This is a genomic window from Kluyvera georgiana, assembly GCF_050990895.1.
Classification (GTDB): Bacteria; Pseudomonadota; Gammaproteobacteria; order Enterobacterales; family Enterobacteriaceae; genus Kluyvera; species Kluyvera georgiana.
Genome location: NZ_CP158865.1, coordinates 3385858 through 3501200, shown reverse-complemented (window position 1 = coordinate 3501200; position 115343 = coordinate 3385858). Strand labels below are relative to the sequence as shown.

The window sequence follows — 115343 nt, the reverse complement described above, 5'->3', positions numbered from 1 at the left end:
TATCTTTGGTTTCATCAACCGTCTGCTGATCCCAACCGGTCTGCATCAGGTGCTGAACACCATCGCCTGGTTCCAGATTGGTGAGTTCACCAACGCGGCGGGTGCGGTATTCCACGGCGACATCAACCGCTTCTATGCGGGTGACGGCACCGCGGGTATGTTCATGTCCGGCTTCTTCCCGATCATGATGTTTGGTCTGCCGGGTGCGGCACTGGCGATGTACTTCGCGGCTCCAAAAGCGCGTCGTCCGATGGTCGGCGGTATGCTGCTGTCCGTTGCGGTCACCGCGTTCCTGACCGGTGTTACCGAGCCGCTGGAATTCCTGTTCATGTTCCTGGCGCCGGTTCTGTACCTCCTGCACGCGATTCTGACCGGTGTGAGCCTGTTTATTGCGACGCTGCTGGGTATCCACGCGGGCTTCTCCTTCTCCGCAGGGGCCATCGACTACGTGTTGATGTACAGCCTGCCGGCAGCAAGTAAGAACGTCTGGATGCTGGTGGTGATGGGTCTGGTGTTCTTCGTTATCTACTTTGTCCTGTTCAGCGTGGTTATCCGCATGTTTAACCTGAAAACGCCGGGCCGCGAAGATAAAGACGAAAACGTTGTGACCAACGAAGCCAACAGCAACACTGAAGAAGGTCTGGATCAACTGGCGACCAGCTACATTGCTGCCGTTGGCGGGACTGACAACCTGAAGGCGATTGATGCTTGTATTACCCGTCTGCGTCTGACCGTTGCCGACTCCGCGAAGGTGAGCGACGCAGTATGTAAACGCCTGGGTGCATCCGGCGTGGTGAAACTGAACAAACAAACCATCCAGGTGATCGTCGGCGCGAAAGCAGAAGCGATTGGCGATGCGATGAAGAAAGTGGTTGCGCGTGGCCCGGTTGCCGCCGCTTCTGCTGACAGCGCGCCAGCTGCGGCTCCTGCTGCGGCAAAACCGCAGGCAGTGGCAAATGCCGCAACGGTTGAATCGCTGGTTTCACCGATTACCGGTGATGTGGTCGCACTGGAGCAGGTGCCTGACGAAGCGTTTGCCAGCAAAGCGGTTGGCGACGGCATTGCGGTGAAACCGACGGACAACATCGTGGTTTCCCCGGCTGCGGGCACTATTGTGAAAATCTTCAATACCAACCATGCGTTCTGCCTGGAAACAGATAAAGGCGCGGAAATCGTTGTCCATATGGGTATCGATACCGTGGCGCTGGAAGGTAAAGGCTTCAGCCGACTGGTTGAAGAGGGTGCAGAAGTGAAAGCAGGTCAGCCAATCCTGGAAATGGATCTGGACTTCCTGAACGCGAACGCGCGCTCCATGATCAGCCCGGTCGTATGCAGCAACAGCGATGACTTTGGCGGTCTGGTGATTAAAGCCGAAGGTCACGTGGTTGCGGGCCAGACGCCGCTGTATGAGATTAAAGGTAAATAATCGCTCCTGAGTAAAAGTGGATTAATGCCTTAAGCGGCGGGGGAATTCCTCCGCCGCTTTTTTTTGCCGCAAATTCCCCCATATTCATCGGAAGAACGCCTTTTTGTGCAACTAATAGTTGTCTCCGGGCGCTGCTTATAAGATCATGTTCCGTTATACGTTGTTTACGCTTTGAGGAATCCACGATGAGTGAGGCTGAAGCCCGCCCGACTAACTTTATTCGTCAGATCATCGATGAAGATCTGGCAACCGGTAAGCACAACACGGTGCATACGCGTTTTCCGCCAGAGCCGAATGGCTATCTGCACATCGGCCACGCGAAATCTATCTGCCTGAACTTTGGTATCGCGAAAGACTATCAGGGTCAGTGCAACCTGCGTTTCGATGACACCAACCCGGTGAAAGAAGATATCGAATACGTAGAGTCGATCAAAAACGACGTCGAATGGTTAGGTTTTCACTGGTCTGGCAACGTTCGCTACTCCTCGGACTACTTCGATCAACTGCACGCCTATGCCGTTGAGCTTATCAATAAAGGTCTGGCCTACGTTGATGAACTGACGCCGGAACAGATCCGTGAATACCGCGGCTCGCTGACTGCGCCGGGCAAAAACAGCCCGTACCGCGATCGCAGCGTGGAAGAGAACCTGGCGCTGTTCGAAAAAATGCGTACCGGTGGCTTTGCGGAAGGTACTGCCTGCCTGCGCGCCAAAATCGATATGGCTTCACCGTTCATTGTTATGCGTGACCCGGTGCTGTACCGCATTAAATTTGCCGATCACCACCAGACCGGCACCAAGTGGTGCATCTACCCGATGTACGACTTCACCCACTGCATTAGCGATGCGCTGGAAGGTATCACTCATTCCCTGTGTACGCTGGAGTTCCAGGACAACCGTCGTCTGTACGACTGGGTGCTGGACAACATCACCATTCCGGTTCACCCGCGCCAGTACGAATTCTCGCGCCTGAATCTGGAATACACCGTGATGTCCAAGCGCAAGCTGAATCAGCTGGTGATGGAAAAACACGTAGAAGGCTGGGACGACCCGCGTATGCCGACCATCTCCGGTCTGCGTCGTCGTGGTTACACCGCAGCGTCCATCCGTGAGTTCTGCAAGCGCATCGGCGTGACCAAGCAGGACAACACCATTGAGATGGCATCGCTGGAATCCTGCATTCGCGAAGATCTCAACGAAAACGCGCCGCGCGCGATGGCGGTTATCGATCCGGTAAAACTGGTTATCGAAAACTACCCGCAGGGCGAAAGCGAAATGGTTTCCATGCCTAATCATCCGAATAAACCGGAAATGGGCAGCCGCGAAGTGCCGTTTAGCGCTGAAATCTGGATCGATCGCGCAGACTTCCGTGAAGAAGCCAATAAGCAGTACAAGCGTCTGGTGATGGGTAAAGAAGTGCGTCTGCGTAACGCCTACGTGGTGAAAGCAGAGCGCGTGGAGAAAGATGCCGAAGGCAATATCACCACCATCTTCTGTACCTATGATGCTGAAACCCTGAGCAAAGATCCGGCCGATGGCCGCAAAGTGAAAGGGGTGATTCACTGGGTTAGCGCTGCACATGCGTTGCCGGTGGAAATTCGCCTTTACGATCGTCTGTTCAGCGTGCCTAACCCAGGCGCAGCAGAAGACTTCCTTGCGGTGATGAACCCAGAGTCGTTGGTTATCAAGCAGGGCTATGCTGAGCCGTCTCTGCAGGCCGCTGAGGCCGGTAAAGCGTACCAGTTCGAGCGTGAGGGTTACTTCTGCCTCGATAGCCGCTACAGCACGGCAGAGAAGCGGGTCTTTAACCGTACCGTTGGTTTACGTGATACCTGGGTTGGCTAAGCCAGTCACGAGCTAATTTTAAAACGCCGCTTTGCGGCGTTTTTTTTTGCCAATCCTGATCCCCCTCCAATGGAAGTGCTGCTCATCGATATATCCCCTCTATGATCTATAGTTTCGCGTAGCGAATTAATATGAATTTCCTGCCTCTAAGATTTTCTCTTTTTGTCACACTCTTTGTTATAAGCCGGACATGTAAACGGTCTCATTAACATTTGATTCAGGCCCCGCAAGGTCTGGCGCGGAAAAATGTTAACAACGCATTACGTTACACATTGAAACCAAATATGTGCGCTTTGTCATAATCCTGCACTCTTGTTGCGGAAAAGGATTGATAATTCGCGTCGCGAAAAATAGTCTATCAGTGTACTGAAACACCTTTTTCCAGAAGTTCATTTTTTTTAGCGTTTTATTTTTTGCTTCTGCTTTGCAGCGGCATTTTTAAAAGTCAAAGAGGATATAACTATGCGTACGTTTAGTGGCAAACGTAGTACGCTGGCGCTGGCTATCGCCGGTGTGACAGCAATGTCAGGCTTTGTAATGACTCCGGAAGCGAAGGCAGAAGGGTTCATTGATGATTCAACATTAACCGGCGGCATCTATTACTGGCAGCGTGAGCGTGACCGTAAAGATGTGACCGATCACGACAAATATAAAACCAACCTTTCTCACTCCACCTGGAACGCCAACCTCGACTTCCAGTCAGGTTATGCGGCTGACATGTTCGGTATTGATATTGCGGCGTTTACCGCAATTGAAATGAACGAAAGTAGCGAAAGCGGTCACCCGAACGAAATTGCCTTCTCGTCAAAAAACAAAGGCTATAGCGAAGATTACAGCGGCGATAAGAGCGGTATCAGCCTGTATAAAGCGGCGGCTAAATTTAAACTTGGCCCAACCTGGGCGCGTGCGGGTTACATTCAGCCAACCGGTCAAACCCTGCTGGCGCCGCACTGGAGCTTTATGCCGGGTACCTACCAGGGCGCGGAAGCCGGGGCAAACTTTGACTACGGCGACAACGGCGCGCTGAGCTTCTCCTACATGTGGACCAACGAGTATAAGGCGCCATGGCACCTGGAGATGGATAACTTCTATCAGAATGATAAGAAGACCAAGGTGGATTACCTGCACTCTATCGGTGCGAAATACGATTTCAAAAATGACCTGGTGCTGGAAGCGGCATTCGGTCAGGCGGAAGGTTATGTGGACCAGTACTTCGCCAAAGCAAGCTACAAATTTGATATCCCTGGCGGCCCGCTGACCACCAGCTACCAGTTCTACGGTACCCGTGACAAAGTGAGCGATCACGGCGTGAACGATATTTACGACGGCACCGCGTGGCTGCAGGCGTTAACCTTCGGCTATAAACTGAACGAAGTTTTCGACTTCCGTCTGGAAGGAACCTGGGTTAAGGCCGACGGTCAGCAGGGCTACTTCCTGCAGCGTATGACCCCGACCTACGCTTCCTCAAACGGTCGTCTGGATATCTGGTGGGATAACCGCTCTGACTTCAACGCCAACGGTGAAAAAGCGGTCTTCTTCGGCGGTATGTATGACCTGAAGAACTGGAATCTTCCTGGCTGGGCAGTGGGTGCATCCTACGTCTATGCATGGGATGCGAAACCAGCGACCTGGCAGATGAACCCGGACGCATACTACAACAAAAACAATACGATCAGAGAATCTGCATACAGCCTGGATGCCATGTATACCGTACAGGAAGGTCGTGCGAAGGGTACCCTCTTCAAACTGCACTTCACTCAGTACGACAACCACTCCGATATCCCGAGCTGGGGCGGTGGTTACGGCAACATCTTCCAGGATGAGCGTGACGTGAAATTTATGGTTATCGCACCGTTCACCATTTTCTGATGCATGATGCGGCAGGGGAAGCCTCTGCCGCCGCTAAGAGGCTCATCGTATGAAAAAACTGATTATTGTTGCCCTGATGGCCGCTGGCCTTACCGCTTGCGCTCAGCCATCCGCGCCGAAAGAAGACAGTAAGCTGAAGGATGCCTACAGCGCGTGCATTAACACCGCTGAAGGCAATCCGGATAAAATCCAGGCCTGCCAGAGCGTACTGAACGTGCTGAAGCAAGAGAAACAGCACGAACAGTTTGCCAATCAGGAAAGCGTACGCGTGCTGGACTACCAGCAGTGTATTCAGGCAACCCGTACCGGTAACGACCAGGCCGTAAAAGCCAAATGCGATAAAATGTGGCAGGAAATTCGCAGTAACAACGCCACAAAATAGCGATTGTTGTTATAGCAAAAAGGGCGGAGAGTTTTCTCCGCCCTTTTTGCGTTACAGGGTTGGCTCTCCGCTGGAGCAGGCGGATGACAAGCTCGCTTTCCTGACGGGCAAAGTTGCTTTTACCATACGCAAGGTGAGGCGAATTGATCAGATTGCGCCCATAAAAAAAGCCAACCTTCAGGCTGGCTTTTCAGGCATCACGAAACGTTATTTTTCAACGCCATCATGCGCATGTTCATCTTCACGGCAGTCGCCTTCTGCACAGTGGCCGTAAAGATAAAGACTGTGGTTGGTCAGACGAATTCCGTGTTTGGCGGCAATTTCACGCTGACGAGCTTCGATAGATTCGTCGCTGAACTCGATCACTTTGCCACAGTCGAGGCAGATCAGGTGATCGTGGTGATGCTGCTGAGTCAGTTCGAAAACGGATTTGCCGCCTTCGAAGTTATGACGGGTCACGATGCCCGCGTCGTCAAACTGGTTCAGAACACGATAAACCGTGGCCAGGCCAATTTCTTCACCCATGTCGATCAGGCGTTTGTATAAGTCTTCCGCGCTGACATGGTGGTTATCCGGTTCCTGAAGAACTTCCAGAATCTTTAACCGTGGAAGTGTGACTTTCAGGCCAGCCTTCTTTAATGCGGTATTATTGTCAGTCATGCGGAATCTGTCCTGTTGCTAAACGATTAACTTCCATCAGCGAAAGTATCACAGAGAATTCACCCGTTTTAATGCGTCTCATTATAGAATGACCCTGGCTAAATGAAAACAGCAAGGCTTGGGTAAACTAAGCTTTCAAAAACGAGGCGTCACCGACAAACAGAGCGATGAACCTACGCTAAATCAGAAGATATTGTACAGGTATGCGCTGAAAAGTTAAAAAAATGTAGCTATTATTTTGATTGCTTTTACCTATTAATGAGGCGCGATTTGTTATCGCGCCTCAATATCATCAGGCGTTTTTGATTTCGTCGAGGTGCAGTTCTTCAGCAACCTGCTTAACCCATTTTTCAACGCGTTCAGCGGTCAGCTCCGGCTGACGGTCTTCGTCAATCGCCAGACCCACGAAGTGGTCGTCATCGGCCAGGCCTTTCGACGCTTCGAAGTGGTAGCCTGCGGTTGGCCAGTGACCAACGATGGTCGCGCCGTTTGGCTCAATGATGTCGCGGATAGTGCCCAACGCATCGCAGAAGTATTCCGCGTAGTCTTCCTGATCGCCACAGCCGAACAGGGCGACCAGCTTACCGTTGAAGTCAACTTCTTCCAGAGACGGGAAGAAATCGTCCCAGTCGCACTGGGCTTCACCGTAGTACCAGGTTGGGATGCCCAGCAGCAGGATATCGTAGCCTGCCAGGTCTTCTTTGCTGCTCTTGGCAATGTCGTGAACGTCAGCGACATCTTTACCAAGCTGTTTTTGAATCATTTTTGCGATATTTTCGGTGTTCCCGGTGTCGCTACCGAAGAAGATGCCAACGATTGCCATGAGTAAAATAACCTCTTGAAACTTAATGATATGGTGGTGGCTTATTGCCCACAGATAAGGGCAATCATAGCAGAACAGAGAAGCGTGCGGAAACAGCTATCGTGCCGTACTGCACACTCTGCTACATGAAAGTGTGTTCTGGGGGATATTTCAGACTTTCCCTTGCCCGTGCAGCAGCGCCAGTTGGCTCATCAGCATCTCTTCGATGAGTTCGCTGCGGCTCATGTCACGGGCGGCCGCCAGCTCGTTGAGCGCATCAACGGCGTCGCTGTTGAGCTTCAGCTCGACGCGCTTAAGCCCGCGAACTTTGTCGCGTTTGAGCTGATTACGCTTATTAATGCGGAGCTGTTCGTCACGCGAAAGCGGATTGGTTTTGGGTCTTCCCGGCCGACGCTCATTTGCGAACAAATCTAATGTCGTACGGTCCGTTTGTTCTTTTGCCATGGTTCTGAGTGACTTCGGGGAAACAAGCTACCGGACGGTGCCCGGCGCAGACAGCGCGCAATCATACAACAGTGGAACCCGCACGCCAACGACCACGGCCATTATGGCGCGCGGTCGATGCATTTTTAATCACTCGGCGAGATAGCGGCGAATGGCGCGCAACACGGCGTCCGGTTTTTCGGCGTGAACCCAGTGACCCGCACCGGCAATCACGTGCGCTTTCGCCTGCGGGAACTGCGCCAGCAGATCATCACGATAGGCTTCGGTGACATACGGTGAGTTACCGCCGGGAATAAACAGCGCAGGGTGTTCCCAGGCGGGAATGGTTTCCCAGCCGACGATGTGAGGATATTGCTCCCACAGCACCGGCACGTTAAAGCGCCAGGCGCCGTCAACAAATGACTTCAGCAGAAACTGAATCACGCCTTCTTCATGCAGATACTCGCGCATCACCGTGGCCGCCTGCTGGCGCGTGGCGACGCCCGCGCTGGTGACGGCGTTAATCGCGGCAAAAATCTCATCATGACGACGCACGTGGTAATCCACCGGCGCAATGTCGATAGCCACCAGGCGGTCGATGCGCTCCGGGGCCAGCGCGGTCAGCGCCATCACCGCTTTACCGCCCATTGAATGGCCGATAAACGTGGCTTTCTCAATCTGGTTGGCGTCGAGAGTATCGAGCAGATCCTGCGCCATGGCCGGGTAGCTCATGTCGTCGGAACGCGGCGACAAACCGTGGTTACGCATGTCGACCTGAATGACATCGTGATCGGCAAGCAGGTCACGGGCCAGAATGCCCAGGTTATCCAGGCTGCCAAACAGACCGTGGACCAGAACGATGGGGGAATTATTGTGCAGGTTTTGTGCAGATTGCGCTCGGAAATTCAATTTCATAGCAAAGTTCTTTTTTTCGCATTGTCGGGTTAGGGTATCATGTTCAACATTCTAACGCTCAGGGGCAAGTGAGGAACTCATCCGAATTTTGCCGTGCCCCTGGTTTGGCGCTACCCGCTGTTGGGTTTTGACTTTATAATCCCAATGAATTGTATTCAGAAAAATTATCGCACCGGATTAAGATGAAAACGATCGAAGTTGATGACGAGCTCTATCGCTATATTGCAGCCCACACTCTGCGCATTGGCGAGAGCGCGTCCGACATTTTACGGCGTATGCTGAAATTCTCCGCCGCTTCCCAGCCCGCAGCCGTCGCTGCCGCGCCGGTCGTCAAAGCAGAACCGGTTACCGCTCCGGCGCCCGCTGCTGCCCCCGTTGCTGAGGTGAAAACGGTTAAATCCGCCAAAGATAAAGTCCGTGCCATGCGCGAACTGCTGCTCTCCGACGAGTATGCAGAGCAGAAGAAAGCGGTAAACCGCTTCATGCTGGTGCTGGCCACGCTGTACTCTCTGGACAACAATGCGTTTGCTGAGGCAACCGAATCCCTTCATGGCCGTACCCGCGTCTACTTTGCTGCCGACGAGCAAACGCTGCTGAAAAACGGCAATCAGACGAAACCAAAACAGGTTCCGGATACGCCATACTGGGTCATTACCAATACCAACACGGGCCGTAAATGCAGCATGGTCGAACACATCATGCAGTCAATGCAATTCCCGGCGGAATTGATTGAGAAGGTTTGCGGTACCATCTAATACTGACAATCTAACCCTTGCATAAGAAGGACCAGGCAATGGCAAACCATACCCGTGCGGGTCAACCCGCACAGCAGAGTGATTTGATCAACGTCGCTCAACTGACGGCCCAGTACTACGTGCTGCAGCCGGACGTGAGCAATGCGGAACACGCGGTGAAATTCGGGACTTCCGGTCACCGCGGTAGCGCAGGTCGTCACAGCTTCAATGAAAAGCATATTTTGGCCATTGCTCAGGCGATTGCTGAAGAGCGCGCGAAAAACGGAATTTCGGGCCCATGCTACGTCGGAAAAGATACGCACGCGCTTTCTGAGCCTGCGTTCATCTCCGTGCTTGAAGTGTTAGCGGCGAATGGCGTTGATGTGATTGTGCAGGAAAACAATGGCTTCACGCCGACCCCGGCGGTTTCCAACGCTATCCTGGTGCACAACAAGAAAGGCGGCCCGCTGGCCGATGGCATTGTGATTACGCCGTCCCACAACCCGCCGGAAGACGGCGGTATCAAGTACAACCCGCCAAACGGCGGCCCGGCTGATACCAACGTCACCAAAGTGGTTGAAGACCGCGCTAACGCGCTGTTGTCTGCCGATCTGAACGGCGTGAAGCGCATCTCTTACGATGCGGCGCTGGCCTCGGGTCATGTGAAGGAAGTGGATCTGGTGCAGCCGTTCATTGAAGGGCTGGCGGATATCGTCGATATGGCGGCGATCCAGAAAGCCGGTCTGACGCTGGGCGTTGATCCGCTGGGCGGCTCCGGTATCGAATACTGGAAACGTATCGCTAAGCACTACAACCTGAACCTGACCATCGTTAACGATCACGTTGACCAGACTTTCCGCTTCATGCACCTCGATAAAGATGGCGCAATCCGTATGGACTGCTCCTCCGAGTGCGCGATGGCGGGCCTGCTGGCGCTGCGTGATAAGTTCGATCTGGCATTTGCCAACGATCCTGACTACGACCGTCACGGTATCGTCACCCCGGCCGGGCTGATGAACCCGAACCATTATCTGGCGGTAGCGATCAACTACCTGTTCCAGCACCGTCCGCAGTGGGGTAAAGAGGTTGCCGTGGGTAAAACCCTGGTCTCTTCCGCAATGATTGACCGCGTGGTGAATGACCTGGGCCGTAAGCTGGTGGAAGTGCCGGTCGGCTTTAAATGGTTTGTTGATGGCCTGTTCGACGGTAGCTTTGGCTTTGGCGGTGAAGAGAGCGCGGGCGCTTCCTTCCTGCGCTTCGACGGTACGCCGTGGTCGACCGATAAAGACGGGATCATCATGTGCCTGCTGGCGGCAGAAATCACCGCCGTCACCGGTAAGAACCCGCAGGAACACTACAACGAGCTGGCGGCACGTTTCGGCGCGCCAAGCTATAACCGTCTGCAGGCGAGCGCGACTTCCGCACAGAAAGCGGCGCTGTCTAAGCTCTCTCCTGAGATGGTCAGCGCCAGTACCCTGGCCGGTGACCCGATTACCGCGCGCCTGACCGCTGCACCGGGTAACGGCGCATCTATCGGTGGTCTGAAGGTGATGACCGATAACGGCTGGTTTGCTGCGCGTCCGTCCGGTACGGAAGATGCGTACAAAATTTACTGCGAAAGCTTCCTCGGCGCTGAGCATCGTCAGCAGATTGAGAAAGAAGCGGTAGAGATTGTTAGCGAAGTGCTGAAAAACGCCTGATTGCACGGGTAAGAAAAAGGGAGCCAAATGGCTCCCTTTTTTATCGGCTCCGTGCTGCTCCGGGGCCGGCATATATGCCTTTCCCGGGCTACACACAACCAATAATCGTGGTAGTTGTAGGCCGGATAAGCGAAGCGCCATCCGGCAACACCGGCACAGACTTAACCGTGTTTATTCTTCAATTCAAACCGCGGTGAGACCAGCCCGTACAGCGTCCAGCCGAGGAACGTCACGATGGAACCGTACAGCATCGCTTCTTCACCGGAAGAGTAGAGCGCATAGAAGCTGTACATTGCACCAATAAAGGCCACGAAGTTAGCGATGCGCGCTTTGTTCATCGGCACGTTAGCCATACGCTGGATAATGACCAGCGCCGCCATCGACAGGATGTACGGAATAATGTTGGTCACTACCGCCAGGTTCACCAGCACGTTGAATTGATTATTCAGCGACGGGCTGATGGTCATCAGCGACAGCCCGGACTGAATCACCACGATCACCAGCATCCCCTTAACTGGCGCATCCGCCTTGCTAACCTGAGAGAACACTTTCGGGAAGTAGCCTTCATCCGCCGAGGATTTGAATACCTGGGCGATAGTGAACTGCCAGCCGAGCAGCGAGCCGCAGCAGGACATGACCATCAGCGCCATGATCACTTTACCGACTTCCGGCGTGAACATTTGCGCGAAGGCCAGGCCGAACGGGGCGGTTGAATTAGCCAGGTCCATATTCGGCACAATCCCGGCAATCACGTTGGTGGAAACGATGTAAATCACCGCCGCCCCCAGCGTCCCGCCGAGCACGGCGATCGGTACGTTACGTTCCGGGTTTTCCACCACTTCAGCGTTGGCGCAGGCGGATTCCAGACCGAGGAAGGCCCACAGCGTCATGGCGATGGATGAACCGACCGCGCTAAAGAACGGCACGTGATGCGGGTTCCAGGACTCGACGTACATCGTCGGGCTGAACCAGAACCAGCCAATCACACACAAACCCACGACCGGAATAATGACCCCCCACACGGTAATGCTGCTGATCTGTCCGGTAATGCGCGCGCCGCCGAAGTTGGCCACGGTACAGATCCACAGCACGCCGATGGTGGCGAGCCCAATTTGCACGGGGCTCAGTGCGGCACCGAAAAGCTCGGTGCCATAACCCACCGCCGAAATCGCGATAGCGACGTTGGCAATCAGCAGCGATACCCCGTAGGTATAGTTGGCCATAAAGTTGCCCGACTTACCAAAGGCATACTCCGCATAGCCGCCCATGCCGCCGGATTTCTTGCTGAACATCCCGCACTTTGCGAAGGCCCAGGCCAGCGCCATCGAACCAACGGCGGTGACCAGCCACGAGATAATGGAAATGGTGCCGACTTCAGCGAGCTTGGTGGGCAGCATGATGATACCGGAGCCCATCATGTTCACCATCGTCAGGATGGTGAGCTGAACAACCCCCATTTTGTTGTTGGCTTTGCTCATAATTTCTCCCCTTTCAGCAGCGCTGGCAGCGGCTGCTGAGGTTTAATCACGTTGCACCACACTTCTTTGCGACCGTCGTGTTCCTGGATGTAAACCCCTTGCAGTTCTGGCGCAAAGCCAGGCAGCAGGTTGATGCCTTCTTCCAGCGCTTTGAAGTAGCGCAGAACGGAATCCCCCCAGATTTCACCGGGGACAACGCACAGCACGCCAGGAGGATACGGCAGGGCGCCTTCGGCGGCGATTTTGCCTTCCGCCATTGACAGCGGTACCAGATCGACCTCGCCGCGGATGTAGGCAAAGTTCGCCTCCTGCGGGTTCATGCTGACGCGCGGGAAGTGTGATTTGCGGAACATCTCTTTTTGCAGCTGTTTGACGTTATGGCGGGCATACAGGTTATGCATTTCCTGGCACAGCTGGCGCAGGGTGTAACCGGCGTAACGCTCTTTATGCTGACCGTAGAGCGACGGCAGCACCTCTTGCAGCGGCGCGTCAGATTCCAGCAGCGTTTCGAAGCGCACCAGCAGCGCGACCAACTGTTGCAGCTTGGCCATATCTTCTGCCGGGGTGAGCAGGAAAAGGATTGAGTTCAGGTCGCATTTTTCCGGTACTACACCGTGTTCACGCAGGTAGTTGGCCAGAATGGTGGCCGGCACGCCAAAGGTGTCGTACTCGCCATTAGCGTCGATGCCTGGGGTAGTCAGCAGCAGTTTGCACGGGTCAACGAAGTACTGATGCTCCGCGTAGCCTTCAAAGCCGTGCCAGCGTTCGCCCGGCACGAAGTGGAAGAATCGCAGGTCGTTGGCAATCTGTTCGGTCGGCCAGGATTGCCACGGTTTACCGTCAATCTCGGCGGGCACAAACGGACGAATGTGGTGGCAGTTATCCAGAATCAGCTTACGCGCTTCGATGCCGTTAGAGACGCAGTCCATCCACATATTGCGGCCCGCTTGCCCTTCGTGCATCCGCGCGTTGACGTCCAGTGCGGCAAACAGCGGGTAGAACGGGCTGGTGGACGCGTGCATCATAAAGGCATTGTTGAGGCGTTTATGCGGGACATAACGCTGTTGACCTTTGATATGACTATCTTTTTTATGGATCTGTGAAGTCTGCGAGAAACCGGCCTGCTGTTTATGCACCGACTGGGTCACCAGAATTCCCGGGTCGTTTTCATTCAGCTCCAGCAGTAGCGGCGAGCAGTCGGCCATCATCGGAATGAACTGTTCGTAGCCTACCCATGCGGAGTCGAACAGGATGTAGTCGCACAGGTGACCGATTTTATCCACCACCTGACGGGCGTTATAAATCGTGCCGTCGTAGGTGCCAAGCTGGATGACCGCCAGACGGAATGGGCGTTCGTTACGTGCGCGGTTTGGCGCCACTTCTGCCACCAACTCACGCAGATAGCCTTCTTCGAAGCAGTGGGCGTCGATGCCGCCGATAAAGCCGTACGGGTTACGTGCGGTTTCCAGGTAGACCGGTGTGGCACCAGCCTGCAACAGCGCGCCGTGGTGGTTGGATTTGTGGTTGTTACGGTCGAACAGCACTAAATCCCCCGGAGTCAGCAGCGCGTTGAGCACCACTTTGTTGGAGGAGGAGGTGCCGTTGAGCACGAAGTAGGTTTTGTCGGCGTTAAACACTTTTGCCGCGTGCTGCTGAGCGATGCACGGCGCGCCTTCGTGAATTAACAGGTCACCCATTGCCACGTCGGCGTTGCACAGGTCGGAGCGGAAAAGCGTTTCGCCAAAATACTCGACAAACTGGTTCCCTGCCGGATGGCGACGGAAGAATTCACCGCCCTGATGTCCCGGGCAATCAAAGGCACTGTTGCCTTGGGCGACATAATCCACCAGCGCACTGAAGAATGGCGGGCGCAGGTTGACTTCGTACTTGTGGGCGGCGGCCTCCAGCTGGCGTCCATAGAAATCGTTGCGGGTTTCATCGTGCTCGAATACCCCTTGAATGCGGGCAAGATATTCAGCCGGAACGATCTGATCTTTATTAATAGCAATAAATACCGGCAGGTTATAACCCGTCGCATCTATTTCATCGAGTTTACCGCATTCCACATCTTCAATAGATAATACGGCCGCCGCGACATCAATAAAGTGGGTATCGCAGGTATTGATAATACTACGCTGGGTAGTAAAGCAGTCAGGGCATGAACGGCTTACGGCAATTTTTAATTCAGACATTTTTTCGACTCGTTATTTTAGATAATAGTAGTCCCTCAATTTCTCGATGGAGAAATTGATATCGCCGGATAAAAAGCAATACGATCCCGCTGATGATTAAATCAGGACATTGCTTTTTTCAGAATGTGGCAAACCCAACCGGTCCGGTGGCCGGCAGAAACAGGTTTGTCAGAGCGAGTGCAGGCAGCAGGCAAAGGCCTGTATTAGCAAGAAATAACTGCGAGGCACCCGAAGTCGGGAGACTTATCGGGCGTTAAAGAAGTGAAAGTCGAAACTATTACGGTGGGCAAACATCATAATATGCGTTGTCCGCCGTATGTGGGGCATTAATCGGTTATTGTTTTCCATTTCGTATACCTCAGATGAATATCCTAAAGCGAGGTCATTTTATCTCCGGATAGACTTAAAACTGTGAGAATGATCAACAATAGAAGATCATTTATAAAATTATTCATTATTGATGAGCTGCAAGTCAGGATAAAATTCTGGATTGTTTAAGTAATGTAAATGAATTGTATTGAATATATTTTTGGATGGGCTTTAAAACTGTATTTTAATTTTTTAAGATTTAGTTATTTCTGGCTAAAATAAAAAATCGGCTATGTTGTAATTATGAATAACTATTCACAACATAAAGCGATAGCCAATTCCAGTTTCGGTTAATAAATGCTGAGGACGCGCGGGATCTATTTCCAGCTTCTGGCGAAGATGTCCCATATAAATGCGCAAATAGTGACTATGCTCTACGGCATTGGGCCCCCATACCTGACTGAGGAGCTGGCGTTGGGTGAGCACTTTACCGGCGTTATTCAGCAGTACAGCCAGCAGGCGGAATTCAATCGGGGTGAGATGAATTTCTTCGCTGCCACGGGTAATTCGCCGTGAGGCGAGGTCCACGGTGATATTCGCAAAGGAGACGACGGGTTCATTGGGCTGGGCACCGGCATGGCGACGTAGTGCGACGCGTAAGCGCGCCTGTAGCTCGCCGATACCAAACGGTTTACTCAGATAATCGTCGGCACCGGCGTCCAGCGCCGCTATCTTGTCACTCTCTTCACTGCGCGCCGACAGCACAATAATCGGCACCGGGCTCCACTGGCGGATATCGCGAATAAAATCGAGACCATCGCCGTCAGGTAGGCCGAGATCGAGGATTACCAGATCTGGTTTACGCGTCGCCGCTTCCAGTAACCCGCGCTGGAGGGTTTCGGCATCAAAAACGCGCAGGTCTTCGGCTTCCAGCGCGGTACGCAGAAAACGGCGAATGGCGTGTTCGTCTTCAACAATCAGAACGCTGGTCACAGCTCTTCGTATCCCTCTTCAAGTTCAGGCGGTTTTTCCAGTGGAAGTGTAACACGAAAACAGGCGCCACCTTCCGGGCGGTTACTGACAGAGAGCGTCCCGCCGTGAATTTCGACGATAGCCTGACAAATGGCCAGCCCTAGCCCCACGCCGGGAATCGCCGACTCTTTGTGGCCGCGGGCAAATTTGGCAAAGATATGCTGCTCCTGTCCGCCAGGAATGCCGGGCCCACTGTCCCAAACGTCCAACAGCAGGTGGTTATTTTCCGTCGCCGCGCGAATACCGATTTGTGCCTCGCTGCCCGCATACTTCACGGCGTTTTCCAGCAGGTTGTTAAGCACTCGCTCAAACAGCGGACCGTCGAGGTGCACCAGCATCAGCGGATCGGGCAAGGCGAGGGTGATTTGCCGCCCGCCAAGCGTGGGCTCCAGCGTACGCAGCGCGCTGCCTATCACCTCTTCAAGCGTCAGCCACTCTTTATTAAGGTTAAAGCCACCGGACTGAATCCGCGCCATATCCAGCAGATTGTTTACCAGACGTGTGGTGTTGAGCACGTGCTGGCGAATTTCGTTCGCCTGTGGCGCGTAGGGCGAACCGCTGCTGGCGAGATCGAGCGTCAGAATTTCGGCCTGGCCGAACAGTACGGTCAGCGGTGTGCGCAGGTCGTGCGACAGCGCGGCGAGCAGCGAGTTACGCAGGCTTTCGCGTTCGCTGATAAGCCTTGATTGCTCTTCGCTTGCCGTCAGCGCCAGCCGCTCCAGTGCGCTGGAGACCAGCAGGGTAAAGGTTTCCAGCAGCCGCTGCTGCTCCGGTACCATCAACTGACGCAGATTATTGGGCTCGACGACGACCAGTCCGTGGGTTTTATCCGCGCTGCGCAGCGGCAGAATCAGATAGGGGACGCCGGGTAGCGTGTCGGTTCCCGCTCCGGCGGGCAGCCCTTTGTCAAAACTCCAGTGGGCGATGGCTTCATCCCAGGGCGTCATGCCTTCCTGATGATTCAGCGCCGCCAGCTTCCCGTTTTCGTCCGGCAGCAGCACCTGGCTGCGGGCGTGGAAGGTCGAGCGAATATATTGCTCGCAGGTGAGGGCGATATCGTGGGCGTTGCGGCCCACCGCGAGTGTTTTCGACATTTCATACAGGTGACGCGTTCGTTGTTCGCGATAGCGGGCCACACGCGCCTGATAGCGTACGCCAGCGGTCAGATTACCGATGACCAGGCCGACGGTGAGCATCACGCCGAAGGTGAGCAGGTACTGGACGTCGGAGACGGCGAGCGTGCCGCGTGGAGCAATAAAGAAGAGATCAAAACTGACCACGTTGATCACCGTTGCCAGCACCGACGGCCAGCGGCCATAGAACAACGCGACGATCACCACCCCCAGCAGATAGAGCATGACCAGGTTGGCGGCGTCAAACGTCATTAGCCACTGAGCGGCAACCAGCGTAATGGCGGCGCACAGCGCGAGCGCCACCAGGCAGCCCCGGATCTGCACGCGCCATTTGTCGATAAACGGGCGGCGGTCGCTTGAGCGCTCGGGCAGCGGCAGGGGGGGCTCATCAACGCCTATCACCAGCAGGTCCAGTTCCGGCGCGTGGCGAGTCAGCCGGTCGCCGAAGCGCTCACCGCGCCACCAGCGACGCTTCTGCTGACGGCCAATGACAATTTTGCCCAGATTGTGTTCGCGGGCATAGCGGATCACCGCCGCTTCCTCGGACGGATCCGACAGCGTCGCGGTCTCTGCGCCCAGCTCCTGCGCCAGTCGCAGTGCGTTAAGAATGGCGCGGCGCTGCGGTTCGGGCAGACGGTGTAGCGTAGGGGTTTCAACGTAAACGGCGTGCCAGACGCTGCCCAGACGGGCGGCCAGACGCGCGGCGGTGCGCACCAGCTTTTCGCTACCGGCATGATGGCCAATACACAGCAGGATCGCGTCCTGGGTATGCCACACTTTTTCCTGCCCCTGACCGTCTCGCCAGGCGCGCATTTGATCGTCCACACGCTCGGCGGTACGGCGCAGGGCCAGTTCGCGCAGGGCGATCAGGTTACCTTTGCGAAAGAAATTCTCGATCGCGCGTTCGGCCTGGCCGGCCAGATAAACTTTGCCTTCGTTCAGGCGCTGACGGAGGTCGTCCGGCGGCAGATCCACCAGTACCACTTCATCAGCAGCGTCAAAAAAGGGATCGGGCACGGTTTCCCGCACCTGAATGCCGGTGACGCCGCTGACGACATCGTTCAGGCTCTCCAGATGCTGGACGTTGACGGTGGTGAAAACGTCGATGCCCGCCTCCAGCAGTTCGTCGATGTCCTGCCAGCGTTTGGGATGGCGGGAGCCGGGCGCGTTGCTGTGGGCCAGTTCGTCCATTAACACCAGCGCCGGGCGACGCGCGAGGGCGGCATCCAGGTCGAACTCCGTCACGTAGCGGCCGCGGTAAGCGGTACGCTTTGGCGGCAAAATGCTCAGGCCATTCAGCATTGCAGCGGTCTCTTTGCGGCCATGCGTTTCTACCACGCCCGCCAGCACGTCTAACCCCTGCGCACGCAGCCGCTGCGCCTCTGCCAGCATCGCCCAGGTTTTACCTACCCCGGCGCAGGCGCCGAAGAATATCTTCAGCTTTCCGCGGTGCGCGTCGGCGGTTTGTTCCAGCAGGCGATCCGGGTTCGGACGCAGCGGCTCGTCGGTCATCATCAATTATCCTTGTGGGCATCCAGCGCCATATTCAACTCAATAATATTTACCACAGGTTGGCCGAGAAAGCCGAGCAGCGGCGTATGGGTTGCCGCCTGCACCTGTTGCGTTAACCATTGCGGCGAGAGTCCGCGCGCTTTGGCGATACGTGGCACCTGCCACAGCGCGGCGGCAGGGGACAGGTTGGCATCCAGACCGCTGGCGGAAGCGGCTACCAGCTCAACCGGTACCGTGCGGTTGGCGTCCGGGTTAGCGGCGCGAAGCGCGGCAATGCGGTCCGTAAACAGCTTATCCAGCGCCGGGTTGCTGCCCGCCAGGTTGCTGCCGCCGGAGGCCATTGGGTTATCCGGCGCGTCGGCGGTGGCGGATGGACGCCCCTGGAAATAGCCAGGATCGCTAAAATTCTGGCCGATAAGCTGCGATCCGCGAATTTCATGGTTTTCAAAAATCAGCGAACCGTTAGCCTGAGTATGGAACAACCACTGCCCCAGCGCGGTGGTCAGCAGCGGATAGACGCCACCGGTAATGACCGCCAGGAATAGAAAAATGACAATGGCAGGACGTAATGCAGACATGGTTATTTCCTCACACCAGACCCAGCAGGGTTAACAGTAAATCAATCACTTTAATACCGATAAACGGCACCACCAGCCCGCCCGCGCCGTAAATCCACAGGTTGCGGCGCAGCATCGCCGATGCCGACAGCGGTCGGTAGCTCACGCCTTTCAGCGCCAGAGGCAGCAGGAAGACGATGATTAGCGCGTTAAAAATCACCGCGCTGAGAATGGCCGAGTTCGGTGAATGCAGATGCATAATGTTGAGCACGCCCAGCTGCGGCCAGGTGGCGGCAAAGGCTGCCGGGATAATGGCGAAATATTTCGCCACGTCGTTAGCGATACTGAACGTGGTCAGCGAGCCGCGCGTCATCAGCATCTGTTTACCGATATGCACCACCTCAATCAGCTTGGTCGGGTTAGAGTCCAGATCCACCATGTTGCCCGCTTCTTTCGCCGCCTGCGTACCGGAGTTCATCGCGACCGCTACGTCGGCCTGTGCCAGCGCGGGAGCGTCGTTGGTACCGTCGCCGGTCATCGCCACCATCCGGCCTTCGGACTGATACTGGCGTATTAGCGCCAGTTTGGCTTCCGGCGTGGCTTCCGCGAGGAAGTCATCAACGCCCGCTTCGGCAGCGATGGCGGCGGCGGTCAGCCGGTTGTCGCCGGTGATCATTACCGTTTTAATGCCCATTTTGCGCAGCTGGGCAAAGCGCTCTTTAATGCCGCCTTTGACGATATCTTTCAGCGCGATGACCCCAAGCACCCGCGCGCCTTCGGCCACCACCAGCGGCGTGGCGCCCAGACTGGCAACACTTTCGACCTTTTGCTCGACATCCAGCGGGAAATGACCGCCGTTGCTCTCAATATGGCGGCGAATAGCATCGACCGAACCTTTACGGATCATGCGGTTGTCAATATTAATTCCGCTCATTCGGCTTTGGGCGGTAAACGGCACGAAGGTGGCGTGTAGCGCCTGGACGTCACGTTCGCGCAGGTTAAAGCGCTGCTTTGCCAGCACCACGATGCTGCGGCCTTCCGGCGTTTCATCGGCAAGTGACGAGAGCTGCGCGGCATCGGCCAGCGTTTTCTCGTCCACACCCTGAGCCGGCAGGAACTGCGAGGCCTGACGGTTTCCCAGGGTAATGGTGCCGGTCTTATCCAGCAGCAGCACGTCAACATCGCCCGCCGCTTCTACCGCACGGCCGCTGGTAGCAATCACGTTTGCGCCGAGCATGCGGCTCATCCCCGCCACGCCGATGGCCGACAGCAGGCCGCCGATGGTGGTGGGAATCAGGCACACCAGCAGGGCGACCAGGACGGTGACGCTAATGGGCGCGCCGCTCCAGGCGGAAAACGGCCAGATGGTCGCCGTTGCCAGCAAGAAGACAATGGTTAGCGCCACCAGCAGAATCGTCAGCGCGATTTCATTTGGCGTTTTACGTCGCTGGGCGCCTTCGACCATGGCGATCATGCGGTCGAGGAAGGTCTCACCCGGGTTAACGCTACAGCGGACCACCAGCCAGTCGGAGAGTATGCGCGTCCCGCCGGTTACCGAGGCGAAGTCGCCGCCGGATTCACGAATGACCGGCGCGGATTCCCCGGTAATAGCGCTTTCATCCACCGACGCGCCGCCCTCGATCACTTCGCCATCACAGGGGATAATGTCGCCGGCTTCCACCAGCACCACGTCGCCTTTGCGCAGGTCATCGGCCGGAATATGGTCCATTTCCGCACCGTAGCGGGCTTCGCGCAGTTTGCGGGCAAAAGCGGTTTTCTTTACCCCTTTGAGGCTGTTGGCCTGCGCCTTGCTGCGGCCCTCCGCCATGGCTTCGGCAAAGTTGGCGAACAGTACGGTAAACCACAGCCACAGCGCGATAGCGCTGCTGAAACCCACGTTACCCGGCAGAGCGCCAACGGCCATGGCAACGGCCAGCACGCTGGTCAGCACGCTGCCAATCCAGACGATAAACATCACCGGATTGCGCCACTGAACGGTAGGGCTGAGTTTCTTCACGGCGTCGATCAGCGCCTGGCGAACCAGCGACGGTTCAAACAGACCCAGTTGTTTACGACTCATAACCAATAGCTCCGCATCACTCAAAACAGGGAAAGATGTTCCGCTACCGGGCCAATCGCCAGAGCGGGAATAAAGGTCAGGGCGCCAACCAGCAGCACGGTGCCAATCAGCAGGCCAATAAACAGTGCGTCGTGCGTGGCAAGCGTCCCCGGCGTCGCGGGCTGGATCTTTTTATTCACCAGAGAACCGGCAATCGCCATCACCGGGATGATGACGCCGAAGCGGCCGACGAACATGCACACCGCCAGCAGGCAGTTCCAGAACGGCGTATTGGCGCTCAGGCCGGCGAAGGCGCTACCGTTGTTGTTGGCGGCGGAAGAGACGGCATACAGCACTTCGCTAAAACCGTGTGAGCCGGGGTTGGCCATCGCGCTGCGGCCAGCGTCGGTCATCATCGCCAGCGCCGTACCCAGCAACACCAGCGTTGGGGTGACCAGAATCGCTAACGCCGTCATTTTCATCTCCGGCACGTCGATTTTTTTACCGAGATATTCTGGCGTACGGCCAATCATCAGCCCGGCGATAAACACGGCCAGCAGCACGAACAGCAGCATGCCGTACAGGCCCGATCCGACGCCGCCGAAGACCACTTCGCCAATCTGCATCAGCCAAAGCGGGATCATGCCGCCCAGCGCGGTAAAGGAGTCATGCATGGCGTTAACCGCCCCGCAGGAGGCTGCCGTGGTCACCACCGCGTACAGGCTGCTGGCGAGAATGCCGAAGCGGCTCTCTTTCCCTTCCATGTTGATGCTGCTGTCCGCGCCAAAGGCCAGCAGATGCGGGTTACCGCGAGTTTCCGCCCACATCACCACCGCCACGCAGACCACGAAGATGATCGTCATGGCCCATAAGATCGCCCGGCCCTGACGGTTATCGCTCACCGCCTCGCCGAAGGCGAAGCACAGCGCCGCCGGGATCAGGAAGATCGCCAGCATCTGCACGAAGTTGGTCAACGCAGTGGGGTTCTCAAACGGATGTGAGGAGTTGGCGTTAAAGAAACCGCCGCCGTTGGTACCCAGCATTTTGATCGCCTCCTGCGAGGCGACTGGCCCCATTGGCAGAAGCTGATGCGCGCCTTCCAGCGTGGTAAAGGGCTGATAGGGCAGGAGGTTCTGCAACGCGCCTTGCTGAATAAAGAACAGGGCCAGGACCAGCGAAATCGGCAGCAGCAGCCACAGGGTAATGCGGGTGATATCGACCCATGCGTTGCCCAGCGTGCTGACGTTGTGACGAGCAAAAGCGCGCACCAGCGCAAACAGCACGGCAATACCGGTGGCCGCAGAGAGGAAGTTCTGCACCGTCAGCCCAGCCATCTGGCTAAAGTAGCTCAGGGTTGTTTCGCCGCTGTAGGATTGCCAGTTGGTATTACTGACAAAGCTGACGGCGGTATTGAGCGCCAGATGCCAGGAGAGTCCCGGTAACTGCTGCGGGTTCAGCGGCAGATAGCCTTGTAGCATCAGCATTGCGAACAGGACCGACAGGCCGCACAGGTTGAGCAGCAAAATAGCGATAGCATAACGCCCCCAGCTCATCTCCTGACCGGAAATCCCGAGTACGCGCCACAGCCCGTTTTCCACACGCGCCAGGCCCGGCAGCGGCACGTTGCCGATCATTGTCGCCAGCATTTTGCCGAGTGGGCGAGCGAGAATAAACAGCACCAGCAGGAAGCTGGCAATGAGTAAAAATCCCTGAGCAGCCATCACAGCGCCTCCGCCTTCAAAAGGGCATAAACCAGATACGCCAGTAACAGGAACACCAGCACCACGCCGGCTATTACGCCTGTAGTCACAATCCACCTCCGGATGGTTGAGTTATGCCGGTAAGCGTAGGATTTTGGGTGCAAAGATTTCGCAAAAATCGCTGGGCGAGGTGTAAAAAAAGTATAAAAATGGATAAGACCACAATTTAACTAATGGTTAGTATTAATTTAACAATCGTGTAACTGAATTACGGTTTGAATGTAAATAAAGCTAAAACGACCTTAAATTAGTGGTCGGATGAGTAGTAAAATTACACAAAAAGCGGTACTCTTTTAGTCAGATTACTGAGCTTCATTTTCCGGCGAGCGTTGCCGGCCAACTTAGGGGAGAGAATATGGAACTGTATAAAAAATATCCTGCACACATCATATTAATGCGCCGTATTTTCGCCGTGGTGGCGGGGATTGTTGCGCTGCCGGTGATGCTGTTCTGGAAAGACCGCGCCCGTTTCTATAGCTATCTGCACCGCGTCTGGTCGAAAACCAGTGAGAAACCGGTATGGATGGAACAAGCTGAAGAGGCCGCCTGCGATTTTTATTAATGTTGTGGCGTAAATGAACGAGACAAACCGCTCCTGCTATATGGGGCGGTTTTTTTTCGCTTTGTACTGCCCGGCCAGCCGCGTGTTGTAAAATAATTGGTGTAATATGAATGTATTAGTTAAATATATTCAGGGTTTTTATGTCCACTCATCTGGTCTGGTTCCGCGCTGATTTACGCCTGCATGATAACCTCGCTCTTGCCGCCGCCTGCCGCAATCCGCGTGCGCAGGTGCTGGCATTGTATATCGCCACGCCACAGCAGTGGGCCGAGCATGCCATGGCTCCCCGTCAGGCGGCCTATATCGCCGCGCAGTTGAACGCGCTCCGCCAGTCGCTGGCGGAGAAAAATATCCCGCTGGTGTTTCATGAAGTCGCCGATTTTGCGGCCAGCGTCGAGGTGGTGCACGACGTTTGCCAATCTCACGGTGTGACGCATCTTTTTTACAACTATCAGTATGAATTTAACGAGCGCCAGCGTGACGCCGCCGTAGAACGCCGGCTTACCAACACGGTTTGCCAGGGATTTGATGACAGCGTGATCCTGGCGCCCGGCGCGGTCATGACCGGTAGCCAGGAAATGTACAAAGTGTTTACACCGTATAAAAATGCCTGGTTACGTCGCCTGCAGGCGCATATGCCGGAGTGTGTCCGCGCGCCGGAGCGACGCGATGCGCCCATGGTGACGGCAGTGGAAACGCTCAACTTTACCTATCCTCAGCAGCCGTTCGACGCGGCGCTGTTTCCCGCCGATGAAAAGGCGGCCATTCAGCAGTTGCGCCATTTTTGCCAGCAGCAGGCGGCGGATTACGAAACCCAGCGCGATTTCCCGGCTATTGAGGGGACCAGCCGTTTGTCGGCCTGCCTCGCCGTCGGCGTGCTTTCGCCGCGCCAGTGTCTGCATCGCCTGTTGGCAGAACAGCCCGAGGCGCTTAACGGCGGCGCGGGGAGCGTCTGGCTGAATGAGCTTATCTGGCGCGAGTTTTACCGCCATCTGCTCTCTTACTACCCGGCCTTATGCAAGCACAGGCCGTTTATCGCGTGGACCGATCGCGTGCGCTGGAACCCGGCGCAGAAGGCGCTTATTGCCTGGCAGAAAGGCGAGACCGGCTACCCGATTGTCGATGCTGCGATGCGCCAGCTTAATGAAACCGGCTGGATGCATAATCGCCTGAGAATGATCGTCGCCAGTTTCCTGGTAAAAGATCTACTGATCGATTGGCGAGAGGGTGAGCGTTATTTTATGTCGCAGCTGGTGGATGGCTGTCTGGCCGCGAACAACGGCGGCTGGCAGTGGGCCGCGTCAACCGGTACGGACGCCGCGCCTTATTTTCGCATTTTCAATCCGACCACTCAGGGGGAGCGTTTTGATAAAAGCGGTGAATTTATTCGCCGCTGGCTGCCGGAACTGGCGGCAGTACCCGAGAAGGCGATTCATCAGCCTTGGGAATGGGCAGATAAACAGGGGCGCACGCTGGCGTATCCGCGGCCGATAGTCGATCACGCGCAGGCGAGGGTGGCGACGTTAGCCGCTTATGAAGCGGCGAAAAAGAGCGAGGCCTGAATATTCAGGCCTCGTCAGAGTGGGTTAGACGTCAACCGCGAGGCGACGGCTACGCACTTTCACCGTGTGATACAGCCAGATAACCAGCACTACGCCAACGCAGGCCAGCGCGCCCCAGGTGATTTGGCTGAACACGTCGATGTAGGCGTTAATCGAGTAGTCCGCCGCGCCCGCTGAATCAAACGATGCCTGCGACGTCTGGTCGGCAATAATACCCGCAACGTAGTTTGCTACCGCGCCGGAAAGCAGCATGTAGATACCGGTCAGCACGCCGGTGACGCCCGGAATCTGGATACGGGTGATTTGCGACATGGCGACAGGGTCGATAAACAGTTCGGCAAAGCCCATCACCGACAGCCCCAGCAGCATCAGCGGCATGGAGGAGTGGCCGTAGGTGGCTGACCAGCGGGCGCTCAGGGTCAGAATACAGAACCCCGCGCTCATCAGACCCAGACCCAGCGCGTATTTGCCCCAGATGCGCAGATCGCGGTTATTGGTGACCTGTTCTTTAATCAGCCACGCCAGCACCACGCCGCACAGCATGACCGCAAAGGCGTTGACCGACTGGAACATGGCGGTAGGCACTTCATAGCCCAGCACGTCACGGTTTACAAAACGGTCGATATACAGACTGATTGAACTGCCGCCCTGCTGGGCAAAGGCCCAGAACAGCAGGCTGAAGAAAGTCAGAACCACAATCAGACGGAGATCTTTACGCTGCTCGGCGGTTTCCGCACGGCGATAAATTTTCGCCAGCACCACCAGGCCAATTACCGATGCGGCAATCAACGCGTACACCGACCACTCCTGCCAGAACAGGACGGTGATAAACAGCGGCGCAACCACCAGCAGCACCAGCAACCAGCCCCAGTTCGGCAGCAGGAAATTGCGGGCGCACAGCACCTCTTTGTTTACCCCACGGGTGTGGGCAAAATGGCGACGACCGCTGATGAAGATGACCAGCCCGGCCAGCATGCCGACGGCTGCCAGCGTAAAGCCCATCGCCCAGCTATACTGCTCTTGCGCGAAACCGCAGGCGATGGGCGCGATGATCGAACCGACGTTACCCGCTGCGTACATCAGCGAGAAGCCGCCGTCGCGACGTGGATCGGCCGGTTCGTACAGTTCGCCCAGCAGGCAGCTGACGTTGGACTTAAACAGCCCATAGCCGCAGACGATAATTGCCAGCGACAGGTAGAGGAACATCGGCGCGATTTCGCTGGCGCCAAGCACCATATGGCCGACGACCATCAGCAGTGCGCCGAGCATGACCGCCACGCGGTTGCCGAGCACTTTATCCGCCAGATAGCCACCGAGGATGGGCGTGACGTATACGAGCGAACAATAGGCGCTGAACAGTTCGTAGGCGTGGGTGTCGTTGTATTTCAGCTGGTTGGTGAGATACAGAATCAGCAGCGCGCGCATGCCATAGAAGCTGAAGTATTCCCAGATTTGCAGAGCGACGACGTAGTAAATCGCCTTAGGCTGCGATTGTGATTTATTCATTGCACATTTGACCTCGAAACCCGGCAACGGCATGCTGCGTAAGGCTTTGTTTCATTTATGTAATAATACGTAGAAAAGCGTATTATCTTTGTAATATGCGGTATGGTTGCATAAATATACATGAAGTCTGTCACATAAAAACAGACATATCGTGTTATTTACGCATTTTTTTCGCGTAGTTAAGCGGTCATGCGGCAGAGGTAAGGAATTGTGTATCGACGTCGCCGCACGAGGGCGCTATTTTATTCTGCTTAACAGCATCAACGGCTAAGGGAGCGACGATGAAAAATACCGAGCTAGAACAACTGATTAACGAGAAACTCAATAGTGCCGCCTTTAGCGATTACGCGCCTAACGGCCTGCAGGTTGAGGGGCGTGAAACGGTGCAGAAGATTATTACTGGCGTCACTGCCAGCCAGGCGCTGATCGACGAAGCCATTCGCCAGCAGGCCGACGCGGTGATTGTCCATCACGGCTATTTCTGGAAGGGTGAGTCGCCGGTCGTGCGCGGCATGAAACGCAATCGCCTGAAGGCGCTGCTGACAAATGACATTAATCTCTACGGTTGGCACCTGCCGCTGGATGCGCATCCGGAGCTGGGCAACAACATCCAGCTGGCACAGTTGTTGGGGATAAACGTCCTGGGAGAAATCGAACCGCTGGTGCCGTGGGGTGAATTGTCGATGCCGGTGTCCGGTCTTGAGCTGGCCTCCTGGATCGAAGCGCGTCTGGGGCGTAAACCGCTGTGGAGCGGTGATACCGGGCCGGATAAAGTCTCGCGCGTGGCCTGGTGTACAGGCGGCGGCCAGGGCTTTATCGATAGCGCGGCGCGCTTTGGCGTCGACGCATTTATTACTGGCGAAGTCTCGGAACAGACTATCCATTCGGCGCGTGAACAGGGGCTACATTTCTATGCTGCAGGGCATCATGCCACCGAACGCGGTGGGATCCGTGCGCTGAGTGAATGGCTCCATGAGACTACCGATCTGGATGTCTCGTTTGTGGACATTCCGAACCCGGCCTGATGTCGTGAGCATGTTAAGCCTCGGTAGCTAATCCTATTTTTGAGCTATAAAATCGGTACAGTATTTGGCTGTACCGTTTTTTCATTCGTAATTTAAATGTTTCAATTCTGAATATAAGAACTTCATTATTTATTTATTCTGATTTGGACCGTGATTAACCTTCGGGAGTGGTGCTGGGTCTGAGGTTTCGCTTATATTTTGTGTCTGATAACGTATCCAGGGATGGTAAAATGGCATTTAAAATAGCGACCCCACTTATCGCGTTGCTGGCATGTGAAACGATCGAGCGACAGTTAACTTTGGCTGAAGGTAAATCGCTCTACCTTATCGTCAACGGGCTGCTTATGGCATGGTTACTTCTGGCGATAGCGCGCTATTTTATGAACGCTCATGCAAAGAAAAAGATGCCGGAGTTTGCCATCGGCAAACTGTATAATGCGAATCCCGCATACCCCCTCAGAACCGACAATGAAAGGCATGCAGCCTGCGCAGAGGCGCTCTATTTGATTGGTGAGACGTCCGTCCATCATGCTTCCATTAGCTATGTGAATTCGCTTGAGCAGCTTGATCTGAGTAACGAAGACGACATTAAAGAAGCCCGCTTATTAATGAGCTGCGCGTGGAATATTGACGGTGACCGGGCATTACGTAAAGCATTATGCCAGTTAATTACCCGCGCGACATCGCGTGCGGATATTACGATGAAAAATATAGCTGCAAAAGAGCGGTATATCGCCTTTTTGCAAAAACAGGGGCTGCCTTTTCAGAATGTTGATGCTTGCTCTATTACCGGATACGATTTAGTCAGAGCCTCCTGGCTGGCGCGAATTGGTTTTTCGGTGGGATATATTGATGAGCTGGAGGCAAGGTCATTTTTAAATATTATCGGAGGGTTGATTCAGCAACAATATTCATCCTGGGAGCAGCTAACCGCGTCATATCTGATGATGTATCTGGAGTGGGACTGCGGGCTAAAAAATATGCCGGGTAGTTTACTATCCCGTCTGGTGGCGAAAGAGCGCATTCTGGGGGCCAGACTTCTTCTGGAAGACGAGGCATCGCCGTTTCGTCATTATGGCTTTCCGCCTTACGCCTCCTGAGGAGCTGAAATTGCTGCTTGCGTCGACGGAGCAGGGCGCTCACGATATTTGCATGTTGGTTTAGCAGAAGGATAGGGCATGCCTGAAGGTCCAGAGATCCGTCGCGCGGCGGATAGCCTCGAAGCGGCGATAAAAGATAAAACATTAACCGAGGTCTGGTTTGCATTCCCCGAACTCGCGCCCTACGCGGCGGAGCTGGTTGGGCAACACGTCATGCGCGTAGAAACACGCGGTAAGGCGCTGTTAACGCATTTTTCAGGCGGTCTGACGCTCTACAGTCATAATCAGCTGTACGGCGTATGGCGGGTGGTGAAGGCCGGCGAAATACCACAGACCACGCGAATGCTGCGCGTGAAGCTACAAACGGAGGATAAAGCCATCCTGCTGTACAGCGCTTCCGATATTGAAATGCTGACGGCGGAAACGTTAAAAACGCATCCGTTTTTGCTGCGCGTTGGGCCCGATGTACTTGATATGACCTTAACGCCGGAGGCGGTAAAAACGCGGCTGCTGTCGGCAAAATTCCGCAATCGCCAGTTCTCCGGCCTGTTGTTGGACCAGGCGTTTCTCGCGGGGCTTGGTAACTATCTGCGGGTTGAGATCCTCTGGCAGGTGGGGTTAACCGGGAACCATAAAGCTTCGCAGCTTGATGAACAGCAGCTCGGAGCATTGTCGCATGCGCTGCTCGATATTCCTCGACTCTCCTACAACACGCGCGGGCAGGTGGATGATAACAAGCACCACGGCGCGTTGTTCCGTTTTAAGGTGTTTCATCGCGATGGCGAAGCGTGCGAGCGCTGCGGTGGGGTGATTAAGAAGACGATGCTGTCCTCAAGGCCGTTTTATTGGTGTCCGGGGTGCCAGTGTTGAGTAGGCCGGATAAGGCGTAGCCGCCATCCGGCAATGTGCGCTGATATTGCCTGATGGCGCTTTGCTTATCAGGCCTACGGGATGGGCAAGCGGCTTCGGAGTTACTGCCATAAAAAAAGCGCCCGCAGGCGCTTTTTTACACTCAAACCCTCGATTACTTCTTGAGGTCTGATTTGAAGTCGCGCTGCTCGTAGCCGGTGTACAGCTGACGCGGACGCGCGATTTTCATGCCGTCGGTGTGCATTTCGTTCCAGTGAGCAATCCAGCCGATGGTGCGCGCCATCGCGAAGATCACGGTGAACATGGAGGACGGAATGCCCATCGCTTTCAGGATGATACCGGAGTAGAAATCGACGTTCGGGTACAGTTTCTTCTCGATGAAGTACGGGTCGTTAAGCGCGATGTGCTCCAGCTCCATCGCCACTTCCAGCAGATCATCTTTGGTACCCAGCTCTTTCAGCACTTCGTGGCAGGTTTCGCGCATGACGGTCGCACGCGGATCGTAGTTTTTGTATACGCGGTGGCCGAAGCCCATCAGACGGAAAGAGTCATTCTTGTCTTTCGCGCGACGCACGAATTCTGGAATGTGCTCAACGGAGCTGATTTCTTCCAGCATTTTCAGCGCGGCTTCGTTGGCGCCGCCGTGTGCCGGCCCCCACAGGGAAGCAATACCGGCCGCGATACAGGCAAACGGGTTGGCCCCGCTGGAGCCTGCGGTACGCACGGTGGAGGTAGAAGCGTTCTGTTCGTGGTCAGCGTGCAGGATCAAGATACGGTCCATCGCACGTTCCAGCACCGGGTTCACTTCGTAATCTTCACACGGCGTTGCGAACATCATACGCAGGAAGTTACCGGCATAGGAGAGGTCGTTACGCGGATAAATGAACGGCTGGCCAATCGAATATTTGTAACACATGGCCGCCATGGTCGGCATTTTGGACAGCAGACGGAATGCGGCGATTTCACGATGACGCGGGTTATTCACGTCCAGAGAGTCGTGATAGAACGCCGCCAGCGCGCCGGTAATCCCGCACATCACCGCCATCGGGTGAGAGTCGCGGCGGAACGCGTGGAACAGACGGGTGATCTGCTCGTGAATCATGGTGTGGCGAGTGACGGTAGTGGTGAACTCGTCGAATTCGGCCTGGCTCGGTTTTTCGCCGTACAGCAGAATGTAGCAAACTTCGAGGTAATTAGATTCGGTGGCTAACTGATCGATTGGGAAGCCGCGGTGCAGCAGGATCCCTTCGTCGCCATCAATAAAAGTAATCTTAGACTCGCAAGATGCGGTAGAGGTAAAACCAGGGTCAAAAGTAAAAATGCCTTTTGAACCGAGAGTACGGATATCAATAACATCCTGACCGAGCGTGCCTTTCAGCACATCAAGTTCAATAGCAGTATCACCGGATAGAGTGATTTTTGCCTTTGTATCAGCCATTTACGGTCTCCTTAGCGCCTTTTTGCTTAAGACTGCCGGATGCCGGATTTGCAATTCAAAAAATATTTCGACGGTGCCAGTTTGTTATTTGGCTCACGGCTCTGCTGTAGAGATAAAGCAAGGGTACAGAGCAAGGGCGCTTGACGGTGCACGTCTAATCTACAGTGAAACAACAGCAAATCAGGGTCTTAGCAATCCAATGATTCAAACCTGAACAAACACTAATAACGTTACAGCCAGGCCAGGTCAACCCAATCACACTGTTACATAACTTATTATCAGGTGAAAGAGTGCCCCCATAACTTTTGAGCATTATATGCTTTTACAGGTGATGGTTGTAACAATAATGTTTAATATTTGTCAAATCACGTGATTAATTTTTAAAAAATTGTTTTAATCGTGAGCGTGATCACTGTTCTGCATAAAACCAGACAAACTATATGTAGGTTAATTGTAATGATTTTGTGAACGGCCTATACTGCCGCCAGGTCTCCGGAACTCCCTGCAATCCCGAGCCACCCAGCGTTGTAGCGCGTCGTTTTAGCATCTGGAAGCAGATTTAACCATGACGCGAAGTTATAGAAAGGACGCTGCTTGACCCGCCTGCAGACCGGAGGAAGGAAATAATAAGAACAGCATGTGGGCGTTATTCATGATAAGAAATGTGAAAAAACAAAGACCTGTCAATCTGGATTTGACAACAATCCGGTTCCCTATAACAGCGATAGCGTCCATTCTTCATCGCGTTTCCGGCGTGATTACGTTTGTGGCGGTGGGCATTCTGCTATGGCTGCTGGGCACCAGTCTCTCCTCCCCGGAAGGCTTCCTGACCGCTTCCTCCATCATGAGCAGTTTCTTCGTTAAATTCATTATGTGGGGCATCCTCACTGCGCTGGCCTACCACGCCGTTGTGGGTATCCGTCACGTGTTAATGGATTTCGGTTATATCGAAGAAACCCTCGAAGCCGGTCAGCGCTCTGCCAAAATTTCTTTCGTTATTACAGTCGTGCTTTCAATTCTTGCAGGAGTCCTCGTATGGTAAGCAACGCCTCAGCATTAGGACGCAACGGCGTACATGACTTCATCCTCGTCCGCGCCACCGCCATTGTCCTGACTCTGTACATCATCTACATGGTGGGCTTTTTTGCGACGCACGGTGAAGTGACCTGGGAAATCTGGAGCGGTTTCTTTGCCTCTGCGTTCACTAAAGTGTTCACCCTGCTGGCTCTGTTCTCAATCTTGATTCATGCCTGGATCGGCATGTGGCAGGTGTTGACCGACTACGTTAAACCGCTGGCTCTGCGCCTGACGCTGCAACTGGTAATTGTTGTTGCGCTGCTGGTTTACGTTATCTATGGATTTGTTGTGGTGTGGGGTGTGTGATGAAACTGCCAGTCAGAGAATTTGATGCTGTAGTGATTGGTGCCGGTGGCGCAGGTATGCGCGCGGCGCTGCAAATTTCCCAGAGCGGCCAGACTTGTGCGCTGCTGTCTAAAGTGTTCCCAACCCGTTCCCATACCGTATCCGCGCAGGGTGGCATCACCGTGGCGCTCGGTAATACCCATGAAGATAACTGGGAATGGCACATGTACGACACCGTAAAAGGGTCGGACTATATTGGTGACCAGGACGCGATTGAATATATGTGTAAGACCGGCCCGGAAGCGATTCTGGAGCTGGATCATATGGGCCTGCCGTTCTCTCGTCTGGAGAATGGGACCATCTACCAACGTCCGTTTGGCGGCCAGTCGAAGAACTTCGGCGGCGAGCAGGCGGCACGTACCGCGGCGGCGGCTGACCGTACCGGTCACGCTCTACTGCACACGCTGTATCAACAGAATTTGAAAAACCACACCACGATTTTCTCCGAGTGGTACGCGCTGGACTTGGTGAAAAACGCCGATGGCGCCATCGTCGGTTGTACCGCGCTGTGTATCGAAACCGGTGAAGTGGTGTACTTCAAAGCCCGCGCAACCGTGCTGGCAACCGGCGGCGCAGGCCGTATTTACCAGTCAACCACCAACGCCCACATTAATACCGGTGACGGCGTGGGTATGGCTATCCGTGCCGGCGTTCCGGTGCAGGATATGGAAATGTGGCAGTTCCACCCGACCGGTATCGCCGGCGCGGGCGTGCTGGTCACCGAAGGCTGCCGTGGTGAAGGTGGTTACCTGCTGAACAAACACGGCGAGCGCTTCATGGAGCGTTATGCGCCGAACGCGAAAGACCTTGCGGGTCGTGACGTGGTGGCGCGTTCCATCATGATCGAAATCCGTGAAGGCCGCGGCTGTGACGGCCCGTGGGGCCCACACGCTAAACTGAAGCTGGATCACCTGGGTAAAGAAGTGCTGGAATCCCGTCTGCCGGGTATCCTGGAACTGTCTCGTACCTTCGCGCACGTTGATCCGGTTAAAGAACCGATTCCGGTTATCCCAACCTGCCACTACATGATGGGCGGTATTCCAACCAAAGTGAGCGGCCAGGCGTTGACCGTGAACGAGCAGGGCGAAGACGTGGTGATTCCTGGCCTGTTCGCGGTTGGTGAAATCGCCTGCGTATCGGTACACGGTGCCAACCGTCTGGGCGGTAACTCGCTGCTGGATCTGGTGGTGTTTGGTCGTGCGGTGGGTCTGCATCTGCAGGAATCTATCGCGGAGCAGGGCGTACTGCGTGACGCTACCGAAGAAGAGATTGACGCTTCTCTGGAACGCCTGAACCGTTGGAACGGTAACCGTAACGGTGAAGACCCGGTCGAAATTCGCAAAGCGCTGCAGGAATGTATGCAGCACAACTTCTCGGTATTCCGTGAAGGTGATGCGATGGCCAAAGGCCTTGAACAGCTGAAAGCCATCCGCGAGCGCCTGAAAAATGCCCGTCTGGATGATACCTCCAGCGAGTTCAACACCCAGCGCGTTGAGTGCCTGGAACTGGATAACCTGATGGAAACGGCTTTCGCCACCGCGATGTCCGCCAACTTCCGTACCGAGAGCCGTGGCGCGCATAGCCGCTTCGACTTCCCGGAGCGTGATGATGAAAACTGGCTGTGCCATTCCCTGTATCTGCCAGAGTCGGAGTCTATGACGCGTCGTAGCGTCAATATGGAACCGAAACTGCGTCCGGCATTCCCGCCGAAGATTCGTACTTATTAATGCGGAGACAGGAAAATGAAACTCGAGTTTTCAGTTTATCGTTATAACCCGGACGTAGACGATGCTCCGCGCATGCAGGATTACACCCTGGAAGCGGAAGAAGGTCGCGATATGATGCTGCTGGATGCGTTAATCCAGCTGAAAGAAAAAGATCCGTCTCTGTCGTTCCGCCGCTCCTGCCGTGAAGGGGTATGCGGTTCCGACGGTCTGAACATGAACGGTAAAAACGGTCTGGCGTGTATCACGCCGATCTCCGCGCTGAATCAGCCGGGCAAGAAAATTGTTATCCGTCCTCTGCCAGGTCTGCCGGTGATCCGCGATTTGGTGGTAGACATGGGGCAATTCTATGCACAATATGAGAAGATTAAGCCTTACTTATTGAATAATGGGCAAAATCCTCCGGCTCGTGAGCATCTGCAGATGCCGGAGCAGCGTGAGAAGCTCGACGGTCTGTACGAGTGTATTCTCTGCGCATGTTGTTCAACCTCTTGTCCGTCGTTCTGGTGGAATCCGGACAAGTTTATCGGCCCGGCAGGCCTGTTGGCCGCGTATCGTTTCCTGATTGACAGCCGCGATACCGAAACCGACAGCCGTCTGGAAGGATTAAGTGACGCTTTCAGCGTATTCCGCTGCCATAGCATCATGAACTGCGTCAGTGTATGTCCTAAGGGGCTGAACCCGACGCGCGCCATCGGCCATATTAAGTCGATGCTGCTGCAACGTAGTGCGTAAGTAGTCGTTGTTGCCGGATGGCGACGTACCGTTTTATCCGGCCTACATCCCCGTAGGCCAGATAAGCGAAGCGCCATCAGGCAACAAACATGCAGGAAACCTTTAAAAACTGCCACATGCACTTCCTCTGAGAGAGGGGAAGGGTGAGAGTAAAAAACTCTTAAGACAGTTTCTAAAGGTTCCTTCGCGGGCCAGTGCAGATACAAGAGCTCGCAAGTGAACCCTGGGACGTGTGCTTTACCGGCGTACGTCGTAGTTATCCACGGCGAAATAAGCATAAAATGCTTAAGGGATCACGATGCAGAACGGCGCAATGAAAGCCTGGCTGGACTCTTCTTACCTCTCTGGTGCTAACCAGAGCTGGATAGAACAGCTCTATGAAGACTTCTTAACCGATCCTGACTCTGTCGACGCTCACTGGCGTTCAATGTTCCAGCAGTTACCTGGTACCGGAGTCAAACCGGATCAATTTCATTCTAAAACGCGTGATTATTTCCGTCGTCTGGCGAAGGATGCCTCACGTTACTCCTCTTCGATTTCCGACCCTGACACGAATGCGAAGCAGGTTAAAGTCCTGCAGCTTATCAACGCTTACCGCTTCCGTGGTCACCAGCATGCGAATCTCGATCCGCTGGGACTGTGGCAGCAGGATAGAGTCGCTGATTTAGATCCCGCTTTCCACGATCTGACTGAGGCCGACTTCCAGGAGAGCTTTAACGTAGGTTCTTTTGCCATCGGCAAAGAGACGATGAAGCTCGGCGATCTGATTGACGCGCTCAAGCAGACCTACTGCGGCCACATCGGCGCGGAATATATGCACATTACCAGCACCGAAGAAAAACGTTGGATTCAGCAGCGTTTTGAGGCGGGGCATGCCACCTTTACCGCGGAAGAGAAAAAGCGCTTCCTGAGCGAGCTGACCGCCGCGGAAGGTCTGGAACGCTACCTGGGGGCGAAGTTCCCGGGAGCCAAACGCTTCTCGCTGGAAGGCGGCGACGCGCTGGTGCCGATGCTCAAAGAGATGATCCGCCATGCGGGCAAGAGCGGCACGCGTGAAGTTGTGCTGGGTATGGCGCACCGTGGTCGTCTGAACGTGTTGATCAACGTACTGGGTAAACAGTCCCAGGAGCTGTTCGACGAATTCTCCGGCAAACATAAAGAACACCTCGGCACCGGTGACGTGAAGTACCACATGGGCTTCTCCTCCGACATCGAAACCGAAGGTGGCCTGGTGCACCTGGCGCTGGCGTTTAACCCGTCGCACCTCGAAATCGTTAGCCCGGTGGTGATGGGTTCCGTGCGTGCGCGTCTGGATCGCCTCGACGAGCCGAGCAGCAACATGGTTCTGCCAATCACCATTCACGGTGACGCCGCAGTCACCGGTCAGGGTGTGGTTCAGGAAACCCTGAACATGTCCAAAGCGCGTGGTTATGAAGTGGGCGGTACCGTTCGCATCGTTATCAACAACCAGGTGGGCTTCACCACCTCTAACCCGCTGGATGCGCGTTCTACCCCGTACTGCACCGACATCGGTAAGATGGTGCAGGCGCCGATTTTCCACGTTAACGCGGATGACCCGGAAGCGGTCGCTTTCGTTACCCGTCTGGCGCTGGACTTCCGTAATACCTTCAAACGCGATGTGTTCATCGATCTGGTGTGCTACCGCCGTCACGGCCACAACGAAGCCGACGAGCCGAGCGCAACCCAGCCGCTGATGTATCAGAAAATCAAAAAGCATCCGACCCCGCGCAAAATCTATGCTGACAAGCTGGAAGCGGACAAAGTTGCGACGCTGGAAGATGCCACCGAGATGGTTAACCTGTATCGCGACGCGCTGGACGCGGGCGAATGCGTGGTGAAAGAGTGGCGTCCGATGAACCTGCACTCCTTTACCTGGTCGCCGTACCTCAACCATGAGTGGGACGAAAGCTACCCGAACAAGGTTGACATGAAGCGTCTGCAGGAGTTGGCTAACCGTATCAGCACCGTGCCGGAAGGCGTGGAAATGCAGTCTCGCGTCGCGAAAATCTACGGCGATCGTCAGGCGATGGCGGCGGGCGAGAAGCTGTTTGACTGGGGCGGCGCGGAAAACCTGGCGTACGCCACGCTGGTTGATGAAGGCGTTCCTGTGCGTCTGTCCGGTGAAGATGCCGGTCGCGGCACCTTCTTCCACCGCCACGCGGTGATTCACAACCAGACTAACGGTTCTACCTACACGCCGCTGCAGCACGTGCACAACGGCCAGGGCGACTTTAAAGTGTGGGACTCCGTGCTGTCTGAAGAGGCGGTACTGGCATTCGAATATGGCTATGCAACCGCTGAGCCGCGCACGCTGACCATCTGGGAAGCGCAGTTCGGCGACTTCGCCAACGGTGCGCAGGTGGTGATTGACCAGTTCATCTCCTCCGGCGAGCAGAAATGGGGCCGTATGTGCGGCCTGGCGATGCTGCTGCCGCACGGTTATGAAGGCCAGGGGCCGGAGCACTCTTCCGCGCGTCTGGAGCGTTATCTGCAGCTTTGCGCTCAGCAGAACATGCAGGTTTGCGTACCGTCTACCCCGGCTCAGGTGTATCACATGCTGCGTCGTCAGGCGCTGCGCGGGATGCGTCGTCCGCTGGTGGTGATGTCGCCGAAGTCGCTGCTGCGTCACCCGCTGGCGGTCTCTTCGCTCGACGAACTGGCGAATGGCACCTTTATGCCGGCCATCGGCGAGATTGACGAACTGGATCCGAAAGCGGTGAAACGCGTGGTGCTGTGCTCTGGTAAGGTGTACTACGACCTGCTGGAACAGCGTCGCAAAAACGACCAGAAAGATGTCGCTATCGTGCGTATCGAACAGCTGTATCCGTTCCCGCACCAGGCGGTACAGGAAGCACTGAAGCCATTTGCTCACGTGCATGATTTTGTCTGGTGCCAGGAAGAGCCGCTGAACCAGGGCGCCTGGTACTGCAGCCAGCATCATTTCCGTGAAGTAGTTCCATTTGGGGCCGCTCTGCGTTACGCAGGTCGCCCGGCCTCCGCCTCACCGGCGGTAGGGTATATGTCCGTTCACCAGAAGCAGCAACAAGATCTGGTCAATGACGCGCTGAACGTCGATTAATTAAGGATACATAATGAGTAGCGTAGATATTCTGGTCCCTGACCTGCCTGAATCCGTAGCAGATGCGACCGTGGCCACCTGGCATAAAAAACCGGGCGATGCGGTAGTGCGTGATGAAGTGCTGGTAGAAATCGAAACTGACAAAGTGGTACTGGAAGTACCGGCGTCGGCAGATGGTATCCTTGATGCCGTTCTGGAAGATGAAGGCACCACCGTCACTTCCCGTCAGATCCTCGGTCGCCTGCGTGAAGGCAACAGCGCGGGTAAAGAAACCAGCGTCAAGGCTGACAGCAAAGAGTCTACCCCGGCTCAGCGTCAGCAGGCGTCGCTGGAAGAGCAAAATAACGAAGCGCTCAGCCCGGCGATCCGTCGCCTGCTGGCTGAGCACAACCTCGATGCCAACGCCATTAAAGGCACCGGCGTCGGTGGCCGTCTGACCCGTGAAGACGTTGAGAAGCACCTGGCAAAAGCACCGGCTCCGGCCGCTGCAGCACCGGCTCCGGCCGCTGCGCCGGTTGCGCCGCTGGCTGGCCGCTCCGAAAAACGCGTTCCGATGACCCGTCTGCGTAAGCGCGTTGCCGAGCGTCTGCTGGAAGCGAAAAACTCCACCGCGATGCTGACCACCTTCAACGAAGTGAACATGAAGCCGATCATGGACCTGCGTAAGCAGTACGGTGACGCGTTTGAAAAACGCCACGGTATTCGTCTGGGCTTCATGTCCTTCTACGTGAAGGCGGTGGTTGAAGCGCTGAAACGCTATCCGGAAGTGAACGCTTCTATCGATGGCGATGACGTGGTTTACCACAACTACTTCGATGTGAGCATGGCCGTTTCGACGCCACGCGGCCTGGTGACGCCGGTCCTGCGTGATGTGGATGCCCTGGGCATGGCTGACATCGAGAAGAACATCAAAGAGCTGGCTGTTAAAGGCCGTGACGGTAAGCTGACCGTAGAAGATCTGACCGGCGGTAACTTCACTATTACCAACGGCGGCGTCTTTGGTTCCCTGATGTCTACCCCGATCATCAACCCGCCTCAGAGCGCGATTCTGGGTATGCATGCCATTAAAGACCGCCCGATGGCGGTGGATGGCAAAGTAGAAATTCTGCCGATGATGTACCTGGCACTGTCCTATGACCACCGTCTGATCGATGGGCGCGAGTCTGTAGGCTTCCTGGTGGCAATTAAAGAGTTGCTGGAAGATCCAACCCGTCTGCTGCTGGACGTGTAGTGATGTTAGCGGCCTCTCTCCCCGTGCGGGGAGGAGGCCTACTCTGTGCTATGCAGAACTAAAAGATCCAGACCACAACTCAACAACATTTTATAGGATGGATAGAACACATGAACTTACATGAATATCAGGCAAAACAACTCTTTGCCCGCTATGGCTTACCGGCTCCGGTGGGTTATGCCTGTACTACTCCGCGCGAAGCAGAAGAAGCCGCTTCAAAAATCGGCGCTGGCCCGTGGGTAGTGAAATGTCAGGTTCACGCTGGTGGCCGCGGTAAAGCGGGCGGTGTGAAGGTCGTTAACTCCAAAGAAGACATTCGCGCTTTCGCTGAACATTGGCTGGGCAAACGTCTGGTGACTTACCAAACGGACGCACACGGTCAGCCGGTTAACCAGATTCTGGTTGAAGCCGCTACCGACATCGGTAAAGAGCTGTACCTGGGCGCGGTAGTCGACCGTAGCTCCCGTCGCGTGGTCTTTATGGCCTCTACCGAAGGCGGCGTAGAAATTGAAAAAGTGGCGGAAGAAACCCCGCACCTGATCCACAAAGTGGCGCTGGATCCGCTGGCAGGCCCGATGCCTTACCAGGGTCGTGAGCTGGCGTTCAAACTGGGTCTGGAAGGTAAACAGGTTCAGCAGTTCACCAAGATCTTCATGGGTCTGGCGACTATCTTCCTCGAGCGCGATCTGGCGCTGATCGAAATCAACCCGCTGGTAGTGACCAAACAGGGCGACCTGATCTGCCTCGACGGCAAACTGGGCGCTGACGGCAACGCGCTGTTCCGCCAGGCTGACCTGCGTGAAATGCGCGACCAGTCTCAGGAAGATCCGCGTGAAGCGCAGGCGGCACAGTGGGAACTGAACTACGTTGCGCTGGACGGCAACATCGGCTGTATGGTTAACGGCGCGGGCCTGGCAATGGGCACCATGGATATCGTTAAACTGCACGGCGGCGAACCGGCTAACTTCCTCGACGTGGGCGGCGGCGCGACCAAAGAGCGCGTGACCGAAGCGTTCAAAATCATCCTCTCCGATGACAATGTAAAAGCCGTACTGGTTAACATCTTCGGCGGTATCGTACGTTGCGACCTGATCGCTGACGGTATCATCGGCGCGGTAGCGGAAGTGGGCGTTAACGTTCCGGTTGTCGTTCGTCTGGAAGGCAACAACGCCGAACTCGGCGCGAAAAAACTGGCTGATAGCGGCCTGAATATTATTGCAGCGAAAAGTCTGACGGATGCAGCTCAGCAGGTTGTTGCCGCAGTGGAGGGGAAATAATGTCAGTTTTAATTAATAAAGATACCAAGGTTATCTGTCAGGGCTTCACCGGTAGCCAGGGGACTTTCCACTCTGAACAAGCGATTGCTTACGGTACGCAGATGGTTGGCGGCGTAACGCCGGGCAAAGGCGGCACCACTCACCTGGGTCTGCCGGTGTTTAACACCGTGCGTGAAGCGGTAGAAGCGACTGGCGCAACCGCCACCGTGATCTACGTTCCGGCACCGTTCTGCAAAGACTCCATCCTGGAAGCGATTGATGCAGGCATCAAACTGATTATCACCATCACTGAAGGTATCCCGACCCTGGATATGCTGACCGTGAAGGTGAAGCTGGACGAAGCGGGCGTGCGCATGATCGGCCCGAACTGCCCAGGCGTGATCACCCCGGGCGAATGCAAAATCGGCATCATGCCGGGTCACATTCACAAGCCGGGTAAAGTGGGCATCGTTTCCCGTTCCGGTACCCTGACCTATGAAGCGGTTAAGCAGACCACCGACTACGGTTTCGGCCAGTCTACCTGTGTCGGTATCGGCGGCGACCCGATTCCGGGCTCTAACTTCATCGACATCCTGAAGCTGTTCCAGGAAGATCCGCAGACTGAAGCGATCGTGATGATCGGTGAGATCGGCGGTAGCGCAGAAGAAGAAGCGGCTGCTTATATTAAAGAACACGTGACCAAGCCGGTTGTTGGCTATATCGCGGGCGTGACCGCGCCAAAAGGCAAACGTATGGGCCACGCGGGCGCCATCATTGCCGGTGGTAAAGGTACCGCTGATGAGAAATTCGCTGCTCTGGAAGCGGCTGGCGTGAAGACGGTTCGCAGCCTGGCTGACATTGGCGAAGCGCTGAAGTCCATCATTAAGTAATCCTCTCTGCTCCCTCACCGAATTCCCGCTGCATACAGGGAGTAGGGAGCCTTATATGTCTAGTTTCGACATGGTTGGCCGCCCCTGGGCGGCCTTTTTTGTTTATTATCCCGCCGCATTTGGCGCTCTTTGCGACAAAGCCTTTGATAGAGCGTATTTTGCCTGTTTTTTGCGCAAATAATCCTGTCAATAACCAAAATAAATGACCTTCAGCTAAGCGCTAAATTACTGACAATGTTAATTTATTAATTATTTAGGTGAATTAATTGTTATTTTTTACCTGGCGAACGAGGAGGGCCAGAAAAAAAAGCTGAAAATGCGGGCCGATGGGAAAGTCAGAAATCGTGGTGAAGGTCGGCTTGTGACGTTAATTTCAATTACTTTTACCTTTAATTTGATCTCTTTTGATAACCATCAATATTGTGAATAAAACACATCATTAACATTTGATTTACCGTGAGTCTAAATTAAAAACATAATTAACAATGTTGGCTTTAGTTGATTTAAATCAATGCGTAATGGCTGGATAAAAGCACTTAAAACGGATAAATTGTCGTGGATCAAATTGGCTGAAAACCACTTGATTCGCTATAAATTGATCATCGTCGAAAAACGTAAAACTTCTCCAATAAAAACCTGTTTATTGTAAGGGTTTTACAGCGTAATATATTTTAGGGATCAATTGAGTTTTTTATTAACACGTTTGTAACTTTCGCTTATTGCTGTTTCCTGTACTCGACAAGGGGTAGCAGTAGGGAAGGGGACAAATCAATTTGTATTGGGGCATGTGTTTGAATCCCGGGTAACGGGTTCAATCTCGGAGTCTTCATGCGATGAGCAAGGAGTCATGATGTTAGATATAGTCGAACTGTCGCGCTTACAGTTTGCCTTGACCGCGATGTACCACTTCCTGTTTGTACCACTGACGCTGGGTATGGCGTTCCTGCTGGCAATCATGGAAACGGTCTACGTCCTTTCCGGCAAACAGATTTATAAAGATATGACCAAGTTCTGGGGCAAGTTGTTTGGTATCAACTTTGCGCTGGGTGTGGCTACCGGTCTGACCATGGAGTTCCAGTTCGGGACCAACTGGTCTTATTATTCCCACTACGTGGGCGATATCTTCGGTGCGCCGCTGGCCATCGAAGGTCTGATGGCCTTCTTCCTCGAATCTACCTTTGTAGGTCTGTTCTTCTTCGGTTGGGATCGTCTGGGTAAAGTTCAGCACATGGCCGTTACCTGGCTGGTGGCGCTTGGCTCCAACCTCTCCGCACTGTGGATTCTGGTGGCGAACGGTTGGATGCAGAACCCGATTGCTTCGGACTTCAACTTCGAAACCATGCGTATGGAAATGGTCAGTTTCTCCGAGCTGGTCCTGAACCCGGTTGCGCAGGTGAAATTCGTGCACACCGTGGCGTCTGGCTACGTCACCGGCGCGATGTTTATCCTTGCCATCAGCTCCTGGTACATGCTCAAAGGCCGTGACTTCGCCTTTGCAAAACGTTCCTTCGCGATTGCCGCCAGCTTTGGTATGGCCGCCATCCTCTCCGTTATCGTACTGGGTGATGAATCCGGCTACGAAATGGGCGACGTACAGAAAACCAAACTCGCCGCGATTGAAGCCGAGTGGGAAACCCAGCCGGCGCCTGCTGCCTTTACGCTGTTTGGTATTCCGGACCAGGATGCGCAGGAAAACCATTTCTCGATTCAAATTCCTTATGCGCTGGGCATCATCGCGACGCGTTCCGTCGACAAGCAGGTTACCGGCCTGAAAGATCTGATGGTGCAGCACGAAGAGCGTATCCGTAACGGGATGAAAGCGTACTCCCTGCTTGAACAGCTGCGCTCTGGCGCAACCGATCCGGCGGTACGCGCGCAATTCAACGACGTGAAAAAAGATCTGGGCTATGGCCTGCTGCTGAAACGCTATACGCCGAACGTGGCTGATGCAACGGAAGAGCAGATTCAGAAAGCGACTAAAGACTCTATTCCACGCGTTGCGCCGCTGTACTTCGCCTTCCGTATCATGGTGGCGTGCGGCGTGCTGATGCTGTTGATTATCGGCGCTTCCTTCTGGACGGTGATTCGTAACCGTATCGGTGAGAAAAAATGGCTGCTGCGCGCGGCGTTCTACGGTCTGCCTCTGCCATGGATTGCCGTTGAAGCGGGCTGGTTTGTTGCCGAATATGGCCGTCAGCCGTGGGCGATTGGTGAAGTGCTGCCAACGGCCGTCGCAAACTCGTCGCTGACTGCGGGCGACCTGATCTTCTCGATGGTGCTGATCTGTGGTTTGTATACGCTGTTCCTGGTGGCTGAACTGTTCCTGATGTTCAAATTTGCCCGTAAAGGACCCAGCAGCCTGAAAACCGGTCGCTATCACTTTGAACAGTCCTCTGCGGCTATTCAGTCGGCACGCTAAGACAGGAGTCGTCAAATGATCGATTATGAAGTATTGCGTTTTATCTGGTGGCTACTGATTGGCATTCTGCTGATTGGTTTTGCCGTCGCCGATGGTTTCGATATGGGGGTGGGCATGCTCACCCGCTTCCTCGGTCGTAACGACACCGAACGTCGAATCATGATTAACGCCATTGCCCCGCACTGGGACGGAAACCAGGTGTGGCTCATCACCGCGGGTGGCGCGCTGTTTGCCGCCTGGCCGATGGTGTATGCGGCTGCGTTCTCTGGCTTCTATGTGGCGATGATTCTGGTGCTGGCCTCTTTATTCTTCCGTCCGGTTGGCTTTGACTACCGTTCGAAGATTGAAGATACCCGCTGGCGCAACATGTGGGACTGGGGCATCTTTGTCGGCAGCTTCGTGCCGCCGCTGGTGATTGGCGTGGCATTTGGTAACCTGCTGCAGGGCGTACCGTTCCACATTGATGAGTACCTGCGTCTGTACTACACCGGCAACTTCTTCCAGCTGCTGAACCCGTTTGGTCTGCTGGCAGGTATCGTCAGCGTGGGGATGATCCTGACGCAGGGCGCAACCTATCTGCAAATGCGTACCGTGGGCGAACTGCACCTGCGTACCCGCTCCGTCTCAATGGTGGCCGCGCTGGTCACGTTGGTCTGCTTTGCACTGGCAGGCGTGTGGGTTTACTACGGCATTGATGGTTATGTGGTGAAATCGGTTCTGGATCATACCGGCCCGTCTAACCCGCTGACCAAAGAAGTCGCGCGTGAAGCCGGCGCGTGGATGGTGAACTTCAACAACATGCCGGCGCTGTGGGCTATTCCTGCTCTGGGCGTGGTGCTGCCGCTGCTGACGATTGTTAGCACGAAGGCGGACAAAGGGGCATGGGCGTTCCTGTTCTCCTCGCTGACGCTGGCGTGCATCATTCTGACCGCCGGTATTGCCATGTTCCCGTTCATTATGCCTTCCAGCACAATGATGAACGCGAGCCTGACCATGTGGGATGCGACCTCTAGCCAGTTGACGCTGAACCTGATGACCTATGTTGCGATTGTCTTCGTACCGATTATTCTGGCCTACACCACCTGGTGTTACTGGAAAATGTTCGGTCGCATTACCAAAGAAGACATCGAACGTAACACCCACTCTCTGTACTAAGTAAGGAGCTGAATATGTGGTATTTCGCATGGATTTTGGGAACGCTTCTTGCCTGTGCATTCGGCGTGATCACCGCGCTGGCGTTAGAGCACGTCGAAGCGACCAACGCGGGTGAAGAAAAGCACTAATGAAAAATGTTATCGCAATGTTGTACGCGATAATGGATAAGCGCCCCTTGCGGGCGCTTTCCCTTGTTATGGCCCTGCTGCTGGCAGGCTGCATTTTCTGGGATCCGTCGCGCTTTGCGGCGAAGACCAGCGAGCTGGAAATCTGGCATGGTTTTCTGCTGATGTGGTCGGTGTGCGCGGGCGTGATTCATGGCGTGGGCTTCCGCCTGCGTTCGATTCACTGGCAGGGGATTTTTTGTCCGCTTATCGCCGATCTGGTGTTATTCGCGGGGCTAATTTTCTTCTTTTACCGCTGAAAATTTTCATCCGAAGACTATGGGCTTGCACGAGCCCATAAAAATTTACTCTCCGTTTACTTCCCCCCATTCCAAAGCATCATTCCCGCGCGTATAGTAGCGAAGTTCAAAAACCCAAAAATTTTTTTGCATTACTGGGACGTAAAGTGAATACAACGCTGTTTCGATGGCCGGTTCGTGTCTACTATGAAGATACCGATGCCGGTGGTGTGGTTTATCACGCCAGCTATGTCGCTTTCTATGAAAGAGCACGCACTGAGATGCTGCGTCACCATCACTTCAGCCAGCAGGTGCTGTTGGCTGAACGCGTGGCCTTTGTCGTGCGTAAAATGACGCTGGAGTATTTTGCGGCTGCCCGACTCGACGATATGCTCGAAGTCCAGACAGAAATTACATCAATGCGTGGTACCTCAATGGTGTTTACGCAGCGAATAGTCAACGCTGAGAATAAGGTTCTGAACGAAGCGGAAGTCCTGATTGTCTGTGTTGATCCACTCATCATGAAGCCTCGTGCGCTTCCCAAGTCTATTGTCGCGGAGTTTAAGCAGTGACTGACATGAACATCCTTGATTTGTTCCTGAAGGCTAGCCTTCTGGTTAAACTTATCATGTTGATTTTGATTGGTTTTTCAATCGCCTCCTGGGCCATCATTATCCAGAGAACGCGCATCCTTAACGCGGCAAGCCGCGAGGCCGAAGCGTTTGAAGATAAGTTCTGGTCTGGTATCGAACTCTCTCGTCTGTATCAGGAGAGCCAGGGGCGTCGTGAAAATCTGGCGGGATCCGAGCAGATCTTCTACAGCGGTTTTAAAGAGTTTGCCCGTTTGCATCGTGCGAATAGTCATGCGCCGGAAGCCATCGTGGAAGGGGCATCGCGTGCGATGCGCATTTCCATGAACCGCGAGCTGGAAACGCTGGAAACGCACATTCCGTTCCTTGGTACCGTCGGCTCCATCAGCCCGTATATCGGTCTGTTCGGTACCGTTTGGGGGATCATGCACGCCTTTATCGCGCTGGGCGCGGTAAAACAGGCCACGCTGCAGATGGTTGCTCCTGGCATCGCCGAAGCGCTGATCGCCACCGCAATCGGTCTGTTCGCCGCTATCCCTGCGGTTATGGCGTACAACCGTCTGAACCAGCGTGTGAATAAACTGGAACTGAACTACGACAACTTTATGGAAGAGTTCACCGCGATTCTGCACCGTCAGGCTTTTACCGCCAGCACCGCCAGCGAGAGCAACAAGGGGTAAGCCATGGCCAGAGCACGTGGACGCGGGCGTCGCGAACTGAAGTCCGAAATTAACATCGTTCCGCTGCTGGATGTGTTGTTGGTGCTGCTGCTGATCTTTATGGCGACAGCGCCGATCATTACGCAGAGCGTGGAAGTGGATCTTCCTGATGCCACCGAATCACAGGCTGTCAGCAGTAATGATGAACCCCCGGTCATTGTTGAAGTGTCCGGCGTGGGGCAATACAGCGTGAACGTTGGCCCGGAGAAGATGCCGCAGCTGCCGCCTGAACAGGTGGTCGCGGAAGCGCAGCGTCGTTTGCAGGCGAATCCGAAGACGGTCTTCTTAATTGGGGGCGCGAAAGACGTGCCTTACGATGAAATAATTAAAGCGCTTAACCTGTTACACAGCGCCGGGGTGAAATCGGTTGGGTTGATGACTCAGCCAATTTAACCGTCGACGTGCCGCACCGGCGCAGGGTGTGGGTCGGGAACGGCCTGCACCGTGTGCTGTAGAGTAACGGGGGAACAGTTTTTGGGAACCGAGAGTGTCAAAGGCAACCGAACAAAACGACAAGCTTAAACGAGCGATAATTATTTCAGCAGTGCTGCACGTGATTTTGTTTGCAGCGCTGATCTGGAGTTCGTTCGATGAGCATTTAGACGCTGCGGCTGGCGGTGGCGGCGGTTCGTCCATCGACGCAGTCATGGTCGATCCGGGTGCGGTTATCGACAACTATAATCGTCAACAGCAGCAGCAGGCCAGTTCGAAACGCGCGCAAGAGCAGCGTGAGAAACAGGCCCAGCAGCAGGCTGAAGAGCTGCGAGAGAAGCAAGCGGCGGAACAGGAACGTTTAAAAGCGCTGGAAAAAGAGCGTTTACAGGCCCAGGAAGCGGCGAAGCAAGCCCAGGAACAGCAAAAGCAGGCGGAAGAAGCGGCAGCCAAAGCCGCCGCTGATGCCAAAGCGAAAGCCGACGCGCAGGCTAAAGCGGCCGCGGAAGCGGCAGTGAAAGCCGCTGCGGATGCGAAAGCAAAAGCCGATGCTCAGGCGAAAGCGGCTGCGGAAGCGGCGAAGAAAGCCGCCGCTGACGCGCAGAAGAAAGCCGAGGCCGAGGCCGCCAAAGCGGCTGCGGATGCGAAGAAAGTTGCCGAAGCTGCTGCTGCGAAAGCCGCTGCCGATGCGGAGAAGAAAGCCGCTGCGGAAGCTGCGAAGAAGGCTGCCGCGGAAAAAGCCGCCGCTGAGAAGGCCGCTGCTGCTGAAAAAGCGGCCGCCGCGGCGGAAAAAGCGGCTGCCGATAAGGCTGCTGCGGCTGCGAAAGCGGCAGCAGACAAGAAAGCTGCTGCGGAAAAAGCCGCCGCTGCCAAAAAGGCTGCCGCAGAAAAAGCGGCCGCTGCTTCTGGCGTAGACGATCTGTTAGGCGACTTAAGCTCCGGTAAGAATGCGCCGAAAGGCAACACCAGCGGTAGCGCCGGTGGCTCTTCTCCTGCTAAAGGTAACAAACCTGGGCAGGGTGGGGCATCGCAGGCTGAAATTGCGTCCTATATTGCGCAGGTTCAGGCGGCGATTAAAGGTCACCTGTACGACTGGGATACCTATAAAGGGAAGACCTGTACGCTGCGCGTGAACCTGGCAGAAGATGGTACGGTGCTGAGCGTGAAGCAGGAAGGTGGTGATGCGGCGTTCTGTCAGCAGATGCTGGCGGCAACCAACCGGATGACCAAGTTCCCGAAACCGCCGTCACAAGCGGTCTGGCAGACCTTTAAAAATGCGCCGCTGGACTTCAAGCCATAAAGATTATTTTTCGCGGCAGTACGTGAAAAATAAAGGCGGGATCGTCGCAGGGTTTTGGTAGTTTTGTGTATTTTAGTTTGTTAACATTCTGCTAAATTATCGTGGGCTTTCCGCCTGGATAAGGGAGAAATGATGAAGCAGGCATTACGAGTAGCGTTTGGTTTTCTGATGCTGTGGGCAGCGGTGCTGCACGCAGAAGTACGTATCGAGATCACCCAAGGGGTGGACTCGGCGCGTCCGATTGGCGTCGTTCCGTTCCAGTGGGCCGGGCCAGGCGCCGCACCTGAAGATATCGGCGGCATTGTTGGTGCCGACCTGCGTAACAGCGGGAAATTCAACCCATTAGACCGCTCTCGTCTGCCGCAGCAGCCGGGCAGCGCTCAGGAAGTTCAGCCGGCCGCATGGTCTGCGCTGGGCATTGATGCCGTGGTTGTCGGCCAGGTTAGCCCGAACGCCGACGGTAGCTATAACGTTTCCTACCAGCTGGTCGATACCGGCGGTGCGCCAGGTACCGTTCTGGCGCAGAACACCTATAAGGTGAACAAGCAGTGGCTGCGCTACGCGGGCCATACTGCCAGTGACGAAGTGTTCGAGAAACTGACCAGCATTAAAGGCGCGTTCCGTACCCGTATCGCCTACGTGGTGCAGACCAACGGCGGCCAGTTCCCGTATGAACTGCGCGTTTCCGACTACGATGGCTACAACCAGTTTGTGGTACACCGTTCTCCGCAGCCGCTGATGTCGCCGGCATGGTCTCCGGACGGCTCTAAACTGGCCTATGTGACCTTCGAAAGCGGTCGTTCAGCGCTGGTCGTACAGACGCTGGCAAACGGCGCGGTGCGTCAGATTGCTTCGTTCCCGCAGCACAACGGTGCGCCGGCATTCTCGCCGGACGGTTCTAAACTGGCGTTCGCCCTGTCGAAAACCGGTAGCCTGAACCTGTACGTGATGGACCTCGGCTCCGGCCAGATTCGTCAGGTGACCAACGGCCGCAGCAACAACACTGAACCAACCTGGTTCCCGGACAGCCAGAACCTGGCCTTTACCTCTGACCAGGCCGGTCGTCCGCAGGTGTATAAAGTGAATGTTAACGGCGGTGCTCCGCAGCGTATTACCTGGGAAGGTTCGCAGAACCAGGATGCTGACGTCAGCAGCGACGGCAAGTTTATGGTAATGGTTAGCTCGGCCAACGGTCAGCAGCACATTGCTAAGCAAGATCTGGAAGCGGGTGGTGTACAGGTTCTGTCATCAACGTTTTTAGACGAAACGCCAAGTCTGGCACCTAACGGCACTATGGTAATCTACAGCTCTTCTCAGGGGATGGGATCCGTGCTGAATTTGGTTTCTACAGATGGGCGTTTCAAAGCGCGTCTTCCGGCAACTGATGGACAGGTTAAATTCCCTGCCTGGTCGCCGTATCTGTGATAATAATTAATTGATTAGTAAAGGAATCATTGAAATGCAACTGAACAAAGTGCTGAAAGGGCTGTTGATTGCTCTGCCTGTAATGGCAATCGCGGCATGTTCTTCCAACAAGAACGCCAGCAACGACGGCAGCGAAGGCATGCTGAACGGTGCCGGCACTGGTATGGATGCGAACGGTAGCGGCAATATGTCTTCTGAAGAGCAAGCGCGTCTTCAGATGCAGCAGCTGCAGCAGAACAACATCGTTTACTTCGATCTCGACAAGTACGATATCCGTTCTGACTTCGCTGCAATGCTGGATGCGCACGCTAACTTCCTGCGTAGCAACCCGTCTTACAAAGTCACCGTAGAAGGTCACGCGGACGAACGTGGTACTCCGGAGTACAACATCTCCCTGGGCGAACGTCGTGCTAACGCTGTTAAAATGTACCTGCAGGGTAAAGGCGTTTCTGCTGACCAGATCTCCATCGTTTCTTACGGTAAAGAAAAACCTGCAGTACTGGGTCACGACGAAGCGGCTTACTCCAAAAACCGTCGTGCCGTACTGGTTTACTAAGAGAATTGCATGAGCAGTAACTTCAGACATCATTTAATGAGTCTGTCGTTACTGGTTGGCATAGCGGCCCCCTGGGCCGCTTTTGCTCAGGCGCCAATCAGTAGTGTCGGCTCAGGCTCGGTCGAAGACCGCGTTACTCAACTCGAGCGTATTTCCAATGCTCACAGTCAACTTTTGACCCAACTCCAGCAACAACTCTCCGATAACCAGTCTGATATTGATGCCCTCCGTGGACAGATCCAGGAAAGTCAGTACCAGCTGAATCAGGTGATGGATCGTCAAAAGCAGATCATGCTGCAAATTGATAGCCTGAACGGCGGCAGCGGTGCGACACCGGCGCAGCCCGCTTCGGGTGACCAAAGCAATGCGGCAGCGGCGACGCCAGCGCCAGCGGGCGGAAATACCGCTTCGTCTGGCGTTCCGGCGCAAACGGGCGATGCGAATACCGATTACAACGCGGCGATCGCGCTGGTGAAGGACAGTTCTCGCCAGGATGACGCGATTGTGGCGTTTCAGAATTTCATCAAAAAATACCCTGATTCAACCTATCAGCCCAATGCCAACTACTGGCTGGGCCAGCTGAATTACAATAAGGGTAAAAAAGATGATGCGGCGTACTACTTTGCGTCGGTGGTGAAAAACTACCCGAAGTCGCCTAAGGCGGCGGACGCGATGTTTAAGGTCGGGGTGATCATGCAGGACAAAGGCGATACCGCAAAAGCGAAAGCGGTCTATCAGCAGGTTGTCAGCAAATACCCAGGTACCGACGGTGCGAAGCAGGCGCAAAAACGTCTTAGCGGGCTGTGATGCGTGAAGTAAGACCAGAAATCGTGTTATTTCTGGTCTTGCCGCATGAAACATAAGCAGTTAAGTGATCTTTGTCGAAATTTTTGTTGCGCAGAATTCTGAATTCAGTAATATATGCCGCCGTTGCCAAGGGATATCAAACATCCTGAAAGTGACGAAAAAAGTGGGTCGTTAGCTCAGTTGGTAGAGCAGTTGACTTTTAATCAATTGGTCGCAGGTTCGAATCCTGCACGACCCACCAATCGCTAAGGTGGAACGCGATTGTAAAACGTGAAGGATAACGTTGCGTAAGCAACGGCCCGTAGGGCGAGGCGAAGCCGAGTCATCCTGCACGACCCACCACTTAAAGTAGTGTCCAGCGTAGTATCGGGTGATTAGCTCAGCTGGGAGAGCACCTCCCTTACAAGGAGGGGGTCGGCGGTTCGATCCCGTCATCACCCACCACCGGGTCGTTAGCTCAGTTGGTAGAGCAGTTGACTTTTAATCAATTGGTCGCAGGTTCGAATCCTGCACGACCCACCATCTTTTAAGGTGGGTTCGGTGGAAGTAGCATCAGTCATATCCAGCGCAGTTTCGGGTGATTAGCTCAGCTGGGAGAGCACCTCCCTTACAAGGAGGGGGTCGGCGGTTCGATCCCGTCATCACCCACCACTCGGGTCGTTAGCTCAGTTGGTAGAGCAGTTGACTTTTAATCAATTGGTCGCAGGTTCGAATCCTGCACGACCCACCAATTTAACATCAAACTCAGATGTTAAGCGTGAAGGATAACGTTGCTTCAGCAACGGCCCGAAGGGCGAGGCGAAGCCGAGTCATCCTGCACGACCCACCATCTAAAGATGGTTCCGAGTAAAAATCTTTCAGGCGGCACCCGTATGGGTCGTTAGCTCAGTTGGTAGAGCAGTTGACTTTTAATCAATTGGTCGCAGGTTCGAATCCTGCACGACCCACCAATATACAAGGTGGTAACTGGTAGAGAACGTGAAGGATAACGTTGCTTTAGCAACGGCCCGAAGGGCGAGGCGAAGCCGAGTCATCCTGCACGACCCACCATCCTGAATGATTGAAGCAGTAACCCTTATCCAAGGGGTCGTTAGCTCAGTTGGTAGAGCAGTTGACTTTTAATCAATTGGTCGCAGGTTCGAATCCTGCACGACCCACCAGTGTAGAAAGGCGCCCTAAAGGCGCCTTTTTGCTTTCTGGAATTAATCTCCTCCCAAGCTTTCTCATTCTCAGCACCATCAAAAATTCATCACGACATTTCTCCCACAATCGGCTATCTTGTTTAGCATATAAAACATATTTCCGTGGTAATGGTGAATCCACACCTTAAACCGCGTATTTCGTTAAGCCAGTAAAACGAGAAGCATGATGAGCGTGATGTTCGATCCTGAAGCAGCGATTTACCCGTTCCCGCCGAAACCAACGCCGTTGAACGACGATGAAAAGCAATTTTATCGTGAGAAAATCAAGCGGTTGCTCAAAGAGCGCAATGCCGTCATGGTGGCGCACTATTACACCGACCCGGAAATTCAACAGCTGGCTGAAGAGACCGGCGGCTGTATTTCTGATTCGCTGGAGATGGCGCGCTTCGGTGCGAAGCATCCGGCTTCTACGCTGCTGGTGGCCGGTGTGCGCTTTATGGGCGAGACGGCAAAAATCCTCAGCCCGGAAAAAACCATTCTGATGCCGACGCTCAACGCAGAGTGTTCACTCGATCTTGGCTGCCCGATTGAAGAGTTCAATGCCTTCTGTGATGCGCATCCGGATCGCACCGTCGTGGTCTATGCCAATACTTCCGCGGCGGTAAAAGCACGCGCCGACTGGGTGGTCACCTCCAGCATCGCCGTTGAACTGATTGAACATCTTGATAGCCTGGGCGAAAAAATTATCTGGGCGCCGGATCGTCACCTGGGTCGCTACGTGCAAAAGCAAACCGGTGCTGACGTACTGTGTTGGCAGGGCGCCTGTATCGTCCATGATGAGTTCAAAACGCAGGCGCTGGGCCGTATGAAAGCGCTCTATCCGCAGGCGGCGGTGCTGGTGCACCCGGAGTCGCCGCAGGCGATTGTTGATATGGCCGATGCCGTTGGCTCAACCAGCCAACTGATCAACGCGGCGAAAAACCTGCCGCACCAGCAGCTCATCGTGGCAACCGATCGCGGTATCTTCTACAAAATGCAGCAGGCGGTACCGGAGAAAGAGCTGTTTGAAGCGCCAACCGCTGGGGAAGGTGCCACCTGCCGTACCTGCGCCCACTGCCCGTGGATGGCCATGAACGGCCTGAAAGCCATTGCGGAGAGCCTCGAGAACGGCGGTGCGGCGCATGAAATTTACGTTGACGAGTCGCTGCGTAAAGGCGCGCTCATCCCGTTGAACCGCATGTTGGATTTTGCGGCTACACTACGAGGATAACCTGTCTAACACGCTGGAGTTGAAATGGATTTTTTTAGCACGCAAAACATTCTGGTGCATATCCCGCTTGGGGCGGGCGGTTACGATCTGTCGTGGATTGAGGCTGTAGGCACCATTGCTGGCCTGCTGTGTATCTGGTTGGCCAGCCTTGAGAAGATCGTTAACTACCTGTTTGGCCTGATTAACGTCACGCTGTTTGCGATTATCTTTTTCCAGATCCAGCTGTACGCCAGCCTGTTGCTGCAGCTTTTCTTCTTCGCCGCCAACCTCTACGGCTGGTATGCCTGGTCGCGGCAAACCAGCCAGAATGAAGCCGAGCTGCAAATTCGCTGGCTGCCGCTGCCTAAGGCGCTGGCCTGGCTGGCGGCCTGCGTGGTTGCAATTGCGCTGATGACCCTTTACATCGACCCGGTGTTTGCCGTGCTAACACAGGTTGCTGTTAACGTCATGCAGGGGCTTGGCATGAATGTCGTGATGCCGACGCTGCAGCCCGATGCGTTTCCATTCTGGGATTCGTCGATGATGGTGCTGTCGATCGCCGCGATGGTGCTGATGACCCGTAAATACGTCGAAAACTGGCTGCTGTGGGTGATCATTAACGTCATCAGCGTGGCTATTTTTACGCTACAGGGGGTGTACGCCATGGCGTTGGAGTACCTGATCCTGACGTTTATCGCCCTCAACGGCAGCCGGATGTGGATGAATAGCGCGCGTGAGCGCGGCTCTCGCGCGCTATCTCATTAGTGGTGGTGATGATGACCGTGTCCGGTATGCGCCTCATTAAGGTGGCATTCCGGGCCGCTACAGGGCTGATACTCCATCTGCACCGTCGCGTGCTCAATCTGGTAGTGCTCCTCAAGGAAGTGATGGATACGGTCGAGCAGCGCGTCGTGGTCGTGCGGTGGGACAACCTGCACATGCAGGGTCATCAACGGTTTCTCGCCCACCAGCCAGACGTGGACGTGGTGCACGTCGCGCACTTCCGGCAGTGAGCGACGCATATTGCGCTTCAATGCCGCCACATCGATAGACTGCGGCGCTCCTTCCAGCAGTTCGTTAACGCTCTCTTTCAGTAGCGACCATGCGCTGCGCAGCACCAGGCAGGACACCAGCACTGAGAGAATCGGGTCGATAGGCGTCCAGCCGGTGGTCATGATAACCAATGCGGCAATTATCGCCCCAACCGAGCCGAGGAGATCGCCCATGACGTGCAGCGCGGCGGCACGCACGTTGAGATTTTTTTCTTCGCTACCGCGATGCAGGATCCAGAACGCCAGCACATTTGCCAACAGCCCGGCAACGGCAATGACCATCATGGTCACGCCAGCCACCGGCTGCGGATGATTGAAACGCTGCACCGCTTCCCAGACGATCAGAATAATAATAAACAGCAGCGCGATGGCGTTCACGAAAGCGGCGAGGGTAGTGAGACGCAGCCAACCGAAGGTGTGGCGCGTGCTCGGTGGCCGACGAGCAAAGTTTACCGCCAGCAGGGCAAACAGCAGCGCGGCGGAGTCGGTCAGCATGTGTCCTGCATCGGCTAATAGCGCCAGCGACCCGGAAACCAGTCCGCCAATCGCTTCCACGACCATGAATCCGGCGGTAACACCGAACGCCAGCAGTAAACGACGGGCATTACTATCATCCTGGGGAGCGTGAGAATGTGAATCCTGCCTGTGCGCCATGACGCTATTCCTTCCGTATGTTGAATGTGACTATCTGACATCATTGCAGATCTTTGCTTTTTGCGCACAGAAATAGATGACGTCGAACGATGGATTAAAATAGTAGATTCACCGCCTGGCGAATATGAAATATATTGTTTTTGGTCTTGTTATTGGTGTTATATCTCGACTTTTTGCGGTTTCCTGTCGTTTATTTACTATTAAATTCTATTTTGTAGGGTTTTTTTAGTCATTATCCGGCTAAAGTGTAAAAGTCAGTTTACACTTTTTGAGTTGCGATATAGATTGAAGGGATTGCACTCAATTGTATAAGTATGGCAACACTGGAACAGTCATGAATTATCAGAACGACGATTTACGCATTAAAGAGATCAACGAGTTATTACCGCCAGTCGCACTCCTTGAGAAATTCCCCGCTACCGAAAACGCCGCGAACACCGTGTCTCATGCGCGTAAAGCGATCCATCAGATCCTGAAAGGAGAAGACGATCGCCTGTTGGTGGTGATCGGCCCGTGCTCTATTCACGATCCTGTCGCCGCGAAAGAGTATGCCCAGCGCCTGCTGAAAATTCGTGAAGAGCTGAACGGCGAGCTGGAAATCGTCATGCGCGTCTATTTTGAAAAGCCGCGCACTACCGTGGGCTGGAAAGGTTTGATCAACGATCCGCATATGGATAACAGCTTCCAGATTAACGATGGCCTGCGTATCGCGCGTAAGCTGCTGCTGGACATCAACGACACCGGGCTACCGGCAGCGGGCGAGTTCCTCGATATGATCACCCCGCAGTATCTGGCTGACCTGATGAGCTGGGGCGCCATCGGCGCGCGTACTACCGAATCTCAGGTGCATCGCGAGCTGGCTTCCGGCCTTTCTTGTCCGGTTGGTTTTAAAAATGGCACCGATGGCACCATTAAAGTGGCCATTGATGCGATTAATGCCGCTGGTGCGCCGCACTGCTTCCTGTCGGTGACCAAGTGGGGCCATTCCGCCATCGTGAACACCAGCGGGAACGGCGATTGCCATATCATCCTGCGCGGCGGTAAAGAGCCAAACTACAGCGCTTCCCACGTGGCGGCGGTGAAGGACGGCCTGGCGAAAGCGGGTCTGCCGGCGCAAATCATGATCGACTTCAGCCATGCCAACTCCTCTAAGCAGTACAAAAAACAGATGGAAGTGGGCGCGGACGTCTGCCAGCAGATTGCCAACGGCGAGAAAGCCATTATGGGCGTGATGATTGAAAGTCATCTGGTGGAAGGTAATCAGAATCCGGACAGCGGCGAGCCGCTGGTGTATGGCAAGAGCATCACCGACGCCTGCATTAACTGGGAAGATACCGATACGATTCTCCGCCAGTTGGCGAACGCGGTGAAAGCGCGTCGCGGGTAAGAAAACGCATCCGGGCAACGATCGGTTGGCCGGATAAGGCAACGCCGTCATTCGGCAATAAAAAAAGCGTGGAGCCTTCCACGCTTTTTTCGTTTAACCCGGGACGAAAATTACTTCGCTTTACCCTGGTTCGCTACCGCTGCGGCTTTCGCGGCGATTTCGTCCGCGTTGCCCAGATAGTAGTGTTTAATCGGCTTGAAGTTCTCGTCGAACTCATATACCAGCGGCACGCCGGTAGGGATGTTCAGCTCGAGGATTTCATCTTCGCCCATGTTGTCCAGGTATTTCACCAGCGCGCGCAGGGAGTTACCGTGAGCGGCGATGATCACGCGCTCACCGCTTTTCAGGCGCGGCAGAATGGTTTCATTCCAGTAAGGGACTACGCGTTCGATGGTCAGCGCCAGACTCTCGGTGGTCGGCAGCTCTTTATCGGTCAGTTTCGCGTAGCGCGGGTCATGGCCCGGGTAGCGCTCATCGTCTTTGGTCAGCTCCGGCGGGGTCACCGCGAAGCCGCGACGCCACTGTTTAACCTGCTCGTCACCGTATTTCTCAGCGGTTTCGGCTTTGTTCAGACCCTGCAGCGCACCGTAGTGGCGCTCGTTCAGTTTCCAGGACTTTTCAACCGGCAGCCAGGCCTGATCCAGTTCATCCAGTACGTTCCACAGCGTGTGGATGGCACGTTTCAGCACAGAGGTATAAGCAAAGTCAAAGCTGAAGCCTTCTTCTTTTAGCAGCTTGCCCGCTGCTTTTGCTTCGCTGACGCCTTTCTCGGACAGATCAACATCGTACCAACCGGTAAAACGGTTTTCGTTGTTCCACTGACTTTCACCGTGACGAACCAGTACCAGCTTAGTTACAGCCATACTCTCACTCCTCAAGCTTTATTGAATGATAACAATTCTCATTATATTGCCGTGATAGCCTCAGCGGCAACGCTTATGCATAACCATAGCGAAAATGGTGCTCCAGTGTAAGGTGCATGTGAACTCAGCGTTATTATTTTGTCTTGGTGTGATGCTATTTTCAGCGATGTGCCTAAAAGATCGGCGCGGTGAAGGGGCGGGGGATGTCTGGCATCACGCGATGCGCCCGGGCTACATAGGTTTGTCGCCCGGGCTAGCAGGTCATGACAATGCGATAAACTGATATTCCGTCAGGCTGACGTACTCTTCACCCGGCTGCAGCACGCAGTCCGGCTGCGGCCACTCTGGATGGTTAGGCGTATCGGGTAGGAATTCGCTCTCCAGCGCCAGACCCTGCCACGTATCGTACGGCTGTGAGGTACGGGAAAGCGTGCCTTTCAGGAAGTTGCCCGAGTAGAACTGAATCGCTGGCGCCGAGGTATAAACAGCCATCTGTAGCTTTTTATCCTGCGACCAGACGTTAGCGACCACCTGAGTGGCGTCTCCTTTGGCTTGCAGCAGGAAGGCGTGGTCGTAGCCGTTAACCTTCCGCTGATCGTCGTCACTGAGGAAATCCTGGGCCACGGCTTTCGGCTGACGGAAATCGAAGCTGGTATTGGCTACCGCTTTCAGCCCATCATGAGGGATCCCGTTCTCATCGACCGGCAGATAGTCATCAGCCAGTAGCTGTAGCGTGTGGTTGCGTACGTCGGTCTGCTCACCATCGAGGTTAAAGTAGACATGGTTAGTGAGATTCACCGGACAGGCTTTATCGACGGTGGCGCGATACTCGATGGAAATCCGGTTATCATCGGTCAGGCGATAGATAGCCTGGGCCTGTAGCTCGCCCGGATAGCCCTGGTCGCCGTCGGGTGAGGTCAGCGTAAATACCGCTTCGCTCTCGTTCTGTGACGCGATAGACCAGCGGCGCTTGTCGAAACCTTCCGGGCCGCCGTGCAGCTGATGTTCGCCCTGGCTTGGCGCGACCTCAACCGTTTTGCCGTCAAGCGTAAAGCGGCTGTTGGCGATACGGTTGGCATAGCGACCGATAGAAGCGCCGAGGAAAGCCGCCTGCTCGGTATACTGTTCCGGCGAGGCGCAGCCCAGTAGGGCTTCACGTACGCTGCCATCTTTCAGCGGAATCCGCGCCGACAGTAACGTGGCGCCCCAGTCCATTAAGCTCACGACAACACCATTTGCGTTACGTAGCGTCACCAGACGATATGGCTGGCCATCTGCCGCCAGCGCGGGAGTTTCTCTTAACACTGGCCAGCTCCTTGTGACGGTTTGCACACGTAGAAGGTCTCTTTGATGCCGGTTTTCGCTTCATACTGCTCGGCAACCGCCTGTTTCACCGCCGGGACCAGTGCTTCAGGAATCAGCGCCACGATGCAGCCGCCAAAACCGCCGCCGGTCATGCGTACGCCGCCCTGGTCACCGATGGTCGCTTTAACGATCTCGACCAGCGTATCAATCTGCGGAACGGTGATTTCGAAGTCGTCGCGCATTGACGCGTGAGATTCTGCCATCAGTTGACCCATGCGCAGCAGATCGCCTTTTTCCAGCGCGCTAGCGGCTTCTACGGTACGCGCGTTTTCGGTCAGCACGTGACGGACACGTTTGGCAACGATAGGGTCCAGTTCGTGGGCGACGGCGTTGAACTCGTCAACGGTAACGTCACGCAGCGCCGGGCGCTGGAAGAAGCGCGCGCCGGTTTCGCACTGCTCGCGACGGGTGTTGTACTCGCTGCCGACCAGAGTACGTTTGAAGTTACTGTTGATAATCACCACCGCCACGCCTTCCGGCATGGAGACCGCTTTGGTGCCCAGCGTGCGGCAGTCGATCAACAGCGCGTGGTCTTTCTTACCGAGCGCGGAGATCAGCTGGTCCATAATGCCGCAGTTGCAGCCCACAAACTGGTTTTCCGCTTCCTGGCCGTTCAGCGCAATCTGCGCGCCGTCGAGCGGCAGATGATAGAGCTGCTGGAACACGGTGCCGACCGCCACTTCCAGCGAAGCGGATGAGCTTAAACCCGCGCCCTGCGGCACGTTGCCGCTGATCACCAGATCCGCACCGCCAAAGGCGTTGTTCCGCTTCTGCAGGTGCTTCACTACGCCGCGAACGTAGTTCGACCACTGTTGGGTATCGTGGCTGACGATGGGCGCATCGAGGGAAAACTCATCGCTCTGGTTGTCGTAGTCGGCGGCGATCACGCGCACCAGACGATCGTTGCGCGGTGAGCAACTGATGACGGTTTGATAGTCGATGGCGCACGGCAGTACGAAGCCGTCGTTATAGTCGGTATGCTCACCAATCAGGTTAACGCGGCCCGGTGCCTGGATCACGTGGCTGGCAGGGTAGCCGAATTTTTCAGCAAATAGGGTTTGGGTGTTCTCTTTCAGACTCATTATTATTCTCCGGACTCGCGAAAGTGGATGTCGCTGACCGCGCGCAGGCGCTCAGCCGCTTGTTCTGCCGTCAGGTCACGCTGGGTCTCCGCCAGCATTTCATAACCGACCATAAATTTACGCACCGTGGCCGAGCGCAGCAGCGGCGGATAGAAGTGCGCGTGCAGCTGCCAGTGGGCGTTATCTTCCCCGTTGAACGGCGCGCCGTGCCAGCCCATTGAGTAGGGGAAGGAGCACTGGAACAGGTTGTCGTAGCGGCTGGTCAGCTTTTTCAGCGCTAGCGCCAGATCTTCACTCTGCGCGTCGGTTAAGTCGGTGATGCGCAGCACGTGTGCCTTTGGTAGCAGCAGCGTTTCAAACGGCCAGGCGGCCCAGTACGGGACTACCGCAAGCCAGTGTTCTGTTTCGACGACCGTACGGCTGCCATCGGCCAGCTCGCGGTTAACATAGTCAACCAACATCGGCGATTTCTGTTCGGCGTAGTACTCGCGCATCAGGCGGTCTTCACGTTCAATTTCGTTCGGCAGGAAGCTGTTCGCCCAGACCTGGCCGTGCGGATGCGGGTTGGAGCACCCCATCGCCGCACCTTTGTTCTCAAACACCTGGACCCACGGATACTGTTGGCCCAGTTCTGCGGTCTGTTCCTGCCAGGTTTTCACTACCGATTGCAGCGCGTCGAGGCTCAGCTCCGGCAGCGTTTTGCTGTGGTCCGGCGAGAAGCAGATAACGCGGCTGGTGCCGCGCGCGCTCTGGCAGCGCATCAGCGGATCGTCGCTTTCCGGCGCGTCCGGCGTGTCGGTCATCAGCGCCGCGAAATCGTTGGTAAATACATAGGTGCTGGTGTAATCGGGGTTTTTATCGCCCGTCACCCGGGTATTACCCGGGCATAAAAAGCAGTCCGGATCGTGTGCGGGCAGCGTCTGTTTTGACGGTGTCTCTTGCGCCCCTTGCCACGGGCGCTTTGCACGATGCGGTGAAACAAGGATCCACTGACCGGTTAACGGATTAAAGCGGCGGTGCGGATGGTCGACGGGGTTAAATTGCGTCATTGCAAAATCCTTAATCGGGATAGCCCTGAGGATGACGGGACTGCCAGTTCCAGGTGTCCTGCGCCATTTCATCAAGGTTACGGGTTACGTGCCAGTTCAACTCTTTATCGGCTTTACTTGCGTCAGCCCAGTAAGCCGGGAGATCGCCATCACGACGCGGAGCAAAGTGGTAGTTAATCGGTTTACCGCAGGCTTTGCTGAACGCGTTAACCACGTCAAGCACGCTGCTGCCTACGCCAGCGCCGAGGTTATAAATATGCACGCCGGCTTTGTTGGCCAGTTTTTCCATGGCGGCAACGTGGCCGTCGGCGAGGTCCATCACGTGGATATAGTCGCGCACGCCGGTGCCGTCTGGGGTGGGGTAGTCGTTACCGAAAATGGCCAGCGATTCGCGACGGCCTACAGCCACCTGTGCGATATACGGCATCAGGTTGTTCGGAATACCCTGTGGGTCTTCACCCATATCGCCAGACTGATGTGCGCCAACCGGGTTGAAGTAGCGCAGCAGCGCAATGCTCCAGTCCGGCTGCGCTTTTTGCAGGTCGGTGAGGATCTGTTCAACCATCAGTTTGCTTTTGCCATACGGGCTTTGTGGCGTACCGGTCGGGAAACTTTCAACGTAAGGGATTTTCGGCTGATCGCCGTAGACGGTGGCCGAGGAGCTGAAGATGAAGTTCTTGACGTCCGCCGCGCGCATGGCGGCAATCAGACGCAGAGTACCGTTGACGTTGTTGTCGTAATACTCCAGCGGTTTCTGCACCGACTCGCCCACGGCTTTCAGCCCGGCAAAGTGGATCACCGCTTCAATGGCGTGATCGTGCAGGATCTCGGTCATCAGCGCTTCGTTACGAATATCACCTTCGACGAACTCTGCTTGTTTACCGCCCAGGCGAGCGATAACCGGTAGGACACTACGCTTGCTGTTGCACAGATTGTCGAGGATGACGACGTCGTGGCCCTGTTGCAGTAGCTGTACGCATGTGTGGCTTCCTATGTAACCGCTACCACCTGTAACCAATACTTTCATTTTTAGCTCCATTAAGCTTATGGTATGGAATAACCTTAGCATAACAGAATGGCCAAAAGTGTGACATGGGCTAAATTAGTGGAATCGTTTACACTAAAGCGCATGAAGCAAAAAAATCAGTAAAAATGATTTTAAATCAAATAGCTGGGCAGTGAATGTGAAACAATTCTGAAAAAAGACCTGAAAATTCGGTGACGTTTTTCGGGCGACATCATCGCCCGGGAAGAAGTATTACAACAGTGGGCCAACCTCATAACGATAGCCGTCACCGTCGGCGACGAATTCCAGACGATGCGTAATACACTCCGGCGCATCTTCCGCGTGGTGTGATACAAACAGCAGCTGCGTTTTGCCCTCGCTAATCAGCACGTCGATAAACCGACGCACCACCAGACGGTTGAGCGGATCCAGCCCTTGTAGCGGTTCGTCGAGGATCAGCAGCGTAGGGTGTTTCACCAGCGCGCGAACGATCAGCGCCAGCCGCTGTTGTCCCCAGGAGAGGCTATGGAACGGCGCGTCGGCGGTACGGGCATCCATCCCGAGAATCGCCAGCCATTCATCAACCAGCTTGCGCTGTTTATCGGAAACCGCCTGATAGATACCGATTGAGTCAAAGTAACCGGAGAGAATCACGTTGCGCACCGTGGTGCTGACGCGGTAGTCCAGATGCAGGCTGCTGCTGACGTAGCCGATATGCTTTTTGATATCCCAGATGGTTTCACCGCTGCCGCGGCGGCGGCCAAAGAGCGTGAGATCGTTGCTGTAACCCTGCGGATGATCGCCAGTGACCAGACTCAGCAGCGTCGATTTTCCAGCCCCGTTAGGGCCGACGACCTGCCAGTGCTCGCCGGGGGCGACCGTCCAGCTCAGGTGATTGATGATGGGACGATCGTTATAGGACACGACGCCGTCGCGCAGCACGATACGCGGCTGGTCGTCGGGTAATGCGAGGCGGGCGGAAGGGGCGTCGGGCTCCGGGAGCGTCATACCTGAAAGCTTCTCGCTGTGCGCCAGTTGGGCGATCAACGTTTGTTCGAGCAGCGCTTTTTTCTCGCCGATTTCCGTCAGCGTACAGTCGGCCAGCACGCCGGCAAACGGCACAAAATCCGGGATATCGTCGAAGCGGTTGAGGACCAGCACCAGCGTATAACCTGCGTCGTGCAGCGTGGCCAGATGATCTGCCAGCTGGCGGCGGGAGTTAACGTCAAGACCATCGAACGGTTCATCGAGAATCAACAGGTCAGGCTGCGCCATCAGCGCCTGGCAGAGCAGGGTTTTGCGGGTTTCGCCGGTCGACAGATATTTGAAACGGCGCTCAAGCAGGTGGCTGATGCCAAACTGCGCGGCCAGCTGTGCGCACAGCGCGGGGTTTTTGATTTCATCCTGAATAATCTGCGCGGCGGTACGCCCGGTATCGTCTTCATCCGGGCTGAGCATGTCGGTATTGTTGCGCTGCCATTCATCGCTCACCAGCTTTTGTAACTGCTCAAAGGAGAGACGAGTGATGCGGGTAAACTGGCTTTCGCGGCTGCCGGAAAGCAGCGGCAGTTCACCCGCCAACGCGCGTGCCAGCGCCGATTTGCCGCTGCCGTTACTGCCGACAAAGGCCCAGCTTTCTCCGGCGCGCAGCGTTAGTTGCTCAATTTTTAACGTTTTTGTATCGCTAAGACGAAACGTGCCTTGCGAAATTTGCAATGATGACATGATGTATCCCGTTTTTTGCAGCAATATGCATCAGGGATACGTCTTCCTCAGCGCAATGTCAATGCTATCAGCATAACGTGGCAATAATGATGCGATCGGCGTTAAAGAATGCTGTGACGTCAGCGCCTTCCTCCAGCGTTTGCGCCTCATTCAGAGGCAAGGTGGCGCACAGGCTTTGCCCGTCCGGCAGCGTCATCAGCACTTCGCACTGCTCCGTACCGCGCTCGATATGGCTGATGCGACAAGCCAGCTGGTTATCGGCTGCGGCGGCCACCGCCGGGTCGCGAGTGACGTTGACCCACGGCGCTTTCAGCAGCACCAGCACCTCTTTACCTTCATCCAGCCCCAGGCGCTCGCCGCTTTGTGCGGTAATCGCGACTTTCAGACGGGTGGTGCCGTCGGCGAGCAGAATATCAACGTGCTGCTGGACCTGCTGGTGGTCGCGGCCAGTGACCGTGCCGAACCACTGGTTACGGGCGCTGGTTTGCAGTGAGAAGCGGGAGATCGCGGCCAGCAGGCTATCCAGGGGGAGCGCATCGTCATCACTCAGTACGTCGAAGGCTTTCTGCTGAATCTGCGCCAGCAGATCGTAAAGCTGAATCAGGCGCTGGCCGTAGCGGGTGAGTACCGCACCGCCGCCGCCCTTGCCGCCCGTTGCACGGTCAACTAATGACTGCTCGCTAAGCTGGTTCATTTCATTAATCGCATCCCAGGCGCTCTTATAGCTGATGCCCGCATTTTTGGCTCCCTGGCTGATGGAGCCAGTCTGTGCTATTTGTTTGAGGAGCGAGATGCGGCGCGGATCGGCGAACAGTCGCTGCTGGAGCTTGAGGGTAAGAAGGATTTCAGCCTGCATAAGAGTATCCTGGCAAGTAAAAGGGCATTTTGACCCAAATGTCTGCAAGCGCAAAGCACACCGCACAAAAGGGAGTGTATTTCTGCGATATCCGGTTACAATAGCAACATCACATTGTATGGAGTAAACCATGTTAGAGTTGTTGAAAAGTCTGGTATTTGCCGTAATCATGGTACCCGTAGTGATGGCTATCATCCTGGGGTTGATTTACGGTCTGGGTGAAGTGTTCAACATCTTCTCCGGCGTTGGTCATAAAGACAGCAGCCAGCAAAACCACTGATTTCCTCAAAAACGCCCGGTCCCCCCGGGCGTTTTGCTATGAAGTTCCCGAAAACCCTGCCGATAACATCCCGTAAATACAGCAATAATTCGCGCATCTGTAATGCATTCATCGCGGAAAATCCTTATACTCCTCGTTATGTTTTTATTTATATAACGTTGAGTTCAGGAGTATGAAATGACAGGTTCATGGGTACGTCTTTTTGCCGGGGCAGCGTTAACGCTGTCGGTTACGGGTCACGCGTTGGCCCAGGATGCGAAAATCACCGTTTTCGCCGCCGCTTCGCTGACTAACGCGATGCAGGATATTGCCAAAGAGTATAAAAAAGAGAAGAACGTTGACGTGGTCTCCTCTTTTGCTTCTTCCTCTACGCTGGCTCGCCAGATTGAAGCCGGTGCGCCGGCCGACCTGTTTATTTCCGCCGACCAGAAATGGATGGACTACGCGGTAGATAAAAAAGCGATCGACGCCGCCACGCGTGAAACCCTGCTGGGCAACAGCCTGGTGGTCGTTGCGCCGAAAGCCAGCGAACAGGCCAACATCGCTGTGGATGCTAACACCCCGTGGACCAGCCTGCTGAAAGGCGGTCGCCTGGCGGTTGGCGACCCGGATCACGTCCCGGCGGGTATCTATGCGAAAGAAGCGCTGCAAAAGCTCGGCGCGTGGGAAACGCTGTCGCCAAAACTGGCACCGGCTGAAGATGTACGCGGTGCGCTGGCGCTGGTTGAACGTAGCGAAGCGCCGCTGGGAATCGTCTACGGTTCTGACGCAGTGGCCAGCAAAGGTGTTAAAGTAGTTGGTACGTTCCCGGAAGATTCCCATCAGAAAGTGGAATATCCGATTGCCATTATCGATGGCCATAAAAACGCAACCGTCTCGGCGTTCTATGACTACCTGAAAGGGCCGCAGGCGTCTGAAATCTTTAAACGTTACGGATTTACGACTCGCTAATGATATTGACCGATCCCGAATGGCAGGCGGTAGTGCTGAGCCTGAAAGTATCCTCCCTGGCCGTCCTGTTCAGTTTGCCGTTTGGGATCCTCTTTGCCTGGCTGCTGGTGCGCCGTCATTTTCCCGGCAAGGCACTGCTGGACGGCCTTATCCACCTGCCGCTGGTACTGCCGCCGGTGGTGGTGGGCTATTTATTGCTGGTGGCGATGGGGCGCCGTGGTTTTATTGGCAGTTGGCTATACGACTGGTTCGGCCTGACTTTCGCTTTTAGCTGGCGCGGCGCGGTGATCGCCGCGGCGGTGATGTCGTTTCCGCTGATGGTCCGGGCGATTCGCCTGGCGCTGGAAGGCGTCGACGTCAAGCTCGAACAGGCGGCGCGTACCCTGGGCGCCGGGCGCTGGCGGGTGTTTTGCACCATTACGCTGCCGCTGATGCTGCCGGGCATTATCGTCGGCACCGTGCTGGCGTTTGCCCGCTCGCTCGGCGAGTTTGGCGCGACCATTACCTTTGTCTCTAACATTCCTGGCGAAACGCGCACCATTCCTTCTGCCATGTATACCCTGATTCAGACCCCCGGCGGCGAAAGCGCGGCGGCACGTCTGTGCCTGATTTCTATCGTTCTGGCGCTGATTTCCCTGATGATTTCTGAATGGCTGGCTCGTCTCAGCCGTCGGCGGATAGGAGGGTAATCCATGCTTGAGCTGAATTTTAGCCAGACGTTGGGTACGCACTGCCTGGCGATAAATGAATCACTGCCCGCCTCAGGGATTACCGCTGTTTTTGGCGTATCTGGCGCGGGTAAAACCTCGCTAATCAATGCCATCAGCGGCCTGACTACGCCGCAGCAGGGGCGGATTGTGCTTAACGGACGCGTGTTGAACGATGTTGAGCAGGGGATCTGCCTGGCGCCGGAAAAGCGTCGTATTGGCTATGTGTTTCAGGATGCACGCCTGTTCCCGCACTACAAAGTGCGCGGTAATTTGCGTTACGGTATGGCGAAAAGCATGGCGGAGCAGTTTGATAAACTGGTTGCCCTGCTGGGCATTGAGCCGTTGCTCGATCGCCTGCCGGGCAGCCTTTCCGGCGGTGAAAAACAGCGTGTGGCGATCGGCCGCGCATTACTGACCGCCCCTGAACTGCTGTTACTCGATGAGCCGCTGGCTTCGCTCGATATCCCGCGCAAGCGTGAACTGCTGCCGTATCTGCAGCGTCTGGCGCGGGAGATCAATATACCGATGCTCTACGTTAGCCACTCGCTGGATGAGATTCTGCATCTGGCCGATAAAGTGCTGGTGCTGGAAGGTGGGCAGGTCAAGGCATTCGGTAATCTGGAAGACGTATGGGGCAGCAGCGTGATGCACCCGTGGTTGCCGCAGGATCAGCAGAGCAGCATTCTGCGCGTGACGGTGCTGGAACACCATCCGCACTATGCGATGACCGCGCTGGCCCTGGGCGACCAGCATATCTGGGTGAACAAGCTCGACAGGCCGCTACAGAGTGTGGTGCGCGTGCGCATTCAGGCTACCGACGTGTCGCTGGTGCTACAGCCGTCGCCCCACACCAGCATCCGCAACGTGCTGCACGCCAAAGTCCTGCAGTGCTACGACGATAATGGCCAGGTCGAAGTACAGCTGGACGTCAGCGGTCGTACGCTGTGGGCGCGTATTAGCCCTTGGGCGCGGGATGACCTGGCGGTGAAGCCAGGCCAGTGGCTGTACGCCCAGATAAAGAGCGTTTCAATTACCGCTTGATTACAGCAGGTGACGGTTGATGTAGTCGGCGATGGCATCGGTGGTGTTATCGCCGATGACCACGTTGGCGCGCGCTTTCACCGCATCAACCGCATTGCCCATCGCCACGCCGGTACCGGCGGCTTCCAGCATGCTGATATCGTTAAAGTTGTCGCCAAACGCCACCACGTCCTGCATCGACCAGCCCTGTGCGGTGATGAACTGCGTCAGACGTTTGCCTTTGCTGTTGCCCTGACGCGCGATATCGACCTGATCGTGCCACGACCATTCGCACTCCAGCTGCAGCGTCTGCTCGACGTGTTTCGCGAAGTTTTGCAGCTTTTCGCCGTCTTCATCGGTGAGGGCAAATTTCCAGACGTTATTCACCTCACGTGCGGCCTGCGCCAGCGAGTCGACCTGAGTAAAGGACGGGCGCTGTGCTTCCGGCAGGCTCTGCGCCCAGTTGGCGGTGCGAATCACGTGGCCGGTTGGGTACTGGTACATCATGGTATCGTCGACGTACATCAGGCCGTGAATCCGATGCTCATCCAGCAGGGAAATCAGCTGTTGGGCTTTTTCGACCGGCATCGGATCGGCATCCAGTACTTTTTTCGCTTGATAATCATACAAGTAGGTGCCATTACAACAAATTGCAGGTGTATCCAGCGCCAGTGCCTGATAAAAAGGATGGATGGCAACGTGATGACGACCGGTGACGATCATTAATTGGTAACCTGCCGCTCTGGCGCGATTCAGCGCTTCCAGGGAAGCGGGCAGGAGGGTTTTCTTTGGCGTCAGGAGCGTTCCGTCCAGATCCAGGGCAATCACACGTGCAGTCATAGTGTTGTCTCGAGTTTAAGAGAAAATTCGCTGTGCAGGATGGTACACCGAGATACCTGTACGGCAAAATGGTGTGATAAATAGCCGCAAATTATGTGTTTTCAGAAAGGAGTATTCATGAAACAGACCGTTTATACCGCCAGCCCGGAAAGCCAGCAGATCCACGTCTGGACGCTGAACCACGATGGCAGCCTGAAGCTGGTTCAGGTGGTGGATGTTCCGGGTCAGGTGCAGCCCATGGTCATCAGCCCTGATAAACGTTATCTGTATGTTGGCGTGCGTCCGGAGTTTCGCGTGCTGGCCTACCGTATTGCGCCGGATGACGGTGCGCTGACTTATGAAGCCGAAGCGCCGCTGCCGGGCAGCCCGACCCATATTTCGACCGACCGTAAAGGCAACTTTATCTTCAGCGCTTCGTACAATCAGGCCAACGTGGCGGTCATTCGTCTGGAAGAAGGTCTGCCGCGCGACACCGTGACGGTGGTGGATGGTCTGGAAGGTTGCCACTCGGCGAATATCTCCCCGGATAACCGCACCCTGTGGGTGCCGGCGCTGAAACAGGATCGCATCTGCCTGTTTACCCTGAGCGACGACGGTTTCCTTTCGGCGCAGAGCCCGGCTGAAGTGACCACTGTAGAAGGCGCCGGCCCGCGTCATATGGTGTTCCACCCGAACGAACAGTACGGCTACTGTGTGAACGAACTGAACAGCTCCGTTGACGTGTGGGAGCTGAAGGATCCGCACGGTAAGATTGAATGCGTGCAGACGCTGGATATGATGCCTGCTGATTTCACCGACACGCGTTGGGCGGCCGATATCCATATTACGCCGGACGGGCGTCATCTGTATGCCTGTGACCGTACCTCCAGCCTGATCACCGTATTCAGCGTATCGGAAGACGGTAGCGTGCTGTCGCTGGAAGGCTTCCAGCCGACGGAAACCCAGCCGCGTGGGTTCAACATTGACCACAGCGGAAAATATCTGATTGCCGCAGGGCAGAAATCGCACCACATCGCGGTGTATGAAATTGCTGGCGAGCAGGGGCTGCTGCAGGAAAAAGGGCGCTATGCCGTGGGCCAGGGCCCAATGTGGGTGGTGGTTTACGCGCATTAATGTTAGGCAGGATAAGGCGTTTACGCCGCCATCCGGCAACCTGCGCGCTTAGGCCTGATGATGCTGAATGTATCAGTCCTGTGCGATGAAAAAAGCCCATGAAATCATGGGCTTTTTCACATCGGCTTCGCCGTTACTGCTTCGGTTCTGCCACAATATGACTTCCCACGCCGCGGTTGTTGTACTCCCACATGCGGTTGAAGTTGCGGTCGTTAAGATCGCGTTTAATCTGACCTTTCTCGTCCTGAGCGCCGGTATTGCCGCTGAACGGACGTTTAGAAACGGCAGCATCGGCCCACGGTTTCGCGACGTTAAAGCCTTCGTTAATCACGCTATCGCGAATCACGACCTGACCGTTAGTGTTGCCATCAACGTCCAGCGAGCGGCCCAGCTGCGCCACGCCGTCACCGGCAGCGGTGAAGCGGCTGTTGGTCGCCAGGAAGCCGTAGAAGATGTTGGCCTGGGTCGCCGGGGCGAAGACGTAGCCTTCCTGCTGGGTGCGGGAATTCACCACGCGGAAGTCGGTGTTGTCGAACACCACCGCGCCGCGGCCGGAAACGATATCGACATCGCCTTCGAGGTAGCTGTTGCTGACCAGCGTACGGGTCTGGCGGTTATTTTGCAGACGGTTGTCAACGCCGCTATTGGTCACGAAGAAGGTGTTCTGACGGCCCAGAATATTGACGTTGTTCAACTGGGTTTTATCGCCATCGGTGCGCAGGGCGACCGCCTGGTGAGTACCGGCATCCACGCTGTCACCCAGATTGTTTTCAATCGTCAGGTTTTGCAGCTGTAAGCCATTGTTTTGTGACCACACGACCGCGGAGCACATCACGCCGATGGTGGCGCTGCGCTTGCTTTGGCAGCCATCAAACATGTACCACGCCGGTTTACCCGGCATATATTTGCCGCCTGGGTTCACCAGTTTACGCCAGCTGGTTGGGTCGATTTCGGAATCGATGGCCAGGCCAATTTTTACGTCGATCGCTTTCTCGCCGGTACCATAGAGCGTCAGGCTGCCCGGAGCCGCCGGGATATAGACGGTGCCCTTGTACTCACCCGGCAGTACGGCGATGTACAGACGTGAGCTGCTGTGACGCGCAATAGCGGCGTCAACGGCATCCTGAATGCTGGTGTGCGTTACGCCCTGAGTACCGGCCGGACCCACCACGAAATCTGCTTTCGCCGGAACGGCGATAGAAGACGGAGACCAGGCGGCAGCGTTAGGATCTAATGACGAGAAGTAACGTGCAGCGGTAAAGTTCTGCGCTTCGTCCGCCGACAGTACCGGACGGGAAGAGGTACCAGGTGCGGTCTGGTCAGAAGGGCGCTGATCCGCTGGGGTTGAGCTGCAAGCAGTCAGTGTCACGCCAAAAGCCAATGCCAGCGCCAGACGAGAAACCGAAAAAGTGTTCATGTTGCTCCAGGCTAATTAAGTAAAAGGGAATCCTGTAAAAGCAGCCTTTTTATACTAAGTTGAGCGAAACGGGAAGATGTGCTGACAAAAAATCGCCTGTTTTTTTGACAACTTATGTCAGCGAAAAGGAAAGAGGGCGAAAGGGGAGGGAGAGAGCCATTGAAAGGCCTTATCCATCCGCCCTGGAGTGTTCGCGACTAGAACGCTTTTTTGTGCGCCAGGCTGGTGACTAAATCGGTGATGCTGAGTACCAGCGTTGAACGCACCATCTGCTGATAGCGCTGTTCCTGCATGGTTCTCAGCGCGTCGTCGACCACGTCTTCCGGCAGGTGCAGCGTGGGCGGTGGCGGCAGCGTCGTCATGCAGTGCAGCATATTGATCGGCCCCAGAATTTCGTCATCAGTAAAGCTGTAGATTTTGTTCTCGTGCACCAGTTCGTTATTCAGCGCCAATAACAGTTCAACGTCTTCATATTCATCGCGGCTGATGACGCCCAGCGCATAAATCAGCTTCAGCCGCACCGGTAAATTCGCCAGCGGCCCGCTGCCTTCCAGCAGCGGTTCCACCGCGTACTTCACCGCGTAATCGTCTTTCCGGAAGGCCTGCAAAATCAGCTGGTCGACCGCTTCAGACAGTAAGCCTACGGCAGTTTGAATGAAACCGGTGAGCGTCTGGCGGGCGTTAAGCCGCTCCAGGATGCGGTTCTCCGCCGCCTGATTTTGGGTTAAGTGCGCGTCGTCCATCATGGCCATCATCTTCGTTGTGCTTTCCGCTAACCGTGGCTTCTCTGGTGCCGTGTCCTTCGGACGCTCATTTTCTGCTGCTGGTTGCGCATTCTTGCGCAGGAGATTCAATTTCATCTTACCCTTCTTCATCGGGCGCGGCGGCCGTTAACCTCCGCGCCCAGCTATGGGTGTTACATCATTCTTTACGTTGCATGGCGTTATACACATTCACTATCTGGGCGACAAGCTCTGGCCGATCCTGCAGGCCACAAACCTCAATGACCGTGCTTGTTACGCCATTTTCCGCCAGCAGGTTTGCCATTTCTTGCGCCTGCGGGTCCTGGTCGCTGCGATAATGCAGGGCGGCGGCAATACCGATAATCAGGTGGCGATTGGGGAGCCCGTACTCCAGCGTTCCTCGCAGCGGCTTGATTAAGCGATCGTTCTCGCTCAATTTACGCAGCGGCTGGCGGCCTACGCGTTCCACCTCATCATGCAGATAAGGATTCTCAAAGCGGGTCAGAATCTTATCAATATAGGCAGCATGCTGCTGGGGATCGAAGGCGTAACGTTGAATCAGTACTTCGCCACTCTCGCGCATGGCATTTTTTACTGCTTCACGTATCGCCGGGTCGAGAATGGCATCGCGAATGGTCCGATAGCCTGCCAATTGGCCAAGATAGGCGGTTATCGCATGGCCGGTATTGAGGGTAAACAGCTTACGTTCAATATAAGCCATCAGATTGCTGGTGGGTTCCATCCCGGCGATGTCCGGTAACGCACCTTTAAACTGGGTACGGTCAACAATCCACTCGCTAAAGGTCTCGACGGTGACATCCAACGGATCGTCGTTCGCCGCGGCCCCCGGCGGCACGATACGGTCGACCGCCGAATCGACAAAACCGACGTGTTCTTCCACCCAGCCGTGCAGCTCGGCGGGCATCGATTGCAGCACATGCTGCTTAAGCTGGCTGGAGCCACGCACCATATTTTCACAGGCGATGATATTCATCGGCTGGTGGTTGCCGCGCTCAAAGCGGGCGATTAATCCCTGGGCCAGCGTGCTGGCGATTTTGCTGAGCACCTGCGGGCCAACGGCGGTGGTGATGATATCGGCCTGGGCAATCTGCGCGACAGCATCCGGGCTGTTACTGTAGATGGCACTGACGCGATTGACCTGCTCAACGCGAGCATTTTCTCCCACCACGTTGACCTGATAATGTTGCTGATGCGCCAGCTGATCGACCAGCGGCTGGTTGACATCGGCAAAGGTCAGCTCCGCCTGTGCGTCCGCCAGCAGTTTACCAATAAAGCCGCGACCGATATTCCCTGCGCCAAAATGAATTGCTTTCATGACTGTTACCTCGAAAAAACGTTCCGTATCAGGGGCGGTACGCCCCGTCGCCTTATGCCGCCTGCTCGCCGGACAGGAGCTGTAAAATCTCCTGCACGCTGGTGGTCTGCGTCAGACGTTCGATCACGTCCTTATCATCCAGGGCGTTGGCTAAGCGGGCGATAACCTGCACGTGCTCGTTGTTGCGGGCGGCAATGCCGATCACCAGCCGAGCGACATCGTCCGGCTCATCGCCGAAACGTACGCCTTGCGGGTACTGGCAAATAACGATCCCGGTGCGCAGCACGCGGTCTTTGGCTTCTACGGTGCCGTGCGGAACGGCGATAGATTCTCCGAGGTAGGTGGTTGTCAGGGCTTCACGCGCCAGCATGGCCTCGACGTAATCCGGCTCGACGTAGCCGCCGGAAACCAGCATTTCACCGGCAAAGCGAATGGCCTGCTCTTTGGTGTCGGCGGTTAAGTTAAGGAAGATGTTATCGGCACTGAGCTTAAACAGGTTTTCCTCGCGCTCGCCGGGCGTGAATGCATCGTCGTTGGCGGCGATAATCGTCTGGTTAATCAGGCGGCTGTCGTTCGCCGCAGGTGGCAGCTTAGCGGCCAGCAGGCGGGTGGTTAAATCGGTGTACAGGCCGCTGTCGAGGAAATTGCTCAGCGACATGTGCATCGCCTGCGGTGCAAAACGCATGGCGCGTTCGGTAAGATCCTGATGGGTGATCACCAGATCGACATCTTCCGGCAAACTGTTGATGGCGCAGTTAGTCACTGAAATATGACTCAGACCGGCATCTTTTACCTTTTTACGCAGCACGCCCGCGCCGAGGGCACTGGAGCCCATCCCGGCATCGCAGGCGACGATGATTTTACGCACGTGGTGCAGATCTTTCGCCAAATCCAGCGCCGGAGCGGGCTGTGGCAGCTCGCCGGACGGTTTAGCGCCGGATTTTGACTGCTGCTTCAGGCTCTGCATGCGACGGGTGGCTTCCGCCAGACCGTTGCTCTCTTCATCACCCACGCGAACGCGTTTGAGCAGCATCGACGCAGTGAGGAAGGAAACCAGCGTGGAGGCCAGAATAGACAGCACGACGCCAATCAGCGACGCTTTCGGCGTCATCAGCAGGACGGCAAAAATAGAACCCGGAGAAGCCGGAGAGACCAGGCCCGCGTTGAACAGCGTCAGGGTAAAGACGCCGGTCATCCCACCGAGGATCACCGCCAGAATCAGGCGTGGGTTCATCAGGACGTACGGGAAGTAAATTTCGTGAATCCCGCCGAAGAAGTGAATAATCGCCGCGCCGCCTGCGGACTGCTTCGCGCTGCCTTTGCCAAAGAACATGTACGCCAGCAGGATCCCCAGACCCGGACCCGGGTTAGCTTCAATCAGGAAGAAGATAGACTTACCGGTTTCCGTCGCCTGCTGAATACCCAGCGGTGAGAAGATACCGTGGTTGATGGCGTTATTGAGGAACAGGATTTTGGCCGGTTCGACAAAAATAGAGGTCAGCGGCAGCAGGTTGTTTTGCACCATGACGTTGACGCCGCTCGCCAGCGCTTTCGACAGCAGCTCCACCATTGGCCCAATTGCCAGGAAGGAGAGCATCGCCAGCAGCATGCCGATAATCCCGGCAGAGAAGTTGTTGACCAGCATCTCAAAGCCGCTTTTGATCTTCCCATCAACCCAGCGGTCAAAGCGTTTGATGGCCCAGCCGCCCAGCGGACCGGCGATCATCGCGCCCATAAACATCGGCATATCGGCGCCGACAATCACGCCCATGGTGGTTATCGCGCCGACCACGCCGCCGCGCTCGCCGCCCACGAGGCGACCCCCGGTATAGCCGATTAACAGCGGCAGCAGGTAGGTGATCATTGGGCCGACCAGCTTGGCCAACGTTTCGTTCGGCAACCAGCCGGTAGGAATAAACAGTGCGGTAATTAAACCCCAGGCAATGAATGCGCCAATATTGGGCATCACCATATTGCTGAGGAAGCGGCCAAAATTCTGTACCTTGACCTTGATATCTGGTGATAACATAAAAACACCCCTCGTGGTGCGCGTCAGATGTTGCGCGCGTAATAGTTGTGCTGGTTTCGCCAAAAACCAGCCAGTCGTTCTGTATGCAAAATCGACTCTATCACGCCGTTTTCGTCTCGCGTACCCCGAGGGTTTTTTGTGATGCGTGTCACTATCAAGAGCGGTGTTATAGGGTATTTATGGTGATATTGATCACATAAATAGGCTGTAAGTCTGCTACAACGTTAAATTCCCCGCCCTGTCTCGCTACTTTTTGTGATTGAAATCACCTTTTATGTTGGCGTGTTTGTTTTTAAATTGTGATCTAATTCACAAGCTATTTTTGCGCCAACCTCACCAGCCCCTTTCGCTTTTTCCGTCTGCCCTTTTTTCGTTAGAAAATTACATCCGCCATAAAAAAGCCCCGCATGGTTTCCCGGCAGGGCTGAATACGTTTGGCGGACGGTTAGCTGAACAGTGCGGTAATGCTCGCGCTGCCGAGGCTGTGGAAATGGACGTTAAAGCCCACCATTGCGCCGCTGGCACCTTCGTCAACGTCGATTTTGTCGATATCCAGCGCGTGGACGGTAAAGATATAGCGATGCGTTTCGCCTTTTGGCGGCGCTGCGCCGCCGTAGCCTGCTTTACCAAAATCGGTGCGGGTTTGCAGCGCGCCGACCGGTAGGCCAACGAGGCCGGAGCCTGCGCCAGTGGGCAGCTCGCGGGTGTCGGCCGGAAGGTTGGCGACAATCCAGTGCCACCAGCCGGAGCCGGTCGGTGCATCCGGATCGTAGCAGGTCACAACGAAGCTTTTGGTTCCGGCTGGCACATCGTCCCAGGCCAGATGCGGCGAAATATTTTCCCCGTCGTAGCCCATCCCATTGAAAACCTGGCGCTGGGGAAGTTTCTCGCCGTCACGCAGGTCGTGGCTGACTAATTTCATCAACTGCCTCCTTTGTTAATCTACTGATTAACAAAGGAGTGTAGCGGTTAGTGCGGCAGATTACCGCTGCTTATTGGATAAAAAATGTTTCCTGTTCAACCGCGAGGCACACCGCACGGGTGAGACGCGTCAGCTGCTGTGGAGTAATCAGGTACGGCGGCATCAGGTAGATCAGGCGGCCAAATGGTCGAATCCAGACGCCTTGATCGACAAAGAACCGCTGAAGCAGCGCCATGTTGACCGGGTAACGCGTTTCGACCACGCCGATCGCGCCCAGCACGCGCACATCGGCGACCAGCGGCGCGTCGGCGGCGGGGGCCAGCTCGCGCTTAAGCTGTTGCTCAATGGCGGCCACCTGAATCTGCCACTCGCCGCTTTCCAGCAGCGCCAGGCTTTCCGTCGCCACCGCGCAGGCCAGCGGGTTGCCCATAAACGTCGGCCCGTGCATAAAGCAGCCCGCTTCGCCGTTGCTGATGGTTTCCGCCACCTCGCGCGTGGTGATAGCGGCCGACAGCGTCAACGTACCGCCGGTGAGCGCTTTACCCAGGCACAGAATATCGGCGCTGATCCCCGCGTGCTCGCAGGCGAACAGCTTGCCGGTACGGCCAAAACCAGTGGCAATTTCGTCGGCAATCAGCAGGATCCCCTCGCGGTCACACATCTTGCGGATGCGTTTGAGCCACTCCGGATGATACATCCGCATGCCGCCCGCACCCTGGACAATCGGTTCGAGGATCACCGCGGCAATCTCGTGGCGATGTGCGGCCATCAGGCGGGCGAACGCCACCATATCGTACTCGTCGAACTCACCGTCAAAGCGGCTGTGCGGCGCGGGAGCAAACAGATTCTCCGGCAGATATCCCTTCCACAGGCTGTGCATGGAGTTATCCGGATCGCAGACCGACATCGCGCCGAAGGTATCGCCGTGGTAGCCGTTACGGAAGGTGAGGAAACGCTGACGCGACTCGCCTTTGGCCTGCCAGTACTGCAGCGCCATCTTCATCGCCACTTCAACCGCCACCGACCCGGAATCGGCGAGGAACACGCACTCCAGCGGCGCGGGCGTCATGGCCACCAGCTTCCGACACAGTGCCACCGCGGCAGGGTGGGTTATCCCACCAAACATCACGTGCGACATCTGGTCAATCTGCGTTTTCATCGCCGCGTTCAGACGCGGGTGATTGTAACCATGAATCGCCGCCCACCAGGAGGACATGCCGTCGACCAGATGCTCGCCGCTGGCAAGCTGAAGCTCGCAGCCCTCGGCGGAAACCACCGGATAAACCGGTAACGGTGCGGTCATGGAGGTGTAGGGATGCCAGATATGGCGGCTATCGAAGGCGAGATCGTCCGTTGTCATAATCGACTTGTAAACCATTTTGAAAAGTTTTAGGTTTACGAGTATAAACCGAACCGAAAATTAACAAAACCCCCGGAGAAGCCAATGGCTCACCCTTTACGCTGGACAATGTCGCAGGTCAACGCTCTTTTCGAAAAACCGCTGCTGGAACTGCTGTTTGAAGCGCAGCAGGTCCACCGCCAACATTTTGACCCTCAGCAGGTACAGGTGAGTACGCTGCTGTCGATTAAAACCGGCGCCTGTCCGGAAGACTGTAAGTACTGCCCGCAGAGTTCACGCTACAAAACCGGGCTGGAGAGCGAGCGCCTGATGGAAGTGGAACAGGTGCTGGAGTCGGCGCGCAAAGCCAAGCTGGCGGGCTCCACCCGTTTCTGTATGGGCGCGGCGTGGAAAAACCCGCACGAGCGCGATATGCCGTATCTCGAGCAGATGGTGCAGGGCGTCAAAGAGATGGGGCTTGAAGCCTGCATGACGCTCGGGACGCTCTCCGACAGCCAGGCGGCGCGTCTGGCCTCGGCGGGGCTGGACTACTATAACCACAACCTCGATACCTCGCCGGAGTTCTACGGCAACATCATTACCACCCGTAGCTATCAGGAACGTCTCGATACCCTGGATAAAGTGCGCGAAGCCGGGATTAAAGTGTGTTCCGGCGGGATCGTCGGGCTCGGTGAAACGGTCACCGACCGCGCCGGTCTGCTGCTCCAGTTGGCCAACCTGCCGACGCCGCCGGAAAGCGTGCCGATCAACATGTTGGTGAAGGTGAAAGGTACACCGTTGGCCGATAACGAAGACGTTGATGCCTTTGATTTTATTCGTACTATTGCCGTGGCGCGCATCATGATGCCGACCTCGCACGTGCGTCTGTCCGCGGGGCGCGAGCAGATGAACGAGCAAACGCAGGCCATGTGCTTTATGGCGGGCGCTAACTCTATCTTCTACGGCTGCAAGCTGCTGACGACGCCAAACCCGGAAGAAGATAAAGACTTACAGCTGTTCCGCAAGCTGGGGCTGAACCCGCAGCAAACCACGGTCACCGCCGGAGACAACGAGCAGCAGCAGCGTCTCGAGCAGGCGCTGATGACGCCGGATACAGACGATTATTACAACGCGGCGGCGGTATGAGCTGGCAGCAGCGAATCGACCGTGCCGTCGCCGAACGCCGTGAAACGCAGGCCTTTCGTCAGCGCCAGCCGCTGGCGCAGGGGACAGGGCGCTGGCTGACGTGCGAAGGACGCCGTTACCGCAATTTTTCCAGCAACGATTATCTGGGCCTTAGCCAGCACCCGCAGGTGATTCGCGCCTGGCAGGACGGGGCACAACGTTACGGCGTTGGCAGCGGCGGCTCCGCGCATGTCACCGGTTACCACCAGGCGCATCTGCGCCTGGAAGCACAGCTGGCGGACTGGCTCGGCTATGACCGCGCGCTGCTGTTTATCTCCGGTTTTGCCGCCAACCAGGCGGTGATTGCCGCACTGGCCGGACGCGAGGATCGTATCGTCGCCGACCGCCTGAGCCACGCTTCGCTGCTGGAGGCCGCAACCCTGAGTCCCGCGCAGCTGCGGCGTTTCCAGCATAACGACGGCCAACATCTTGCCCGGCTGCTGGCTACCCCCGTCGAGGGGCAACAGCTGGTGGTGACGGAAGGGGTGTTCAGTATGGACGGCGACAGCGCGCCGCTGGCCGAGGTTGCCGCCGCGGCGCGCGCCGCCGATGCGTGGCTGATGGTCGACGATGCGCACGGTATTGGCGTAGTCGGTGAAAATGGACGCGGCAGTTGCTCTCAGCAGGGCGTTAAGCCGGAGCTACTGGTGGTGACTTTCGGCAAAGCCTTTGGCCTCAGCGGCGCGGCGGTGCTTTGCAGCCAGGCGGTCGCCGACTATTTCATCCAGTTCGCCCGCCACCTGATTTACAGCACCGCGATGCCGCCTGCCCAGGCGCAAGCGTTACAGGCGGCGCTGGCGGTCATTCAGAGCGATGACGGCCAACAGCGGCGTGACATTCTGGCCCAGCATATTGCGGCGTTTCGCCATGGTGCTCAAGGGCTGGCCTACGAGCTGAGCGGCTCACAGAGCGCCATTCAGCCGCTGATCGTCGGTGATAACGCAGACACGCTGCGGTTAGCCGAACGCTTGCGTGCGCAGGACTGCTGGGTGACGGCTATTCGTCCACCGACGGTGCCTGCGGGCACCGCGCGTTTGCGCCTGACGCTCACTGCCGCGCATGACGCGCAGGACATTGCTCATCTGCTGGAGGTTTTGCATGGCGAGCGTGGATAAACAGGCGGTCGCCGCGGCGTTTGGCCGCGCGGCGTCTTCTTATCAGCAACACGACGAGTTACAGCGTCTTAGCGCCGCGCAGCTGCTGTCCCAGCTGCCGGCGCGGGCGTTTCCCCGCGTACTCGACGCCGGCTGTGGGCCGGGGAGCTACAGCCGCTACTGGCGCGAGCAGGGCAGCCACGTTACCGCACTGGATCTCTCGGCGGAGATGCTGCAGCAGGCGCGTTTACAGCAGGCGGCGGATGCGTACCTGCTGGCGGATATTGAAGATATTCCGCTGCCCGCCGGCGGCTTCGATTTAGCGTGGAGCAATCTGGCTATTCAGTGGTGCAGCGACCTGCGTGCGGCGCTGGCTGGGCTTTATCGCCAGCTCGCCCCCGGCGGCACGCTGGCATTTACCACGCTGACGGCCGGTTCGCTGCCAGAGTTGAATCAGGCGTGGCAGGCACTCGACAGCCTCCCGCACGCCAATCGCTTCCTGCCTGAAGCGACGCTGCGCGAGGCGCTGGCGGCCTATTCTGGCTATAGCAAGGCCACCTCCATCACCCTTTCTTTCCCCGATGCGCTGAGCGCGATGCGCTCGTTAAAGGGGATTGGCGCAACGCACCTTCATCAAGGGCGCAGCCGCCAGCCGCTCACCCGCGGCAGGCTCCAGCAGCTCCAGCTGGCGTGGCCGAAGCTGGGGGGCGCTTGTCCGCTGACCTACCATCTTTTCACAGGAATCATCACACGTGACTGAACGTTTTTATGTAACCGGAACCGATACGGAAGTCGGGAAAACCGTTGCCAGCACTGCACTATTGCAGGCCGCACGCCTGCTGGGGCGTTGCGCCGTGGGCTATAAGCCAGTGGCGTCGGGCAGCGAAATGACCGACGAGGGGTTGCGCAACAGCGATGCGCTGGCGCTCCAGCGTAACAGCGTACTACCGCTGCGCTATGAAGAGGTGAACCCCTATACCTTTGCGGAACCCACGTCACCGCATATCGTGAGCGCCGATGAACAGCGGCCTATTGAGGCCAGCGTGCTATCGGCGGGGTTGCGTGCCTTAGAGGCGCAGGCCGATTGGGTGCTGGTGGAAGGCGCTGGCGGCTGGTTCACGCCGCTCTCGCCCACGCTGACGCTCGCCGACTGGGTTCGTGACGAGCAGTTGCCGGTTATTCTGGTCGTTGGCGTAAAGCTAGGTTGTATCAACCACGCCGTGCTAACCGCTCAGGCAGTACAGCAGGCCGGTCTGCGATTGGCTGGCTGGATTGCTAATGATGTCGTTCCGCCGGGACGTCGCCACGCTGAGTATCTCAGCACCCTCCAGAGAATGCTGCCAGCCCCGATGCTGGGTGAAATTCCATGGCTTGGCGAGTCGGTTGACGATCGGCCCCTTGGCGGCTATCTCGATTTGAGCGCGTTATAGACCGCTTTTTTATTCTGTTTTTTCTCTCGCGGGCTATCTTCATTCGTAAGCAATAACCCGCAGAAAACGTAAGGAAAAAGCACACTGTTATGGATAAAACGCGTGTGCTTTTTCGCTGATGCATATCAAAATTGGCGAGAAAATATTTTTTTGATTTCACGTTGACAGGAAGTTGCGCAAACCGCCGGGTGGCGAGGGATAGGGGCTAGCGGCAGTTATCCACTATTCCTGTGGATAACCCTGTGTATTAGAGTTAGAAAACTAGCGGTAAACGAGAGAACATGCGGCCTGCGCCTGAATTGATGCGAAAGGCGGCTTTTCTATCTTTTTATTAATAATCAATAAGATACATAAAAGCAATGGCGTAATAAAAAGTGCTGCGGATTGCCATAAAACTTTCATGACCGATATTGACAAATGTTAAAAGAGAAAAAGTTCTGGGGATAACCCGGTTCGAGTGGTGTTTTATGTTGTCAGAGGATAAATTTTCGCCTGTGACGCATGCCGCAACCTGTTTTGCTCAAAATACGATAATGGATTACTGTTTTTATATCCAGTGTTTTTTATTGGCAATTTGGCAGGCGGCGAGTAGAATTAATCTCCAGCCCGACCCATCCGTTATCAGGTAGCGTTGCCCATGAGTAAACCCTTTAAATTGCATTCCGCGTTCAGTCCTTCCGGCGACCAGCCGCTGGCCATCTCACGCCTGAAAGAAGGGCTGGAGGATGGCCTGGCGCACCAGACGCTGCTGGGCGTAACCGGGTCGGGAAAAACCTTTACCGTGGCCAACGTCATTGCCGATCTGCAGCGTCCGACGATGGTGCTGGCGCCGAACAAAACGCTGGCCGCCCAGCTCTATGGCGAAATGAAGGCATTCTTTCCGGAAAACGCGGTGGAGTATTTTGTCTCCTACTACGATTACTACCAGCCAGAAGCCTATGTTCCCAGCTCAGACACGTTTATCGAAAAAGACGCCTCGGTGAACGAACACATTGAGCAGATGCGTCTGTCCGCCACCAAAGCGCTGCTCGAACGCCGCGATGTGGTGGTGGTGGCTTCGGTGTCGGCGATTTACGGCCTGGGCGATCCCGATCTCTATTTGAAAATGATGCTACACCTGACGGTCGGCATGATTATCGACCAGCGTTCGATCCTGCGTCGTCTGGCTGAGCTGCAGTACACCCGCAACGATCAGGCGTTCCAGCGCGCGACCTTCCGCGTACGCGGCGAGGTGATTGATATCTTCCCGGCAGAGTCTGACGATCTGGCGCTGCGCGTTGAGCTGTTTGATGAAGAGGTCGAGCGCCTCTCGCTGTTCGATCCGCTAACCGGGCACGTCGAGTCAACCATTCAGCGCTTCACCATCTACCCGAAATCGCACTACGTCACGCCGCGTGAGCGCATTGTCCAGGCGATGGAAGATATCAAGGTTGAGCTGGCAGAGCGCCGCAAGGTGCTGCTCGACAACAACAAGCTGCTCGAAGAGCAGCGTCTGAGCCAGCGTACCCAGTTCGATCTTGAAATGATGAACGAGCTTGGCTACTGCTCGGGCATTGAAAACTACTCGCGCTTCCTTTCCGGGCGCGGGCCGGGTGAACCGCCGCCGACCTTATTTGATTATCTGCCGGCTGACGGTCTGCTGGTGATCGATGAATCGCACGTTACCATTCCGCAAATTGGCGGCATGTACCGCGGCGACCGGGCGCGCAAAGAGACGCTGGTTGAGTACGGCTTCCGTCTGCCGTCGGCGCTCGACAACCGCCCGCTGAAGTTCGAAGAATTTGAAGCGCTGGCGCCGCAAACCATCTATGTTTCAGCAACGCCGGGTAACTACGAGCTGGAGAAATCCGGCGGCGAAGTTATCGACCAGGTCGTGCGTCCAACCGGGCTGCTTGACCCGTTGATTGAGGTACGCCCGGTGGCGACTCAGGTGGATGACCTGCTGTCAGAAATTCGCAAGCGCTCGGTTATCAACGAACGCGTGCTGGTGACGACCCTGACCAAACGCATGGCGGAAGACCTGACGGAATATCTCGAAGAACACGGTGAACGCGTACGTTACCTGCACTCCGATATCGACACCGTCGAACGTATGGAGATCATTCGTGATTTACGTCTGGGCGAGTTTGACGTGCTGGTGGGGATCAACCTGCTGCGTGAAGGCCTGGATATGCCGGAAGTCTCGCTGGTGGCCATTCTCGATGCCGACAAAGAGGGCTTCCTGCGTTCGGAACGCTCGCTGATTCAGACCATTGGCCGCGCCGCGCGTAACATCAACGGTAAAGCCATTCTCTACGGCGACAAGATTACCCCATCGATGGCGAAGGCCATTGGCGAAACGGAACGCCGCCGCGAGAAGCAGGAACGCTACAACGAAGAGCACGGCATCGTGCCGCAGGGGCTGGTCAAAGACGTTGTCGATATTCTGGCAATGGGTGAAGGGCTGGCGAAGACGAAAGCGAAGGGTCGCGGCAAGTCTCGTTCTGCGTCGCCAATCGTTGAGCCGGATGTGCAGGCGCTGACGCCGAAGGCGCTCCAGCAGCAGATTCAAACGCTGGAGGCTCAGATGCTGAAACACGCGCAGAACCTCGAGTTTGAAGAAGCCGCAGAAATTCGCGATCGCCTGCACCAGCTGCGCGAGCTGTTTATCGCGACGTCGTGATCCGCCGCGAAAATATCGACGAGTAGGCCTGATAAACGTTAGCGCTATCGGGCCATTCGGCACAGGTGCCGGATGGCGGCGCAAGCGCCTTATCCGGCCTACTGTGACGTATCGGGCATTATTTATCTAAATTGCGGCAGCCATCACGAGCCCGCAACCTGCCTTAAGGTTCACTTAATCTATTCTGCTGATACTATCCGTAAAATCATTAGGGGTAGCGTCATGTCGAATCTGAATTTCCAGCAGTTATTTACCTTACTCGTCTCCGTTGCCATCGTTGCCGGCTTCCTGAGCCACTGGGTGCTGACCTACTGAGGCGTTTTAGCGCTTTGTCGGTAAAAACTCTATCCATGCCCGCGTTCCGGTGGTGTCCTCGCGGTTTTGCAGGAAGAATGCGGCTTCATGCAGCTGGGCAATGCGTGTCACGATGCTTAACCCGAGGCCAATGCCGCCATAGCGGCTGTCCATGCGGACAAAGGCCTGACTAAGTTCGCCCACCTTCGACTCATCTATTCCTGGACCTTCATCTTGCACAATCAACATCGGTTTGCTGTCTTTCACCAGCGACAGCGTAATGGTGGTTGATTTTGGACTGTAGCGATGCGCATTTTCCACCAGATTGCGAACCATCAGGCGCAGCAGCGTTGCATCACCGGCAACGGTTACCGTGGGCGTTGGCTCGGCAATGACTAACTTCTGCGCCCGAACCTCCAGCATCGTTTCCAGCTCATCTTTAAGCGGTTCCAGCACATCACTCAGCAAATTCACCTGCTGATAGCTTCCCGCTGAAAACGACTGGCCGACCCGCGCCAGCAGCAGCAGTTGTGCCACGCTTTCGGTCATCTGATCCAAACGCTGAATCAGCGGCGCAAGGCTCAGTTTCTGGGTTTTCTCCAGCAGCTCCAGATGCAGTTTCAGCCCCGCCAGCGGGGTACGTAGCTCATGGGCCACGTCGGCGGTGAACAGGCGTTCACGATCGAGCGTTTGGGTCAGGTTTTCCACAAGTTGGTTGATAGCCTTAGTGACTGCTTCAACCTCAACGGTGGTCTGCTGCAGGTAAATGGGCTGTAAATTCCCCGGGGTACGGCGGTCCAGCTCTTGTTGCAGGTCAGCCAGCGGGCGAGTGATACGTTTGACCGCCTGTAGACACAGATACAGCGCCAGCCCGATGATCACCACGCTTGGCACCAGCAGGCTGGCGATTGCTTCACGAACCTCGTGGCGGATATGTTTCACGTTGTTGTGATTGTGGATCAGCATCGCCACTTCCAGCTCGATCTGCTCTTTACTTTCATGCCAGAGCCAGAACACGCTGATAAGCTGGAATACGATCAGAATCAGGCCAATCGCCAGCAGCAGCTGGTGGCGCATCGGCCATTGACGAACGGAGAACATCGCCATGCGTTACTCCGTCGTGCTGGAATTAACCAGCTGGTAGCCAAAGCCGCGCACCGTGCGAATACGGGCTTTACCCACTTTGTCACGCAGGTTGTGGATATGTACTTCCAGCGTGTTGGTCGCCGGTTCATTATCCCAGTTGTAGATATCGTTGTAGAGAATCTCGCGGTGCACCGGGCTGCCGGCCTTGAGCATCAGGCGGGAGAGCAGGGCGTACTCTTTAGGCGTCAGCTCCAGCAGTTCGCCGTCCAGCCAGACCTGGCGGCGAGTGACGTTAAGACGCAGGTTTTCGACCGTCACCTCGTTATCGCCCTGATTGAGATTGCGGCGCAGCAGCGCGCGAATGCGGGCATTGAGCTCTTCGAGAGCAAAGGGTTTGATCAGATAATCGTCGGCACCGGTATCCAGGCCGCTGACGCGGTCTTCCAGGGTATCGCGGGCGGTCAGAATCAGTACCGGGGTGCTCATTTTTTCCTGACGCATGCGATGCAGAAAATGCAGCCCGTCCTCATCCGGCAGACCAAGATCCAATACCACCAGGCTGTAGTGGCCATTGGCAAGACTCAGCGCCGCTTGTTGCGCGGTGGCAACACCGTCGCAGGCGTATCCTTCACTCTGCATGGCCAGAATCAGCCCCTGCAGTAACAGCGTGTCATCTTCAACGACTAATATTTTCATCTGTTTGCCTCTATTTGCAGGTCGCTAATATATCATCCGCTGCATGATATTCCTTTGTCTCTACGCCGGTCATACCCAGTACGGTAGAGAACAGATTATCCTGTGAATAGTCATTTTCTTTGGCCTGTTTTTGCAGGCAATCGTAGTTCACGCCATAGCGTTTTTGATAATCATCGGATAACCATAACAGCATCGGCACATGTTTTTGCGTTTCTGGCGCAATAGAATACGGTAAGCCGTGCAGGTAAACGCCATTTTCACCTAACGACTCGCCGTGGTCGGAAAGATAAACCAGGCTGGTGGTAAATTTATCCTGCTTTGATTGCAGCAGTTTAATCGCTTTATCGACGATATAGTCGATGTAAACAATGGTGTTGTCGTAGCTATTTTTCAGCTGCTCCTGAGTGCACGACTGAATTTCGCTGGTATCGCAGGTTGGCGTAAAACGACGGAACTGCGGCGGGTAACGGTTGTAATAGGTCGGGCCGTGGCTGCCGATGGTGTGCAGCACAATCACGCCGTCACCCTGCATGCTGTCGATGGTTTTTTCTAAGTCGTGGAACAGCACGTCGTCATAGCACTCGCCGTCAATGCACTGGCCCGGTAACTTCATCGCCGTCATATCCTGATGCGGTACGCGGTCACAGGCGCCCTTACAGCCGCCGTCGTTGTCGTTCCACAGCACCTGAATTCCCGCGCGTTGAATAATATCGAGCAGGCCTTCCTGATGATGGGCTAAAGATTCGTCATAGCGGGCTCGCGGCATATTGGAGAACATGCAGGGAACAGAAACCGCCGTTGCCGTACCGCAAGAGGTCGTTTTCGGGAAATAGACCACGTTATCTTTTGCTAACAGTGGGTTGGTGTCGCGATCGTAACCGCCCAGCGAGAAGTTTGCGGCGCGCGAGGTCTCCCCAAGAACAATAATCGTTAAGTTCTTACGCGGACCGTTTTTCATGACGGCTTTTTGCTGCGCGTCTTCACCGATTTTTACCAACGGCAGGTTGTCCATCTTGTGGTGAAAATACCAGGAGTTGAGCGCCACAATACTGTTTGATGGGTTCAACGATTTCACCAGCTCTTTATTATTGCGGAACAGCGAGGCGTAATCTTTATAAAACAGGCCTGCAACCAGCACGATTAACAGTGCTGAAACCAGGACGGTACCGACGCGCATTAATGCGCCGCGCCACAGATTTGCCGCCGGTTTAATTTTAATCCACCACGCCAGGGCAATAAACAGCAGGGCGGTTAAACCCAGCACGACAATCATTTGACCAGAGAGCAGCGCGTAGCTCTCGGCGGGTGTGGTATCGAAGATATTGGTGATCATTGAACGGTCAATAATCACACCGTAATTCTTCATAAAATACTGCGCGCTGGCGCTGAGCAGAATAAACAGCGTGACGAGGAGTTTCTCAAGCCGAATCACTGACGCAATCGCCAGACAAATTGCCATCACCGCAAAGGCGACTACCGGCATGGTCAGGAATACGAGGGTATTGTGCAGGCTGTCTACCGGCAGCAGGCTAAAGGCCTGACGATAAAAAACGACGTTCAGCGCCAGAGCAATATACAGCGCGAACAGAATAATGTAGGTCAGACGACTGACAACGGGACGTTTACGTAACAGGCGAAGCATAACGGTAACCTAAGAAGATTGATGCTCGCTATGCTGCCCGTTCTATTTTAAGACAACCTTAAGATTTTAAGGAAACGCGGCCAAAGGCCTGAAGCGCCTCTTCCAGAGCCGCACGAAGCAGGGTGCGATCGTGGCGGTACGGTATGTCGCTGGCCTCCAGCGGCTGCTGGATAACCAATTTACCCTCTGTGCCACTGATGTCTGCTTTCGGACCGACAATCACGGCATCAATCACCGGTTTGCCAATGTAATGCTCCAGCAGATGAAGGCGGTCAGCGAGCGTCAGGTTGCCCGCAGGGCTGTGTTCGCGGCCCAGATTCTCGATGTAGACCATTGGCGCAGGCGTGCGGCGCATGGCCTGAGCGATATCCGGTAGCAGCAGGATCGGCAGCAGGCTGGTGTAGAAGCTACCGGGGCCAATGAGAATTAAATCCGCCTCTGCGATAGCCTGTACCGCTTCGCGGGTGGCGGACACTGACGGGGTCAGCATCAGCTCCTGCGGCGGCAGGGTCAGCTGGTCGATATTGACTTCGCCGTAGATTTCGTGCCCCTCGCTATCGATTGCCATCAAATCGACCGGCTGTTCGGACATCGGGATTAAAGACGCCTCAACTTTCAGTAGGTTTCTGATTAAATTGATCGCCTCTAAAGGCCGTACGCTCAGGTGGTCTAACGCCTTTAACATCAAGTTTCCAAGGTTATGCCCGGAAAGCTCGCCGTTACCGCCAAAACGATACTCAAACATGGTCGAAGCCACGCTGGGTTCGGTAATTAACTGATTAAGACAGTTACGCATGTCGCCCCAGGCGATGCCGCCCTCTGAACGACGAATGCGCCCCGTAGACCCGCCGTTATCCGTGGTGGTGACGATACCGGTAAGGCGGGAACCCAGCGATGACAGAGATGACATCACGCGTCCAAGGCCGTGACCGCCGCCCAGCGCCACCACGCGGTCGAGATCGGCAAAAGTGCGATTGCGCATACTACTTCCTTATGTCCTGAAAACCCGCTTACATTAGCCTAACTACCTCTAAAAGACGATGCTCTGTACCGGTCAAAATGACGTATATCAATGCAAAAACGTGATTTTTACGTATTCTGTAGGGAAAGTGCACGATTATGGCGCTATGTATAAGTTTATATAGCGAAAGCGAAAATGGCGAAACTGTTATTCTCGCGCTACTATTCGGCATAACCTGGTTCAGCGCGCTGTGTAAAACAGGCTGAACAAAACACTCTAGCCTCTGCGCCTAAGTTGAAAAATAAGGTGCTTTGGCCGCAACGGGTCACACCGTTGCCAGGGCGAAGGAAGAAATGATCTCGCCTCCCGTATTTGGAAAGGTGTCTATGGCTTTACAACTCACCGATGCGTTTGCGCGTAGGTTTTTCTATCTGCGCTTGTCGATTACCGACGTCTGCAACTTCCGTTGCACCTATTGCCTGCCGAACGGCTACCAGCCGAATGGGGTCACCAACAAAGGATTTCTGTCGCTGGACGAAATTCGCCGGGTGACGCGCGCCTTTTCGGCGTTGGGCACCGAAAAAGTGCGTCTGACCGGCGGCGAGCCGTCGTTGCGTCGTGACTTTACCGACGTCATCGCCGCCGTAAAAGAAAACGCCTCTATCCGCCAGATTGCCGTGACCACCAATGGTTACCGCATGGCGCGCGATGTCGCTGCCTGGCGTGATGCCGGGTTGACGGCACTCAACGTGAGCGTAGATAGCCTTGATGCGCGTCAGTTTCACGCCATCACGGGTCAGGACAAATTCCGCCAGGTGATGGACGGCATCGATGCTGCCTTTACCGCAGGATTTGAAAAAGTGAAGGTCAACACCGTGCTGATGCGCGACGTGAACCATCACCAGCTCGACACCTTTCTGGCGTGGATAAAACCGCGCCGTATTCAACTCCGCTTTATTGAACTGATGGAAACCGGCGAGGGCAGCGAGCTGTTCCGCAAGCACCATATCTCGGGCATGGTGCTGCGCGACGAACTGCTCAAGCGCGGCTGGATCCATCAGATCCGTCAGCGCAGCGACGGCCCGGCGCAGGTCTTCTGTCACCCCGACTATGAAGGGGAAATCGGCTTAATCATGCCGTATGAAAAAGACTTCTGCGCCAGCTGTAACCGTCTGCGCGTATCGTCCGTTGGGAAGCTGCATCTGTGCCTGTTTGGCGACGGCGGCGTTGATCTGCGCGAACTGCTGGCCGACGACGCCCAGCAGCAGGCGTTGGAAGAGCGTATTGCCGAAGCCCTGACGCATAAAAAACAGACCCACTTCCTGCACCAGGGCAATACCGGCATTACCCAGAATTTATCCTATATCGGCGGATAATTCGTCATCAAGGAGCTATTAAATGAGTCAGGTGAGCGCTGAATTTATCCCGACACGCATTGCTATTCTTACTGTTTCCAACCGTCGCGGCGAGGAGGACGACACCTCCGGGCACTTCCTGCGTGATGCGGCCCACGAGGCCGGGCATCAGATTGTCGATAAGGCGATCGTCAAAGAGAACCGCTACCAGATTCGTGCCCAGGTGTCTGCCTGGATTGCCCGCAACGATGTCCAGGTGGTGTTGATCACCGGCGGCACCGGGCTGACCGATGGCGATCAGGCGCCGGAAGCGCTGTTGCCGCTGTTTGACCGCGAAATCGAAGGCTTTGGCGAAGTGTTCCGCATGCTCTCTTTCGAGGAGATTGGTACTGCCACGCTGCAATCACGCGCCGTCGCCGGGATGGCCAACCGCACGTTGATTTTTGCGATGCCGGGTTCCACCAAGGCCTGCCGTACCGCGTGGGATAACATTATTGCCCCGCAGCTGGATGCCCGTACCCGTCCGTGTAACTTCCACCCTCATCTGAAGAAATAAACGATGTCGCAACTGACCCATATTAACGCAGCGGGTGAAGCCCACATGGTGGATGTCTCCGCCAAGGCGGAAACCGTCCGCGAAGCGCGCGCTGAAGCGTTTGTTACCATGCAGCCGGAAACCCTGGCGATGATTATTGAAGGCAGCCACCATAAAGGTGACGTGTTCGCCACCGCGCGTATTGCCGGTATTCAGGCGGCCAAGCGCACCTGGGACCTTATCCCGCTGTGTCATCCGTTGATGCTGAGCAAGGTGGAAGTTAACCTGCTGGCGGAGCCGGAACACAGCCGGGTGCGCATCGAATCACTCTGTCGCCTCACCGGGAAAACCGGTGTCGAAATGGAGGCGCTGACCGCCGCATCGGTTGCGGCGTTGACCATCTATGACATGTGTAAAGCGGTGCAAAAAGATATGGTTATTGGCCCGGTCCGCCTGCTGGCGAAAAGCGGCGGTAAATCGGGCGATTTCAAGGCGGATACTCATGATTAATGTGCTGTTTTTTGCTCAGGTTCGTGAGCTGGTGGGCGTGGACTCGCTGGCGCTGGCGCCTGAGTTTGCCAATGTGGAAGCCGTGCGCCAGCATCTCGCCGCACAGGAAGGGCGCTGGTCGTTGGCTCTGGAAGAGGGCAAGCTGCTGGCGGCGGTGAACCAAACGCTGGTCAGCTTCGATCATCCGGTCACCGATGGTGATGAAGTGGCGTTTTTCCCGCCGGTGACGGGAGGCTAAAATGAGCGAAACCCGTATTATCGTTCGCCATGAACGTTTTAGCGTCGGCGATGAATATCCCTGGCTGGCTGAACGCGATGAAGATGGCGCGGTGGTGACGTTTACCGGCAAGGTGCGTAACCATAATCTCGGCGACAGCGTGAAGGCGCTGAGCCTCGAACACTACCCGGGTATGACCGAAAAAGCGCTGGCGGAAATCGTCGATGCCGCCCGTGAACGCTGGCCGCTGGGCCGCGTCACGGTGATTCACCGCATTGGCGAGATGTGGCCGGGCGAAGAAATTGTTTTCGTCGGCGTCACCAGCGCCCATCGCGGCAGCGCCTTTGACGCCGGTGAATTTATCATGGACTATCTAAAGACCCGCGCGCCGTTCTGGAAGCGTGAAGCCACGCCGGAAGGCGAGCGTTGGGTGGAAGCGCGCGACAGCGATAAACAGGCAGCCGAGCGTTGGTAGCGTTACACTTACTTCAGGCTTTCATTAATTCAGGAGAACGTCATGGATCGATTCCCTCGCTCTGATTCAATCGTGCAGGCCCGTAGCGGCCTGCAAACCTATATGGCGCAGGTTTACGGCTGGATGACCTGCGGGCTGCTGCTGACCGCGTTTATTGCGTGGTACGCGGCGAACACGCCGGCGGTGATGATGTTTGTTTTCTCCAGCAAAATCACCTTCTTTGGGCTGATCATCGCCCAGTTGGCGCTGGTATTCGTCCTTTCTGGCATGGTGCAGCGTTTAAGCGCGGGCATGGCGACCACGCTATTTATGCTCTACTCGGCGCTCACCGGGCTGACGCTATCGAGCATTTTTATCGTCTACACCTATTCATCTATCGCCAGCACCTTCGTGGTGACCGGCGGAATGTTCGGTATCATGAGCCTCTACGGCTACACCACCAAGCGTGATTTAAGCGGCCTCGGCAGCATGCTGTTTATGGGGCTGATTGGTATCGTGCTGGCCTCGCTGGTCAACTTCTGGCTGAAAAGCGACGCGTTGATGTGGGCGATTACTTATATTGGCGTGGTGATCTTCGTCGGTCTGACGGCTTACGACACCCAGAAGCTGAAAAACATCGGCGAACAAATTGACGTGCGCGACTCGTCGAACCTGCGTAAATACGCCATTCTCGGCGCGCTGACGCTGTACCTCGACTTCATCAACCTGTTCCTGATGCTGCTGCGGATTTTTGGTAACCGCCGCTAGGTAGGCTGAGTGAGTTAAACGATCCCGGACTGGTTCCGGGATTTTTTTCGGATTTCATTCAGATGCCAAACGCACATTAAAAGCAGCTTGCCGATGGGCAACCGTGCCAGATTAAGCCATCAGCCAAATCGACACGGAAGCCCCTTATGCCCATCTTCTCCGCCATCCGGCAGCATCAAATCACCGTTATCCCCGCCAAAATGATGATCGGCGTCTGGCTGCTCACCGCCGCCGGTTTATGGGCAACGGCAGCGCTGACGTGGGCAACGGTCATCTACCGCGAGGCTTTTGCGCTTGAACTCCATCCCGCCGCTATTTTTGGCGCTTTTTTACTGCTGATCGTGGGTGGCTACTATTTGATGGGGCCACTCCGTCGATTGAGCACAGCCGCGGCGGTTGTTTTTTATCTGGCATTTATTGCGCTGGCGGGCATTTTCTCGGGCAATCTTTTTACATGGCAGGGAGTTGTAGTCGTACTGGGGATTACCGGCGCGATGTTTGCCGTCAGCGCCTGCCTTTGCTGGTGCGTTGATATGAATCCAGGCAGCGTCAGGCAAATTATTATCATGATCGTCTGCGGTACGCTGATCGCGATGACCGTAAACAGCCTGCTGGATAGCTGCCCATCGCGCTGGTTCTACAGCCACGTTACCGTTGTGCTATGGGCGGTAACGGCCGGTTGTGAAAAAGACACGCTGCACGGCTACGCACGTAAACTGTACGCCGACGAATTTTACACCCTGCCTCGCTGCATTGTGCTGGGCGCGATGACGATATCCCTCAGCGTGATTGCATTTTACCGTCGACTGTTAATGTGCGTGATGGACATTCTTTCCGGTTTCTGGTGGCACTGATTGCGCTAAAAATAGACAAATTGCTCTCTTCCTGAGCGAAAAAGTGACACCAACGTCACAAAAAGCACCACATTTACGGAATTTTCCGTACACTCGGGTACTCTGAATAAGCAAATAAAATTCTTCAGGAGAGAAGCCATGAAGTGGCAACAACGAGTTCGTGTCGCAACTGGGCTAAGTTGCTGGCAGATTATGTTGCATTTGCTGGTCGTCGCCGTGCTGGTGATGGGCTGGATGAGCGGCGCGCTGGTGCGCGTAGGCTTGGGGCTCTGCGTCGTGTATGCCGTTACCGTTTTACTGATGCTGGCGCTACAGCGTCACCACGAGCAGCGCTGGCGAGACGTCGCCGATGTGCTCGAAGAGTTGACCACCACCTGGTATTTTGGCGCGGCGATGATTGTCGTCTGGCTGCTGTCGCGCGTGCTGCAAAATAACTACCTGCTGGCGGTGGCCGGTCTGGCTATCCTTGCCGGTCCAGCGGTGTTCTCGCTGCTGGTGAAAGAAAAAACCTCAGGCGATCTTGCGGCGAAACATCGCGTACGCCACTGATCCCGTCGTGGCCGCTATAAACAGTAGCGGCCACAGGCTCCCCCAGACAATCGACAGACTCGCATCTTTCAAATAAATCTGCTTGGTAATATCGGTAAAGTGCCGAATTGGGTTAATCCACGTTAAATGCTGGAGCCATACCGGCATGTTCTCGACCGGCGACACATAGCCTGACAGCAGAATCGCTGGCATCATAAAGACGAACACGCCGATAAACGCCTGCTGCTGCGTTGAACATAGCGCGGAAATCAGCAGCCCGAACCCGACCAGCGATAGCCCGTAAATCACCATCGTGAAATAAAACAGCGCCAGCGAACCGGCGAAAGGAATCTGATAGGCCCAGATGCCGATGGCCAGCACAATAGTGGCCTGGAACGTGGCGACGATCAGCGCGGGCACTGCTTTACCGACAAAAATTTGCCAGGTGGCGAGCGGGGAGACCAGCAGCTGATCGAGCGTACCCTGTTCGCGCTCGCGAGCTACCGACAGCGAGGTGACGATCATCACGCCGATGGTGGTGATCATGGCGATCAGCGAGGGCACCACAAACCACTTGTAGTCGAGATTCGGGTTGTACCAGTTGCGCACCACCAGTTCACTGTTGTTCGGTTTTGCTTTCCCTTCCATCAGCTCCTGTTGGTAGTTTTTAACGATTTGCTGCAGATAATTAGCGGCAATCTGCGCGCTGTTGGAGTTACGTCCGTCGAGCAGCAGCTGCATCGGCGCGGTATGGAACGTGTCGAGGTTACGGGAAAAATCGGCCGGGAAGCGCACCAGCAGCAATGCTTTTTGGGTGTCGAGCGTAGGCTGGATCTCCTGCGGGCTTCTCAGCAGCAGCACGTGGGTGAAGGCTTTGGCGCGGGCGAAGCGCTGGGTTAATTCAACGGCGTGCTTGCCGTTGTCTTCGTTATAGACGGCGATGGTGGCGTTGGTCACTTCCAGCGTGGCGGCAAAGGGAAACAACAGCACCTGGATCAGCACCGGCATAATCAGAATGGCGCGGGTCTGCGGCTCGCGCAGCAGCGACTGTAGCTCTTTGCGGATAAGCGTCCATAAGCGATAAAACATAGTGCTGTCCTCATGTCGGGTGGCGCTGCGCTTACCCGACCTACAGGGCTCGTCAGCCCGGTCAGCGTCGCGCCGCCGGGCAAAATACGAGCACAATGATCAATCCAACCGACGTTTGGTTTTCATCCACGTCAGGCCAATAAACATCACCGCCGAAGCGATTAAAAACAGGGTGTTGATCATCAGCACCACGGGAATATTGCCCGCCAGGAACAGGCTTTGCAGGGTGCTGACAAAATAGCGCGCCGGGATGATGTAGGTCACCACGCGAATGGCCGCGGGCATACTGTCTATCTGAAAAATAAACCCGGACAACATAATCGACGGCAGAAACGCGGCGTTCAGCGCCACCTGGGCGGCGTTAAACTGATTGCGGGTAATGGTGGAAATCAGCAGCCCCATCCCCAAGGTGCTGAGCAAAAACAGGCTGGTGATGAAAAACAGGATCACCAGCGAGCCGCGGTACGGCACGCCGAGAATAAACACTGACACCAGCATGCACAGCAGCATCGCCAGCATGCCGAGGAAATAGTAGGGAATCAGCTTACACAGCAGCAGCTCGACGCGGGTCACCTCGGTGGAAAGCAGCGCTTCCATGGTGCCGCGCTCCCATTCGCGGGCAATGACCAGCGAGGTCAGAATCGCGCCAATGACCGTCATAATAATGGTGATCGCGCCGGGAATAATAAAATGCTGGCTGATGGCCGCCGGGTTAAACCAATAGCGGGTCTGCACGTCGATAAGCGGTTCGAAGTCCTGGCCGTTATCCTCGGCGCGCTGCTGCTGCCAGATTTGCCAGATACCCTCAACGTAGCCTTGCACAAAGTTGGCGGTGTTCGGTTCACTGCCATCGGTAATCACCTGAATCGGCGCGTCGTCGCCAACGCGGGCCATCTTCTTATCAAAATCAACCGGTACGACGATCAGGCCGCGAATACGCCCGGCCTGCATCATTTCAATCAACTGCTGGCGATTATCGCTGATGGTGGCATCAATATATGGTGAGCCGGTAAGGGTATGGGTGAAGTCCAGCGCCTCCTGGCTCTGCTGCTCCAGCAGTACGCCGACGCGCAGTTTGCTGGAGTCGAGATTAATACCGTAGCCGAAGATAAACAGCAGCAATAGCGGGATCACCACCGCAATCAGCCAGCTGCTCGGGTCGCGAACAATCTGCCGCGTCTCCTTCACGCACAGCGCGCGCACGCGCCGCCAGGACAGCATCTTAGCGCTCATCGGCATGCTCCTTATCCCAGTCGTTAATCAGCGTGATAAAGGCCTGTTCCATGGTCGGGTCCGGCTGCTGCGCGTCTGCGGCCTGCGCTTTTAAATCGTCCGGCGTGCCGCTGGCAATCAGCTTACCGCGATAGACCAGGCCGATACGATCGCAGTATTCCGCCTCATCCATAAAGTGGGTGGTGACCATCACCGTGACCCCTTTTTCCACCATGCTGTTGATATGCAGCCAGAATTCGCGGCGGGTGAGAGGGTCTACGCCCGAGGTGGGTTCATCGAGGAACAGAATATCCGGCTCGTGCATCAGCGAGCAGGCCAGCGCCAGGCGCTGCTTAAAGCCCAGCGGCAGCGCGTCGGTGGTGTGGCGCGCGATGGCTTTCAGGCTGAAAGCGTTGCTCATGCTGTCGATTTTTTCGTTCTGCGCGCGGCCGCGCAGGCCGTACACCCCGGAAAAGAAACGCAGGTTCTGTTCGACGGTGAGGTTGCCGTACAGCGAAAATTTCTGCGCCATATAGCCCAGATGCTGACGTGCCTTACCCGAGCTGACCTTCAGGTCCATGTTCAGCACCAGCGCATTGCCGGAGGTGGGCACCAGCAGACCGCACATCATCTTGAAGGTAGTCGATTTCCCTGCGCCGTTCGGCCCCAGCAGGCCGAAGATCTCGCCGCGTTTGACGGCGAAGTTAACGTGATCGGTGGCGGCGAAATCGCCGAATTTTTTGGTGAGCTGTTTGGCTTCAATCACCGTTTCATCCGGCGAGCCGTCAACGGTGTGGAGAATGGCGCCCAGCGGGGATTCCGAGGTGCCTGCGCCGCCCAGTAGGTCAATAAAGGCATCTTCAAATCGCGGCGCGGTTTCTTCCATCTCCAGTTCAGGCATGCCCGGCGCCTGCTTTAGCGCCTCGGCGGTGGCCGATTTTTTGAGGATGACGCGTACCGAACGGCCCTGAATCATGCCGTCGCTGACCATCTCCTGTTTCAGCGCCCGTTGCAGCAGCTTGCGGTTATTTTCCGCCGGGCTGTGCATTAAGAAGCTGCGTCCGGCCATGGTGCGGGTGAGGGCGGTGGGTTCCCCTTGATACAACAGCTCGCCTTCGTTCATCAGCAGCACGTCCTGACACTGCTCGGCTTCGTCGAGGTACGAGGTACTCCAGAGGATCAGCATGCCGTCACCCGCCAGCTCGTGCACCATCTCCCAGAGTTCACGTCGTGAGATGGGGTCGACGCCGACGCCTGGTTCATCTAACAGCAACACCTTTGGCTCACCAACCAGCGTACAGGCCAGCCCCAGCTTCTGCTTCATACCGCCGGAGAGTTTTCCCGCCAGCCGCCCGGTAAACGGCCCCAGTGCGGTAAATTCCAACAGCCGGGCAAAGGTTTTCTCGCGGACGTCGCCGGTTACGCTGCGCAGATCGGCATAGAGATTAAGGTTCTCCATCACCGTTAAATCTTCATACAGGCCGAATTTTTGCGGCATATAGCCCAGCACCGAATGCAGCGCGCTGTCATCGGCAATCGGATCCAGCCCGAGCACGGTCGCGCTGCCTTCGTCCGGCTTCAGCAGCCCGGCGAGCATGCGCATCAGCGTGGTTTTCCCCGCGCCGTCGGGACCGACAAGGCCGGTCACATAGCCGCCGTTGATGGTGCAGTCCAGCCGGGCGACCGCCGGTTTATCCATGCCGGCGAAGCGTTTGACCAGCCCGCGTAGCTGAATCTGGCCGTCACTCATGGCGCGGTTCTTCGTTGAACTGAAGCGTGACGGGCATCCCCTGGCGCAGGCTGTCATCGGCGTCGGTGACGATAATACGCAGACGGTAGACCAGGTCGGTACGCAGGTCCGGCGTCTCAACCGTCTTCGGGGTAAATTCCGCGGTCGGGGAGACAAAACCAATTTTGCCGTGATACGGCTTATTCGGGCGGCCGTCGGTATAAAGCAGAATTTCTCGACCCGGCTGCGCCTGGTTGAGATTTTTCTCGTCCACATAGGCGCGGACCCACACCGGGCGGGTGAGGGAGAGGGTCAGTACGGTGCTGCCCGCGTTCAGCATGCTGCCCGGCTCCACCGCGCGGGTGAGCAGGGTGCCGTCTGAGGGGGCGGTCAGTACGGTGTCATGTAGGTCGAGAGTGGATTGGGCCAGCTGCGCCTGCGCCTGCTCCAGATTGGCTTTCGCCTGAGCAATCTCCTGCGGACGATTCCCCGCACGATACTGGCTGAGTTTATCCTGTGCCGATTTGAGCGTCGCCAGCGCCTGATCGCGGGACGAACGGGCATTTTCCAGATCGTTGGCCGACAACAGTTTTTGGTTCCACAACCCCTGCTGGCGCTGGAGATAGCTTTGCGCATAGTCATAGGCCGCTTGCGCCTGTTTCACCGAGGCGGCGGCCTGGGCAATTTCTTCCGCCCGATAGCCCGCCATCATCAGGTCGTACTGCGCCTGCGCCGTCGCGACGTTGGCTTTGGCCTGCATCAGGGCATTTTCATAAGGCGCCTGGTCCAGTTGACCGAGGATCTGCCCCTGCTTGATGGCGTCGCCTTCGTCGACCGTCAACGACTGTAAGCGGCCGCCGACGCGGAAGCTCATATTCACAGTACGAATATCCACGTTGCCATAGAGCGTCAGGCCGTTGTTTTGCCGACTCTGGTACCACCACGTGCCGCCGCCAATCAGCGCGACGATGACCACCACCGCCAGAATCAGAACCACCGGTTTTTTCATGAGTTGAGGCTCCTTTGCGTTAATCCTTGCAAGATCAGATCGATATGGCAGGTTACTACCTGGAAAATTTGCTCAGCTTTGTCGGCGTCAAACTGCGTCCAGCCGGTGCGCATCAGGATGGTTTCTCGCCCGAGGCGAAACGCCAGCACTTCGCCCAGCAGGGCGTGGGTGTGGAGGATCATCTGCGTACTGTTAGCATCGCAGCCGGTATAGGCGGCAATCAGGCGAGTCAGGTGCGCGTGCAGCGGGGCAATGACCTGATCGTGGATACGCTGGTAAGCGGCGGTCGGCGACAGCTGCTCGCGAGAGATAAATTTGCTGAGGTTAAGGGTATCGTCCTGGGTCAGCAGTAAGATCATGTTCTGGCAGGCGCGGAGGATCAGGGTACGCATGGCCTCTCTGTCCGGCTGCGGCTGGGCAAACAGCTGCTCGGCGGCTTCGGCATGGGCGCGAAAGTTTTCGCCGATAAAGTCGGCGATCCACTGGGCGCAGGCCTGGTATAAATCTTCTTTTGAGCCAAAATAGTAGGTGATGGCGGCAATATTCTGCCCGGCCTGAGCGGCAATATCGCGGGTGGTGGCGTGCAGGCCGTACTCGCCAAACTGGGCGAGCCCGGCGGCGATGAGCTGGCTTTTGGCCTGCTCGCCTTTGCTGGTTATCGGTGTGGTCGTCATGGCACCACCAAAATTAATCAAACGATTGATTAAGATTATGCCGGGTTTTTGCGCTTGTCCAGTCTGGTGAATAATCTTGTTTTCTACCGCGAAGGGGATAATTTATGCGGTGAATCACAAAAACTGCTACACTCCGCCCCTTCATGACATTGTGGTTTTTGTCATTACCTGTTTTTTTATCCCCTCGAAAACTACACCGCATGCGGTCGGGGTGGGTGTGGAGTACTTATGTCTTTTGATTCTCTCGGACTGAACCCCGATATTTTGCGTGCCGTTGCTGAGCAAGGCTACCGCGAACCCACCCCCATCCAGCAGCAGGCGATTCCTGCGGTACTGCAGGGCCGTGATTTGATGGCCAGCGCGCAAACCGGCACCGGTAAAACCGCAGGCTTTACTCTGCCGCTGTTGCAACTGCTGGTTTCCCGCGAGCCGCACGTGAAGGGCCGTCGCCCGGTGCGTGCGCTGATCCTCACCCCCACCCGTGAGCTGGCGGCGCAGATTGGCGAAAACGTGCGTGAATACAGTAAATACCTGAACATCCGCTCGCTGGTGGTGTTCGGCGGCGTGAGCATCAACCCGCAGATGATGAAGCTGCGCGGCGGCGTAGACGTGCTGGTCGCCACGCCGGGCCGTCTGTTGGATCTGGAGCATCAGAATGCGCTGAAGCTGGATCAGGTCGAAATTCTGGTGCTCGATGAAGCGGACCGTATGCTCGATATGGGCTTCATCCACGACATTCGCCGCGTGTTGACCAAGCTGCCGGCGAAGCGTCAGAACCTGCTGTTCTCCGCAACGTTCTCCGATGACATTAAAGGTCTGGCGGAAAAACTGCTGCATAACCCGCTGGAAATTGAAGTGGCGCGCCGTAATACCGCTTCCGAGCAGGTGACACAGCACGTTCACATGGTGGATAAAAAGCGTAAGCGCGAGCTGCTGTCGCAGATGATTGGCGAAGGCAACTGGCAACAGGTGCTGGTGTTTACCCGTACCAAACACGGTGCTAACCACCTGGCGGAGCAGTTGAATAAAGACGGCATCCGCAGCGCCGCCATCCACGGTAATAAATCGCAGGGTGCGCGCACGCGTGCGCTGGCCGATTTTAAATCCGGCGATATTCGCGTGCTGGTCGCCACCGACATCGCCGCGCGTGGCCTGGATATTGAAGAGCTGCCGCACGTGGTGAACTACGAGCTGCCGAACGTGCCGGAAGATTACGTTCATCGTATTGGCCGTACAGGCCGCGCGGCGGCGACCGGAGAAGCGCTGTCGCTGGTTTGCGTCGATGAACACAAACTGCTGCGTGATATCGAGCGCCTGCTGAAGAAAGAAATTCCGCGTATTGCGCTGCCGGGCTACGAGCCGGACCCGTCCATTAAGGCCGAGCCGATTCAGAACGGTCGCCAGCAGCGTGGCGGTGGCAACGGCGGTGGCCGCGGTCGCGGTCAGAGCCAGGGTCAAGGCCAAGGCCAGGGGGCGGGCCGTAGTCAGCAGCCGCGTCGCAACGACGGCGGTGCGCCGAAAGCCAGGCCGCGCAGTGCGGAGGGAAAACCGGCTGGTGATAAGCCGCGCCCGCCGCGTCGCCCGCGTAAACCCGCAGCAGCACAGTAAATTGCGAGCCCGGCCGAAAGCCGGGCTTTCTTTTTTGCGACAGCGTACAGAAAATGCCACAATAGTGGCTGTTTATACAGTATCTCAGGTTTTCTCATGGCTTTGACCGCCGCGCTGAAAGCGCAAATCGCCGCCTGGTACAAGGCGCTTCAGGAACAGATCCCCGACTTTATCCCCCGTGCGCCGCAGCGGCAGATGATTGCGGACGTCGCCAAAACGCTTGCCGGGGAAGAAGGGCGGCACCTGGCGATTGAAGCGCCAACCGGCGTCGGGAAAACCTTGTCCTATCTGATTCCCGGCATTGCGATTGCCCGAGAAGAACAAAAAACGCTGGTGGTCAGCACCGCCAACGTGGCGCTACAGGATCAGATCTACAGTAAAGATCTGCCGCTGCTGCGCAAAATTATCCCCGATCTGCGTTTTACCGCCGCCTTTGGTCGTGGCCGCTACGTCTGCCCGCGTAACCTTGCGGCGCTGGCCAGTACCGAACCAAACCAGCAGGATCTACTCGCGTTCCTTGATGATGAGCTGACGCCGAGCAACCAGGAAGAACAGAAGCGTTGTGCGAAGCTCAAGGCCGACCTCGATGGCTATAAGTGGGACGGTCTGCGCGATCATACGGATATCGCCATTGACGACGATCTGTGGCGGCGACTCAGCACGGATAAAGCCAGCTGTCTGAACCGTAACTGTCATTACTACCGCGAATGCCCCTTTTTTGTCGCGCGCCGCGAGATTCAGGAAGCCGAAGTGGTAGTGGCTAACCATGCGCTGGTGATGGCGGCGATGGAGAGCGAAGCGGTACTGCCGGAACCGAAAAACCTGCTGCTGGTGCTTGATGAAGGCCACCACCTGCCGGACGTGGCGCGCGATGCGCTGGAGATGAGCGCCGAAATTACTGCGCCGTGGTACCGGCTACAGCTCGATCTGTTCAGCAAGCTGGTGGCGACATGCATGGAGCAGTTCCGCCCGAAAACCACGCCGCCGCTGGCGTTGCCGGAACGGCTGACTGCGCACTGCGAAGAGCTGTACGAGCTGATTGCTTCACTGAATAACATTCTTAATCTGTATCTCCCTGCAACTCAGGAAGCCGAACACCGCTTCCCGATGGGCGAGTTGCCCGATGAAGTGATGGAGATATGCCAGCGTCTGGCCAAACTCACTGAAATGCTGCGTGGGCTGGCGGAGCTGTTCTTAAACGATCTCAGCGAGAAAACCGGCAGCCACGATATTGTGCGTCTGCACCGGGTTATCTTGCAGATGAATCGCGCGCTGGGCATGTTTGAGTCCCAGAGCAAACTGTGGCGGCTGGCGTCGCTTTCGCAGGCGTCGGGCGCGCCGGTCACCAAGTGGGCGACCCGCGACGTGCGCGATGGGCAGATGCACGTCTGGTTCCACTGCGTCGGTATTCGCGTCAGCGACCAGCTTGAACGCCTGCTGTGGCGCAGCGTGCCGCATATTGTGGTGACATCGGCCACATTGCGCTCACTGAATAGCTTCTCGCGGTTGCAGGAAATGAGCGGCCTGAAAGAGAAAGCGGGCGACCGCTTTGTGGCGCTGGACTCGCCGTTTAACCACGTCGAGCAGGGAAAAATCGTGATCCCGCAGATGCGCTACGAGCCGCTGATGGAAAACGAAGAGCAGCATATTGCCGAAATGGCGGCCTATTTTCGCGAGCAGGTTGAGAGTAAGAAACACCATGGCATGCTGGTGCTGTTCGCCAGCGGGCGGGCGATGCAGCGTTTCCTTGAGCACGTGACCGACCTGCGGCTAATGCTGCTGGTGCAGGGCGACCAGCCGCGCTATCGGCTGGTGGAGCTACATCGCAAGCGCGTTGAGAGCGGCGAGCGCAGCGTGTTGGTTGGGCTACAATCGTTTGCCGAGGGGTTGGATTTAAAAGGCGAGCTGCTAAGCCAGGTGCACATCCACAAGATCGCTTTTCCGCCCATCGACAGTCCGGTGGTCATCACCGAGGGGGAATGGCTTAAGAGTCTCAATCGCTATCCCTTTGAGGTGCAAAGCCTGCCGAGCGCGTCATTTAACCTGATTCAGCAGGTGGGGCGATTAATTCGTAGCCACGGCTGTTGGGGCGAAGTGATCATCTACGACAAGCGATTGTTGACCAAAAACTACGGTAAGCGTTTACTGGATGCGTTACCGGTTTTCCCGATTGAACGTCCGGAAGTGCCGGAAGTAAAACAGAAAGCTAAACCCTCACGCCGTAAAAAACGGTAGCCCGGTGTAGGCCTGATTAGCGAAGTGCCATCAGGCGGCCGCCGCACATTGTCGGATGGCGCTTCGCCTTGCCGGCCTACGATGAGCAAAGGAGCAGAAAATGGATTATCGCAAAATCATCAAAGAAATCGGTCGTGGTAAAAATCATGCCCGCGACCTGGATCAGGATACGGCGCGCGGTCTGTATACCCGAATGCTTGATGGTGACGTTGCGGATCTGGAAATGGGCGCCATCCTGCTGTCGATGCGCATTAAGGGGGAAGGTGAGGCGGAAATGCTCGGCTTCTATGAGGCGATGCAGCAGAAAACGATGCGTTTGACGCCGCCGGTAGGTAAACCTATGCCGATAGTCATTCCGAGCTATAACGGTGCGCGTAAGCAGGCCAACTTGACGCCGCTGTTAGCGATGCTGCTGCACAAGCTGGGCTTTCCGGTGGTAGTGCACGGGGTCAGTGAAGATCCGACTCGCGTGATTACGGAAACTATTTTTGAGCTAATGGGCATTGAACCTACCCGTCATGCGGGCCAGGCACAGGCGAAGCTTGACGGCCATCAGCCCGTTTATATCCCGGTCGGCGCACTCTGCCCGCCGCTGGAGCGTCAGCTGAACCTGCGCTGGCAGCTTGGCGTACGTAACAGCGCGCATACGCTGGCCAAACTGGCAACGCCGTTCGCTGAAGATGCGGCGCTGCGCTTGTCCAGCGTTTCGCATCCGGAATACGTGGGAAAAGTGGCGAAGTTCTTCAGTGATATTGGCGGGCGAAGCCTGTTGATGCACGGTACGGAAGGCGAAGTGTACGCGAATCCGCTGCGCTGCCCTCAGATTACCCTGATAGACGCCGCGGGCGCGCGGGTGGTGAACGAACGTCAGAGCGATGAGGCGGATACGCCAGTGGCGCTGCCAATGGCAAAAGATCCGCAAACGACCGCCCAGTGGATTGAACGCTGCGTGGCGGGCGTTGAGCCGGTACCGCAGTCGCTGAAAATTCAGATGGCCTGCTGCCTGCTGGCGACCGGTGAAGTGAGTTCCCTGGAAGCCGGTTTGGCCCGCGTCGCGCAGGCGTATTAACCCTTATCCAGCCTACACTCTCTTAGCCCGGGCAAGCGTAAGCGACCCCGGGTTTTTCTTTGCTGAATCCCAGACAAAAAAAGCCCGGCGTGGCAGCCGGGCAAAAAAGGGTATCAACAAGTTCAATGAGGGTTGGAGCACCCGCGAGAGGTCAGCTCACGGGGTATAACAGAGGGTGGCGATTATTTGTAGATAACCGCAGTACCGCTAACTTTGTTGTTGGTGTTAGCAGAGGTGATGGCATAACCGGTAGCGCCCGCTGCGGCAGCTTTCTGCGCCAGCTGAGCTTCCATACCATCCAGAGTCGTCGCGCCGTCAACGGACACGGTACCCATTTCATTCATTTTCTGAGCCTGAGCCTGAGTCACGGGTTGGGCAGCAAAAGCACCAAAAGACAGGGCTGACAGGGCGATAGCAGCAACAGCATATTTAACGTTTTTCATAATATTAATCTCTCGCAGGTTGTTCCGTTCGGGGGACGATGTCTTCGTCGATGTGATAAGTATCACGTTTTTCTTTGGTGGAATAAATCGAAGAGAATTGATGACCATAATCAAAAAAATTGAATGATTATTAATTTATTGATTATTAATAAAATATTCGCGGTGTGAATGTGTTTGGCGGAAATCAGCCGAAAGATGGGCAGCTGAAGGCACAATTTGCTACTTTTTTTGCCAAAAAGTGTACTTGTAAAGATAACCGATTGCTCTGTATGTTGCGGTATGGATTTGTAATAAAGCCTGGTTACATGGCTTGTGTTTGAGATTATATCCTGATTATTTTGGTTGTTGTAAGTTTTTATGTTGCCATTTTAAATGGCGCTAGCGAAGCGGCAGGCACTGCCGCTGCATGAGCTTTTCTGCGCCCATCTTCTTCATATATTTTGAGAAATATTGGCAGGCTTTAGATCTCAGACCACTCGCGCAGCAGGTTATGGTACAGATTGAGCAGTGAAAGCGCCTCTTCCGACTCACCGTGCCGACTATTGAGCGACTGGATATTCCGGTCGAGTTCAAACAGCATCGCGCGGCGTTTGTCATCGCGAACCATCGACTGAATCCACATAAATGACGCTAGCCGTACGCCGCGCGTCACCGGTGTGACGCAGTGCAGGCTGCTGGAGGGATAGAGGACGAGGTCGCCTGCCGGGAGTTTGACCACATGCTGGCCGTAGGTATCGTTAATCGTCAGCTCACCACCGTCGTAACTTTCCGGATCAGACAAAAACAACGTGGCCGACAGATCGGTACGCATCCAGCCGCTATGGGGATGCTGGCGTACCGCGCCATCGACGTGAAAGCCGTAGGTCTCCTGCTGCTGGTAGCGGTTGAACAGCGGGCTGGAGAGGGTTTTTGGCAGCGCGGCGGCAAAAAATAGCGAATGACGATTGACCGCTTCCTGCACGCGGCTCTGTAGCGTCATGTAGCGTTCGCTGCGTGTATCAACCTGTTGATTGTTCTTCACTTGGGCACCCTGCGCCCCGACGGTCGCTCGGCCGTCGACCCATTGCGCCTGGTTGAGTTCCGCGACCAGATCGCGTACCTCGTCCGCGCTCAGCACGCCGGGAATTCGATACATCATGGCTGTGTCTCCTGAAAAAAGTGGGGCTTTCGCCCCACACAATCACTTAGAAGTGAACGTTAGCCGTTAGCACGAAGGTGCGCGGTTCACCCGGATGATAGCGATAGCCGCTCTTGTTAATAGAGGCAACATAATCGGTATCGAACAGGTTATAAACGTTCAGCTGCAGGTCCAGATTGCGATTGACGCGGTAGCCAAGCTTGGCGTCCGCAACCCAGTAGCTGTCGGTAGAGTCCGGCGTACCCACCGCGCCATCTTTGCCACGATGCATGCTGCCGATATAGCGCGCGCCTGCGCCGACTGAAAGGGCATCGGTCGCCTGGTACTGGCTCCATAATGTAAAGGCATGCTCCGGCGTGTACGGCAGGGAATCGCTTTGATCCTGCGCCACCTCGGTGCCTTCACGTACCGTCGCGCGCTGCTGGGTAAAGCCGCCAATCACCTGCCACTCCGGCGTAATGTTGCCCGCAATGGACAGCTCGTAGCCCTCTACACGCTTGGTACCGTACTGGGAGTAGGTACCGTCGTCGTTGGCTTCGACATCGTTTTCAATGTCGGTGCGGAAAACGGCGGCGGACAGCAGCAGACGCTTGTCCAGCACCTCCCATTTGGTTCCCGCTTCGCTGGTTTTCGCCTTCTGTGGTTTGAAATCGGTACGGTTAGCGCTGCTGCCGGAACCACCCGCCGCCAGCGCGAAGTTGCTGCCGCCTGGAGGCTGCTGGGAGATGGCGTAGTTGACGTAAACGTTGCCATTCTGCGTTAAGTGGTAGAGCGCACCGGCTTTCCAGTTCACCAGGTTGCCCGACTTGACGGCATCCACGGTGGTGACCGGGGTATTTTTGGCGACGCCAGCCGGGCAGGCGATAGCGCCGCGCCCGGTGCCGCCGCACAGAGAAGCGCTGTCGTACTCGGTATGATAGCTATCCAGGCGAATCCCGCCGTTGAGTTCAAAATTGCGGGTAATTTGTAGCGTATCGAAGGCGTAAATCCCGAACGTATCGGTCTGGCCGTTTGCATTTGCCCCGCTGCGTTGCAGGCTGCCTAACGAAACGCTGCTATCCGGGTGATACAGATTCACCGGCGGCGCGGTAAACGGGTAAACACCGTAGTTGGTTTGCTGCTCGTGAGTGAATTCCACGCCGGTACTGATATCGTGGCCAATGGCGCCAGTGTAGAACTTCGAGGTCAGGTTGGTCTGGTTGGTGAGGATCTTGTTGCTGACATCTTTGGTGTTGATGTTGCGCGTCCAGGTCCAGGTATTGACGTTACTCGGGTCCGGTCGGCCAATGTTGCTTGCGCCGCCCATTATCGCCGTCATCATGTAATCTTGCTTGATCTGCGACCAGCGGGTGGTGTTGCGGACAGTGGTCGTGTCGTTAAAATCATGCTCGAAACGCATCGTCACCGTATCGGTGGTGGAGTCGTCGTAGTCGGAGCGGGTGCCGTAGAAATTGTGGGTGTCCACTTTGCCGGAACTGTTCAGCGCGGAGGTCGCGGCATTGGGCGCGGAGTAGCCCGGCAGGCCCACGGTAGGTACGCCGCCGTCTGGCGTATTGTTCTGGCTAACGTGCAAATAGTTGAGGTACAGACGATTCTCGGTCCCCAGGCCGAACGCGATGGAGGGGGCAATGCCGTAGCGCTCGTTTTTAACGTTATCACGCCCGGCGTCATGCGTTTTTTCACCCATTAGGTTTAAACGCACGGCGGTGGTTTCACCGATCGCTTCGTTAAGATCCAGCGTACCGCGTCGATACCATGCGCTACCCGCGCTGGCGGAGGCATCAATACCTGAATCCAGGCGCGGCTGCTTGCTGATCATGTTGATCGAGCCCGTTGGCGCGCTACGACCGTAGTCGGATCCCGACGGCCCCTTGATCACCTCGACCTGCTCGGTATTGAACGTATCGCGGGTTACGCTGCCAATATCGCGGATGCCGTCGATATAGATGCTATTCGAGGTATCGGCACCACGCATATAGATGGTGTCGCCCGTCGATGAGCTCCCGTTTTCCCCGGCAAAGAAGGCGCCAACGCCCGGCACGTTTTTCAGTGCGTCGGTCAGGTTGGTGGCTCCCTGATCTTTGAGCACCTGCTCTGAAATCACGGTCACGGTACGCGTGGTGTCGGCAATTGGGCGACTGAATTTTGGGTCAGCGGACCGGGTTGGGGCATACAGTGAAGGAACCTGAGCTTCAACAACCAACGTATCGCCGGCGTTTTTTTCTTTACCCTCGTCGGCCTGAACGGGAGGCGTCAGGCCGAGACAAAGGCCGGTAAAGAAGGTGAGAGAACCAAAGCTACTGAACGGGGTAGTGCGATTTTTTTCCATATCAATGAGCGTCTTATAATTTTTTAAAGCCATTTAAAAATGACAATCGGGGATCGTCTTGCTCCCTTTGCCACTGCAGGTTGTTTAATTTTTATTAAATGATGTTGATAATGATTGTGATAATCATTATCAAGTCGGCGTATCTTTTATCACTCATCGCATTAAAAATAAATACATTGGTTTACAGTTTCTTCATTATTTATACATAAATCTTACATTGTTGAGGGGGATTACCGCTCACTCATACAGCGTTGCAGAACCGAACAGTTTGTTTTTCCCACCGGCAACGTCGACCACAAAGGCTATCGCGCCGGCTTTGTGCGCTTTGCTGGCAAGCTGCTGCTGAAGATCGTCAAGGTTACTGGCACCGCTGGCCGTCACGGTCCCGACCGGGCGAAAAGGTACGCCAGAAGCGGGTGTGGGATGGGCGCAGCCGGTGGTGGTGGTCACGAGCAGTATGGCGAGAAAAAGTCGATGAAAGGTGTTCATGGCATCCCCTCCTGATAGCAACAGGGAATACCTTAATTGTAGGTCGTTGATGGAAAAAAACGGCCACCGGGGTGGCGGTTTTTCATCAGGAGCGGCGGGCGTCCGGGCGAATTAAATCAAAGCGATGGCTCTCGTCAATGGTGTAGTAGGCAGAAGGCCCGCCTGCGCGCAGCACCGGCTGGGCGCGTGCGGTCTGGTAGATGCCGTTTTCCAGCAGCGATTCATCAATATGAATGCCAACCACTTCGCCAAGCACCAGCCAGGTATCCACCGCGGTACCGTCGGCACCGGTGAGCTGAATACATTGCGATAACCGGCACTCAAAGTTCACCGGGCTTTCCGCGACGCGTGGCGCGTTGACGACCCGGCCTGGCGCAGCGGTGAGCCCGGCACGGGTAAATTCATCATCACCGTGAGGCAGGGTGGCTGAGGTTTCATTCATCGCTACCGCCAGGCTGCGGGTCGTCAGGTTCCAGACGAACTCTTTGGTCTCGACGATATTCTGCACGCTATCTTTCCAGCCGCTGCTGGCAAAACCGATGATCGGTGGGTGATAGTTAAAGCAGTTGAAGAAGCTGTAGGGGGCCAGGTTATGTCGCCCCTCAGCATCGACAGATGAAATCCAGCCAATCGGTCGCGGCCCTACGATGGCGTTAAGCGGGTCGTGTGGTAACCCATGGCCCTGGGAAGGTTGATAAAAAAACATAGCGCACCTGTTATCAATAAGCAGTTATTCAGACTCCCTTATTTACCGCACCGTCGTCAACGGGTATCTTACGCCGCACTAGGACAGGAGAAAGTCATGAGTACCCAAAAACCGGGGTTGCACCCGCGTAACCGTCATCACAGCCGCTACGACCTGGACGCGCTGCGTCAGGCCTGCCCCGCGCTGAGCGATTTTATTACCCTCAACCCGGTTGGCGAGCAAACCATTAATTTTGCCGATCCGCTGGCGGTGAAGACCCTGAACAAAGCCTTGCTGGCGCACTTTTATGCGGTAAAAGAGTGGGATATTCCGGAAGGTTTCCTCTGCCCGCCAGTGCCGGGGCGCGCAGACTATATCCATCACCTGAGCGATCTGTTAAGCGATGAAAACGGCAACGTGGTGAAGGGCGCGAATATTCTGGATATCGGCGTTGGCGCAAACTGTATTTATCCGCTGATTGGCGCGCATGAATATGGCTGGCGCTTTACCGGCAGTGAAACACATCCGCAGGCGTTTGCCAGCGCGCAGGCTATTCTCAGCGCTAACCCCTCGCTGAACCGGATGATCCGTCTGCGCCGCCAGAAAGAGACGTCGGCGATGTTCAACGGCGTAATCCATAAAAACGAACAGTACGATGCAACGCTGTGCAATCCGCCGTTCCATGATTCTGCCGCCGCGGCTCGTGCCGGTAGCGAGCGCAAACGCCGCAATCTGGGACAGGATCGCGATGATGCGCTGAACTTTGGCGGCCAGCAGCAGGAGCTGTGGTGTGAGGGCGGGGAAGTGGCCTTTATCAAGCAGATGATTGCCGAGAGTAAAGGCTTTGCTCGTCAGGTGATGTGGTTTACGTCGCTGGTGTCGAAAGGGGAAAATCTGCCGCCGCTGTATCGCGCGTTAACCGACGTGGGGGCCGTCAAAGTGGTGAAAAAAGAGATGGCTCAGGGGCAGAAGCAGAGTCGCTTTATCGCCTGGTCGTTTATGGATGATGAGCAGCGTCGTCGTTTCCTGGCGCGCAAACGCTAAGAGAACACGCCGTTTACCCCGAGGGATAAACGGCGTGCTTATCAGGATACGTGCTGCAGGAACTCTTGCAGACGCAGGCTTGGCGGATTTTTCACTAGCTCCTGTGGATTGCCATCTTCGGCAATCCTGCCTTTATCAATAAAGATCAGGCGAGACGCGACTTTTTCGGCAAAGCCGATTTCGTGGGTCACGATAACCATCGTCATCCCTTCTTCCGCCAGATCCTGCATCACTTTCAACACCTCGTGGCGCAGCTCCGGGTCCAGCGCCGAGGTGGGCTCATCGAACAGCATCATTTTCGGCTTCACCGCCAGCGCACGCGCAATCGCCACGCGCTGTTGCTGGCCGCCGGAAAGCTCGGATGGGTAGTGGTGCGCACGTTCCGCCAGGCCCACCTTTGCCAGCAGATCTTTTGCCAGCTTCTCCGCCGCCTCTTTTTTCAGGCCGCGTACGCGGACCGGCCCGAACATCACGTTTTCCAGTGCTGTCAGGTGCGGGAACAGATAGAACTGCTGGAACACCATACCGGCTTCCTGACGAATCAGGCGTTCGTCGACCTTCGGATCATTCACCTTCAGGCCGTCGACAATCAGATCGCCGCTGGTGATCTCTTCGAGTTTGTTGATGCAGCGCAGCAGCGTTGATTTACCCGAGCCGGAAGGACCGATGATCACCACCACCTCACCCTGCTTGATGTTCAGGTCGATGTTATGCAGCACCTGGGTTTGACCAAAGTGCTTAGAGACATTTTTAAATTCAATCACAGGATTTTCATCCTTCTTTCCAGGCGACGCAGAATAAAGCTCAGCACGAGCGTAATGATCAGGTAGAAGACGGCAACGGCGCTCCAGATTTCCAGCGCACGGAAGTTACCGGCGATAATTTCCTGGCCCTGACGTGTCAGCTCGGCAACGCCGATGACGATAAACAGCGACGTATCTTTAATGCTGATGATCCACTGGTTACCCAACGGTGGCAGCATGCGTCGCAGCGCGAGCGGCAGAATCACGTGAATAATGGTTTCGCGGCGAGAGAGCCCCAGCGCCAGTCCTGCTTCACGGAACCCCTTATGAATAGACAGTACCGCACCGCGGGTAATTTCCGCAATGTAGGCGCCGGAGTTGATCATAATGGTGACGACCGCAGCGGTGAAGGGGTCGATACGCAGATCGTTAAATGCCATAGGGAGCGCAAAGTAGATAAACATCACCTGGACGACGATCGGCGTTCCGCGGATCACTTCAATGAAAACCAGCGCGATGTGGTTGGCGATCCAACCGCCAAATGAACGGGCAAAGCCTGCGGCCAGGCCAATGACGAGACCGCCGATGAGACCGAGGATCGAAATCCACAGCGTCATTTTAGCGCCTTCAATCAGTAGCGGAATGGCGGGCCAGATGGCACTCCAGTCAAACTGCATAATACGTTCCTGTTACCGTGGTGAAAAACAAATCCCCAGCGCAGGGCCGGGGAAACGCCAACGAACCGCCGGGAAAATGCCGCCGGCGGTCGTGGTGGGTGTGGCTTATTATTTTGGTTCAGTACCGAACCATTTTTTGTAAATTTCGTTGTAGGTGCCGTTCTCACGCAGCGTTTTCAGCGCGCCATTCACCTTTTCACGCAGCTCGTCATTACCTTTAGAGAAGGCAATACCGTACTGCTGTGCTTCCAGCGATTCGCCTACCGCTTTGAACTGACCGTTACCGGCTGTTTTGATGAAGTAGAGAATGTTCGGGGTATCGTGCAGTACCGCATCAGCGCGGTTGGTGCCCAATTCCATATACGCATTATCGATGTTCGGGAACTGGCGCAGGTCTTTGGTTTTGATGTTTGCTTTCGCATAATCCACGGAGCCTGTACCGCCTTTCACCGCCACCACTTTGCCATCCAGATCTTTCACGCTCTTGATGTCATTGTTGTTGGCTTTCACCATCACCAGCAGGCCGCTTTTGTAGTAGCCGTCGGAGAAGTCGACCGCTTTTTTACGCTCGTCGGTAATGGTAATGCCCGCCAGCGCCAGATCGACGTTTTTGGTCTGCAGCGCAGGGATAATGCCGCTGAAGTCCATCGGCTTCAGGGTGTAATCCAGCTTCAGCTCTTTCGCAATAGCTGCCCACAGGTCGATGTCAAAGCCGACATACTGATTACCCTGCTTAAACTCGAACGGGACGAACGCGGTATCCGTTGCGACAACCAACTGTTTCTCTGCAGCCTGGGAAGAGACCGCAAACGCCAGAGTGAGTGCAGCCAGTGAAACTTTAAACATTGACTTCATAGCATTTCCTTTTATATCCACGGGGCAATCCCCTGCGATAACAAACGGCTTATGAAAAAAACGTGCCAACTTTACAATCAGTTGTTTCTTAACAAATAATGCTTTTTCCGTTGCACAACAGCGGAAAAAAAATGATAGCTTTGCACCAAATAAGGGCACCAGCGTGGTGCATGGAAAGCGTGTTGTTAAGTATGGCGTTTTTTAGCGCAAACGCAGAGGAGAAAACAATCTTTTATTAACGATTGTGTGAGGTGATTATTACAAATGATTTACTTTTGCGGGGTTTGCGTCCAAAAGGTCGCACTTTTATGGTGCAAATCTCTCCGGCGGAGAGGCCGGAGAGGAATAAGATTTTTCTATGGTTATTCGATATTCGCCTCGATAAACCACAGGAATTTATCCAGGTCGCGGGAAGCCGCAGTGAAGATATCTGCAGTGTCTTCATCCTTCGCTTCACTGATTGCTTTGCGCACGTCGTTGGCGACGATGGCATAGCGTTCGGCCAGCGCTTTCAGGTGATCCTGCACGCTGGTGATATCCAACGGATAGCTTTTCAGCGGCGTTTGGGCATTGATGACCTGAGTGGTCCCCAGCGCAATACCGCCGAGCTGCACGGCTCGTTCAGCCATAGTATCCAGATGATCGGTGAGCGCCGTGCGGAAGCCATCAAGCATTTCATGCACCGCGATAAAGTTGGCACCGCGCATGTTCCAGTGCGCCTGTTTGGTAATCAGCGACAGATCGATAAACTGAAGAACCTGACGGTTGAGTAACGCAACGGTTGCCTGTTTTTCGCTTTCCGGAACATCGTTACGCGTATAGAGAAGTTGGGCGTTTTTGGTTTTAACCAGTTTTGCAGTACTCATAATCATATATCCTCTTGATCCGATACACCTATTAAATCGCGTGTATCTGCGTCCTCATGAATTAACGAAAACAAGTATAGCACCGTGAGCGGAACGGTATTTTCTGATTCTGCCTATAGGTTTGATAGAGAGCGTAATTTTGTTTTTTAAATTCAATTAAAACAAGTAGTTCTTGATGATTAAAGGTGGTGGATATTTTTATTAAATTATTTTTATTGATATAAAATAAGAATTTATGCAGTTTGTTTTCGATATTATGCATAGTGGCGTGCACTATGCATAAATAAGATAAATCAACCGACGTCAACTTGTTTTATTTTACTTTCCTGACGCATTGTGAGCGTTGAACCCATTGACGCCATAATAATCGCCCCCAGCGCCATGGACTGGCTAAAGGTCAGCGTCTCACCGAGGAAAACCATGCCGGACATCGCTGCCAGAGCAGGCTCCATACTCATTAATGTCCCAAACGTACGCGTAGGCAGACGTGTCAGCGCAATCATCTCCAACGAGTAGGGCAGGGCGGTAGAAAGTACGGCAATGGCTAAGCCCAGCGGCAGCAGCGACCAGTGGAACAGGGTATCGGCGGCCTGCATAGCGCCCAGCGGCACAAAAACGACGGCGGCAATCAGCGACCCCATCGCCACCGTTGCCGGGCCATGATCTTCACCGGCGCGACGGCCGCTCAGAATATAGACCGCCCAACCGGCACCGGCACCGAGCGCCAGCAGCGCGCCGGTAAGGTCGACATGCGCGACATCCTGCCCCAGTGGCAGCAGGAACCACAGACCCATCACCGCCAGAACTACCCAGATAAAGTCCACCGGTCGGCGTGATGAGAACAGCGCCACCGCCAACGGCCCGGTGAACTCCAGCGCCACGGCAATACCCAGCGGAATACGCTGTAGTGACAGGTAAAAGAGATAGTTCATCGCCCCCAGTGACAGGCCATAGAACAGCAACGGAAGACGCTGCTCTTTAGAGAAACGCAGTCGCCAGGGCTTAAACACCACTACCAGAATCAGCGTGCCGAGCGCCAGGCGCAGCGCCGTGACGCCTGGGGCGCCAATCAACGGAAACAACGATTTAGCCAGCGATGCGCCACTCTGGATGGAGATCATAGAGATCAAGAGGACGAGTATCGGTAACCATGAGGGTAGCTTGCGGGGCGTGCTGGACATCTTTTTCCTGTCAATATTTGTCAAAAGAGGTAAAACCGGCAGTGTAATGGAAATAGTCGGTGACGGTTGAGGAATTGTTGAAAAAAAATCGTCCTGAAACGAGTAGAATTTGCCGAGTCGATGAAAATTTCGTCTGTCAAATTAGGAATTATCTGGAAAATTAAACGTTATTTTTACCGTGATGAACATAAGATTTAACGTAAAAATATGTTTAATATGAATGAGATAGGTGTCTGTGGAAAAGTTTTGTTACATCAAAGATGACCTTAGACATCGTCAGTTCCAAAGAGTTTCTTAACAATTTTTGATATATTTAAAACTTACGGACTTATTAGAAGCACATTTGAGGTGGTTATGAAAAAAATTGCATGTCTTTCAGCACTGGCCGCTGTTCTGGCTATTTCCGCAGGTACTGCCGTAGCTGCAACCTCCACTGTTACCGGTGGTTACGCACAGAGTGATATGCAGGGCGTCGCTAACAAAGCTGGCGGCTTCAACCTGAAATATCGCTACGAAGCAGACAACAGCCCGCTGGGTGTGATCAGCTCCTTCACCTACACTGAAAAAAGTGACACCCAGAACGGCGTGTACACCAAAGGTCAGTACTACGGCATCACTGCAGGTCCTGCTTACCGTCTGAACGACTGGGCAAGCATCTACGGCGTAATTGGTCTGGGCTACGGTAAAGCACAGGGCAACCAGTTCCCGAACAATGACAGCACCAGCGACTACGGTTTCTCCTACGGTGCCGGTCTGCAGTTCAACCCGATCGAAAACGTAGCACTGGACGTATCTTACGAACAGTCTCGTATTCGTAGCGTTGACGTTGGTA

At 55.6% G+C, this 115343-nt stretch carries 106 protein-coding genes, 7 tRNA genes and 1 riboswitch (2 of these 114 only partly in view); of the genes, 64 read left to right on the top strand and 49 right to left on the bottom strand.

Annotated features, from left to right (window positions below; translation table 11 throughout):
* The 4 genes from nagE to chiQ all read left to right on the top strand — a co-directional run.
* Positions 1–1426, top strand: the 3' portion of a protein-coding gene (nagE, locus tag ABTW00_RS16700) for a PTS N-acetyl glucosamine transporter subunit IIABC (RefSeq protein ID WP_433636396.1). Its footprint begins 524 nt before the window's first position; only the last 1426 of its 1950 coding nucleotides appear in the window; the start codon falls outside the window, past its left edge; the stop codon is at positions 1424–1426.
* Positions 1427–1611: 185 nt separating this feature from the next.
* Positions 1612–3270 (top strand): glutamine--tRNA ligase, encoded by a 1659-nt coding sequence (gene glnS / locus ABTW00_RS16695; protein ID WP_433636394.1) that lies wholly within the window; start codon positions 1612–1614, stop codon positions 3268–3270.
* Between the two features lie 462 nt (positions 3271–3732).
* Positions 3733–5139: a chitoporin ChiP gene (gene chiP, locus ABTW00_RS16690; protein ID WP_433636392.1), complete on the top strand. Its 1407-nt coding sequence runs from the start codon at positions 3733–3735 to the stop codon at positions 5137–5139.
* 49 nt (positions 5140–5188) lie between these two features.
* The gene (gene chiQ / locus ABTW00_RS16685; RefSeq protein ID WP_416868345.1) at positions 5189–5521 is read left to right on the top strand and encodes a ChiQ/YbfN family lipoprotein; all 333 of its coding nucleotides are present in this window, start codon (positions 5189–5191) and stop codon (positions 5519–5521) included.
* A 207-nt stretch (positions 5522–5728) separates the two neighbouring features.
* Here chiQ and fur read toward each other — a convergent pair whose 3' ends face one another.
* The 4 genes from fur to ybfF all read right to left on the bottom strand — a co-directional run bounded on the left by fur (position 5729) and on the right by ybfF (position 8342).
* The gene (gene fur, locus ABTW00_RS16680; protein ID WP_064548293.1) at positions 5729–6181 is read right to left on the bottom strand and encodes a ferric iron uptake transcriptional regulator; all 453 of its coding nucleotides are present in this window, start codon (positions 6179–6181) and stop codon (positions 5729–5731) included.
* Between the two features lie 292 nt (positions 6182–6473).
* Positions 6474–7004 (bottom strand): flavodoxin FldA, encoded by a 531-nt coding sequence (gene fldA / locus ABTW00_RS16675; protein ID WP_064548295.1) that lies wholly within the window; start codon positions 7002–7004, stop codon positions 6474–6476.
* Positions 7005–7154: 150 nt separating this feature from the next.
* Positions 7155–7448, bottom strand: a complete 294-nt coding sequence (ybfE, locus tag ABTW00_RS16670) for a LexA regulated protein (protein ID WP_163449162.1) — start codon at positions 7446–7448, stop codon at positions 7155–7157.
* A gap of 129 nt (positions 7449–7577) precedes the next feature.
* Positions 7578–8342, bottom strand: a complete 765-nt coding sequence (gene ybfF / locus ABTW00_RS16665; RefSeq protein ID WP_064548298.1) for an esterase — start codon at positions 8340–8342, stop codon at positions 7578–7580.
* Positions 8343–8524: 182 nt separating this feature from the next.
* Here ybfF and seqA point away from each other — a divergent pair, with 182 nt between their 5' ends.
* Both seqA and pgm read left to right on the top strand, forming a co-directional pair.
* Positions 8525–9097, top strand: a complete 573-nt coding sequence (gene seqA, locus ABTW00_RS16660) for a replication initiation negative regulator SeqA (protein ID WP_433636389.1) — start codon at positions 8525–8527, stop codon at positions 9095–9097.
* A 38-nt stretch (positions 9098–9135) separates the two neighbouring features.
* On the top strand, positions 9136–10776 hold the full coding sequence (pgm, locus tag ABTW00_RS16655; protein WP_433636387.1) for a phosphoglucomutase (alpha-D-glucose-1,6-bisphosphate-dependent): 1641 nt from the start codon (positions 9136–9138) through the stop codon (positions 10774–10776).
* Between the two features lie 161 nt (positions 10777–10937).
* Here the strand turns inward: pgm and potE are convergent, their stop codons facing one another.
* From potE to kdpF, 9 genes are all read right to left on the bottom strand, one after another.
* On the bottom strand, positions 10938–12254 hold the full coding sequence (gene potE / locus ABTW00_RS16650; RefSeq protein ID WP_065355532.1) for a putrescine-ornithine antiporter: 1317 nt from the start codon (positions 12252–12254) through the stop codon (positions 10938–10940).
* Positions 12251–14446, bottom strand: a complete 2196-nt coding sequence (gene speF / locus ABTW00_RS16645; protein ID WP_271447865.1) for an ornithine decarboxylase SpeF — start codon at positions 14444–14446, stop codon at positions 12251–12253. Before speF ends, potE begins: the two co-directional genes overlap by 4 nt.
* 243 nt (positions 14447–14689) lie before the next feature.
* A complete protein-coding gene (gene speFL / locus ABTW00_RS16640; protein WP_106875989.1) occupies positions 14690–14794 on the bottom strand; it encodes a leader peptide SpeFL in 105 nt (34 codons plus the stop codon).
* A 276-nt stretch (positions 14795–15070) separates the two neighbouring features.
* On the bottom strand, positions 15071–15748 hold the full coding sequence (kdpE, locus tag ABTW00_RS16635) for a two-component system response regulator KdpE (RefSeq protein ID WP_064548309.1): 678 nt from the start codon (positions 15746–15748) through the stop codon (positions 15071–15073).
* Positions 15745–18432 (bottom strand): two-component system sensor histidine kinase KdpD, encoded by a 2688-nt coding sequence (gene kdpD / locus ABTW00_RS16630; protein WP_065355724.1) that lies wholly within the window; start codon positions 18430–18432, stop codon positions 15745–15747. The genes kdpE and kdpD overlap by 4 nt, the downstream gene beginning before the upstream one ends.
* 2 nt (positions 18433–18434) lie before the next feature.
* Positions 18435–19010 (bottom strand): potassium-transporting ATPase subunit KdpC, encoded by a 576-nt coding sequence (gene kdpC / locus ABTW00_RS16625; protein ID WP_433636383.1) that lies wholly within the window; start codon positions 19008–19010, stop codon positions 18435–18437.
* A gap of 10 nt (positions 19011–19020) precedes the next feature.
* On the bottom strand, positions 19021–21069 hold the full coding sequence (gene kdpB / locus ABTW00_RS16620; protein ID WP_433636381.1) for a potassium-transporting ATPase subunit KdpB: 2049 nt from the start codon (positions 21067–21069) through the stop codon (positions 19021–19023).
* 20 nt (positions 21070–21089) lie between these two features.
* The gene (gene kdpA / locus ABTW00_RS16615) at positions 21090–22769 is read right to left on the bottom strand and encodes a potassium-transporting ATPase subunit KdpA (protein ID WP_433636379.1); all 1680 of its coding nucleotides are present in this window, start codon (positions 22767–22769) and stop codon (positions 21090–21092) included.
* The gene (gene kdpF / locus ABTW00_RS16610; RefSeq protein WP_077625464.1) at positions 22769–22858 is read right to left on the bottom strand and encodes a K(+)-transporting ATPase subunit F; all 90 of its coding nucleotides are present in this window, start codon (positions 22856–22858) and stop codon (positions 22769–22771) included. The genes kdpA and kdpF overlap by 1 nt, the downstream gene beginning before the upstream one ends.
* A gap of 305 nt (positions 22859–23163) precedes the next feature.
* Here kdpF and ABTW00_RS16605 point away from each other — a divergent pair, with 305 nt between their 5' ends.
* Together ABTW00_RS16605 and phrB are read left to right on the top strand one after the other, a co-directional pair.
* On the top strand, positions 23164–23370 hold the full coding sequence (locus tag ABTW00_RS16605) for a YbfA family protein (protein WP_064548316.1): 207 nt from the start codon (positions 23164–23166) through the stop codon (positions 23368–23370).
* 140 nt (positions 23371–23510) lie between these two features.
* Positions 23511–24932 carry a deoxyribodipyrimidine photo-lyase gene (gene phrB / locus ABTW00_RS16600; RefSeq protein ID WP_433636376.1) on the top strand — a complete coding sequence of 474 codons (1422 nt, stop codon included), beginning with the start codon at positions 23511–23513 and terminating at the stop codon, positions 24930–24932.
* A gap of 24 nt (positions 24933–24956) precedes the next feature.
* Here the strand turns inward: phrB and dtpD are convergent, their stop codons facing one another.
* Complete coding sequence (gene dtpD / locus ABTW00_RS16595; protein WP_064548415.1) at positions 24957–26438, bottom strand: dipeptide permease DtpD; 1482 nt, start codon at positions 26436–26438, stop codon at positions 24957–24959.
* A gap of 281 nt (positions 26439–26719) precedes the next feature.
* On the opposite strand from dtpD, the gene ABTW00_RS16590 reads away from it, so the two are divergent.
* From ABTW00_RS16590 to nei, 3 genes are all read left to right on the top strand, one after another.
* Positions 26720–27463 carry a type 2 GTP cyclohydrolase I gene (locus ABTW00_RS16590; RefSeq protein ID WP_064548320.1) on the top strand — a complete coding sequence of 248 codons (744 nt, stop codon included), beginning with the start codon at positions 26720–26722 and terminating at the stop codon, positions 27461–27463.
* A gap of 230 nt (positions 27464–27693) precedes the next feature.
* Entirely contained in the window at positions 27694–28563 is an 870-nt protein-coding gene (locus ABTW00_RS16585; RefSeq protein ID WP_064548322.1) for a DUF1266 domain-containing protein, read from the top strand.
* Between the two features lie 78 nt (positions 28564–28641).
* Positions 28642–29433, top strand: a complete 792-nt coding sequence (gene nei, locus ABTW00_RS16580; protein ID WP_064548324.1) for an endonuclease VIII — start codon at positions 28642–28644, stop codon at positions 29431–29433.
* Between the two features lie 154 nt (positions 29434–29587).
* Here the strand turns inward: nei and gltA are convergent, their stop codons facing one another.
* Positions 29588–30871, bottom strand: a complete 1284-nt coding sequence (gene gltA, locus ABTW00_RS16575) for a citrate synthase (protein WP_064548326.1) — start codon at positions 30869–30871, stop codon at positions 29588–29590.
* 637 nt (positions 30872–31508) lie between these two features.
* Between gltA and sdhC the strand changes: the two genes are divergently transcribed.
* The 29 genes from sdhC (at position 31509) to pnuC (ending at position 54191) form a co-directional block, all read left to right on the top strand.
* Positions 31509–31913, top strand: a complete 405-nt coding sequence (gene sdhC, locus ABTW00_RS16570) for a succinate dehydrogenase cytochrome b556 subunit (RefSeq protein ID WP_035892718.1) — start codon at positions 31509–31511, stop codon at positions 31911–31913.
* Positions 31907–32254, top strand: a complete 348-nt coding sequence (gene sdhD, locus ABTW00_RS16565) for a succinate dehydrogenase membrane anchor subunit (RefSeq protein WP_064548328.1) — start codon at positions 31907–31909, stop codon at positions 32252–32254. Before sdhC ends, sdhD begins: the two co-directional genes overlap by 7 nt.
* Positions 32254–34020 carry a succinate dehydrogenase flavoprotein subunit gene (gene sdhA / locus ABTW00_RS16560; protein WP_064548330.1) on the top strand — a complete coding sequence of 589 codons (1767 nt, stop codon included), beginning with the start codon at positions 32254–32256 and terminating at the stop codon, positions 34018–34020. The genes sdhD and sdhA overlap by 1 nt, the downstream gene beginning before the upstream one ends.
* Positions 34021–34035: 15 nt before the next feature.
* Positions 34036–34752, top strand: coding sequence for a succinate dehydrogenase iron-sulfur subunit SdhB (gene sdhB / locus ABTW00_RS16555; RefSeq protein WP_064548333.1), 717 nt, complete (start codon positions 34036–34038; stop codon positions 34750–34752).
* Between the two features lie 298 nt (positions 34753–35050).
* Entirely contained in the window at positions 35051–37852 is a 2802-nt protein-coding gene (sucA, locus tag ABTW00_RS16550) for a 2-oxoglutarate dehydrogenase E1 component (protein WP_065355538.1), read from the top strand.
* 13 nt (positions 37853–37865) lie between these two features.
* Positions 37866–39083, top strand: coding sequence for a 2-oxoglutarate dehydrogenase complex dihydrolipoyllysine-residue succinyltransferase (gene odhB / locus ABTW00_RS16545; protein WP_433636374.1), 1218 nt, complete (start codon positions 37866–37868; stop codon positions 39081–39083).
* 110 nt (positions 39084–39193) lie between these two features.
* Complete coding sequence (gene sucC, locus ABTW00_RS16540; RefSeq protein WP_003022927.1) at positions 39194–40360, top strand: ADP-forming succinate--CoA ligase subunit beta; 1167 nt, start codon at positions 39194–39196, stop codon at positions 40358–40360.
* Complete coding sequence (gene sucD, locus ABTW00_RS16535; protein ID WP_008501094.1) at positions 40360–41229, top strand: succinate--CoA ligase subunit alpha; 870 nt, start codon at positions 40360–40362, stop codon at positions 41227–41229. Before sucC ends, sucD begins: the two co-directional genes overlap by 1 nt.
* 55 nt (positions 41230–41284) lie before the next feature.
* Complete coding sequence (locus tag ABTW00_RS16530; protein WP_271447087.1) at positions 41285–41410, top strand: hypothetical protein; 126 nt, start codon at positions 41285–41287, stop codon at positions 41408–41410.
* 669 nt (positions 41411–42079) lie between these two features.
* Positions 42080–43648, top strand: coding sequence for a cytochrome ubiquinol oxidase subunit I (gene cydA / locus ABTW00_RS16525; RefSeq protein WP_065355540.1), 1569 nt, complete (start codon positions 42080–42082; stop codon positions 43646–43648).
* A 15-nt stretch (positions 43649–43663) separates the two neighbouring features.
* Positions 43664–44803: a cytochrome d ubiquinol oxidase subunit II gene (gene cydB, locus ABTW00_RS16520; RefSeq protein WP_065355541.1), complete on the top strand. Its 1140-nt coding sequence runs from the start codon at positions 43664–43666 to the stop codon at positions 44801–44803.
* 14 nt (positions 44804–44817) lie between these two features.
* Positions 44818–44931, top strand: a complete 114-nt coding sequence (gene cydX / locus ABTW00_RS16515; protein WP_062775086.1) for a cytochrome bd-I oxidase subunit CydX — start codon at positions 44818–44820, stop codon at positions 44929–44931.
* Complete coding sequence (ybgE, locus tag ABTW00_RS16510) at positions 44931–45227, top strand: cyd operon protein YbgE (RefSeq protein WP_065355542.1); 297 nt, start codon at positions 44931–44933, stop codon at positions 45225–45227. Before cydX ends, ybgE begins: the two co-directional genes overlap by 1 nt.
* A 146-nt stretch (positions 45228–45373) precedes the next feature.
* The gene (ybgC, locus tag ABTW00_RS16505) at positions 45374–45778 is read left to right on the top strand and encodes a tol-pal system-associated acyl-CoA thioesterase (protein WP_035892730.1); all 405 of its coding nucleotides are present in this window, start codon (positions 45374–45376) and stop codon (positions 45776–45778) included.
* Entirely contained in the window at positions 45775–46476 is a 702-nt protein-coding gene (tolQ, locus tag ABTW00_RS16500; RefSeq protein WP_074398837.1) for a Tol-Pal system protein TolQ, read from the top strand. Before ybgC ends, tolQ begins: the two co-directional genes overlap by 4 nt.
* Positions 46477–46479: 3 nt before the next feature.
* Positions 46480–46908: a colicin uptake protein TolR gene (gene tolR, locus ABTW00_RS16495; protein WP_064548352.1), complete on the top strand. Its 429-nt coding sequence runs from the start codon at positions 46480–46482 to the stop codon at positions 46906–46908.
* A 94-nt stretch (positions 46909–47002) separates the two neighbouring features.
* Positions 47003–48247, top strand: coding sequence for a cell envelope integrity protein TolA (tolA, locus tag ABTW00_RS16490; protein WP_433636370.1), 1245 nt, complete (start codon positions 47003–47005; stop codon positions 48245–48247).
* A gap of 132 nt (positions 48248–48379) precedes the next feature.
* Complete coding sequence (gene tolB / locus ABTW00_RS16485) at positions 48380–49672, top strand: Tol-Pal system beta propeller repeat protein TolB (RefSeq protein WP_064548356.1); 1293 nt, start codon at positions 48380–48382, stop codon at positions 49670–49672.
* Between the two features lie 34 nt (positions 49673–49706).
* Entirely contained in the window at positions 49707–50228 is a 522-nt protein-coding gene (pal, locus tag ABTW00_RS16480; protein ID WP_064548357.1) for a peptidoglycan-associated lipoprotein Pal, read from the top strand.
* Positions 50229–50237: 9 nt separating this feature from the next.
* Positions 50238–51035, top strand: a complete 798-nt coding sequence (gene cpoB, locus ABTW00_RS16475; RefSeq protein WP_433636368.1) for a cell division protein CpoB — start codon at positions 50238–50240, stop codon at positions 51033–51035.
* 165 nt (positions 51036–51200) lie between these two features.
* Positions 51201–51276: transfer RNA gene (locus ABTW00_RS16470), tRNA-Lys, on the top strand.
* Positions 51277–51403: 127 nt separating this feature from the next.
* Positions 51404–51479 (top strand) — tRNA-Val (locus tag ABTW00_RS16465).
* A gap of 2 nt (positions 51480–51481) precedes the next feature.
* A tRNA-Lys gene (locus ABTW00_RS16460) sits at positions 51482–51557 on the top strand.
* A 53-nt stretch (positions 51558–51610) separates the two neighbouring features.
* Positions 51611–51686: transfer RNA gene (locus tag ABTW00_RS16455), tRNA-Val, on the top strand.
* A gap of 3 nt (positions 51687–51689) precedes the next feature.
* Positions 51690–51765 (top strand) — tRNA-Lys (locus tag ABTW00_RS16450).
* Positions 51766–51909: 144 nt separating this feature from the next.
* Positions 51910–51985, top strand: a tRNA-Lys gene (locus ABTW00_RS16445).
* A 134-nt stretch (positions 51986–52119) separates the two neighbouring features.
* Positions 52120–52195, top strand: a tRNA-Lys gene (locus tag ABTW00_RS16440).
* Between the two features lie 208 nt (positions 52196–52403).
* A complete protein-coding gene (gene nadA / locus ABTW00_RS16435) occupies positions 52404–53447 on the top strand; it encodes a quinolinate synthase NadA (RefSeq protein WP_433641062.1) in 1044 nt (347 codons plus the stop codon).
* 24 nt (positions 53448–53471) lie between these two features.
* Complete coding sequence (pnuC, locus tag ABTW00_RS16430) at positions 53472–54191, top strand: nicotinamide riboside transporter PnuC (protein WP_064548363.1); 720 nt, start codon at positions 53472–53474, stop codon at positions 54189–54191.
* On the opposite strand, the gene zitB is transcribed toward pnuC, so the two are convergent.
* A complete protein-coding gene (gene zitB, locus ABTW00_RS16425; protein WP_433636367.1) occupies positions 54188–55132 on the bottom strand; it encodes a CDF family zinc transporter ZitB in 945 nt (314 codons plus the stop codon). The genes pnuC and zitB overlap by 4 nt on opposite strands.
* Before the next feature lie 334 nt (positions 55133–55466).
* On the opposite strand from zitB, the gene aroG reads away from it, so the two are divergent.
* Positions 55467–56519: a 3-deoxy-7-phosphoheptulonate synthase AroG gene (gene aroG, locus ABTW00_RS16420; protein WP_064548366.1), complete on the top strand. Its 1053-nt coding sequence runs from the start codon at positions 55467–55469 to the stop codon at positions 56517–56519.
* A 110-nt stretch (positions 56520–56629) separates the two neighbouring features.
* On the opposite strand, the gene gpmA is transcribed toward aroG, so the two are convergent.
* The 7 genes from gpmA to modE all read right to left on the bottom strand — a co-directional run bounded on the left by gpmA (position 56630) and on the right by modE (position 64465).
* Positions 56630–57382, bottom strand: coding sequence for a 2,3-diphosphoglycerate-dependent phosphoglycerate mutase (gpmA, locus tag ABTW00_RS16415; protein WP_065355548.1), 753 nt, complete (start codon positions 57380–57382; stop codon positions 56630–56632).
* Between the two features lie 261 nt (positions 57383–57643).
* Entirely contained in the window at positions 57644–58687 is a 1044-nt protein-coding gene (gene galM / locus ABTW00_RS16410) for a galactose-1-epimerase (protein ID WP_433636366.1), read from the bottom strand.
* Positions 58681–59829, bottom strand: a complete 1149-nt coding sequence (gene galK / locus ABTW00_RS16405; protein ID WP_064548370.1) for a galactokinase — start codon at positions 59827–59829, stop codon at positions 58681–58683. The genes galM and galK overlap by 7 nt, the downstream gene beginning before the upstream one ends.
* Positions 59830–59831: 2 nt before the next feature.
* A complete protein-coding gene (gene galT, locus ABTW00_RS16400; RefSeq protein ID WP_271447084.1) occupies positions 59832–60878 on the bottom strand; it encodes a galactose-1-phosphate uridylyltransferase in 1047 nt (348 codons plus the stop codon).
* A gap of 10 nt (positions 60879–60888) precedes the next feature.
* Complete coding sequence (gene galE / locus ABTW00_RS16395) at positions 60889–61905, bottom strand: UDP-glucose 4-epimerase GalE (RefSeq protein WP_064548374.1); 1017 nt, start codon at positions 61903–61905, stop codon at positions 60889–60891.
* Positions 61906–62136: 231 nt separating this feature from the next.
* Positions 62137–63609 (bottom strand): molybdate ABC transporter ATP-binding protein ModF, encoded by a 1473-nt coding sequence (gene modF, locus ABTW00_RS16390; protein WP_433636364.1) that lies wholly within the window; start codon positions 63607–63609, stop codon positions 62137–62139.
* Positions 63610–63676: 67 nt separating this feature from the next.
* Positions 63677–64465, bottom strand: a complete 789-nt coding sequence (gene modE / locus ABTW00_RS16385) for a molybdenum-dependent transcriptional regulator (protein WP_064548377.1) — start codon at positions 64463–64465, stop codon at positions 63677–63679.
* A 130-nt stretch (positions 64466–64595) separates the two neighbouring features.
* On the opposite strand from modE, the gene ABTW00_RS16380 reads away from it, so the two are divergent.
* The 4 genes from ABTW00_RS16380 (at position 64596) to modC (ending at position 67447) form a co-directional block, all read left to right on the top strand.
* Entirely contained in the window at positions 64596–64745 is a 150-nt protein-coding gene (locus ABTW00_RS16380; RefSeq protein ID WP_064548379.1) for an AcrZ family multidrug efflux pump-associated protein, read from the top strand.
* A 177-nt stretch (positions 64746–64922) separates the two neighbouring features.
* Positions 64923–65696, top strand: a complete 774-nt coding sequence (modA, locus tag ABTW00_RS16375; protein ID WP_064548381.1) for a molybdate ABC transporter substrate-binding protein — start codon at positions 64923–64925, stop codon at positions 65694–65696.
* Positions 65696–66385, top strand: coding sequence for a molybdate ABC transporter permease subunit (gene modB / locus ABTW00_RS16370; protein ID WP_064548384.1), 690 nt, complete (start codon positions 65696–65698; stop codon positions 66383–66385). The genes modA and modB overlap by 1 nt, the downstream gene beginning before the upstream one ends.
* Before the next feature lie 3 nt (positions 66386–66388).
* Positions 66389–67447 (top strand): molybdenum ABC transporter ATP-binding protein ModC, encoded by a 1059-nt coding sequence (modC, locus tag ABTW00_RS16365; RefSeq protein ID WP_065355552.1) that lies wholly within the window; start codon positions 66389–66391, stop codon positions 67445–67447.
* On the opposite strand, the gene ABTW00_RS16360 is transcribed toward modC, so the two are convergent.
* Positions 67448–68266, bottom strand: a complete 819-nt coding sequence (locus ABTW00_RS16360) for a pyridoxal phosphatase (RefSeq protein ID WP_064548387.1) — start codon at positions 68264–68266, stop codon at positions 67448–67450.
* Positions 68267–68383: 117 nt separating this feature from the next.
* Between ABTW00_RS16360 and pgl the strand changes: the two genes are divergently transcribed.
* Positions 68384–69379, top strand: a complete 996-nt coding sequence (pgl, locus tag ABTW00_RS16355; RefSeq protein WP_433636362.1) for a 6-phosphogluconolactonase — start codon at positions 68384–68386, stop codon at positions 69377–69379.
* Between the two features lie 133 nt (positions 69380–69512).
* On the opposite strand, the gene ABTW00_RS16350 is transcribed toward pgl, so the two are convergent.
* From ABTW00_RS16350 to bioA, 6 genes are all read right to left on the bottom strand, one after another.
* Positions 69513–70796: a putative acyl-CoA thioester hydrolase gene (locus tag ABTW00_RS16350; protein WP_433636361.1), complete on the bottom strand. Its 1284-nt coding sequence runs from the start codon at positions 70794–70796 to the stop codon at positions 69513–69515.
* A 197-nt stretch (positions 70797–70993) separates the two neighbouring features.
* On the bottom strand, positions 70994–71551 hold the full coding sequence (locus ABTW00_RS16345; RefSeq protein WP_433641060.1) for an MltR family transcriptional regulator: 558 nt from the start codon (positions 71549–71551) through the stop codon (positions 70994–70996).
* Between the two features lie 166 nt (positions 71552–71717).
* Positions 71718–72875 (bottom strand): mannitol-1-phosphate 5-dehydrogenase, encoded by a 1158-nt coding sequence (locus tag ABTW00_RS16340; protein ID WP_065355555.1) that lies wholly within the window; start codon positions 72873–72875, stop codon positions 71718–71720.
* Between the two features lie 52 nt (positions 72876–72927).
* Positions 72928–74904, bottom strand: a complete 1977-nt coding sequence (locus ABTW00_RS16335) for a PTS mannitol transporter subunit IICBA (protein WP_433636359.1) — start codon at positions 74902–74904, stop codon at positions 72928–72930.
* Between the two features lie 445 nt (positions 74905–75349).
* Entirely contained in the window at positions 75350–75826 is a 477-nt protein-coding gene (locus ABTW00_RS16330) for a kinase inhibitor (RefSeq protein ID WP_271447076.1), read from the bottom strand.
* Positions 75827–75896: 70 nt separating this feature from the next.
* Positions 75897–77186, bottom strand: coding sequence for an adenosylmethionine--8-amino-7-oxononanoate transaminase (gene bioA, locus ABTW00_RS16325; RefSeq protein WP_271447095.1), 1290 nt, complete (start codon positions 77184–77186; stop codon positions 75897–75899).
* A gap of 84 nt (positions 77187–77270) precedes the next feature.
* On the opposite strand from bioA, the gene bioB reads away from it, so the two are divergent.
* The 5 genes from bioB to uvrB all read left to right on the top strand — a co-directional run bounded on the left by bioB (position 77271) and on the right by uvrB (position 83536).
* Positions 77271–78311, top strand: coding sequence for a biotin synthase BioB (gene bioB / locus ABTW00_RS16320; protein ID WP_271447075.1), 1041 nt, complete (start codon positions 77271–77273; stop codon positions 78309–78311).
* On the top strand, positions 78308–79465 hold the full coding sequence (bioF, locus tag ABTW00_RS16315) for an 8-amino-7-oxononanoate synthase (protein WP_433636357.1): 1158 nt from the start codon (positions 78308–78310) through the stop codon (positions 79463–79465). Before bioB ends, bioF begins: the two co-directional genes overlap by 4 nt.
* Positions 79449–80204 (top strand): malonyl-ACP O-methyltransferase BioC, encoded by a 756-nt coding sequence (gene bioC, locus ABTW00_RS16310; RefSeq protein ID WP_433636356.1) that lies wholly within the window; start codon positions 79449–79451, stop codon positions 80202–80204. Before bioF ends, bioC begins: the two co-directional genes overlap by 17 nt.
* Positions 80197–80874 carry a dethiobiotin synthase gene (bioD, locus tag ABTW00_RS16305; RefSeq protein ID WP_433636355.1) on the top strand — a complete coding sequence of 226 codons (678 nt, stop codon included), beginning with the start codon at positions 80197–80199 and terminating at the stop codon, positions 80872–80874. The genes bioC and bioD overlap by 8 nt, the downstream gene beginning before the upstream one ends.
* 637 nt (positions 80875–81511) lie before the next feature.
* Positions 81512–83536, top strand: coding sequence for an excinuclease ABC subunit UvrB (gene uvrB, locus ABTW00_RS16300; protein WP_064548421.1), 2025 nt, complete (start codon positions 81512–81514; stop codon positions 83534–83536).
* 321 nt (positions 83537–83857) lie between these two features.
* On the opposite strand, the gene pmrB is transcribed toward uvrB, so the two are convergent.
* The 4 genes from pmrB to yvcK are packed head-to-tail and all read right to left on the bottom strand — an operon-like array spanning position 83858 to position 88236.
* Entirely contained in the window at positions 83858–84937 is a 1080-nt protein-coding gene (gene pmrB / locus ABTW00_RS16295; RefSeq protein WP_065355562.1) for a two-component system sensor histidine kinase PmrB, read from the bottom strand.
* A 3-nt stretch (positions 84938–84940) separates the two neighbouring features.
* The gene (pmrA, locus tag ABTW00_RS16290; protein WP_064548427.1) at positions 84941–85612 is read right to left on the bottom strand and encodes a two-component system response regulator PmrA; all 672 of its coding nucleotides are present in this window, start codon (positions 85610–85612) and stop codon (positions 84941–84943) included.
* 10 nt (positions 85613–85622) lie between these two features.
* Positions 85623–87254: a phosphoethanolamine transferase EptA gene (gene eptA / locus ABTW00_RS16285; protein WP_433636354.1), complete on the bottom strand. Its 1632-nt coding sequence runs from the start codon at positions 87252–87254 to the stop codon at positions 85623–85625.
* A gap of 58 nt (positions 87255–87312) precedes the next feature.
* Positions 87313–88236, bottom strand: a complete 924-nt coding sequence (yvcK, locus tag ABTW00_RS16280) for a uridine diphosphate-N-acetylglucosamine-binding protein YvcK (protein ID WP_064548431.1) — start codon at positions 88234–88236, stop codon at positions 87313–87315.
* 241 nt (positions 88237–88477) lie between these two features.
* A riboswitch (molybdenum cofactor riboswitch) is annotated at positions 88478–88614 on the top strand.
* Between yvcK and moaA the strand changes: the two genes are divergently transcribed.
* From moaA to ABTW00_RS16240, 8 genes are all read left to right on the top strand, one after another.
* The gene (moaA, locus tag ABTW00_RS16275; protein ID WP_065355566.1) at positions 88602–89591 is read left to right on the top strand and encodes a GTP 3',8-cyclase MoaA; all 990 of its coding nucleotides are present in this window, start codon (positions 88602–88604) and stop codon (positions 89589–89591) included. Its footprint overlaps the riboswitch before it by 13 nt.
* Before the next feature lie 22 nt (positions 89592–89613).
* A complete protein-coding gene (moaB, locus tag ABTW00_RS16270) occupies positions 89614–90126 on the top strand; it encodes a molybdenum cofactor biosynthesis protein B (protein ID WP_433636352.1) in 513 nt (170 codons plus the stop codon).
* Positions 90127–90129: 3 nt separating this feature from the next.
* Positions 90130–90615, top strand: coding sequence for a cyclic pyranopterin monophosphate synthase MoaC (moaC, locus tag ABTW00_RS16265; protein WP_065355568.1), 486 nt, complete (start codon positions 90130–90132; stop codon positions 90613–90615).
* Entirely contained in the window at positions 90608–90853 is a 246-nt protein-coding gene (gene moaD / locus ABTW00_RS16260) for a molybdopterin synthase sulfur carrier subunit (RefSeq protein ID WP_064548439.1), read from the top strand. Before moaC ends, moaD begins: the two co-directional genes overlap by 8 nt.
* 1 nt (position 90854) lies before the next feature.
* On the top strand, positions 90855–91307 hold the full coding sequence (moaE, locus tag ABTW00_RS16255; RefSeq protein ID WP_064548441.1) for a molybdopterin synthase catalytic subunit MoaE: 453 nt from the start codon (positions 90855–90857) through the stop codon (positions 91305–91307).
* Between the two features lie 42 nt (positions 91308–91349).
* On the top strand, positions 91350–92054 hold the full coding sequence (locus ABTW00_RS16250) for a Bax inhibitor-1/YccA family protein (RefSeq protein ID WP_065355569.1): 705 nt from the start codon (positions 91350–91352) through the stop codon (positions 92052–92054).
* 146 nt (positions 92055–92200) lie between these two features.
* Positions 92201–92908 carry a Bax inhibitor-1 family protein gene (locus ABTW00_RS16245; protein WP_433636350.1) on the top strand — a complete coding sequence of 236 codons (708 nt, stop codon included), beginning with the start codon at positions 92201–92203 and terminating at the stop codon, positions 92906–92908.
* 138 nt (positions 92909–93046) lie between these two features.
* A complete protein-coding gene (locus tag ABTW00_RS16240; protein ID WP_064548446.1) occupies positions 93047–93457 on the top strand; it encodes a YbhQ family protein in 411 nt (136 codons plus the stop codon).
* Here the strand turns inward: ABTW00_RS16240 and ABTW00_RS16235 are convergent.
* The 5 genes from ABTW00_RS16235 to cecR form a co-directional block, all read right to left on the bottom strand.
* Positions 93419–94525: an ABC transporter permease gene (locus ABTW00_RS16235; protein WP_064548448.1), complete on the bottom strand. Its 1107-nt coding sequence runs from the start codon at positions 94523–94525 to the stop codon at positions 93419–93421. The two genes, ABTW00_RS16240 and ABTW00_RS16235, sit on opposite strands and share 39 nt — an antisense overlap.
* 99 nt (positions 94526–94624) lie before the next feature.
* Complete coding sequence (locus tag ABTW00_RS16230) at positions 94625–95758, bottom strand: ABC transporter permease (protein ID WP_433636348.1); 1134 nt, start codon at positions 95756–95758, stop codon at positions 94625–94627.
* On the bottom strand, positions 95748–97487 hold the full coding sequence (locus ABTW00_RS16225) for an ATP-binding cassette domain-containing protein (protein WP_433636347.1): 1740 nt from the start codon (positions 97485–97487) through the stop codon (positions 95748–95750). The genes ABTW00_RS16230 and ABTW00_RS16225 overlap by 11 nt, the downstream gene beginning before the upstream one ends.
* Positions 97480–98475, bottom strand: a complete 996-nt coding sequence (hlyD, locus tag ABTW00_RS16220) for a secretion protein HlyD (protein ID WP_065355573.1) — start codon at positions 98473–98475, stop codon at positions 97480–97482. Before hlyD ends, ABTW00_RS16225 begins: the two co-directional genes overlap by 8 nt.
* Positions 98472–99149: a transcriptional regulator CecR gene (cecR, locus tag ABTW00_RS16215; protein WP_064548456.1), complete on the bottom strand. Its 678-nt coding sequence runs from the start codon at positions 99147–99149 to the stop codon at positions 98472–98474. Before cecR ends, hlyD begins: the two co-directional genes overlap by 4 nt.
* A 228-nt stretch (positions 99150–99377) precedes the next feature.
* On the opposite strand from cecR, the gene rhlE reads away from it, so the two are divergent.
* The 3 genes from rhlE to ybiB all read left to right on the top strand — a co-directional run bounded on the left by rhlE (position 99378) and on the right by ybiB (position 104061).
* Positions 99378–100757, top strand: coding sequence for an ATP-dependent RNA helicase RhlE (gene rhlE / locus ABTW00_RS16210; protein ID WP_433636345.1), 1380 nt, complete (start codon positions 99378–99380; stop codon positions 100755–100757).
* A gap of 96 nt (positions 100758–100853) precedes the next feature.
* Complete coding sequence (gene dinG / locus ABTW00_RS16205) at positions 100854–102992, top strand: ATP-dependent DNA helicase DinG (RefSeq protein ID WP_065355576.1); 2139 nt, start codon at positions 100854–100856, stop codon at positions 102990–102992.
* Positions 102993–103092: 100 nt separating this feature from the next.
* On the top strand, positions 103093–104061 hold the full coding sequence (gene ybiB, locus ABTW00_RS16200; RefSeq protein ID WP_433636344.1) for a DNA-binding protein YbiB: 969 nt from the start codon (positions 103093–103095) through the stop codon (positions 104059–104061).
* A gap of 182 nt (positions 104062–104243) precedes the next feature.
* On the opposite strand, the gene ybiJ is transcribed toward ybiB, so the two are convergent.
* From ybiJ to ABTW00_RS16175, 5 genes are all read right to left on the bottom strand, one after another.
* Positions 104244–104504 carry a DUF1471 family protein YbiJ gene (gene ybiJ, locus ABTW00_RS16195; protein WP_064548464.1) on the bottom strand — a complete coding sequence of 87 codons (261 nt, stop codon included), beginning with the start codon at positions 104502–104504 and terminating at the stop codon, positions 104244–104246.
* 460 nt (positions 104505–104964) lie between these two features.
* Positions 104965–105642, bottom strand: a complete 678-nt coding sequence (gene ybiX / locus ABTW00_RS16190) for a PKHD-type hydroxylase YbiX (protein ID WP_271447064.1) — start codon at positions 105640–105642, stop codon at positions 104965–104967.
* A 46-nt stretch (positions 105643–105688) separates the two neighbouring features.
* Complete coding sequence (locus ABTW00_RS16185) at positions 105689–107971, bottom strand: catecholate siderophore receptor Fiu (RefSeq protein WP_433636342.1); 2283 nt, start codon at positions 107969–107971, stop codon at positions 105689–105691.
* Between the two features lie 237 nt (positions 107972–108208).
* Positions 108209–108460 (bottom strand): DUF1471 domain-containing protein, encoded by a 252-nt coding sequence (locus ABTW00_RS16180; protein ID WP_433636341.1) that lies wholly within the window; start codon positions 108458–108460, stop codon positions 108209–108211.
* A gap of 85 nt (positions 108461–108545) precedes the next feature.
* The gene (locus ABTW00_RS16175) at positions 108546–109166 is read right to left on the bottom strand and encodes a flavin reductase family protein (protein ID WP_433636339.1); all 621 of its coding nucleotides are present in this window, start codon (positions 109164–109166) and stop codon (positions 108546–108548) included.
* Positions 109167–109262: 96 nt separating this feature from the next.
* Here ABTW00_RS16175 and rlmF point away from each other — a divergent pair, with 96 nt between their 5' ends.
* Complete coding sequence (gene rlmF / locus ABTW00_RS16170; RefSeq protein ID WP_065355581.1) at positions 109263–110189, top strand: 23S rRNA (adenine(1618)-N(6))-methyltransferase RlmF; 927 nt, start codon at positions 109263–109265, stop codon at positions 110187–110189.
* 41 nt (positions 110190–110230) lie between these two features.
* On the opposite strand, the gene glnQ is transcribed toward rlmF, so the two are convergent.
* From glnQ to rhtA, 5 genes are all read right to left on the bottom strand, one after another.
* Positions 110231–110953, bottom strand: a complete 723-nt coding sequence (gene glnQ / locus ABTW00_RS16165; RefSeq protein WP_276852632.1) for a glutamine ABC transporter ATP-binding protein GlnQ — start codon at positions 110951–110953, stop codon at positions 110231–110233.
* Positions 110950–111609 carry a glutamine ABC transporter permease GlnP gene (gene glnP, locus ABTW00_RS16160; protein WP_064548475.1) on the bottom strand — a complete coding sequence of 220 codons (660 nt, stop codon included), beginning with the start codon at positions 111607–111609 and terminating at the stop codon, positions 110950–110952. The genes glnQ and glnP overlap by 4 nt, the downstream gene beginning before the upstream one ends.
* 108 nt (positions 111610–111717) lie before the next feature.
* Entirely contained in the window at positions 111718–112464 is a 747-nt protein-coding gene (glnH, locus tag ABTW00_RS16155) for a glutamine ABC transporter substrate-binding protein GlnH (protein WP_433636338.1), read from the bottom strand.
* 362 nt (positions 112465–112826) lie between these two features.
* Complete coding sequence (gene dps / locus ABTW00_RS16150) at positions 112827–113330, bottom strand: DNA starvation/stationary phase protection protein Dps (RefSeq protein WP_052284751.1); 504 nt, start codon at positions 113328–113330, stop codon at positions 112827–112829.
* Between the two features lie 293 nt (positions 113331–113623).
* On the bottom strand, positions 113624–114511 hold the full coding sequence (gene rhtA, locus ABTW00_RS16145) for a threonine/homoserine exporter RhtA (protein WP_064548479.1): 888 nt from the start codon (positions 114509–114511) through the stop codon (positions 113624–113626).
* 354 nt (positions 114512–114865) lie between these two features.
* On the opposite strand from rhtA, the gene ompX reads away from it, so the two are divergent.
* Positions 114866–115343, top strand: partial view of an outer membrane protein OmpX gene (ompX, locus tag ABTW00_RS16140; protein WP_064548481.1) — the 5' portion only. Its footprint extends 32 nt past the window's final position; 478 of the gene's 510 nt are visible here — the first part of the coding sequence; it begins with the start codon at positions 114866–114868; the stop codon falls past the right edge of the window.

Bases quoted from the DNA above. Each gene is read 5' to 3' on its own strand.
- glnS (WP_433636394.1), top strand. From the start codon at position 1,612: ATGAGTGAGGCTGAAGCCCGCCCGACTAACTTTATTCGTCAGATCATC.
- chiP (WP_433636392.1), top strand. From the start codon at position 3,733: ATGCGTACGTTTAGTGGCAAACGTAGTACGCTGGCGCTGGCTATCGCC.
- chiQ (WP_416868345.1), top strand. From the start codon at position 5,189: ATGAAAAAACTGATTATTGTTGCCCTGATGGCCGCTGGCCTTACCGCT.
- fur (WP_064548293.1), bottom strand. From the start codon at position 6,181: ATGACTGACAATAATACCGCATTAAAGAAGGCTGGCCTGAAAGTCACA.
- fldA (WP_064548295.1), bottom strand. From the start codon at position 7,004: ATGGCAATCGTTGGCATCTTCTTCGGTAGCGACACCGGGAACACCGAA.
- ybfE (WP_163449162.1), bottom strand. From the start codon at position 7,448: ATGGCAAAAGAACAAACGGACCGTACGACATTAGATTTGTTCGCAAAT.
- ybfF (WP_064548298.1), bottom strand. From the start codon at position 8,342: ATGAAATTGAATTTCCGAGCGCAATCTGCACAAAACCTGCACAATAAT.
- seqA (WP_433636389.1), top strand. From the start codon at position 8,525: ATGAAAACGATCGAAGTTGATGACGAGCTCTATCGCTATATTGCAGCC.
- pgm (WP_433636387.1), top strand. From the start codon at position 9,136: ATGGCAAACCATACCCGTGCGGGTCAACCCGCACAGCAGAGTGATTTG.
- potE (WP_065355532.1), bottom strand. From the start codon at position 12,254: ATGAGCAAAGCCAACAACAAAATGGGGGTTGTTCAGCTCACCATCCTG.
- speF (WP_271447865.1), bottom strand. From the start codon at position 14,446: ATGTCTGAATTAAAAATTGCCGTAAGCCGTTCATGCCCTGACTGCTTT.
- speFL (WP_106875989.1), bottom strand. From the start codon at position 14,794: ATGGAAAACAATAACCGATTAATGCCCCACATACGGCGGACAACGCAT.
- kdpD (WP_065355724.1), bottom strand. From the start codon at position 18,432: ATGACCGACGAGCCGCTGCGTCCGAACCCGGATCGCCTGCTGGAACAA.
- kdpC (WP_433636383.1), bottom strand. From the start codon at position 19,010: ATGTCTGCATTACGTCCTGCCATTGTCATTTTTCTATTCCTGGCGGTC.
- kdpB (WP_433636381.1), bottom strand. From the start codon at position 21,069: ATGAGTCGTAAACAACTGGGTCTGTTTGAACCGTCGCTGGTTCGCCAG.
- kdpA (WP_433636379.1), bottom strand. From the start codon at position 22,769: ATGGCTGCTCAGGGATTTTTACTCATTGCCAGCTTCCTGCTGGTGCTG.
- ABTW00_RS16605 (WP_064548316.1), top strand. From the start codon at position 23,164: ATGGAACTGTATAAAAAATATCCTGCACACATCATATTAATGCGCCGT.
- phrB (WP_433636376.1), top strand. From the start codon at position 23,511: ATGTCCACTCATCTGGTCTGGTTCCGCGCTGATTTACGCCTGCATGAT.
- dtpD (WP_064548415.1), bottom strand. From the start codon at position 26,438: ATGAATAAATCACAATCGCAGCCTAAGGCGATTTACTACGTCGTCGCT.
- ABTW00_RS16590 (WP_064548320.1), top strand. From the start codon at position 26,720: ATGAAAAATACCGAGCTAGAACAACTGATTAACGAGAAACTCAATAGT.
- ABTW00_RS16585 (WP_064548322.1), top strand. From the start codon at position 27,694: ATGGCATTTAAAATAGCGACCCCACTTATCGCGTTGCTGGCATGTGAA.
- nei (WP_064548324.1), top strand. From the start codon at position 28,642: ATGCCTGAAGGTCCAGAGATCCGTCGCGCGGCGGATAGCCTCGAAGCG.
- gltA (WP_064548326.1), bottom strand. From the start codon at position 30,871: ATGGCTGATACAAAGGCAAAAATCACTCTATCCGGTGATACTGCTATT.
- sdhC (WP_035892718.1), top strand. From the start codon at position 31,509: ATGTGGGCGTTATTCATGATAAGAAATGTGAAAAAACAAAGACCTGTC.
- sdhD (WP_064548328.1), top strand. From the start codon at position 31,907: ATGGTAAGCAACGCCTCAGCATTAGGACGCAACGGCGTACATGACTTC.
- sdhA (WP_064548330.1), top strand. From the start codon at position 32,254: ATGAAACTGCCAGTCAGAGAATTTGATGCTGTAGTGATTGGTGCCGGT.
- sdhB (WP_064548333.1), top strand. From the start codon at position 34,036: ATGAAACTCGAGTTTTCAGTTTATCGTTATAACCCGGACGTAGACGAT.
- sucA (WP_065355538.1), top strand. From the start codon at position 35,051: ATGCAGAACGGCGCAATGAAAGCCTGGCTGGACTCTTCTTACCTCTCT.
- odhB (WP_433636374.1), top strand. From the start codon at position 37,866: ATGAGTAGCGTAGATATTCTGGTCCCTGACCTGCCTGAATCCGTAGCA.
- sucC (WP_003022927.1), top strand. From the start codon at position 39,194: ATGAACTTACATGAATATCAGGCAAAACAACTCTTTGCCCGCTATGGC.
- sucD (WP_008501094.1), top strand. From the start codon at position 40,360: ATGTCAGTTTTAATTAATAAAGATACCAAGGTTATCTGTCAGGGCTTC.
- ABTW00_RS16530 (WP_271447087.1), top strand. From the start codon at position 41,285: ATGTCTAGTTTCGACATGGTTGGCCGCCCCTGGGCGGCCTTTTTTGTT.
- cydA (WP_065355540.1), top strand. From the start codon at position 42,080: ATGTTAGATATAGTCGAACTGTCGCGCTTACAGTTTGCCTTGACCGCG.
- cydB (WP_065355541.1), top strand. From the start codon at position 43,664: ATGATCGATTATGAAGTATTGCGTTTTATCTGGTGGCTACTGATTGGC.
- cydX (WP_062775086.1), top strand. From the start codon at position 44,818: ATGTGGTATTTCGCATGGATTTTGGGAACGCTTCTTGCCTGTGCATTC.
- ybgE (WP_065355542.1), top strand. From the start codon at position 44,931: ATGAAAAATGTTATCGCAATGTTGTACGCGATAATGGATAAGCGCCCC.
- tolR (WP_064548352.1), top strand. From the start codon at position 46,480: ATGGCCAGAGCACGTGGACGCGGGCGTCGCGAACTGAAGTCCGAAATT.
- tolB (WP_064548356.1), top strand. From the start codon at position 48,380: ATGAAGCAGGCATTACGAGTAGCGTTTGGTTTTCTGATGCTGTGGGCA.
- pal (WP_064548357.1), top strand. From the start codon at position 49,707: ATGCAACTGAACAAAGTGCTGAAAGGGCTGTTGATTGCTCTGCCTGTA.
- cpoB (WP_433636368.1), top strand. From the start codon at position 50,238: ATGAGCAGTAACTTCAGACATCATTTAATGAGTCTGTCGTTACTGGTT.
- nadA (WP_433641062.1), top strand. From the start codon at position 52,404: ATGAGCGTGATGTTCGATCCTGAAGCAGCGATTTACCCGTTCCCGCCG.
- pnuC (WP_064548363.1), top strand. From the start codon at position 53,472: ATGGATTTTTTTAGCACGCAAAACATTCTGGTGCATATCCCGCTTGGG.
- zitB (WP_433636367.1), bottom strand. From the start codon at position 55,132: ATGGCGCACAGGCAGGATTCACATTCTCACGCTCCCCAGGATGATAGT.
- aroG (WP_064548366.1), top strand. From the start codon at position 55,467: ATGAATTATCAGAACGACGATTTACGCATTAAAGAGATCAACGAGTTA.
- gpmA (WP_065355548.1), bottom strand. From the start codon at position 57,382: ATGGCTGTAACTAAGCTGGTACTGGTTCGTCACGGTGAAAGTCAGTGG.
- galK (WP_064548370.1), bottom strand. From the start codon at position 59,829: ATGAGTCTGAAAGAGAACACCCAAACCCTATTTGCTGAAAAATTCGGC.
- galT (WP_271447084.1), bottom strand. From the start codon at position 60,878: ATGACGCAATTTAACCCCGTCGACCATCCGCACCGCCGCTTTAATCCG.
- galE (WP_064548374.1), bottom strand. From the start codon at position 61,905: ATGAAAGTATTGGTTACAGGTGGTAGCGGTTACATAGGAAGCCACACA.
- modF (WP_433636364.1), bottom strand. From the start codon at position 63,609: ATGTCATCATTGCAAATTTCGCAAGGCACGTTTCGTCTTAGCGATACA.
- modE (WP_064548377.1), bottom strand. From the start codon at position 64,465: ATGCAGGCTGAAATCCTTCTTACCCTCAAGCTCCAGCAGCGACTGTTC.
- ABTW00_RS16380 (WP_064548379.1), top strand. From the start codon at position 64,596: ATGTTAGAGTTGTTGAAAAGTCTGGTATTTGCCGTAATCATGGTACCC.
- modA (WP_064548381.1), top strand. From the start codon at position 64,923: ATGACAGGTTCATGGGTACGTCTTTTTGCCGGGGCAGCGTTAACGCTG.
- modB (WP_064548384.1), top strand. From the start codon at position 65,696: ATGATATTGACCGATCCCGAATGGCAGGCGGTAGTGCTGAGCCTGAAA.
- modC (WP_065355552.1), top strand. From the start codon at position 66,389: ATGCTTGAGCTGAATTTTAGCCAGACGTTGGGTACGCACTGCCTGGCG.
- ABTW00_RS16360 (WP_064548387.1), bottom strand. From the start codon at position 68,266: ATGACTGCACGTGTGATTGCCCTGGATCTGGACGGAACGCTCCTGACG.
- pgl (WP_433636362.1), top strand. From the start codon at position 68,384: ATGAAACAGACCGTTTATACCGCCAGCCCGGAAAGCCAGCAGATCCAC.
- ABTW00_RS16350 (WP_433636361.1), bottom strand. From the start codon at position 70,796: ATGAACACTTTTTCGGTTTCTCGTCTGGCGCTGGCATTGGCTTTTGGC.
- ABTW00_RS16345 (WP_433641060.1), bottom strand. From the start codon at position 71,551: ATGATGGCCATGATGGACGACGCGCACTTAACCCAAAATCAGGCGGCG.
- ABTW00_RS16340 (WP_065355555.1), bottom strand. From the start codon at position 72,875: ATGAAAGCAATTCATTTTGGCGCAGGGAATATCGGTCGCGGCTTTATT.
- ABTW00_RS16335 (WP_433636359.1), bottom strand. From the start codon at position 74,904: ATGTTATCACCAGATATCAAGGTCAAGGTACAGAATTTTGGCCGCTTC.
- ABTW00_RS16330 (WP_271447076.1), bottom strand. From the start codon at position 75,826: ATGAAATTAGTCAGCCACGACCTGCGTGACGGCGAGAAACTTCCCCAG.
- bioA (WP_271447095.1), bottom strand. From the start codon at position 77,186: ATGACAACGGACGATCTCGCCTTCGATAGCCGCCATATCTGGCATCCC.
- bioB (WP_271447075.1), top strand. From the start codon at position 77,271: ATGGCTCACCCTTTACGCTGGACAATGTCGCAGGTCAACGCTCTTTTC.
- bioF (WP_433636357.1), top strand. From the start codon at position 78,308: ATGAGCTGGCAGCAGCGAATCGACCGTGCCGTCGCCGAACGCCGTGAA.
- bioC (WP_433636356.1), top strand. From the start codon at position 79,449: ATGGCGAGCGTGGATAAACAGGCGGTCGCCGCGGCGTTTGGCCGCGCG.
- uvrB (WP_064548421.1), top strand. From the start codon at position 81,512: ATGAGTAAACCCTTTAAATTGCATTCCGCGTTCAGTCCTTCCGGCGAC.
- pmrB (WP_065355562.1), bottom strand. From the start codon at position 84,937: ATGGCGATGTTCTCCGTTCGTCAATGGCCGATGCGCCACCAGCTGCTG.
- pmrA (WP_064548427.1), bottom strand. From the start codon at position 85,612: ATGAAAATATTAGTCGTTGAAGATGACACGCTGTTACTGCAGGGGCTG.
- eptA (WP_433636354.1), bottom strand. From the start codon at position 87,254: ATGCTTCGCCTGTTACGTAAACGTCCCGTTGTCAGTCGTCTGACCTAC.
- yvcK (WP_064548431.1), bottom strand. From the start codon at position 88,236: ATGCGCAATCGCACTTTTGCCGATCTCGACCGCGTGGTGGCGCTGGGC.
- moaA (WP_065355566.1), top strand. From the start codon at position 88,602: ATGGCTTTACAACTCACCGATGCGTTTGCGCGTAGGTTTTTCTATCTG.
- moaB (WP_433636352.1), top strand. From the start codon at position 89,614: ATGAGTCAGGTGAGCGCTGAATTTATCCCGACACGCATTGCTATTCTT.
- moaC (WP_065355568.1), top strand. From the start codon at position 90,130: ATGTCGCAACTGACCCATATTAACGCAGCGGGTGAAGCCCACATGGTG.
- moaD (WP_064548439.1), top strand. From the start codon at position 90,608: ATGATTAATGTGCTGTTTTTTGCTCAGGTTCGTGAGCTGGTGGGCGTG.
- moaE (WP_064548441.1), top strand. From the start codon at position 90,855: ATGAGCGAAACCCGTATTATCGTTCGCCATGAACGTTTTAGCGTCGGC.
- ABTW00_RS16250 (WP_065355569.1), top strand. From the start codon at position 91,350: ATGGATCGATTCCCTCGCTCTGATTCAATCGTGCAGGCCCGTAGCGGC.
- ABTW00_RS16245 (WP_433636350.1), top strand. From the start codon at position 92,201: ATGCCCATCTTCTCCGCCATCCGGCAGCATCAAATCACCGTTATCCCC.
- ABTW00_RS16240 (WP_064548446.1), top strand. From the start codon at position 93,047: ATGAAGTGGCAACAACGAGTTCGTGTCGCAACTGGGCTAAGTTGCTGG.
- ABTW00_RS16235 (WP_064548448.1), bottom strand. From the start codon at position 94,525: ATGTTTTATCGCTTATGGACGCTTATCCGCAAAGAGCTACAGTCGCTG.
- ABTW00_RS16230 (WP_433636348.1), bottom strand. From the start codon at position 95,758: ATGAGCGCTAAGATGCTGTCCTGGCGGCGCGTGCGCGCGCTGTGCGTG.
- ABTW00_RS16225 (WP_433636347.1), bottom strand. From the start codon at position 97,487: ATGAGTGACGGCCAGATTCAGCTACGCGGGCTGGTCAAACGCTTCGCC.
- hlyD (WP_065355573.1), bottom strand. From the start codon at position 98,475: ATGAAAAAACCGGTGGTTCTGATTCTGGCGGTGGTGGTCATCGTCGCG.
- cecR (WP_064548456.1), bottom strand. From the start codon at position 99,149: ATGACGACCACACCGATAACCAGCAAAGGCGAGCAGGCCAAAAGCCAG.
- rhlE (WP_433636345.1), top strand. From the start codon at position 99,378: ATGTCTTTTGATTCTCTCGGACTGAACCCCGATATTTTGCGTGCCGTT.
- dinG (WP_065355576.1), top strand. From the start codon at position 100,854: ATGGCTTTGACCGCCGCGCTGAAAGCGCAAATCGCCGCCTGGTACAAG.
- ybiB (WP_433636344.1), top strand. From the start codon at position 103,093: ATGGATTATCGCAAAATCATCAAAGAAATCGGTCGTGGTAAAAATCAT.
- ybiJ (WP_064548464.1), bottom strand. From the start codon at position 104,504: ATGAAAAACGTTAAATATGCTGTTGCTGCTATCGCCCTGTCAGCCCTG.
- ybiX (WP_271447064.1), bottom strand. From the start codon at position 105,642: ATGATGTATCGAATTCCCGGCGTGCTGAGCGCGGACGAGGTACGCGAT.
- ABTW00_RS16185 (WP_433636342.1), bottom strand. From the start codon at position 107,971: ATGGAAAAAAATCGCACTACCCCGTTCAGTAGCTTTGGTTCTCTCACC.
- ABTW00_RS16180 (WP_433636341.1), bottom strand. From the start codon at position 108,460: ATGAACACCTTTCATCGACTTTTTCTCGCCATACTGCTCGTGACCACC.
- ABTW00_RS16175 (WP_433636339.1), bottom strand. From the start codon at position 109,166: ATGTTTTTTTATCAACCTTCCCAGGGCCATGGGTTACCACACGACCCG.
- rlmF (WP_065355581.1), top strand. From the start codon at position 109,263: ATGAGTACCCAAAAACCGGGGTTGCACCCGCGTAACCGTCATCACAGC.
- glnP (WP_064548475.1), bottom strand. From the start codon at position 111,609: ATGCAGTTTGACTGGAGTGCCATCTGGCCCGCCATTCCGCTACTGATT.
- glnH (WP_433636338.1), bottom strand. From the start codon at position 112,464: ATGAAGTCAATGTTTAAAGTTTCACTGGCTGCACTCACTCTGGCGTTT.
- dps (WP_052284751.1), bottom strand. From the start codon at position 113,330: ATGAGTACTGCAAAACTGGTTAAAACCAAAAACGCCCAACTTCTCTAT.
- rhtA (WP_064548479.1), bottom strand. From the start codon at position 114,511: ATGTCCAGCACGCCCCGCAAGCTACCCTCATGGTTACCGATACTCGTC.